Raw genomic sequence first — 115343 nt, forward strand, 5'->3', positions numbered from 1 at the left:
CACGGCCCGCTCCACCGCCGGATCGGCTGCGGCACCCACGCCGCCCCCGGCGTCCGCCACCGAGCCGACCGGCTCGGGTTCCCGCGACGCCGGTCGCCCCATCGCCCGCTACGCGACCCGGTCCGCCGCCCGCTCGAACCGATCGGCCGCCGGACCGACCGTCAGCTTCGCCTGAATGATCTCCCGCGCCCGCCGGTTGCCGTGCCGGCGCTGCAACCCCAGCAGCGGGTGCTGCGGATGGACAGCTCCGCCAACAGGCGTGTGATCCGCCCCGGCGACCGGCGACCGGCGACCGGCGACCGGCGACCGGCGACCTGCGCCCGGCCACCCGGGCGCAACCCGGCACCTCGCCCATCTCACCCCGAACCGAGCGCATCGCGGGCCTCCTTCTGACCAGTCAGGACACCGGGCGGCCTAGCGTGGCGATCACCAGCCACGAGCGCGCCACTGTGGTACGGACGGGCGTTCGGCCCCGAGGGTGGAGTCCTTTCCGTGACCGGGGTAGAACCAGGTCTCGTCAGGCAACCGGTCGAACAGCTTGTGCTCGACGTCGTCGATGAGCGAGGCGAAGTCGTCCTTGTCGCCGCGGGTGTTGCCGACCCCGCCGGGAAACAGCGAGTCGCCGGTGAACAGGTGGGCGATCCCGGCGGGGTCCCGGTAGAGCAGGGCCACCGAGCCGGGCGTGTGGCCGACCAGGTGGATCACCTCCAGCCGGCAGTCGCCGACCGGGACCAGGTCGCCCTCGTCGACGGTGCCGGTGACCACCGGCAGTTCGGCGGCGTCCGCCGGGTGCGCCAGCGACGCCGCGCCGGTGGTCGCCACCACCTCCTCCAGTGCCACCCAGTGGTCCATGTGCCGGTGCGTGGTGACCACCGCAGCCAGCCCGGCCGGGCCGATCAACTCCAGCAGGCGGGGTGCCTCGTTGGCCGCGTCGATCAGCACCTGGGTGCCGGTGGCCCGGCAGCGCAGCAGATAGGCGTTGTTGTCCATCGGACCGACCGCGATCTTCGTGATGACCAGTGCGGCCAGCTCGCGCACCTCCGGCGCGCCGCCGACCGTGACGTCTCCCTGGTAGGGCACTGGTTCCTCCTGCTGGTCGTGGTGGGACGGAATTGGGTTTCCCGCAGTGCCGGATGAAGGTTACCGTTGCCCGGACGCGTCAGGCAGCGCTCGAACGGAAGGAGGTGGTGGCGACCGTGACTGTCTCCTGCGGTCTGCCCGCCGACCCTTCCACCCGGCGTCATCCGGCCCGCCCGGCCGGTGCGCGCCCCTGGACCTGACGAGGTTTCTTCGATGACGTTCGACCTCGCGTCCCTCGGTTGGGACGCCTCCTTCGACCGTGCCCTGCCTGCCGCCGGCGGTGACCGGCGACCCGGTCGGGTCACCCGGGTGGACCGGGGCGTGTGCACCGTGCTTGTCGCCGACGGCCCGGTGCGGGCGAGTATCGCCGGGGCGGCCCTGGCCGCCGCCGCCAACGACCCGGTCGCTCTGCCGTGTGCCGGTGACTGGGTGACGGTGCGGACCTGGCCCGACGACCGGATCACCGTCGAGCAGGTGTTGCCCCGGCGCACGGTGCTGGTGCGCCGTACCGCCGACAAGGACGCCTCCGGCCAGGTGCTGGCCGCCAACGTCGACGCCGCTGCGGTCGTCGAGCCGATGCATCCGGCCCCCGACCTGGGGCGGATCGAGCGGTTCCTGGCACTGGCCTGGGAATCCGGTGCCGAGCCGATCGTGGTGCTGACCAAGTGCGACGCGGTCGCCGATCCGGCCGCCGTGCTCGCCCAGGTCGCCACGGTCGCTCCGGGCGTCCAGGTGCTCGCGGTCAGCGCGCAGCGGGGCGACGGACTGGACCACCTGCGGCCGTACGTCGTCGCGGGGCGCACACTCGGGCTGCTCGGGCCGTCCGGGGCCGGCAAGTCGACGCTGGTCAACGCACTGGCGCAGGCCGAGGTGATGACCACCCAGCAGATCCGGCGGGTGGACGGCAAGGGCCGGCACACCACGACGTACCGGGCGCTGATCCCCATCCCGGGCGGCGGCGCGGTGCTGGACACCCCCGGGGTGCGGGCGGTGGGCCTGTTGGACGCCTCGTCCGGACTGGACGAGGCGTTCGCCGACGTGGCCGAGCTTGTCGCGGCCTGCCGGTTCGCCGACTGCGGTCACGGCAACGAGCCGGGCTGCGCCGTGCGGGCCGCCCTGGAGTCCGGTGACCTGACCGGGCGCCGGTGGGAGAACTGGCAGCGGCTGCAGCGCGAGGTGGCGTACGAGATGCGCCGCCGTGACGTGCGGCTGGCCGCGGCCGAGCGGGCCAAGTGGAAGCGGATCACCAAGGAGAACCGGGCGCGCTACCGACAGCAGCGCTGACCGTCGCGCGGGCCCCGCCGTCAGCCGGCGGCGGCGGGGTTCTCGCGTAACCACTCGTCGAGGGTGTCCGCGCGGACCGCCTCGTACAGGCCGGCGGCGGTCTGCTCGTCGGGAAAGACCACACTCTGTCCCTGCTGCTGCCCGGTGCCGGACGACGGCGAGGTGAGCATCGTCATGTCACCGCTGCGCAGCTGCCGTAGCGCCCACACGGTGTCGAAGACCGAGGTGCTCTCGTCCACGGTGACCGCGTCGGCGGTCGCCCGCAGGAAGCCGTTGAGCCGGCCGGGATCGGTGAGCAGGCCGCTGCTGCCCGCCTGGTCGATGACGGCGGCGATGATCTCCTGCTGGTGGCGCATGCGGGTGAAGTCCCCGTCGGCGAACTGCTTGCGTTGCCGGGCGTAGTCCAGCGCGGTCTGTCCGTCCATGTGCTGGATGCCGGCGGTGAACTGCCGAAACGGCGGGTGGACCGAGGTGAAGGTCTCGTTGACGGCCAGGTCGATCCCGCCGACCGCGTCGACGATCTCGGCGAACCCGCCGAAGTCGATGAGCACGACATGATCGATACGCACCCCGGTGAAGGCCTCGACGGTCTGCACCAGCAACGGCGTGCCGCCGCGGGCGTACGCGGAATTGATCTTGTCTTTCGGCCCCTCGCCGCCGTCGCCGTCCGGGACGGTCACCCAGGTGTCGCGCGGAATGGAGATCATCTGCACGCTCTGCCGGTCCGCCGGCAGGTGCGCGAGGATGATGGTGTCGGTGCGGGAGCCGGACGACGTGTCCGGATCCCGGGAGTCGCTGCCGACGAGCAGGAAGTTGGTCGCCTGCTCGACCGCCTTGACCGGGCGCTGGGCCTCCGGGACGGCCGGGAAGACCGCCACCTTGTCGACCTGTGACTCGACCGATCGGGCGTACAGCCAGCCGGCGGTGGCCACTCCGCCGACCACCAGCAGCAGTGACAGGCCGAAGATCAGCAGCGTGAGCCGTAACCAACGCCAGCCGCGGCGTCGGCCCGGCGCCGTCTTGGTGCCGGCGTCGGCACCGTGGGCGTCGGCACCGTGGGCGATGGCGCCGTCGGCCGGGCGCGGGTCGGTGTCGGGGGCGGCTACCGGTTCGGGCATGGAATCACACAGTACGGCCTGATGGGCGGGGCTGACACCACCGGCTCGGATGATCCCCGGCGGACGACTCGGCGAGGCCGCCAGCCAGCAGGTCTACGCCACAGCGGGGGCCGACCCGTCCCACCCCCCGATCGGACGGGCCGGCCCGCTGACGCGTGGAGGAACCCCGAAGCTCCACGCGAGACCAGTGGGTGACTTGACCAATATGAGGAGTATGGCGTAGTTGGTGGGTCCGCGAGGATGGTTTCCGGGCACCGGCCGTCCGATGCCCCGATCGGGGGACGCGGTGCGTCCGCCGAACTTGTCGGAGCCCGGGGCTAGAGTTGCCGGGGCATCCGACGTGCCCGCCCTGATCCCGATCCGTTGGCCGGTCCGCACCTGCCAGCCGGGCCGGAGAAGCGTCGCCGGGCGGGACGCGGATCGCCGCGCTGAAAATTCACATCTCGTACACCCCAGCCTTTACGGGAGCAGGCGGACCGTGGCCGACCGATTGACCATCCGTGGCGCGCGTGAGCACAATCTCCGCGACGTCAGCCTCGACCTGCCGCGCGACGCGCTGATCGTGTTCACCGGCCTGTCCGGTTCCGGCAAGTCGAGCCTCGCCTTCGACACGATCTTCGCGGAGGGCCAGCGTCGGTACGTGGAGTCGCTCTCGTCGTACGCCCGGCAGTTTCTCGGTCAAATGGACAAGCCGGACGTCGACTTCATCGAAGGTCTGTCGCCAGCGGTCTCCATCGACCAGAAATCGACCTCGCGCAACCCTCGCTCCACCGTCGGTACCATCACCGAGGTCTACGACTATCTGCGGTTGCTGTTCGCCCGGGTCGGTGAGCCGCACTGCCCGGTCTGCGGCGAGCGGATCTCCCGACAGACGCCGCAGCAGATCGTCGACCGGGTGCTGGCCATGCCGGAGGGCACCCGGTTCATGGTGCTCGCCCCGGTGGTGCGCGGGCGCAAGGGCGAGTATGTCGACCTGTTCACCGACCTGCAGGCCAAGGGGTACGCCCGGGCCCGCGTCGACGGGGTGGTGCACCCGCTCACCGAGCCGCCGAAGCTGAAGAAGCAGGAGAAACACACCATCGAGGTGGTGGTCGACCGGCTCGCCGTCAAACCCGGCGCGCGGCGGCGGCTGACCGACTCGGTCGAATCCGCGCTCGGCCTGGCCGGCGGGATCGTGCTGCTCGACTTCGTCGACCTCGCCGAGGACGACCCGGCCCGGGAACGGCGCTACTCCGAGCACCTGGCCTGCCCCAACGACCACCCGCTGGCCATCGAGGACCTGGAACCGCGGGTGTTCTCCTTCAACGCCCCGTACGGCGCCTGCCCGGAGTGCGTCGGCCTGGGCACCAAGAAGGAGGTCGACGCCGAGCTGGTGGTGCCGGACGTCGAGCGCAGTCTGCGCGACGGCGCGATCCAGCCGTGGGCGGGCGGGCAGACCCAGGAGTACTTCCTGCGGCTGCTGGCCGCGCTCGGCGACGCCGAGCACTTCGACCTGGACACGCCGTGGCGCAAGCTGCCCAGCCGGGCGCAGAAGACCATCCTGTACGGCGCCGACGACCAGGTGCACGTGCGCTACCGCAACAAGTACGGCCGGGAGCGGTCCTACTACACCGGCTTCGAGGGCGTGGTGCAGTGGATCGAGCGGCGGCACACCGACACCGAGTCCGACTGGTCCCGGGACAAGTACGAGGGCTACATGCGCGACGTGCCGTGCGGTTCGTGCGGCGGAGCGCGGCTCAAGCCCGAGGTCCTGGCCGTCACCGTCGCCGGGCGCAACATCGCCGAGGTGACCGCGCTGTCCGTGGGCGAGTGCGCCGACCTGCTCGCCGGGCTGGTGCTCACCGACCGGCAGAAGTTGATCGCCGAGCGGGTGCTCAAGGAGATCAACGCCCGGCTGCGTTTCCTGGTCGACGTCGGGCTGGACTACCTGTCGCTGGACCGGCCGGCCGGCACCCTCTCCGGCGGCGAGGCGCAGCGGATCCGGCTGGCCACGCAGATCGGCTCCGGCCTGGTCGGGGTGCTCTACGTGCTCGACGAGCCGTCCATCGGGCTGCACCAGCGGGACAACCACCGGCTGATCGAGACCCTGGTCCGGTTGCGCGGGCTGGGTAACACGCTGATCGTGGTCGAGCACGACGAGGACACCATTCGCACCGCCGACTGGATCGTCGACATCGGCCCCGGCGCGGGCGAGCACGGCGGTGGGATCGTGTACAGCGGCCCGGTGGCCGGCCTGCTGGTCAGCGACGAGTCGCTGACCGGTGCGTACCTGTCCGGGCGGCGGGCCATCGCGGTGCCGGCCAACCGCCGGCCGGTGAGCGCCGGCCGGGAGCTGGTGGTGCACGGCGCGCGGGAGCACAATCTGCGCAACCTGACCGTGGCTTTCCCCCTCGGCCAGCTCATCGCCGTCACCGGGGTGAGCGGGTCCGGCAAGTCGACCCTGGTCAACGACATCCTCTACACGGTGCTGGCCAACCAGATCAACAACGCCCGGCTGGTGCCCGGTCGACACACCCGGATCAGCGGCCTGGAACACGTGGACAAGGTCGTCGGGGTCGACCAGTCGCCGATCGGGCGCACCCCCCGGTCGAACCCGGCGACGTACACCGGCGTGTTCGACCACGTCCGCCGGCTGTTCGCCGAGACCACCGAGGCGAAGGTCCGCGGCTACGGCCCGGGCCGGTTCTCGTTCAACGTCAAGGGCGGCCGGTGCGAGGCGTGCTCCGGCGACGGCACGATCAGGATCGAGATGAATTTCCTGCCGGACGTGTATGTGCCGTGCGAGGTCTGCAAGGGGGCCCGGTACAACCGGGAGACCCTCGAGGTCCACTACAAGGGCCGCACCATCGCCGAGGTGCTGCAGATGCCGATCGAGGAGGCCGCCGAGTTCTTCGGCGCGATCCCGGCGATCCACCGGCACCTGCGGACCCTGGTCGACGTCGGTCTGGGCTACGTGCGGCTGGGGCAGCCCGCGCCGACGCTGTCCGGCGGCGAGGCGCAGCGGGTCAAGCTCGCCGCCGAGCTGCAGAAGCGCTCGACCGGGCGGACCGTGTACGTGCTCGACGAGCCGACCACCGGGCTGCACTTCGAAGACATCCGCAAACTGCTGACCGTGCTGGCCGGGCTGGTCGACAAGGGCAACACCGTCATCGTCATCGAGCACAACCTCGACGTGATCAAGACCGCGGACTGGCTGATCGACATGGGTCCGGAGGGCGGCCACCGGGGTGGCACCGTGGTGGCCACCGGCACGCCGGAGGAGATCGCCGAGGTGCCGCAGAGCCACACCGGGGCGTTCCTGCGTCCGGTCCTCGGATTGACCGGCGACGCCGGCGGAGCAGCCGCCGCGTCCGCCCGGGCGGCCAAGGCCAACGGCGGGTCCGGCCGGCCAGCCGGCGCGTCGACCAGAGCGAAGCGTGGTTCCGGCCCGCGGCGGGCGGCCGAGCCGGTCGCACAGCATTGACACAGCGACCGCACAGCGGCGTCCACGACTTCGGATCAATCATGGTCATGCCGTCATAACGGGATGAACCGTTTGCGACGCGCAGCCGTAGCTACGGGCGTGGTCACGGACGACCAGCCGTGGCAACCGAATGAGGAAGGGCTACCACATATGAGTGAGCACCGTACAACGGCCGACGCCAACGCCACCAACCGCCGGATCGTGCTGCTCGGGGCGGGCGGGATCGGGGCGAGTGTGGCGCTGGCCGCGTGTGGCACGGGGAACGACGACGAACTGGGCAGCGGTGCCGCGACCGAGCCGATCGACTCCGGTGCGACCGGTGACGGTGACACTGGTGGCGACGACGCCGCCGGAGACGGCCTCACCACCAGCCAGGTGCCGGTCGGCGGTGGGATCATCCTCGCCGCGCAGGGCATCGTGGTGACCCAGCCCACCGAGGGCGAGTTCAAGGCGTTCAGCAACGTCTGTACCCACCAAAGGTGCCCGGTCGCCAACCTCGACGGCGGGACGATCAACTGCACCTGCCACTTCAGCAGCTTTTCCATCGTGGACGGTTCGGTACTGTCCGGCCCGGCACCCGATGCGCTGGAGGAGAAGACGGTGACCGTCGACGGCGAGAACATCGCCGTCGCCTGACATCCGGCACTGTCACCGCGCTGCACTAGGCTGGCCGCGATGGCAGATCCGTCCAGCTACCGCCCCGCGTCCGGGACGATCCCGGACGCGCCCGGGGTGTACCGGTTCCGTGACCCGACCGGCCGGGTGATCTACGTCGGCAAGGCCAAGAGCCTGCGCAGCCGGCTCAACTCCTACTTCGGTGACCTGTGGCAGTTGCACCAACGCACCCAGCAGATGGTCACCACCGCGGCCTCGGTGGACTGGGTCACGGTGAGCAGCGAGGTCGAGGCGCTGCAACTGGAGTACCTGTGGATCAAGGAATACGACCCACGGTTCAACGTCCGCTACCGCGACGACAAGTCCTACCCCTACCTGGCGGTCACCCTCGACGAGGAGTTTCCCCGACTGCAGGTGATGCGGGGCGCCAAACGCAAAGGGGTGCGCTACTTCGGGCCGTACTCGCACGCCTGGGCGATCCGCGAGACCCTCGACCTGCTGCTGCGGGTCTTCCCGGCCCGCACCTGCTCCGCCGGGGTGTTCAAGCAGTCGGCGCACGTCGGCCGACCGTGCCTGCTCGGTGACATCGGCAAGTGCTCCGCGCCCTGTGTGGGCCGCATCGACGAGAGCGGGCACCGGGCGATCGTCGAGGAGTTCTGCGACTTCATGGCCGGACGCACCGACACCATGGTCCGCCGGCTGGATCGCGAGATGCACGCCGCCGCCGAGGCTCTGGAGTTCGAACGGGCCGCCCGGCTGCGCGACGACGTCGCGGCGCTGCGCCGGGCGATGGAGAAACAGACGGTGGTGCTCGGCGACGGCACGGACGCCGACGTGGTGGCGTTCGCCGAGGATCCGCTCGAAGCGGCCGTCCAGGTGTTCCACGTCCGGGGCGGGCGGGTCCGTGGCCAGCGGGGCTGGGTGGTGGAGAAGGTCGAGGAGCTGACCACCGGCGACCTGGTGCACCACTTCTGCACCCAGGTGTACGGCCCCGAACAGGGCGAGACCGACGTACCCCGGGAGCTGCTCGTGCCCGAGCTGCCGCCGGACGCCGCCGCGCTGGCCGACTGGCTCAGCACCCGACGCGGCAGCCGGGTGACACTGCGGGTGCCGCAGCGCGGCGACAAGCGGGCGCTGCTGGAGACGGTCGCCCGCAACGCCGGCGAGGCGTTGACCCGGCACAAGCTGCGCCGCGCCAGTGACCTCACCACCCGCAGCCAGGCGCTGGAGGAGATCGCCGAAGCACTCGGGCTGTCCACCGCGCCGCTGCGCGTCGAGTGCGTCGACGTGTCACAGATCCAGGGCACCGACGTGGTGGCCAGCCTCGTGGTGTTCGAGGACGGCCTGCCGCGCAAGAGCGAGTACCGCCGGTTCGCGGTGCGGGGAGCCACCGACGACCTGTCGGCCGTCGCGGAGGTGTTCCGCCGCCGTTTCGCCCGTGGCCGGTCGGCGACAACCGACCCGGTCCCGGGCGCTGATCCGGTCCCGGGCGCTGATCCGGTCTCGGGCGCCGGCCCGGCGCCGGTCGACGCGATCGATCCGCAGACCGGGCGTCCGCGCAGGTTCGCGTACCCGCCGCAGTTGATCGTGGTTGACGGCGGCGCGCCGCAGGTGCGGGCCGCCGCCGGGGTGCTCGCGGAGCTCGGCATCGACGATGTCGCGCTCTGCGGCCTGGCGAAACGACTGGAAGAGGTGTGGCTGCCCGGTGACGACTATCCGGTCGTCCTGCCCCGTACCTCGGAAGGGCTGTACCTGCTGCAGCGCATCCGGGACGAGGCGCACCGGTTCGCGATCACCTATCACCGGCAGCGCCGGTCGAAACGGATGGTCGTTTCCGGGCTGGACCAGGTGCCCGGCCTCGGTGAAGTCCGGCGCAAGGCGCTGCTGCGGCACTTCGGTTCGGTCCGTCGACTGGCCACGGCCTCCGTCGAGGAGATCGTCGCGGTGCCGGGCATCGGCCGGCGTACCGCGGAGACGATCGTCGCTGCGCTGGCCGGGTCGCCGCAAAGCACCGCAGATCGCACCTAGAATCCATCTGTGGTGCCGGCCGGCGCGCATCGGGCGCGCGTGGCCCACCCTTGGGCGGGAGGACCGTGAGGCAGAACAGCCTGAGCCCGGGAGACGACGTCACCCGGGACGTCACGTACGACGACGTCACGTACGAACAGGTTCCGGCGGGGCCCGAGGGTCAGCCGGCACCGGCCGGTGACGACCTGGCCGGCAGCGCGGTACACGACGGCAAGCCGGCCGGGATCTCGACCGAACCGACCGAGGCCCAGCTGGTGGTGGTGACCGGGGTGTCCGGCGGCGGCCGTAGCACGGTGGCCCGTGCCCTGGAGAACGTCGGCTACTACGTGGTGGACAACCTGCCGCAGGCACTGCTGCTGGACATGGCCGAGTTGGCGATGCGCGCTGGCGGCGCGGCCCGCCGTACCGCCATGGTTCTCGACGTGCGCAGCCGGGCCTTCTCCACCGACCTGGCCGGGGCGATCCGGGCGCTGAAGGACCGCGGCTACCAGCCCCGGGTGGTCTTCGTCGACGCGGCGGCCGACGTGCTGATCCGGCGGTTCGAAAGCGTCCGGCGTTCGCACCCGCTGCAGGGCGACGGTCGGCTGGCCGATGGGATCGCCGCCGAGCGGGAGCTGCTGGCCGAGGCGCGTGAGCAGGCCGACGTGATCATCGACACCAGCCACCTGAACGAAAACCAGCTCCGCCGCCGGGTGGAGGAGCTGTTCGGCGGTGAGGACGCCCGCCGGCTGCGGGTCACCGTGCTGTCGTTCGGTTTCAAGTACGGGCTGCCGCCCGACGCGGACTTCGTGATCGACGCCCGGTTCCTGCCCAACCCGTACTGGGTGCCGGAACTGCGCGAATACTCCGGCCGGGAAGCCTCGGTCAGCGGGTACGTGCTCAGTCAGGCCGGTGCCGACGAGTTCGTCCGCAGCTACGCCGAATTGATCAACGCCACCACCGCCGGATTCGAGCGGGAAGGCAAGCGCTACCTGACCGTGGCGGTCGGCTGCACCGGTGGCAAGCACCGCAGCGTCGCCATCGCCGAGGAACTCGCCGTACGGCTGCGGCAGGCCCGGCTGTCGGTCAACGCCCAGCACCGTGACCTGGGGCGCGAGTGAGTGCTCTGCGGGTGGTGGCCTTCGGCGGTGGGCACGGGTTGGCGGCCTCGCTGCGCGGTCTGCGCCACGCGGCGGCCCGGCTCGACCTGGACGTCACCGCCGTGGTCACCGTCGGCGACGACGGCGGGTCCAGCGGACGGCTGCGCGCCGACCGGGGCGCACTGCCCCCCGGCGACCTGCGCCAGGCGCTCGCCGCACTGGCCGGGCCGGAACCGGCCGCCCAGCTGACCGCCCGGCTGCTCCAGCACCGGTTCGGGCCGGTGCCGGGCGAGGCGCCGCCCGGCGACCAGCCCGATCCGCTCACCGGACACGCCGTCGGCAACCTGGTGCTCTGCGGGCTGATGGAGCTGCTCGGCGATCCGGTCGCCGCGCTCGACCACCTCGGTGGGCTGCTCGGCGCGACCGGCCGGGTGCTGCCGATGTCCTGCGAACCGGTGTCGATCGACGCGGACGTGCTGGGCGGGGATCCGCGCCGCCCCACCGAGGTGGTGACCATCAGCGGCCAGCACGCGGTCGCCGTCACCCGGGGCCGGGTCGAGTCGGTGCGGCTGCTGCCCAAGGCGCCGGCCGCCTGCCGACCGGCGGTCGCGGCGGTCCAGGCCGCCGACTGGCTGATCTTCGGTCCGGGCAGCTGGTACACCAGCGTCATCCCGCACCTGCTGGTGCCCGAGCTGGCGGCGGCGATCGTGGCCAGTCCGGCCCGCCGGCTGGTCAACCTCAACCTGGCGGCCGAGAAGGAGACCCTCGGGCTGTCGGTCGCCGACCACCTCGCCGCGCTGGCCTGGTACCTGCCGCAGCTGCAGGTCGACACGGTGCTCGCCGACGGGACGGCGGTCGGCGATCCCGAACCGGCCACCCGTGCGGCAGAATCGCTGGGTGCACGCTTGACGCTCGCCCCCCTGGCGGTCGCCGACGGCAGCCCCCGGCACGATCCCGTCGCGCTGGGTGCCGCTCTGGTGCCTGTCCTGGGTTCCGCTCGTTAAGCACGTACGTACGTGTACCGGCGCCCGCCCGTACGCACCGGCACCCGCCGCCAACGGCCCGCGTGAGGTGAATGACTATGGCGATGACCGCTGCCGTCAAGGACGAGCTGAGCCGGGTCGACGTACCCAAGCCCTGTTGCCGCCGCGCCGAGATGGCCGCGCTGCTGCGGTTCTCCGGCGGGCTGCACATCGTCGCCGGGCGGGTCGTCGTCGAGGCGGAGCTCGACACCAACGCGGTGGCCCGCCGGCTGCGCCGCGAGGTGGCCGACGTGTACGGCTACGCGAGCGAGATCCACGTCCTGAGCCCCAGCGGGCTGCGCAAGGGCAACCACTACATCATCCGGGTGGTCACCGACGGTGAGGCGCTGGCCCGCCAGACCGGGCTGCTGGACGTGCGCGGGCGCCCGGTGCGGGGCCTGCCGCCACATCTGGTGTCGGCCAACGTCTGCTGCGCGGTCGCGGCGTGGCGCGGGGCGTTCATGTCGCACGGCTCGCTGACCGAGCCGGGCCGCTCCAGCGCCCTGGAGATCACCTGCCCGGGGCCGGAATCGGCCCTCGCGCTGGTCGGCGCGGCCCGCCGGATCGGCATCACCGCCAAGGCCCGCGAGGTGCGCGGCGTCGACCGGGTGGTGGTCAAGGACGGTGACGCGATCGCCGCGCTGCTCACCCGCGTCGGCGCCCACTCCAGCGTGCTGACCTGGGAGGAGCGCCGGGTACGCCGCGAGGTGCGGGCGACCGCGAACCGGCTGGCCAACTTCGACGACGCCAACCTGCGCCGCTCGGCCCGCGCCGCGGTGGCCGCCGCGGCCCGGGTGACCCGGGCGCTGGAGATCCTCGCCGACGACGCGCCGAACCATCTGACCTCGGCCGGGCGGCTGCGTCTGGAGCACCGTCAGGCGTCGTTGGAGGAGCTCGGGGCGCTGGCCGATCCGCCGCTGACCAAGGACGCGATCGCCGGGCGGATCCGGCGGCTGCTGGCGCTGGCCGACAAGCGGGCCCGGGATCTCGGCATTCCGGACACCGAGGACGCGGTGACCACGGAGATGCTCGTCGGGTGACACCGCTCACGGCCCGGGGATCGGCCGCCCCGGCGCAACGCGGCACGGGCTTCTCGGATAGGGTCGCAGGTGTACGGCGACGGGGCCGGCACCCGGCTCTCCCCGCCGCGACCACCGCCTCGGGTGTTCCGCCCGAGCCGCAGGCTGCGACGTGGGCGGCCGAGTTCAACTCATCGGCGCCCGGCCCGCCAAGCGGTCGGCGCACACCACATCCGCCCGGCAACCCCAGCGTCCGGGCGGGCGAGAAGCGAGGAGATGGGACCTGTGACCATCCGGGTTGGCATCAACGGCTTCGGCCGGATCGGCCGTAACTTCACGCGGGCGGTGCTCGCCTCCGGCGCGGACATCCAGATTGTCGCCTTCAACGACCTGGGCGACACCGCGACCACCGCGCACCTGCTGAAGTACGACAGCATCCTGGGCCGGCTGCCGCAGGAGGTGAAGGCCAGCGGCGACGAGATCACCGTCGGCGGCCACACCATCAAGGCGCTCGCCGAGCGGGACCCGGCCAAGCTGCCCTGGGGCGACCTCGGCGCCGACGTGGTGATCGAGTCGACCGGCTTCTTCACCGACGCGACCAAGGCCAAGGCGCACGTCGACGGCGGCGCCAAGAAGGTGATCATCTCGGCGCCGGCCAAGAACGAGGACTTCACCGTCGTGCTCGGCGTCAACGACGACAAGTACGACCCGGCCACGCACACCATCATCTCGAACGCCTCCTGCACCACCAACTGCCTGGCCCCGATGGCCAAGGTGCTGCAGGACACGTTCGGCATCGAGCGCGGTCTGATGACCACCATCCACGCGTACACCCAGGACCAGAACCTGCAGGACGGCCCGCACAAGGACCTGCGCCGGGCCCGCGCCGCCGCGCTGAACATCGTGCCGACCTCGACCGGTGCCGCCAAGGCCATCGGGCTGGTGCTGCCGGAGCTCAAGGGCAAGCTGGACGGCTACGCGCTGCGGGTGCCGATCCCGACCGGCTCGGCCACCGACCTGACCGTCACGGTCGGCCGGGAGACCTCGGTGGAGGAGGTCAACGCCGCGGTGAAGGCCGCCGCGCAGGGCCCGCTCGCCGGCGTCCTCACCTACACCGAGGACCCGATCGTGTCGGCCGACATCGTCACCGACCCGGCGTCCTGCATCTTCGACGCCGGGCTGACCAAGGTCATCGGTGACCAGGTCAAGGTGGTCGGCTGGTACGACAACGAGTGGGGCTACTCCAACCGCCTGGTCGACCTGGTCAAGTTGGTGGGCGCGTCGCTGTGAGCCCGGTAGCCACTCTCGACGACCTGCTCGCCGAGGGTGTGTCAGGTCGGCGCGTGCTGCTGCGCGCCGACCTGAACGTGCCCTTCGCGAAGGACCGGCCGGGAGTCATCAGCGACGACGGCCGGATCCGGGCCGTGCTGCCCACCCTGACCGCGCTGCGCGACGCCGGCGCGGCGGTGGTGGTCTGCTCGCACCTGGGCCGGCCCAAGGGCGCCCCGGACCCGAAGTACACCCTGGCGCCGGTCGCGGCCCGCCTCGGCGAGCTGCTCGGCGCCCCGGTCGCCTTCGCCACCGACACCGTCGGTGAGTCCGCCGGCGCGGTCGTGGCCGGGCTCGGCGCCGGCGAGGTCGCACTGCTGGAGAACCTGCGGTTCAACCCGGGGGAGACCAGCAAGGACGCCGACGAGCGGGGAGCCTTCGCCGACCAGCTGGCGGCGTTCGCCGACGCGTACGTCGACGACGCGTTCGGCGCCGTGCACCGCAAGCACGCCAGCGTGTACGACGTACCGGCCCGGCTGCCGCACGTCGCCGGCAAGCTGGTGCACCGCGAGGTCGAGGTGCTGGCCAGGCTGACCGGCGAGCCGGAGCGGCCGTACGTGGTGGTGCTCGGCGGGTCGAAGGTCTCCGACAAGCTCGCCGTGATCGAGGCGCTGCTGCCCACCGTCGACAAGCTGCTGGTCGGCGGCGGCATGTGCTTCACCTTCCTCAAGGCCCAGGGCCACGAGGTCGGCACCTCGTTGCTGGAGACCGACATGGTCGACACCTGCGCCGAGCTGCTCCAGCGCGGCGCCGGAAAGATCGTGCTGCCGGTTGACGTGGTGGCCGCCACCGCGTTCGCCCCGGACGCCGCCCACGACGTGGTCGACGCCACGGCGATTCCGGCCGACCGGCTCGGCCTGGACATCGGGCCACGCACCGTGGCCGTGTTCAGCGAGGCCCTGTCCGGGGCGCGGACCGTGTTCTGGAACGGGCCGATGGGCGTGTTCGAGATGGCCGCGTTCGCCGCCGGCACCCGTGGCGTCGCCGAGGCGATCACCAAGGTCGACGGGTTCACCGTGGTCGGCGGGGGCGACTCGGCCGCCGCGGTGCGGGCGCTCGGCCTCGACGAGTCCGCGTTCGGGCACATCTCGACCGGCGGGGGCGCCTCGCTGGAGTACCTGGAGGGCAAGACCCTCCCCGGCATCGCCGCCCTGGAGAAGTGAGACCAGTGCCAGACATCGCTGTCCGCCGGCCCTTGATGGCCGGCAACTGGAAGATGAACCTCAACCACCTGGAGGCCATCGCGCTGGTCCAGAAGCTGGCGTTCAGCCTGAACGAGCAGCAGCTGACCGATGTCGAGGTGGTGGTGCTGCCGCCGTTCACCGCGCTGCGCAGCGTGCAGACCCTCATCGACGGGGACAAGCTGGCCATCGGGTACGGTGCCCAGGACCTGTCGCCGCACGCCTCCGGGGCCTACACCGGCGACATCGCCGGGGCCATGCTGGCCAAGCTCGGCTGCCAGTACGTGACGGTCGGCCACTCGGAGCGGCGCGCGTACCACAACGAGGACGACGCGGTGGTCAAGGCCAAGGTGGCCGCCGCGCTGGCCAACGGGATCACCCCGATCCTGTGCGTCGGCGAGGGCCTGGACGTGCGGGAGACCGGCGGTCACGTCGCGCACTGCCGCGACCAGGTCGACGCCGCCCTGGCCGGGCTGACCGCCGAGCAGGTGGTCAAGGTCGTCATCGCGTACGAGCCGGTGTGGGCGATCGGCACCGGCAAGACCGCCACCCCGGCCGACGCGCAGGAGGTGTGCGGGGCGATCCGGACCCGGTTGGCCGAGTCGTACGACCAGGCCACCGCCGACCAGACCCGGATCCTGTACGGCGGCTCGGTCAAGGCGGCGAACATCGCCGCGATCATGGCCGAGGTCGACGTCGACGGTGCCCTGATCGGCGGGGCCAGCCTGGACGCCGACGAGTTCGCGCAGATCGCCCGCTTCCCGGAGCACGTCAAGCGCTGACCTGTCGGCACCGGCCACCATATCGTCGCAAGCTCTGATGCCGCAGAGGCATGATCATGCCTCTGCGGCATCGTGCCGCTACCGGCGGCCAACTCTCGGTCTACGGTTTCATGTTTGAGTCCTATGTGGCGTAATTCACGATCAAACCAGGCGTCCTGTGAGCAGGGCCTTTGCAGCTGAACTCAGCTGAGGTTGTCGTGGCCAAAGCTGTCAGGGCATCAAGGCGCGCGCAGTGTTCCAGGAGCTCGTGGTCGGCTTCGGCGAGGTGTCCGTATTCGTCGAGGAAGCTGGCGCTGAGGTCTGGGCGCTGGGGCCAGATGCGGGTGGCGAGGCGTACGAGGTCGCGGGCGTGCAGGTCGTAGCGGCTGTGTTCGAAGTCGATCAGGCGGACGATGTCGTCGTGACCGTAGATCATGTTGCGGGGCATGAAGTCGAGATGGCAGGGGACGGTCGGTAGCGGGGCGAGGTCTTGGAGTGCCCGCATGTGGGCGCGTACATCGGCGCGGTAGCTGAGGGTGGTCCGGTCTCCGGCTTGGTGGATCCAGTATTCGGCGCGGTCGGCGAGCCAGGCTGTCCAATCGGGCTCCAGCCGTGGTGGTCCGGCGGCGTGGAGCGTCTTGAGTAGCTGTCCTGCCTGCCGGTATGCGTGCTGCTCGGCCTTGAGGGCGAGTGTTCGTTGGCTGAGCGGGATCCCTGGCACGGCGGTGATGACGATCGTGGGCGGTTCGTCGGCTGTCGCGAGTAGGCGGGGTGCCCGGTCGGGGAGGGCCGCTGTGACCCAGGTTCGGTAGGCGTGAACCTCCTGCGTGTGCCGTTCCTGGCTGCGGTGTGGCTTGACCATGACTTCCCCGTGGTTGGCGGTCGAGGCGCGGAGCACCTGGGTTCCGGCGTGGCCCGAGTGCCAGGCCAGGGGGACGGCGTCGGTGTCGAGCAGGCGCCGGCAGAGTTGAAGGAGGTCGGTGCTGTTCATCGCGTGGGTTTCAGGTGGCGGGTGTCGTTGTGCGCGACGAGCTGCCAGATGGTGCGGCCGAACCGGTTGGTCGGCCGCTGCCATCGGGTGACGGAGGCGTGGTCGGTGACGAAGCCGAGCCGTAGGCAGGCGTTCCGAGGGAGCGCGAGGAGCAGGTTGTTGGCGGCCTCGATGGTTTCTCCATGGGCGGCGATGAGGATGCGCTCGCCGTTGTGCCGGGCGAGGATTTTCTGGAGGGCTTTGGTGGCGCGGTCGAGGTACTCGTTCCATGTCTCGGAGCCGTGGGCGTACGGGAGGTCGGGGGCGTGTTGGGGCGGACCCTGAAAGGTGGTCTTGATGTCTGCCCACGGGCGGCCGTCGGCCTCGCCGTGGTCGGGTCCGCGAAGCTGCGGCTCGGCGGTGGGCAGTAGGCGGAGGGCCTGGGTGATGATCTCGGCGGTTTGGACCACCCGGAGTCGGGGCGTGGAGTAGAAGACCGCGTACGGGCGGGCTGCGTGTTCGGCGGCAAGCCGGGCGGCGAGCTGGGCGACTTGGCGGCGGCCTTGGTCGGTCAGGCCGGTGCAGCCGTGTTCGCCGCCCACGATCCCGGCGACGTTGCAGGCGGCCTCGCCGTGACGGGCGATGACGAGTTCGGTGGCCTGGTCCATTGGCGGGACTCCTCCGGGGGATGGTCAGGTTGACGCGAACGGGTCGGGCCATGGCCGCACGGTGGGCCACGGGTGTCGGTAGCCGTTGACGCCGAGGTAGCGCAGCGTCAGGAGGTGGTGAAGTTCGGCATACTGCCGCAGCTCGTCCATGTCGCAACGGATCGGCGAGATCGCGTCCCGGTAGGCGTCGACGCAGTCCGTGAGGATCCACTGGTCGAGGCTGCTGTACGTCATGGAAGCGGTGACGAGAAGGCCGGCCAGGTCGTAGCCGAAGGGGGCGAGGGTGAGGTCGTCGAAGTCGACGACCGCGACGTCCTCGCCCTCGACGAGATAGTTGCGGACGTTCGGGTCCTTGTAGAAGGCCGCCGGCCGGTCAACCCGGCCGAGGACCGCGTCGAGCGCGGCCAGGTCGATGCCCGTGATGCGGGCGGCGCGGTGCAGCGCTTTGCGGCGCGGGCTGGCGAAGTCGGGGAGCGCCAGTCCGATCGACGTGCTGTGAAATTGGTCGAGGCGTGCGGAGCACAGTTCTCTCCGTGCGCCGCGTCGTGCAGTTGGCCGAGTGTTGCCGCGACTCGGGGCAGGTCCGCTACCTGGGGTGTCCGGCCTGGCAGGCGTTCGAAGACCAGGTGGCGAGGTGCCCGGGTGACCAGGCGTGGAAGGCGGACTCCCGACTTCAGCCCGGCGAGCCAGTCGTGGTGGGCCGCCGCTGCCGAGCAGCGCTGCGGGTCGTCGTACGGCTTGATGAAGAGGTTGTTGGTCATGACCGGGCCGCCAGGGCGTAGCTGACGGTGGATCGGGTCAGATACGGCGGCGCTGGTAGCCGCTCCTGGAGGACTGCGGCGAGGCCGGCCGGTCCACGGTCTGGGCGGATCTGGTACTTCGGGGTTGTGGCCAGGTATCGGGCGAGGTGAGTGGCATCGGTGAACTCGAAGACATGTTCCTCGTGCAGGACGTCGAGCACGGTGAGGTGCACGGCGGCGATGTCGAGCAGGTTGCCGCTGTGAAAGCTCTCGTAGAGGCTCGGCCGGCGGATGGCGTCGGGGTCCAGGTGGGCGGCGTGGACGAGTTGATCGAGTTCGGTGTAGCTGTCCAGCGACTTGGTCACCAGGACGGCGACACCTCCGGGACGGAGGCAGCGGGCGATTTCCGCGATGGCGGCGGCCGGGGTGGCCGAGTGGTAGAGGCAGAAGGCGGCTACGGCTGCGTCGGCCATTGCATCGGGCAGCGGCAGGTGGTGGAAGTTGGCGCAGACCGTCGAGCCGACCTCGTCGGCCTCGCGCAGCCGTGTCCGGACGGTGTCCAGCAGTGCGATCGAGGCGTCAACCGCGATGAGGCGTCGAGGGCGGAGACGGGCGGCGATGCGAAGCGTGCTGGTGCCCCGTCCGCAGCCGAGGTCGAGCACCACGGCACCTGGTGTGGTCCGCCTGGCGAGCAGGCCGGCGATGACTTCGGCGGCGTCCCGCCCGGCGATTTTAGCTTCGCGAAGCGCACGGGTGCGGTCCGCGAGCCGATCGTTGGCCCGGTAGAGGTCGCCGTGGACCAGAGCGGGATCGAGGAACGGGTTAGCCGACATCGGTCCCCGCCCGTCCGGTCCGGGTCAGGTCATCGGTTGGGCTTGTCGTCGGAGCCGCTCGACCAGTTGGTTGGCTTGCCGGCGGCTGGTGAGTGAGATCAGCCGGACGTGTGGCCCGTGTTGGCGGATGAGGTTCTGGATCCGGGGCCGCATGGCGCGTCGGTAGCCGAGGATGTAGCGGATGAAGTTCCAGGTGATCCGGTCGTACACGCCGTCGGTCTGATGCTGCCCGCCCCGGTAGCGGCGGCGTCGCTGGGCGATGCCCCAGAGACAGGTGGCGGCGGGAAGGTCGAGGAAGATCACGGTGTCGGCGGCGGCCAGCCGGATCGGCAGGGTGCCGGCGTAGTTGCCTTCGATGATCCAGCGTTCGCCGGTGACGAATTTTTCCTGCTGGGCGGCGAACTCGTGTTGCGGGAGCGGGTTCCACTGTTCGTCGTAGTAGATCGCGTCGAGGTGGGTCAGCGGCGCGTCGAGGACTTGGGCGAGTTGCCGGGCGATCGTCGACTTGCCGCTGCCGCCGCAGCCGATGATGGCGATCCTGCCCATGGTCCTCCAGGGTAGGGGCGGTGCGCGGTGAGGCCGGGCGGACACGGCCGGTCATGACGGCACCGGATCCGGATGGGGTAGGAGACGATCGAGCACGCCGAGCTGGGCGGAGAGCCGAAACGGGGCGAGGCGGCGCAGACAGTCGGCGATCAGGTTGGCGTGGTCGTTGGTGCCGGCGATCTCGGCGAGCCAGCCGGCCCGGTGCCGTACGTCGGTGGCGTGCCTGACGTGCAGGCTTGGCGGTACGAGTGCGGCGGTGCCGCGGACAGTGCCGGGCAGGAGCGGGACGCAGCCGAGGTACTCCGCCGGTTCCGGGTGACTGGGCCGGTCTCGGAGGCGCCCTTCCAGATCAACATCTCGTGGATCCATCCGCGCGTCGCCGACGTCGTCGCCGATGTCGACGCGAACCCTATCGCTGGCGAGTGGCTGTGCCGCATTGAGAAGGCTGGCCACTGGCCGATCAACTGGATGGAGATCCATCGAGCTCGGATGCCAAGCAAGCAGGAAGCTGCCCTGCTGGAAATTCCGACCAACCTGCCGGTGCTCGAGATCGTGCGGGTAGGCACGTCCGGGGCGGACAACCAACCAATCGAAGTTACCGAGTACGTGGTGGCGAGCGACCGGGTGGAGACCGTCCATGTTCTGCACCGGGACGAGAAGGCCCAGGAGCCGTGGCCGAACGACACCGCGACGGCGGGTGACTCGTGACAGTGCCGATCCGGCTCGACGCGGCAAGCCGAACACATGTCGGCTTCGTCCGCAGACGCAACGAGGACAGCCTCTATCAAGGCAAGTGGCTGTACGCCGTCGCCGACGGACTAGGCGGCCACGTGGCCGGCGACATCGCCAGCGCCACAGCGATCAACGCGCTGAGAGCGTACGACCAGCTTGTGGAACCGGAGGATCTCGCCCATGCCATGGGTGAAGCGATCAACGCCGCCAGCGGTGCGTTACGCCGGAAGATCCGCGCGGAGCATGAGCTGAGCGGGATGGGAACCACCGTCGTCGCAATGCTCCGGGCAGAGACGACGGCGGTCGTCGGCAACGTCGGGGACTCCCGTGCGTACCTGATGCGCGACGTAGCCTCGCCCCGGAGCACCTTGCTCCGGTTGACCGAGGATCACATCTATCAGCACCTGGTGGCCGGGGCCCGCACGGTGCCGGACCTGCCGGAGAAGCTGACTCGGTTTCTTGACGGCCGCCCAGATGGCAGATCCCCCGACCTGACTCCGGTGCATCTCGCGCCGGGCGACCGAGTCCTGCTCTGCTCGGACGGGCTTAGCTCGTACGTGCCGCAGCAGTCGGTGCAGGCGGCCTTGAACTCCGGCGGTAGCGCCGACAGCGTCGCCGATCAACTCGTCTCGCTAGCCCTTGAACAGGGCGGGCAAGACAACATCACCGTGATTGTTGTCGATGTACATCTCGTCAACGGTGCTGGTCGGTGAGGAGTTTGTGCATTTGTCCGATTTCTGTCCTGCTGTTGCGCTGCCGCAGCACCGTGTGCTGGTCATAGAGCCGGTCGGCGGGCCACGGTCCGGCCCGCTATCCTTGGTGAGCCCGCGTGCCGGCCCGCGCGGACTCGTCCGGTGATCGATCCGCAGACGCCGCGACGACTGCCATGAGAGGACTGAGCACTGCCATGCCGATCGAGTTCGCCTATGTGTTGATCGTGTTGCTGGTGATCACGAGCGTGATGCTCACCATGCTGATCCTGCTGCACAAGGGTAAGGGTGGCGGCATGTCCAGCATGTTCGGCGGCGGGGTGAGCACGAGCCTGGCCGGTTCGTCGGTGGCCGAGAAGAACCTCGACCGCTACACCGTGCTGACCGGCATCGTCTGGTTCGCCTGCATCGTCGGCCTGGGTCTCTGGCTCAAGTTGGCAATGAACTCGGGTGTGTGATTCGTCGCTGTCCGTCGTAAGATTTCGCGCGGCCCGTTCGAACGGGCCGCGCTTTCTTTTGCGCTTCAGCGGCGTCGCGCCACCCCTCGGGCGGTGGTGACACCCCCCTCGACGACAGGAGCGACCATCATGGCGAGTACCAGCACCATCCGGGGCACCAGGGTCGGCGCCACCCAGGCCCGGCCGACCGAACGCGCGGAGCCGGCCCCCCGCCGCGAGGCGACCTACTGGTGCGCCAACGAGCACAGCGTGCAGATCAGTTTGGCGGCTGAGGCCCCTACTCCGGCGACCTGGGAGTGCCCGCGCTGCGGGCTGCCCGCCGGACAGGACCAGCACAATCCGCCGGACCGTCCGCGTACCGAGCCGTACAAGTCGCATCTGGCGTACGTGAAGGAGCGGCGCAGTGAGGCCGAGGCCGAGGCGATCCTCGCCGAGGCACTCGCGGCCGTGCGCGCCCGGCGCGGCGAGCGCTGACCGGCCGCCTACCCCCACTCTCGACGCACCGGAGGCGGACCCGGCTCATCGTGCCTGGGATCGGCATCGACCGTGCCGAACATGTCCTCCGGTGCCACCCGGGCCGGTAACTCGCCGAACCTGGCACGCCGCAGCCGATCGAATTCGTCGTCCGCCGACGGCGCCGTCCGTTCCCGATCCTCACCCATGGCCGGTCCCTTCGTCGGACTCCATTCTCCCGCTGCCACTGCTCACGCGGAAGGTGGCGTCGTCCCCTGCGGCGTGGGATCACCCTGGGCGGGCACCAGCACGGTGGTGCCGGACCAGCTGATGTGCTCGTTGCGGATGTGGTGCCACGGTTCGCCGTTTTCGTCGAGGCCGGTCAGTTCGGCGAGGTAGTGGCCGAAGCCGTACCCGCCGGCCCGTAGGGTGGCGACTGCCCACGGGTGGAGCTGGTCGGCGACGCGCTCCGGGTGGCGCTGGTCGTACGGGACCTCGATGACGCCGAGCAGGTCGTAGCGTTCGTCGGTGCCACCGGGGTCGACCACCCGGCACAGCGAGAATCCGTACCGTTCGCGCTGCTCACCGTCCACCCACGCCAGTTGTCCGGCCACTGTGTCCTCCATGATCATTGTCTGGATGCTGCGGTGAACGAAGCATCGCGCTAAAACGCGCTTATATCAACCCCTTGTGTTGTTCATGATCACCTGGTGTGATGTCGTGGTCACCATCCAATCGTGAGAGAGGCCACTGATGGCACGTGCACCGAGGACCCGCAAGGCACCCGCCAACCCCGCCATGTCGCCGACCGTGCAGGCCATGGAGCTCGGCATCCGGCTACGCGAGCGCCGCGAGGAGCTCGGCATGACCGCCGTCGGCGTCGGCCGCAGCAGCGGCATCACCCAGGCGTACGTCTCCGGAGTGGAGATCGGCAAGGTCAAACTCCCCGCCGACCGGCTCGCCCAACTCGTCAAGATCTACGAGATCGACGACCAGGAGGCCGCCGAGCTGGAAGCGTTGCGGATCGGCGCGATGGCCCGCGCCTGGTGGCACACGTACAAGCAGCTCTTCCCGGCCGAGTTCCTGCGCTTCCTCGGCTACGAGGCCGGAGCCGACCATGTCCGCACCTACCAAAACGAGATCGTCCACGGACTGTTGCAGACCGAGGCGTACGCCCGCGCCGTCCTACGTGGCGGCAACACCTACGTCCGGCTCACCGAGACCGAGCAGCGCATTGAGGTACGGATGGCCCGGCAGCGCCGGCTCGCCGAGGACCCGCCGCTGCGGGTCACCGCGATCTTCGGCGAGAGCACCATTCGCCAGCAGGTCGGCGGCCCCGAAGTGATGCGCGCCCAACTCGATCACCTGGCCGACCTGATGACCCGCCATCCGGAGCAGATCCGGGTGCACATCATCCCGTTCTCGGCCGGTGCGTACCCGGCGCTCGGTGGGCCGTTCCAGATCCTGACATTTCCGTCGCCACGGGTGCCGGATCTGGTCTGGCAGGAGGTGCTGACCTCCAGCGACATCATCGACCAGTCGAGCCGGGTCGCCGACTACATGATCACCTTCGGGGAGACCCTGGAGCGGGCGTTAAGCTTCGAGGAGTCCCTCGCCCTGATCCGCCAGGTCGCACAGGAGATGACATGACGGAACACACCCCTGCACGCGGCTGGTTCACGTCCTCCCGCAGCTCGGAGAACGCCGCCTGCGTCGAGGTCCGCCTCAGTGCCGACACCGTCGGCGTACGCGACTCCAAGGACCGCAGCGGCCCGGCGCTCGCCTTCGACCCGGCCGCCTGGACCGACTTCCTCACCACCCTCAAGGCCACCGGGCCGGGCTCGTAGCCTTCGGGGCTATCGCCAGAACGTCAACCGCCGCCTGCGCCACGGAGTCGCGGCGTAGGCGGCCAGCCCGACAGCCAACAGCGCGGCGCTGAGCACGAGGCTGGGCACATCGTCGTACGGCCGTGCGCTGAACTCCCACCACCGGTACTGTTGGTTTCCGCCATACCCCCAGTACCACAGGACGACGGCTACCACCGAGGGCAGCGTCCAGGCCAGCCGCCAGCCGAGGACCGCTCCGGCGAGCAGAGCCAGACCGAACCAGTCCACCCACCCCCGTGCCATGATCGCAATCACGGACGGCGGCATCACGAACGCGGAGATGCCCAGAAAGATCACTGCGGAGCCGATACCCAAACCGGCGAGGTAGCGCCGTTGCATGGACCGGAGCCGTCGGGTCGCCATCAGCTCCAGGCCGGCAAGCGGGCTGGTCAGCCCGATGACCGGTAGGACGGCGGCGCCCATGGCGAGCAGACGCCACAACGGAATGATCGCGCTGTCCTGCCCGGCTGCCTGTGGTAGCGGTGTCCTGACCATGCCGAACCAGGCGGCCAGTGCACCCAGGAGCACGACTCCGGCGAGGATGGCACCCGCTGGCCGGACCGAGAGAAACAGCCTGACCGAAACAGCGCCGGTGGGCATCTCAACGTCTTGGCTCACAGTAGCGCCCATGAAGATCGTTCACCTCCTCGTCGGCCCATTGGAACTGATCGGAAAGGGGGTCCCCGCCGGCGATTTCGCGTCCCCGCGACCATGCTTGTTGCATCTCCGCAGGTGCGTTGGTGTGGTAGTCAGGGCTGCCCTGGCCGACCAGGTACGCCTCCAGCCAGGAGCCGATTACCCAGAACCGTTCCCGATCGGACGAGCTGAGATCGGTCCAGTCGCAGGCATCGAAATCGAAGGTTGATGAGGTGATCGCGGTGCCGATGGCACCCGCGTAGGACCACGGACTTCCCTCAAGGATGGTGAAAATCGGCGGACCGGTCTCGTAGCCGAGGCGCCACTGCCCGTCAGGCCAGAGAAACCAGGTCTTTTTGATTCCGACTTCGTTGATGAGTGGCGGGCGGACGAAGCTCTCTGGCAGTAGGTCGACCCGTGCGCTGACATCCCGCAGTGGGGGCAGATACTTCTCGTGCTCCGGCCAGATGCACAGGGCGGTCGATCCTTCGACGCAGATCACGTTGTCTCCGGGTTGTTCTCGGTCGGTTACCGCGCTCGTGACGGTCAGGACCACGGCGAGCGGTATGGCCGCAGGAACCAGCAACAGCGTCCTCCGCCGCCGCAGCGCATGGGAGGCGGGCAGCCAGAGCATGACCAGCAGCAGGACCAGGACCGACGCCAGGAGCAGCGCCAGCGGCCCCGGATCGACTGTCCGCTCCGGCGGGCCTGATACCACGACGAATCCGGACATGTCGAGCAGTGTGATCAGGAACAGGAACCCCATTGCCGCCGTCAGTGCCGCGAAGACAGATCCGAGCAGCTTGCCACACGCCCAACCTAGGGTGATCGAGAGCAGCACCACGAAGATTCCGCGTAGCGCGTAACCCAGCCAGAGGTGCACACCCGGAGGGAACGTGCGAGCCGTGGCGGCGAAGGCCACCGCCTGACCGATGAGATACGGGATCAGCAGGACGACGACGGTGGCGCCGAGCCGGTTCGCTTCCAGCCGGGCCGGGTGGACGCGCGCGGCTGTCAATTGCTCTGTGACTCTGTGCCGTTTCGGCGCGCTCGCCACCCAGGCGGCGGCGCCGGCACCGACCACGCCGAGCAGGTAGGCGGGTACCTGTGCGGCGGCGCCGGTCTCCGGCCAGACACCGATCCAGTGGCGGTTGCGTAGGAACAGCACCGCGACGTCGATGGCGATGAACACCGGCAGCGCCCACCGGATCGGAGAGTTGCGGATGTGTAGCCACAGTCCGTTCACAGTCGCTGCTCGCCCTCCGGCAATAGGTGCATGTACGCCCGCTCCAACGCGGAGTGGCCGGGGAGGCCGTCCTGGTCCAGAGCCGCCAGCTCGGTCACTGAGCCGTCGAACCTGGCTGCTCCACCGTGCATCACGATCACCCGGTCACAAACGGCCCCGACGTCGTCGATGAGGTGGGTGCTGAGCACCACGACCGTGCCGTCGAGTCCTGCGACGATCTTGCGGAACTGGAGCCGCTGGCGTGGGTCCAGGCCGACGGTGGGCTCGTCGAGCAGCACCACGCGAGGTCGTCCCACGACTGCCCAGGCGATGCCGGCGCGCTGGCGCATGCCGCCGGAGAGACTGCGCATCCTCGACCGCCGCCGGTCGGTCAGGTCGACCATCTCCAGCGTTTCGTCGATCGATCGCCGCCACTGGCTTGCCGGCACCCCGCGCATCCAGGCCGCATAGGTCACGAAGTCGACGAGCTTCATCTGCGGGTCGAACCCGAAATCCTGCGGAAGATAACCGATCTGGTCTCTGATCCTGCGGGCAGACCGCTCGCCGTCGATGTCGACGTCATCGATGCGGATCCGACCGTTACGCGGCGGCATGATGGTCGCCAGGGTTCGTAGCAAGGTTGTTTTGCCGGCACCGTTGGGGCCCAACAGCGCAGTGATTCCCGGATGCAGCGTGACGCTGAGGTTTTCGATGATGGTTGTGGTCCCGTAACCCTGGGCCAGCGCATCCAGCACGACACTCATATGGCGACTCTCATTCACGAACACGCGGCAACGGCGGTCCTACCAAGGAGGGCCGATCGTACTGATTGCTCCCTACCCGTGCAAGCAGGGCACATTCGATCTTGACCGCGTCGAGGTATTTCTGAATGGGAGCCAAGGTGGCGTCTACGCAGGTGAGATTAGGTGCCTGTAGACGCGATGCGATCGAATTCTTGGCGGGTGCAAAGAGGTGCGCACTAGCAGACGTCGCACATGTGCAGTCGCAGCGGTCCTGCTGGGTCGGGGCCATCAGCTTTGGGCGTTCCCGGTGACAGGCGGCCTGATCAGGACGATCTGAGCACCGGCCGGCCGCGCGGGGCCTCGCCGTAAAGGAACGTCTGCCGGAGGGAGGCGGCGTCCGACGCAATCGTCCAGGCGCGCGCGGTGCAGGGAGTCATCACCTGGCTACGCGAGGACGAACGTCACGGTCGATCGTATCTCCCTCAGGTTTCCTCAGATCTTCCCCAAGTGTCGGCGTCCAGCGATGTCGGAGTATGTGGGGCGGCCCGGGCCAGCGCATCACTTCATCCATGGAAGGCCGCCACAGATGAGATTGAGCCGTTCTCCCCACCTCCGGCGTCGAACAGGTGATCCGCGAGGGTCGGCATGGCGGCGTCGGGGTGCGCTTGTCATCGCGGTGGCGGTCCTGCTGTCGCTGGGGATCCCGCCGGGCGCGGTCCCGGCCGACGGCGGATTCCCGCTGGGCTGGCTGACCTCGCGGTTGGCGCAGTCGCCCGGGTGGGCCTGGGGTGCAAAGCCGTTGCCGTTGCCGTCGTCGCCGACGGGCGACGGCGCGGGGCGCGGCGGGTACGCCGATGCGGCGCGGACGAGGGCCTCGGGTGGCGCGGGGGAGACGCAGCGGCTCGTCGACGGACTGCCGGGGCTGACCGGGCGAGCGGTGGTGCAGCGGACGACGACCCCGGTCACGGTCGGCCGGTTCGACCCGGAGACCAGCGAGCGGGACCCGGCCGCGTCGCGGTCGCGCACGACCGTGTACGTGAACGAGGACGGCTCGCGTACGAGCGAGCTGACCACGGTGCCGACCAACTACCGGGCGGATGACGGGTCGTGGCGGCCGATCGACCCGACGTTGGTGCGCCGCGACGGCCGGTGGGTGGCGAAGGAGAGCCCACTGGGGGTGTCGCTGGCGACGGATTCGTCAGCGGCGCGGGCGTCGGTGGCAGCCGACCCGTTGGTGGCACTGTCGTTGCCCGACGGTAACTCGGTGCGGTGGGGTCTGGCCGGCGCGGCGGCGGTCGACGCGGTGGTGGACGGTACGACGGCGACCTATCCGGCAGTGTTGCCGGGGACCGACCTGGAGGTGGTGGCGCGCCCGGACGGCGTGAAGGAGACGCTGGTGTTGGCGTCGCCCGCGGCCGGGTCGGAATGGGTGTTTCCGCTGGCGCTGCACAAATTGTCGGCGCGGTCCGGCGCAGACGGTGCGATCGAGCTGGTCGATCGGGCAGGGGCGGTGGCGGCCGCGATTCCACCGGCGTTCATGCGGGACTCGTCTGTGGACGCGGCCACCGGGCGGGCGGCGCAATCGTCGGCGGTGACGATGGAGCTGGTCCAGCTCGACGATGGGCCGGCGATCAAAATGGTCGCCGATCGGGCATGGCTGACGGATCCGGCGCGGGTGTTCCCGGTGCGGGTGGACCCGACCGTGACGGCCGGCCCGGACGACGACGTGTTCGTCGACAGCGACCCCGACACCGACGCGACCGTGCAGAACGGCGACCACCTGCAGGTGGGCGTCGACGAGGACGGGGTCACGTCCCGTACCTTCCTCAACTTCGACATCTCGTCGGCACTGACCGACCCGACGCCGACGATCGACGCGGCTCGCGTGAAGCTGTTCCTGCTGCACCAGCCGTCGTGCGACACCGGGGCGACCCTGAGCGTCAGTGCGGTCGAGCAGCGGTGGACGGCCAGCGAGCTGGCGACCGTCTCCTACCCGGGCCCGGACATCGACGCGGGTACGTACACCCAGTCCTACGACGTGCCCGCCAGCGTGTGCGCGAACACCGGTGCCGATCCGGCCAACGGCCACTGGGTGACGTTCACGGCGTACTCCCTGGTCGAGGGGTGGGCGCTCGGCGGACAGAACTTCGGTCTGGCGTTGACGACCGACGAGGACGACCCGGCCCAGCGGGCGGTGTTCGCCTCGGCCGACTACGGTTCGGGCCAGTACGCGCCGCAGCTGGTGCTCGATCTGACCGCCGACGTGCCACCGCAGGTGGACGTGCGCTATCCCGGGCCGGGGGCGGTGGTGTCCACGTTGACCCCGGAACTGCTGGTGGTCGGGCACGATCCGGACGTGGTCGGGCTGCTCGGCTTCGCGATCTGGGTGTACGACGCCGACGGGAAGGTCGTCTACGACAGGGCGAGCAGCGAGTCGTTCACGTCCAGGTCGACCGCGTCCTTCCCGATCCCGTCCGGGATGCTGGAGTGGAACAGGACGTACTCGTGGTCGGTGGTCCCCTTCGGCGGGAACATCTTCGGCGCGCGATATCCGAAGTACCCGTTCCACACCCGGGTGCCGCAGCCGGCGCTGGGCTCCCGGTTGGTGCAGAACCCGGGGGTCGGCTACAACCCGGAGATCGGCAACTACACGACCAGCGTGACGGACGCGCAGGTGGCCGGGGTGGGTCCGGCGTTGGAGATCACGCGTTCGTACAACAGCCTGGACACCCGGCGCTCCGGCGCGTTCGGCGCCGGCTGGTCGAGCCTGCTGGACGCGCGGGTGACCTCGCTGGTCGACGCCTCCGATGAGTGGATGGGTGCCTCCGTGCGGTACCCGGACGGATCGGTGGCGGCGTTCGGTCTCGACGCCGACGAGTCGTTCACCGCGCCGCCGGGCCGGGACGAGGTCCTCGCCGGGATCGTCGGGGACGGCCTGTTCTTCGGCTACGAGCTGCGGAACAAGCAGGGTACGACGTACACCTTCGACCGGCGCGAGAGCGGTGGTGTGTTCCGGCTGACGTCGGTCACCGACGCCAACGGGCAGCGGTTGACGTTGACCTACGACGCCGACGGTCGGGTGGCGAAGCTGACCAACGCCTCCGGACGGTCGATGACGGTGACCTGGCAGGCCACGGCGAGCCCGTCGGCCGGCGCGCACGTGACCAGTGTGACCACCGACGCGCCGACGGCCGGCGGCAGCGGTCACACGTGGACGTACACCTACGCCAGCGACGACCGGTTGACCGGGATGTGTCCACCGACCCCGTCGTGCCGGTACTACCAGTGGGACAACTCGGCCAACCAGGGCGCGAACGCGGTGCTCAACCAGGCGCCGTCGTCGTACTGGCGGTTGAACGAACCGTCCGGTTCGACGTGGGCGGCCAGCAGCGTGCTGGACAACGGGGGCACCGACGTCGCCTTCTACGAGGACACCACGACCGGCGGGTCGCTGTCGTCGGCCTGGCCCGGGTCGGCGTCGACGGCCACGTCGTTCAACGGCACCTCGTCGCGGGTGCGGCTGCCCAGCGAGGTGGCCGCCGACGGGGCGTACCAGTCGATCAGCCTGTGGTTCTCGACGACGGCCACCGACGGGGTGCTGTTCTCGTACCAGAGCGATCCGATCACCGCCGGCTCCACGACCGGCAAGTACACCCCGGTGATGTACGTCGACACCGACGGCAGGCTGCGTGCGAAGTTCCGCGCCGAGCCGGGTGCCGCGACCATGGTGACGTCGGAGGCGGTCGACGACGGCGACTGGCATCACGTGGTGCTGGCCGGTGCCGGTGACAGCCAGGCGCTCTATCTCGACGGTGCGCGGGTGGCCGGCAGCGACGGCGTGATCAACATGTACGCCTACGGCGGGGCGGCGTACCGGTACGTCGGCGCCGGCTTCATCGGCGGTGACTGGCCGGGGCAACCGGACGGCACCGGCGGCGGCGACCCCGCTCAGGCGAGCTTCTTCGACGGCCAGGTCGCCGACGTGGCCGTCTTCGACCGCCCGTTGACCGCGTCCGACGTCGGCGACATGTACCGCACGGCGGTGGGCACCAGCCGTCAGCTGTCCCGGGTGACCAGCGCGTACGGGCGTCAGCTGACGGAACTGTCGATGAACGCGGTCACCGGCCGGCTGTCGTCGATGGTCGACGGCAACGGCGGGACGTGGACGATGGGCACCCCACGGGTGTCCGGTTCCAGCGCGCTGTACGCCGCCTCGGTGCTGGGTTCGGTGCCGAGCGACTACTGGCGGCTGCGCGACGCCGCCGGAGTCGACGCGGTCAACGAGGCGTGGGGTGGCACTGCCACCTACAGCGCGGTGACGTTGGGGGTGGCCGGCCCGTTCGCCGACGGCAGCGCGGCGTCGTTCGACGGCTCGTCGTCGGTGGTGTCGGTGCCCGGCGCGCGGGTCGCTCCGACCGGCGCCAGCACGCAGGAACTGTGGTTCAGGACCACCGGAACCGGCCAGGTGCTGATGGGCACGCAGAACGCGGCACTGGACGCGGCGCCGTCGACCGGGCTGCCGGTGCTCTGGATCGACGACCGGGGGCGGTTGCGCGCGGCGTCGCCGTCGACGACGCCGACCGCCCCGCTGACCTCCGGGATCGCCGGCAAGTGCGCGGAGATCAAGGACGGTGCCTCGGCCGACGACACGCCGGTGGTGATCGGCACCTGCGACGGCACGCCGAAGCAGAGCTGGCGGTACTTCCCCGACCAGCAACAGCTGCGGCAGTTCGGCAAGTGCCTGGACGTGTACGACACGGGCACGACCAACGGCACGGTAGTGCAGCTGTACTCCTGCCACTCCGGACCCGCCCAGAAGTGGGTGCCGCACCACGGTGGCTGGCGCAACCCGCACTCGGGCAAGTGTCTCGACGACCCGAACTCGTCCACCTCGGACGGCACCCAGCTGGTCATCTGGACCTGCCGTACCCACCAGCTCAACCAGCAGTGGACGTTGTCGCTGGGGTCGGCGCAGGCGGTGAACGACGGCAGGTGGCACCACGCGGTGCTGACCACCAACGGCCTGTCCGGCGACAACATCACCACCCAGACGTTGTACCTGGACGGGGAGCAGGTCCAGTCCAGCACCGGCCAGCCGTTGACGCCGGGCCCGCAGCCGCACGGGTATCTGGGCGCCGGGCACACGGGCACCGGATGGTCGACGCTGCCCGCCGGCTCGATGGCGTACTACACCGGATCGTTGGCCGAGGTGGCGGTCTACGGCCGGCAGCTGAGCGCCGCCGAGGTGGCGCTGCACCACGACTCGGTGGGTGGCACGGCTCCGCTGGTGGTGACGGCGTCCGGCGGGGGGTCGGCGTCCGGCGGGGCGTCGGCGTTGCCGCTGGCGCAGACGGCGGCGGGTTCGCTGCCGGCGCAGGCCCTGGCGCCGGGTACGGCCGCGGTCGACGCGGCGGGCCTGGCCGAGGGGACGACGACGGTCTCCAACCCGGTCAAGATCGTGTCGGTGACCGATCCGGGTGGCAACCAGGTGTCCTACTCCTACGATCTGATGACCGGGCGCAAGTCCGCGCAGACCGACGCGGTGGGCCACACGACGCTGTACGGCTACGACACCGGCGGGTTCACCAGCCTGGTGTACGACCCGAACGGGATCGTCACCCGCACGGTGCAGGACGAGCGGGGCAACACGATCCAGCAGGTGACCTGTCAGGACCAGGCCGCCGAGAAGTGTTCCAGCAGCTACTACAGCTACTACTGGAACGACGGGGACGTGACCGATCCGCGCAACGGCCGGATGCTCGCCTCCCGGGGGCCCGGGTCGGACAGCGCCACGGACGACACCTACCTGACGTCCTACACGTACGACGCGGCCGGCAACCTGTTGTCGACCACCGACCCGGTGGGCCGTACGACGACGATCAGCTACACCGATGGGACGAGCGTGGCCGCGGTCGACGACGGGCTCGCGCCGGCGGGCCTGCCCTGGAAGGTGCTGGACCCGTCCGGCGGGTTGCGCACGATCCGGTACACCGCCGCCGGTGACGTGGCCGAGTCGGTGGACGCGGCCGGCGCGGTGACCACCTTCGGCTACGACCGGCTGGGCCGGGAGACCAGCCGGACCGTGGTGACCGCGTCGTTCCCCGAGGGGCGGACCACGTCGACCACGTACGACCCGGTCGACCGGGTGGTGACGGTCACCGAGCCGCCGGTGACGAACCGGGTCACCGGCGCGGTGCACACCCGGCAGACCTGGAACGGCTACGGGATGGACGGGTTCCTGGTCCGGCAGGAGGTGCGGGACCTGACCGGCGGTGACGCCACCCGCGCCACGGCCGCGACGTTCGGGCCGTACGGCAAGCGGGTCGAGCAGGTGGATCCGCAGGGCAACGCCACCGCCTACGGGTACGACAGCTACGGGCACCTGGTGAGCCAGACCGACCCGGACGGGGTGGTGTCGGTCTACGACGTCGACCCGAACGGCAACCTGCTGTCCCGGACGGTGGTCGACTACCGGGGCGACCCGAACGATCCGCAGGACCCGGTCGACCTGGTCGTGGAGTCGAACACCTACGACCCGGGCGGCCGGCTGGCCTCCACCACCGACGCGATGGGCTACATCACGTCGTACACCTACACCGACGACGGTCGGACCGCGTCGGTGACCCGCTCGGACGGCACCGCCTCGTTCGTGTTGGAGTCCAACAGCTACGACGCGGCCGGCAACCTGATCGAGCAGCGCCGCGACAACGGGCTGACGACCACGGCCTACCGGTACGACGCGGCCGGCCGGCAGGACCGCAGCACGCTGGACCCGGGCGGTCTGAACCGGATCACCGACCTGACCCTGTCGCCGGGCGACCAGGTGCTGTCCAGCCAGTCCCGCCGGGGCTCCGGCGGTGCACTGGAGATCACCGACTACGCCTACGACGTGCAGGGCCGGCAGGTGTCCCAGACCCGGTTCCGCTCGGACCGGGTGACGACGCCGGTGGCCCGGTGGCCGCTGGACGAGACCGACGGCACCGTGGCCGCCGACGCGGCCGGCAACAGCCCCGGCACGACCACCGGGGTGACCTGGGAGCCCGACGCCGAGCGTGGTCAGGTGGCCGTCTTCGACGGCGAGTCCGCGCGGATCACGACGGCCGCGTCGGTGGTGGACACCACCCGGCCGTACACGGTGGCCGCGTGGCTGCGGGTGGACGACACCGGCGGCGACGGCACGGTGCTGGAGGTGCCCGGCTCGGCGGGCGACCAGCCCGCGTTCCGCCTGTACTACGACGCCGCCGTCGGTGGCTGGCGGGCGAGGGTGGCCGAGCGTACCGCCGACGGCTCCGTCGCCACCTATTCCCGGGCCTTCGGCGTCGGTGGGGTGCAGGCCGGCGCGTGGCAGCACGTGGCGGTCGGGGTGAACCCGGCGGCCGGGCTGTGGACGATCTTCCTCGACGGCGTCAAGATCAGCAGCTACGGCGGCGCCGGGCACCACAGTGTCGCCTCCGGTGGACTGTCGATCGGTGGCTCCGCGCAGGGGATGTTCCACGGCGCGATCTCCGACCTGCGGGTCTACCAGCAGGTGTCCTACGACGAGGACTGGGCGGCCGGGGTCGCCGACGGCACCGTCCCGGCCGACGGCGCCGGCGTGTCGCGCACGTCGTACGTGCTCGACGACGGCGGTCTGGCCGTCGAGGTGGTGGATCCGCGCGGGAACAGCACCTATGTGGACCACGACGCGGCGGACCGGCCGGTGCTCACGGCCGGTCCGCCGGTGCGGGCCGAGGTCGGTGACGGCTCGGCGGCGGTGACCGCCCGGCCGGTGGCGAAGATCGGCTACAACACGTTCGGCGAGGTCGTGGAGGAGTCCGACGAGAACGGCGCGGTGACCACGTACCGGGTGGACGCCAACGGCCGACCGGAAGAGGTCGTCCTGCCCACATACACGCCGCCGGGGGGTGCCGACCCGGTCGCGCCGGCGGAGTCGGTGGTCTACGACAGCCTGGGCCAGGTGCTCTCGCGCACCGACGCGCTGGGCCGCGTCACGACCGTCACCTACGACCAGCTGGGCCGGCCGGTCCGGCAGGTCATGCCGGACGGCGCGACGACGACGGCCGGCTACGACCTGGCCGGCAACCTGTTGTCGGTGATCGATCCGACCGGTGCGCAGACCGGCAGCACCTACGACATGCTGGGCCGGGTCACCAGTGTCAGTGCGACGGTGCGCCAGACCGGGCAGGTGCACACCAGCACCCTCGCCTACGACCCGGCGGGCCGGGTGGCCAGCGAGACCTCGGCGGACGGGGTGAGCACCCACTACGGCTACAACGCCGCCGGCCAGGTGAACAGCGTCGTCGACGGGGCCGGGCAGACCACGCGCACCGAGTACGACGGGCTGGGCCGGCCGGTCAAGCAGATCAACCCGGACGGCACCTACAGCGTCACCTCGTACGACATGCTGTCCCAGCCGGTGACCACGGCGGAGTATTCCGCCGCAGGCGGCCCCGCGCTGGCGACGTCGACCTGGACGTACGACGCGGCGGGCGCCACGGTGTCGGCCACCGACGCGCGCGGGTCGACGGTCCGGTTCAGCTACGACGCCACCGGCCTGCTGCGCTCCCAGTCGCAGCCGGTGGACGCGGACGTCAGCATCGACACGTCGTTCGGGTACGACCTGGCCGGCAACCAGACCCGGTTCACCGACGGTCGCGGCAACGCGTTCGGCACCACCTACAACCCGTGGGGTCTGCCGCAGTCGCAGATCGAACCGGCCACCGCCGCCTACCCGGACGCGGCGGACCGCACCTACACGATGGTGTACGACGCGGCCGGTCAGCTGGTCGGGCAGCACCTGCCGGGCGGGGTGACCCGGTCGTTCGCCTACGACCAGGCGGGCCGGTTGACCGGGCAGTCGGGGTCGGGCGCGCAGGCCGACACCGCCGAGCGCAGCTTCGGCTACGACGCGGCCGGGCGGATGACCTCGTTCACGGGTGTCGGCGGGACGAACACCATCGGGTACGACGACCGGGGCCTGCCGCTGGAGGTGGCCGGCCCGTCCGGCGACTCCGAGTTCACCTACACCGGTGACGGGCTGCTCGCCTCGCGCAGCGACCCGGCCGGTCTCACCGCGTACGGCTACGACGGTGCGGGCCGGTTGGCGTCGCTGTCGAACGCCGACGCGGGAATCGCGGTCGGCTACACCTACGACGCGATGTCGGCGGTGTCGTCGATGGCCTACGGCGGCAGCGGCAACCGGCGGGTGTTCGCCTACGACGAGCGGCACCGGTTGATCAGCGACACCCTGGTGTCGGCCGGTGGCGCCGAGGTGGCGTCGGTCGGGTACGGCTGGGACGCCAACGGCAACGAGACCAGCAAGACCGTCACCCGTGCCGGCAGCACGGTGACCAACACGTACACCTATGACCGGGCCGACCGGTTGACCTCGTGGGACGACGGCACCACCGCGGTCGGGTACCGCTACGACGCCGCCGGCAACCGGATCGGCGTCGGGGACGTGGACTACGTCTACGACCAGCGCAACAGGCTGGTTTCCGACAGCGCCGGTGCCACGTACCAGTACACGGCCCGGGGCGGCCGTTCCAGTGTCACCACCGGCGGCAGCACGGTCACCACGGTGACCGACGCGTTCGACCAGGTCGTCAGCCGACAGCCGGCCGGCGGCGGGGTGCAGACCTACGCCTACGACGGCCTCGGCCGGCTGGCCCGGGACGGGTTCGCCTACGCCGGGCTGGACAACGACCTGGCCGTCGACGACACCGCGGCCTACGTACGGGACCCGGACGGCGTGCTGGCCGGGGTCCGGGCGGGCACCGGCGCGGGCCGGTTGGTCTGGACCGACCTGCACGACGACGTCATCGCCCAGCTCGACGACACCGGCGCCACCGTCACCGGGACCAGCACCTACACCCCGCTCGGCGAGGTCGTCACCACGACCGGCGTGGTGGGCAACCTGGGGTACCAGTCGGAGTGGACGGACCCGGCCACCGGGCACGTGAACATGCACGCCCGCTGGTACGACCCGGCCACCGGCCAGTTCGACACCCGCGACAGCGTCACCGTCAGCCCGGTGCCGGACCCGGTGCGGGCCAACCGCTACCAGTACGGTGACGCCAACCCGCTGACCGTCACCGACCCCACCGGCCACTTCGGCAAGCGGTTCCGCAAGGCCTTCAACAAGGTCACCAAGACGGTGACGAAGACCTGGAACAAGGCCACCTCCGCAGTGAAGAACACCTGGAACACGGTGACGGAGGGGATCAACAACCTGGTCGACCAGGCCGTGAACGGGATCCACGATCTGGCGAACCGGGCGGCCGAGGCGGTGCAGCAGGCGCGAGATCAGCTGGCCGAGAAGGTGAACGATCTCAAGCAGTCGATGTCCCAGGCGTTCAAACAACTCGAGCAGGCCGGACAGATGATCAAGTCCGCCGCGCAACGCGCCGCGGACCGGGTGGGCCAGTGGGCGATGGCGGCCCGCGACTGGGTGGTCGAGCACCAGGCCGACATCGTCGGCGCGCTGGTCGGCATGGTGGTCGAGGCGGCCTGCATGGTCGCGGTCGGCTGGACCGGGGTCGGCGCCGTCGCCTGCGGTGTCGCCGCCGGTGCCATCGGCGGCGTGGTCACCGGCGCGATGCAGGGGCACCGTGGTCTCGATCTGCTGCAGGACGCCGCGATCGGCGGCCTCGCCGGCGGTATCGGTGCCGCGATGCCGATGATGGGCTCGGCGGCGTCCAGGGCCCTCGGGAAGGCGGCCGGCGGGATCGGCAAGACCGCCGCCGGCAAGGCCGCCGGTCGGGCCGGCGCCGCGGTGCGGTCGCTGGGCAAGCCGGCCGGCAAGGCCACCAGCCGCGGCACCAGCCGGGGCAGCCGGGAGGTCGCCGAGCACGTCGACGACGCTGCCCGCGCCGGGGGCGGCCGGGCCGACGACGTGGCCGACGCGGCACGCGGCTGCACCCGGCACAGCTTCGCTCCCGACACCCGGGTGCGGATGGCCGACGGCACCAGCACATCGATCTCCGAGGTGGAACTGGACGACGAGGTCCTGGCCACCGACCCGGTGACCGGGACGACCACGGCCCGGCCGGTGCGGGTGCTGTACCGCAACGACGACCGTGACCTGGTCGACGTCACGGTGACCGACACCGTCACCGGGGACAGCACGGTGGTGCACACCACCGCGCACCACCCCTTCTGGAACGCCGACAGCGACCGGTGGACCGACGCCGCCGACCTCCGCCCCGGTGACCGTCTGTACGACGTCGACGGCGCCGGCACCCAGCAGGTGTCCGACGTCGAGGTCTACGTCGGACAGGCACTGATGAACGACCTGACCGTCGCCGGTGTGCACACCTACTACGTCCTCGCCGAGGACACCCCGGTGCTGGTGCACAACTGCGGCGGTCAGAACCCGGCCCACCCCGCCGCCTGCAGCTGCGGCCGCGACGCAGCCAACAACATCGTCTGGCCGCCGAACAAGGGCTTCCAGGGTGGCAGCCGGTCCACCATCCTGAAGAAGGGGACCCGGATCAACCGGTACGGCAGCGAGGACGGCAGGTACGTGTCGCCGGTGGATGTGCTGTTCGAGCAGCGAGCGTTGCCCATCGAGAAGAGGTTTGGCGTGTTCCACGAGTACGTGGTGCTCCGGGACACCATCGTCGAAGCGGGAACCGCCGCCCCGTGGTTCGGCCAGGCCGGTGGTGGCACCCAGTACTTCCTGAGCCGGAAAGCCCACGACCTGGTTCGTCTGGGAGTGCTGGAGGAAGTGACGGCGGACGCTGTGGCGATGAACAGGCGCAAAGCTGCCAGCGAGCTCTATGCGCTGATTTCATAGCTGCCGGTCGGCCCAGTTCCGCCCGGGAAACGGCCCGGCGGGTGTGCCCGGAGGACTCATCTCCGGGCACACCCGCCGGGTTCGCGCGATCTGCCGGTCAGAACGGGCTGAGCACGACTCCGGCGGAGCGGGGGTCGCCGTCGTGCACGAGCGACTCGAACGCGCCGACGTCGTCGAAGGCGAACGCGTACGCCTTTCCGTCGCGCATGTTGGCGTGGATGATCCGGGCGTACTGGTTGGTCGGGGTGTTGCGGTAGAACTCGGCGGCGTTGGTGCTGGGCTGGGTGTGGATGGTGCCCAGGGTGCCCCGGTTCAGCGCGGCGCACAACGTCCGGGAGATCGGGCCGACCACCTGGTCGTTGGGGGCGGGCAGGTCACCGTCGCAGCCCCATACGCTCGCCGACGAGGGCCGGTTGAACGAGGCGACGACCTGGCCGGCACCGTTGGTGAAGGTCATCACCCGGCCGGAGGTCCGGCCGTAGTAGCGGATGTCGGGGCGGTCGCCGAACGGTACGACGGTCAGCGTCCGGCTGGTGTACGTGTTCCACGCCGAGGTGATGTAGGAGTCCAGGTAGGTGGGGCTGAACAGGCCGGCGCCGGTCGCCTTGCCGGGTGCGAGCACCCGCAGCACGGTGCCGTCGCCCCGGGTCTGGACCGTGTTGGCCCAGCCGGACTGGGACCGGATCCCGTTGATGATCGCGTTGCGGCCGCCCGCGACGACGTCACCGGTGCGCTTGGTGACGCCGCCCGCGCCGGTCACGGTGACCGCGTGCGGCACCGCGAACATGTCCACCTGGGAGCTGTTGAGCCACAGTCCGGCGTCGTTGTAGGTGAACTCGCTCCAGTCGAACAGGATGTCGCGGTTGGGGTCGCCGCCGGCCCAGGGGGCGGGCTGGACCAGGCCGGTCGGGGTGAGGAAGAACTTCAGCTTCTCGCCGAGGGAGAAGTAGACCCGGCCGGAGAAGCCGCGCGGGAAGCGGACCGTCGTGCTGCCACCGTTGGTCGGCCCGGGGATCGACGCGTCGGGTGCGGGCGACGGCGGGATCTGCCCGCCGGACCAGGGGATGAACGTGCCGCCCTGGTTGACGTAGCCGAGGCGGCCGGAGGAGAGCTGTACGCCGATGACGTACAGGTGGACGGGGCCGGCCCGGCCGGTGCTGTTGGTGACGGTGACCGGAAGCAGTGCCGGTCCGACGGCCTGGGCGGGTGCGGCGGCAACAAGGGCGGTGGTCGGGACGGCGGTGATCAGAGCGGCTGCTGCGGCCAGCAGCCTTCTTCGGACAACCATGAGGAGCCCTTCCGGTCGATAATCGGACGGTGAGAGAGCGCTCTCACAGGTTCTGACTGTTAACAAGGTTTGTCAATAGATATGTGGCGATGTCACCCGGAGTGGGTGCGGTCACGGGCGCGGTTAACCGGTTGTCGGCCACGTCGGCGTCACCGACGATGACGGTCATGGCCACCAGCGCAGGGCCGCCGGACGCCGCCCGTCGGCGGGAACTCGCCCGGCTGGCGCTCGACGGCTACCTCAGCGGTCCCGGAGCTCCGGTCCGGGCGACGGCCCGTGCCCTGGCCAAGATCGATCACGCCGTGGCGGTGGTGCTGGTCGAGGGCATCAGCGACCAGATCGCGGTGGAGACCGCAGCAGCGGGTCGTGGCCGCGATCTCGACGCGGAACGGGTGGTGGTCGTGCCGATCGGCGGCGCACACGCGATCGGCCGGTTCCTGACCAGACTCGGCCCGCTACATCGGCGGGTGCGGCTGGCCGGTCTGTGCGACCTGCCCGAGCTGGAGATCGTTCGGCGGGGACTGGCCGACGCCGGGGTCGGCGCCGTGCGTACCCGGGCCGACCTGGCGGATCTCGGCTTCTTCGGCTGCGTCGACGACCTGGAGGACGAACTGATCCGGGCCGTCGGCGTCGGCGGGGTCGAGGCCGTCCTCGCGGCGCAGGGCGATCTCGGATCGTTGCGCACCCTGCAGGGTCAGCCGGCCTGGCGTCACCGGCGGCCCGAAGCACAGCTGCGGCGGTTCATGGGCAGCGGTTCGCGGCGCAAGTCGCGCTACGCCCGACTGCTCGTCGAGGCGGCCGTCGCTCGGGGCACCCTGCCGCCGCCGCTCGACGCCCTGCTCACCGCCGTCGACGAGCGCTGACCCGCCGGTCAGCTGGCCGACACGGCTGCCAGCTCGGCGGCGGCGGCCCTGTCGAGCAGCCAGCGGGTGTGCCGCACACCCCGTACGCCCGACGCCGGCACCGCGACCGGGTCGGTGCCACCGTACGCACGCCCGACCGCCGCGGCCTTGTCCGCTCCGGCGGCGACCAGCCACACCTCGTCGGCCGTGTCGATGGTGGGCAGCGTCAGGGTGATCCGGGTCGGCGGTGGTTTCGGGCTGTCCCGGACCGCGGCGACCGGCCGGGTCTCGCCGGTCACCGGATGTCGCGGGAAGACCGACGCGACATGCCCGTCCTCGCCGACGCCGAGCATCAGCACGTCGAAGTGCGGCAGCGGCGCGGTGCCCGACCCGGCGACCCGGTCCAGGGTGGCCGCGTACCGGGCGGCGGCGGCTTCCGGGTCGTCGCCGTCCGGCCCGTCGCTGGCCGGCATCGGGTGCACCCGGTCCGGATCGAGCGGCAGGACGTCGAGCAACGCCGCGCGCGCCTGGGTCTCGTTGCGCTCCGGATCACCGGACGGCAGGAACCGTTCGTCGCCCCACCACACGTCGACCCGGGACCAGTCGACCGCGTCGCGGGCCGGCGAGCCGGCGACCGACCGCAGCACCGCCGCCGCCACCCGGCCACCGGTCAGCACCATCGACGCGGCGCCCCGCTCGGCCTGCGCGTCGATCAGCCGCACGACGAGCCGGGCGGCGACCGAGTGGGCCAGCACGGTGGCGTCCGGGTGCACGATCAGGCTGGTGCCACTCATGTGCCGCTCCGGACCGGTTCGGCCGCAGCAGCGTCCGCGTCCGCGGCCGGGATGGCCGGGTCCTTCCAGATGTGCACCCGCTTGCCGGGCCGGGCGGGCAGCTCCGGCAGCCCGGCCAGGGTGCCCAGCGCCTCCGAGTAGACCTGGTCGGCGTCGAGCCGGCGCAACTCCTCGGCGAGTTCCTCGCCGAGCGGCCGGCGGACCAGCGGCATCTGGCGGTCCGGCTGGCCGGTACGGGTGAACATCGCCGACCCGTCCTCCCGGACGATCCGCAGCCCGTCACCGTTGGCGCAGCTCAGCTCGACCGCCCGCAGCTGGGAGAACTCGGTGGTCTCCGCCCAGCGCGGGGTGATGCCGAGCCGGGCGGCCAGCCAGCTGATCATCAGCGCGGCGGTGGGCTCGGCCCGTGGGGCGGTCACCGTCGCCCCGGTGATCTGGGCCTCGGTGGTGTCGAACGCCCCGGCCACCAGGGTGCGCCACGGCGTGATCCGGGTCCAGGCGAGGTCGGTGTCGCCGGGTGCGTAGTCCACCGCCCGTTGCAGCAGCGCCTGCACCGGGTTCGGCGCCTGCGCCGAGTCGGTGATCCGCCGGTCGGCGACCACCCCGAGGTAGTCGTTCGCGATCTGCTCCGGCGGCTCGCCGTGCCACCAGGTGACCACCGGCACGTCCGGCACCAGCAGCGGCATCACCACCGACTCGGCGTGCAGCGACAGCCGGCCGGCGGTGCGCATCACCACCGCCTCGCAGGGACCGAGCCGGCCCCCGACGACCACCTCGGCGTCGAGCCGGCTGACCTTGCGGTCGACGTCGGAGCGGACCACCACGAGCAGCCGGCACGGGTGGGCGGCGGCGGCGATGGTGGCCGCCGCCTCCGCCTCGCGTACCCGTTTCTCGTCGACCACCACGATCAGGCTCAGCGCCATGCCGCTGGCCACGCCGCCGGCGCTGCGTCGCTCCGCGGCGAGGGCCTTGACCACTTCGTTGCCAGTGGTGTCCCACAGGCTGATCATGCTCTCCTCCAGGATCGGCCCTCGCGGGCCAGCATCTCGTCGGCGGCCCGCGGGCCCCACTCGCCGGCCCGGTACGACTCCGGCCGCACGCCCTGCCAGGCTTCTTCGAGGGGGTCGATGACCCGCCAGCTCTGCTCCACCTCGGCCGCGTCGGGAAACAGCGTGCGGTCGCCGATCAGCACGTCGAGCACGAGCCGCTCGTACGCCTCCGGGCTGGCCTCGGTGAACGCCTCGCCGTACTGGAAGTCCATGGCGATGTCGCGTACCTCCATGGTGGTGCCGGGCACCTTGGCGCCGAACTTGAGCACCACGCCCTCGTCCGGCTGCACCCGGATGACCAGCTGGTTGCTGCTGAGCATCTCCACGTCGGTGCGGTTGAACGGCAGGTGCGGCGCGGTCTTGAACATCACCGCGACCTCGGTCACCCGCCGGGGCAGGCGCTTGCCGGCGCGCAGGTAGAAGGGAACCCCCGCCCAGCGGCGGTTCTGGATGCCGAGCCGGATCGCCACGTACGTCTCGGTGGTGGAGTCCTCCGGAACGTTCGGTTCCTCCAGGTAGCCGACCGCCCGCTGCCCGGCCACCCAGCCCCGCAGGTACTGCCCCCGCACGGTGCCGGCGGCCACGTCGGTGGGCAGGCTGATCGCCCGCAGCACCTTCAGCTTCTCCGCCCGGATCTCGGCGGCGTCGAAGCTGGTCGGCTCCTCCATGGTGACCAGGGCCAGCAGTTGCAGCAGGTGGTTCTGCACCACGTCACGGGCCGCCCCGGTCGCGTCGTAGAAGCCGGCCCGGGTGCCGATCCCGACGTCCTCGGCCATGGTGATCTGCGCCGAGTCGACGTACTTGGAGTTCCACAGCGGCTCGAACAGGTTGTTGGCGAACCGCAGCGCCATGATGTTCTGGACCGTCTCCTTGCCCAGGTAGTGGTCGATGCGGAACACGTCGTCGCGGGTGAAGACGTCGTCGACCAGGTCGTTGAGCGCCTTCGCCGACGGCAGGTCGTAGCCGAACGGCTTCTCCACCACGACCCGGCGCCAGCCGCCGCACCGCTCGTTGTCCGCCATCCCGGTGCGCGCCAGCTGCTTGAGCACCTGCGGGAACGCCGACGGCGGGATGGAGAAGTAGAACGCCGCGTTGCCGTGGATGCCGTGTGAGTGGCGCAGGTCGTCCAGGCAGGTGGAAAGTCGGTCGAAGGCCGCGTCGTCGTCGAACGACCCGCCGACGAACTTGATGTTGCCGGCCAGCCGGGCCCACACCTCCTCCCGCCACGGGGTGCGCGCGTAGTCCTTGGCGGAATCGTGGGCCAGTGCCTCGAAGTCGCCGTCGGTCCAGTCGCGCCGGGCGAAGCCGAGCACCACGAAACCGGGCGGCAGCAGCCCTCGGTTGGCCAGGTCGTAGATGCCCGGGAGCAGTTTCTTGCGGGCCAGATCGCCGGTGACGCCGAAAATCACCAGAGCGCAGGGCTCCGGGATGCGCGGCAGCCGCCGGTCCTGCGGGTCGCGCAGGGGGTTCACGTCGCCTCCTCGGTCCGTCGATCCGGACCTATTGTCAGCCGGGCAGGTTTCGAATCGTGTCCAGGAGTTGGGCGACGCCGGCGGTCCGATCGGTCAGGTGCAGCCGCAGCAGTGGCCGGCCCCGCCCGGCGAGTGCTTCGCGGTCCCCGGCGGCCTGTGCCGCCTGGAGCTCACCGAAGGTGTACGGCCGGCCGGGCACCGGCAGGTCGTCGGTGACCGCGCCGGTGATCTGCAGGAACGCGCCGACCTGCGGCCCGCCCTTGTGGTACTGCCCGGTGGAGTGCAGGAAACGGGGACCCCAGCCGAAGGTCACCGGCCGGCCGGCGGCCGTGGCCAGCAGCGGGCGTACCGCCGCCGCGTCGGCGTCGCCGAACCGGTCCAGGTATGCCATCACGGCCAGGTAACCGTCGGCGTCGACCCGGTCGATCAGCCAGCGCAGCGCACCGGCCAGCCCACCGGGGACACCGTCGGGTCCGTACACCTCGATGGCTGCCTCGGCGAACGCCGGTGACTCCGACGGCGGCCCGGCCGCCAGAATCCGCTTGGTGTTCTCCTTCGACTCGGTCACGTTGGGCTGGTTGAACGGGTCGATGTCCAGCACCCGGCCGGCGATCGCGGTGGCGTACTCCCAGACCAGGAACTGGGCTCCGAGCGGGCCGTTGACCGCCAGGTCGGGACGGACCCCGCCGCCCGGCACCGTGCCCGGTTCGCTGGCTCCGCCGACGGTGACGGTGAGCACGTCCGGACCGTCGACCCCGGGAGAGTCCGGCGCCTCGACCACCACCGGCAGGATGCCGACGCCGTCCTTGCCGGTCGACTCGGCGATCAACTGCTCGATCCAGTCGCCGAGGCCCTCGATGCCGGTGCCGTCGGAGACCAGCGCCACCTTGTCCCGCCCGGTGGTGGCGGCGGCGCCGAGCGCGGCGCCGAGCGCCAGCCCGGGATTGTCCTTGTCCCCACCCAGCGCCGGGGACAGCGCCTCGGCCTGGTCGAGCAGCTCCGCCACGTCGACCCCGGCCAGCGCCGACGGGACCAGCCCGAAGGCGGTCAGCGCCGAATAGCGCCCGCCGACCTGCGGGTCGGCGAGCACGACGAAGGCACCCATCTCCTCGGCCGTGGTGGCCAGCGGCGAACCCGGATCGGTGACGACGACGAACCGCCGGCCGGCCTCCGCCTCGCTCAGCCCGGCGTCGAGGAACGCCTGCCAGTACGCCCGGCGGTGGCTGTCGGTCTCCACCGTCCCGCCGGACTTGCTGGCCACCACCACGACGGTGCGGTCCAGCCGGTCGCCCAGCGCCGCGCTGACCTGGCCCGGGTCGGTGGTGTCCAGCACCGTCACCGGTTTGCCCATGGTCCGCGAGATCACCTCGGGAGCCAGCGACGAGCCGCCCATGCCGGCCAGCACCACGTGGTCCAGGTCACCCAGCTCGGCGCGCAACTCGGCCAGCTGCGGCAGCAGCTCCCGGCTGCGCCGGAAGGTGTCCAGCCAGCCCAGCCGGATCTTGGCCTCGGCCTCGGCGTCCGGACCCCACAGGGTCGGATCCTTCTGGGCCAGCAGGCCCGGTACGCCGGCACCGACCAGGGCCGCCCGGGTGGAGGCGGCGGCACTGGCGTCGACCGTCTGGGCGCCGTAGACGGCCAGTCCGGCGGCGGCTTCGACACCGCCGTCGAAGAAGTCGCTCATGCGTTTCCCCCGGCCTGTGCGGCCGCCGCGGCGTGCCCACCGGCGGCCGTGTTCGGTTCGGCGGCACCGGCGGCGGCCGCCTCCAGCGAGGAACGCACCCCGTCGAGCAATTCCAACCAGCTCGCCTCGAACTTCTGCACGCCCTCGGTCTCCAGGGTGGCCACCACGTCGTCGAGGTCGATGCCGACGCCGACCAGGTCGTCGAGCACCTTGCGGGCGCTCGGGTAGGCGCCGGTGACGGTGTCGCCCCGGGTCTCGCCGTGGTCGGCGTAGGCGTGTACCACCGACTCCGGCATGGTGTTCACGGTCCCGGGCGCGATCAGTTCCTCGACGTAGATGACGTCCCGGTAGGCCGGGTTCTTGGTCGAGGTGGAGGCCCACAGCGGACGCTGCGGGTGGGCGCCGGCGTCGGCCAGGGCCTGCCAGCGGGCCGAGGAGAAGATCTCCGCGTAGCGCTCGTACGCCAGCTGCGCGTTGGCCACCGCGGCCTTGCCCTTGAGGGCCTTGGCCGCGTCGCTGCCGATCTTGTCCAGCCGCTTGTCGATCTCGGTGTCCACCCGGGAGACGAAGAACGAGGCGACCGACCCGATGGTGGTCAGGTCGTGCCCGTTCGCCTTGGCCTGCTCCAGGCCGTCCAGGAACGCCTCCATCACCTCGACGTAGCGTTCCAGCGAGAAGATCAACGTGACGTTGACGCTGATCCCTTCGGCCAGGGTGGCGGTGATCGCCGGCAGGCCGGCCTCGGTCGCCGGGATCTTGATGAACAGGTTCGGCCGGTCGACCAGCCACCACAGCGCCTTGGCCTCGGCGACGGTCTCCGCGGTGCGGTACGCCAGCCGGGGATCCACCTCGATCGACACCCGGCCGTCGACGCCGCCGCTGGCCTCGTACGCCGGGCGCATCACGTCGCAGCCCCAGCGCACGTCGTACGTGGTGAGCATGCGGACCGCCTCGTCCACGCCCACCCCCCGGCTGGCCAGCTCACGCAGCTGCCAGTTGTACTCGTCGGCGTTGGCCAGCGCCCCGGCGAAGATGGTCGGGTTGGTGGTGACGCCGACGACGTGCTTCTCCCGGCGCAGCTGGTCCAGGTTGCCGGTGCTGAGCCGCTGGCGGGACAGGTCGTCGAGCCAGACCGCCACGCCGGCGGCGCTGAGCTCGCCCAATCGGTCGGTCATCTGGAAGCCTCCTCAGTTTCCGGTGGTGGAGCCGGTGATGGAGCCGACGCGGGTCAGCGACGCGTGCGCCGCCGCGACCACCGCGTCGGCGGTGAACCCGAACTGCTCGAACAGCACCTGGTACGGCGCGCTGGCCCCGTAGTGTTCAATGCTGACCGATTCGCCACAGTCGCCGACCAGGTCCCGCCACGACATGGCGATACCGGCCTCGACGCTGACCCGCGCCTTGACTCCCCGGGGCAGCACCGACTCGCGGTACGCCTCCTCCTGCGCCCGGAACCACTCCTGGCAGGGCATCGAGACCACCCGGGTGGCCACCCCTTCGGTTTCGAGGCGCTCGCGGGCGGTGAGCAGCAGCTGCACCTCCGAGCCGCTGCCCATCAGGATCACCTGTGGTTGGGCGTTGCCCGCTTCGGCGAGCACGTAACCACCGCGGCGCACGCCGTCGGCTGGCGCGTACGTCTCGCGGTCGATCACCGGCACCGCCTGGCGGGTCAGCGCCAGCGCGGTGGGCCGGTCGGTGTGCTCCAGCGCCACCCGCCAGGCCCAGGCGGTCTCGTTGGCGTCGGCCGGGCGGACCACGTCCAGTCCGGGGATGGCGCGCAGCGCGGACAACTGCTCGATCGGCTGGTGGGTGGGGCCGTCCTCGCCGAGACCGATCGAGTCGTGCGTCCACACGTAGACGACCGGCAGCTTCATCAGTGCGGCCAACCGGACCGCCGGGCGCATGTAGTCGCTGAAGACCAGGAACGTGCCGCCGTACGGGCGGGTACCGCCGTGCAGTGCGATGCCGTTGAGGATCGCGCCCATCGCGTGCTCACGGATGCCGAAGTGCAGGGTGCGGCCGTACTCGTGGCCGGGGAACTCCTTGGTGGCGTACGCGGCCGGGACGAACGACGGCTCGCCCTTCATCGTGGTGTTGTTGCTCTCCGCCAGGTCGGCCGAGCCGCCCCACAGCTCGGGCAGCACCGGGGCGAGGGCGCTGAGCACCTTGCCGGAGGCGGCCCGGGTGGCGACCCCCTTGGCGTCCGCCGGCCAGTCCGGCAGCGCCTCGGTCCAGCCGGCCGGCAGGGTACGGGTGACCAACCGGTCGTACAGCGCCTTGCGCTGCGGGTCGGCCTGCGCCCACGCCTCGAACCGCTCCGACCAGGCGGCGTGTGCCCGCCGACCCCGGTCGAGCACCTCGCGGGCATGGGCGAGGATCTTGTCGTCGACGGTGAACTGTCCGGCCGGGTCGAAGCCGAGGATCTCCTTGGTGGCGGCCACCTCGTCGGCGCCCAGCGCCGAACCGTGGATCTTGCCGGTGTTCTGCTTGTTCGGCGCCGGCCAGCCGATGATCGTGCGCAGCGCGATGAACGACGGGCGGTCGGTCTCGGCGCGGGCCGCGGCCAGCGCCGCGTACAGCGCCTCGGCGTCCTCGTGGTACTCGCCGTCACCGGCCGAGCCGGCCCGCCAGTCGACGGTCTGCACGTGCCAACCGTACGCGGCGTAGCGGGCGGCGACGTCTTCGCTGAGCGCGATGCGGGTGTCGTCCTCGATGGAGATCTGGTTGTCGTCGTAGACGACGCAGAGGTTGCCCAGCTGCTGGTGTCCGGCGAGCGCGCTGGCCTCGTGGGTGATGCCCTCCTCGATGTCGCCGTCGGAGGCGATGACCCACACGTTGTGGTCGAAGACCGACTCACCGGGGGCGGCGTCCGGGTCGAGCAGGCCGCGTTCGCGGCGGGCGGCCATCGCCATGCCGACCGCGTTGCCCAGGCCCTGGCCGAGTGGACCGGTGGTGGTCTCGACACCCCGGGTGTGGCCGTGTTCCGGGTGGCCCGGGGTCAGCGAGCCCCACTGCCGCAACGCTTTGAGATCGTCCAGGCTCAGTCCGTAGCCGGACAGATAGAGCTGGATGTACAGGGTCAGGCTGGAGTGGCCGGCCGACAGCACGAAGCGGTCCCGGCCGGCCCAGTCCGGATCGCTCGGATCGTGCCGCATCACCCGGTTGAACAGCAGGTACGCCGCGGGGGCGAGGCTCATCGCGGTGCCGGGGTGGCCGTTGCCGGATTTTTCCACGGCGTCCATCGCCAGCACGCGTACGGTGTCGACCGCGCGGCGGTCGAGGTCGGACCAGTTCAGGGGGGCGTCGGTTGGTGTCGCAGCCACGGTGGATGTGCTCCTCGTCCAGCAGGTTTGGCGGAACCCTCGGCTCGACCCTATCGAGCAGGGTTGAACGCGCGCCCGCCGATCTCGACAACCGGATGGCCGGTGCCCGGCTGGCCGCCGCGATCGGACCCCCGCGCGCGGTGCCGACCGACCCGCTGGGCAGCGCCTCGGCGGTGGCCCGGATGTGATCGCCGGCACCTGGCAAGGGTCGGCCGGGCAGGGGAAATACCTGCGCGTAGGCTGTCGAGCGAGCGCCGGCCGGCAGGTCGCCGCCTGCCGAGAGGTCACCCGCGCCGACGCCGGAAGGTGCAGTCCGTGAGCATGGTCACCGAGCGTCCCGCCTCTGATCGGGCGAGGATGACGTCCACCGCCGCCGAGTTGAGCCGGGCCGGCGATCCGGACGCGGTGGCGGACGCGGTGACCGACCTGGACGCGGCGGGTGGCCTGGACGTGGTGACCGGGCAGCGGTATCCGGCCTCCGGCGGAGCGGACCTGCTGGCCGTGGTGCGGGCGTACGTGTCGTTGACCAAGCCACGCATCGTCGAACTGCTGCTGATCACCACGGTGCCGACGATGATGCTGGCCGCCGGCGGTCTGCCGCCGCTGGGCCTGGCCGCGGTGGTGCTCGTCGGCGGTGCGTTGGCGGCCGGTGCGGCCAACGCCCTGAACTGCTTCATCGACCGCGACATCGATCAGTTGATGCGCCGGACCAAGCGGCGGCCGCTGCCCACGCACGTGGTGGCACCCCGGCACGCGCTGATCTTCGGTCTGGTGCTGGCCGTGGTGTCGGTCACGTTGATGGCCGCCTTCACCAACTGGCTGGCCGCCGGGCTGACGTTGGCGGCGATCGGTTACTACGACCTGGTCTACACCCTGTGGCTCAAGCGCAGCACGTCGCAGAACACCTTCTGGGGCGGGATCTGCGGGGCGGCCCCGGTGCTCATCGGGTGGGCCGCGGTGACCGGCAGCCTGTCCGGGCTGGCCTGGTCCCTGTTCGCGGTCGTCTTCTGCTGGCAGATGCCGCACTTCTACGCGCTGGCCATCAAGTACAAGGCCGACTACGCCCGAGCCGGCATCCCGATGCTGCCGGTGGTCGCCTCGGCCCGCCGGGTCGACACGGAGATCGTGCTGTTCGCCTGGCTCACCGTCGCGGCGTCGGTGTCGGCGTGGCCACTGGGCCTGTCGATGGTCTACGGCGTGCCGGCGGTCGTGCTGGGCGTGGTCTTCCTGGCCGAGGCACACCGGCTGCCGGCCCGCTCCCGCCGTGGTCTGCCGCCGCAGCCGATGCGGCTGTTCCACTGGTCGACCACCTACCTGACGGTGCTGTTCGTCGCTGTCGCGGTGGATGCGCTGCTCTGATTCGACGGTCTGCCGGATATCGCCTGATGTGTACGTGATGCCACTGTTACCCGACCCGGCCTTGGGCAACGGTTGTGCAACGTCCGTTATGTCGTCCTTTGCGATAGACATTCGTCCTGTTTAGGGGCGCAAATCACCATCAATCATCTGTGGGCTTTCTTAATCCCGCGGGTAATTGGAGTCACAAAAAGCCGACATCTGATCGGCGAAACGTGGTCGGTCTGCTTACGCTTCGGCCATGGCAGATGGTTCCGATACGACGCTGACGACCGAATCCGTGACCGCGGATGCGCCCTCCGGGCTGGTCGCCGGCATCCGGTCCTTCGCCGCTGGCCACGGCGGCGCGAAGGCGGTCATCGAATACGTCGGCAAGCGTGGCGCGCGAATCGTCCTGGTGGGGCAGGACGGCGCCTGGGGTGACCAGTTCGCCGACGGTACCGACGTGGCCCGCGCGGCCTGCCTCAAGGCAGGTGTCGAGGTCGAGAACGAGTGGGAGCGGGAGCTGATGGACCAGATGCGCCCCAGCAACGACCTCTGGCGGTCGATGTCGCGGCGCAGCCTCGCCCGCTGACGGCCGGCCCGACCGTCGTACGATCTCCACCGTGTACAACGACCGACGACCAGTCCTGTGACTGGAGGAAACGAGCCGAGCGCGACCCGGGCAGCAGCTGCCCGGGTCGCGCTCGTCACCTGTGCTGACCTGCCCGACCTCGACCCGGACGATCGACTGCTGATCGCGCCACTGGCCGAGCACGGCATCCGGGCCGAGGCGACGAGCTGGGACGCCCGGCTCGACTGGGACGCCTATCTCCTCGCCGTCCTGCGTTCACCCTGGGACTACGTGCCCCGGCACGGTGAGTTCCTCGCCTGGACCCGCCAGGTGCCCCGGCTGGCCAACCCGGCCGACGTCGTCGCCTGGAACACCGACAAGCGGTACCTGGCCGAGCTGACCGCGACCGGCGTGCCCACCGTGCCCACCCACTGGCTGGCTCCCGGTCAACGGTGGGCACCCGCCTCGCCGGGAGAGTACGTGATCAAACCGGCGGTCGGCGCCGGCAGCGTCGACGCCGGACGGTACCGCTGTGCCGGCGCCCAGCAGCCCGGGGGCCAGGACGACCTGGCCCGGGCGCACGTCGACCGGCTGCATGCCGCCGGTCGTACGGTGCTGGTCCAGCCGTACCTGCCGGCGGTGGCGAGCCACGGCGAGACCGCGCTGATCTTCTTCGGCGGACCGGAAGGGCTCGCCTACAGCCACGCCATCCGCAAGGGCCCGCTGCTCGCCGGACCGGACGAGGGCACCGCCGGCCTGTTCCGGGCCGAGCAGATCGAGCCGCGGCAGCCGTCCGCCGCCGAGCTGCGGGTGGCCGGCCAGGTGCTCGCCGCGGTGCCGTCCGCCGGCGACCTGCTCTACGCCCGGGTGGACCTCATTCCCGGGCCGGACGGCGAACCGCTGCTGGTGGAGCTGGAACTCACCGAGCCGTCGTTGTTCCTCGCCCACGCGCCGGGTGCCGCCGCGCGGTTCGCCGACGCCATCGCCCACCACACCGGGCGTCGCGGCCTGGCCGGCACGCTCGGCAGCTGAGCACGTCTGCGGTGTCGGGTATGCCGGCGGCGCCGGGGAGCCACTACACCCGGGTCGACAGCCGTACCGGTGGCGATGGCGCGGCCTGCGGCGCGGTCGCGCTGTCCGCACCCCAGCCGATCGCGCCGAACGTGGCCGGCCGGCTGGCGCGCAGCCACAGCGCCCAACCCACCCCGGCCAGCGCGGCCAGCGCGTAGCCCGTCGGGAACCACCAGCGCAGCGGGGACGCGTCCGGCAATCCCAACAGGTCGCCGAAGCTGGTCACGGTGCCGATCAGGATTCCGCCGAGGGCGGTCGTGGCCATCCCCGGCGCGATCCAGCGACGCCAGGCTGACTCGACACGCCGGTGCCGGGCGAAGTAGCCGATCACGGCCAGCGAGGTGGCGGTCATCAGGATCAGTACCCCGAGGCCACCGGTGACGGTCAGCCAGAAGAACAGATGCGTGATGGGATCCAGCCCGGCGGCGGGGTAGGCGACGATCACCGCGACGGCCAGCGTGCTCTGGGTGAGGGAACCGAGTTTCGGTGCGCCGGTGCGCCGGTTGGTCCGGCCGAGCGCGGCGGGCAGCACTCCTTCGCGGCCGAGCGCGAACAGGTACCGCGCCACCGTGTTGTGAAACGCCAGCAGCGCCGCGAACAGGCTGGTGAGGAACAACAGTCGCCCGGCGTCCACGACAGACTGCCCTAGATGCGGGCTGACCAGTGCGAACATGAGTTCGGTGCCGTGCTGGCGGGCCTGTTCCACCACCTTGTCGGTGCCGGCGGCGACTGACATCGCCCACGCCGATCCGGCATAGCAGGTGCCGGTGATCGCGACGGCCAGGTAGGTGGCCCGGGCCACGGTCCGGCGCGGATCGCGGGTCTCCTCGGCGAAGACCGTGGTGGCCTCGACCCCGACGAATCCGGCGATTCCGCCGACCAACATCGCCGCGACTCCCGGGGTGAGCAGCTGGCCCGGATCCAGTGCCCGGCCGTCGACCGTACCCCCGGCCGGGTGGGCGAGCATGACCACGGCATATCCGACGATCACCGCGAGTTCCGCCAGCAGCAGTCCGGCCAGTACCCGACCGTTGAGGTCGACCCGGGCCAGCCCCAGGGCGGCGACCAGCGCCCAGCCGACCAGCGCGCAGACCCACCACGGCGCGGTGTACCCGCCGGCGGCGAGGACCTCGGCGGCGACCACGCCGAAGGCGCCGTACAGTCCGATCTGCATCGCGTTGTAGGCGACCAACGCGACGAACGCGGCGGCGATCCCCGGCACCCGGCCGAGCCCGTGCGCGACGTAGCTGTACATCGCACCGGCGTTGACGACATGCCGGCTCATCGCCACGTAGCCGACCGCGAAGATCGCCATCACCACGGCGATGAGCAGGTACGCCATCGGCACCGCTGTGGTCCCGGTGACCGCGAATCCGGTGCTGGCGCCGCCCGCGACCACGGTCAGGGGCGCTGCGGCGGCGAGGACGAAGAACAGGACGTGTGGCACCCCGAGGCGGGACCGGGCCAGCGTCGCGGCGACGGTTCCGCTGCGGGAGGAACGAAAAGTGGACACGGGAGACTCCGCAGGTGTTCGTTCAGCGTGATCAGTCGGACCCGGGCAGGTGGATCGGCCCTGCGGCGGGCAAGCTACGTCGGCCGCGCATCGGGATCAAAACCGCCGTTCGGATCCCTGGTCCAGGACAGGAAGCGGTCGAACAGGTCAGCGGCGGAGATGTCAGGCAGGTCATGGGCCGCCTGCGCCATCAGTTCCGCGGCGTACACGCCGAGGGCGACCTGGTCCAGATCGGCGGTGAGCCGGTGCCGGGCCGGCGGGCAGGGCCACGGTGCGCCGCAGATGGTGCATGCCCAGGACGGGCGGACCGGCAGGTGTGGGTCCTCCTGCGGCACGCCGCCCCCTCGCGGACCAGGGGTGCGGCAGCCGTGGCACGGGGAACCGCGACTGCCGCACCCGGATCATCTGTGCCGTGGGGGTCTGCCCCGGCACAGGCGTAGCCTCACCAATACGCTGCGCGATCGGGAGAGGTCGGCGGTCTTCAGCCGTCTTCAAAGGTCCGCCGCCGACGACCTGCAAAGGTCCAGCTGACGACCGCAAAGGTCCAGCTGGCGACCTGCGCGGTCGGCCTGCCGACGACCGGGGTCAGTTGGCGGGCACCAACAGCCGTTCGTCGGCCGTACCGGCGCTGTCGGTCACGGCGGCCGATTCCACGGGTGGCCCGTCCACGCCGACCGTCGCCGGCCGCCGGATCGACCAGAGCACGGCCAGTGTCGCCAGCCACACCAGGCAGGCGCCGAGCATGTGCGCGCTGACCAGCGCCACCGGCAGATCGGTGAGGTACTGGACCACACCGATCAGCCCCTGGGCCAGTTCGACACCGACCAACACGGCGGCCGCCCGGGTCACGGGCCGGGCCGCGCCGACCGCGCGTAGCGCGAACCACCAGGCCAGAGAGAGCCCGATCAGCAGTGCCACCGAGTCGGCGTGCAACTGGGACATCACCTGCGGATCGAGTCCGGTCCGGCCGGCGTCCGGGTCGCCGGCGTGCGGTCCGCTGCCGGTGACCACGGTGCCGAGCACCAGCACCACGAAGCTGACCGCGGTGATCACGAAGGCGAGGTGCCGCAGTGGCCGGGCCACGGTGTCGGTGGTGGCCGGCCCGTCCGCGCCGGTGCGTCGCCACAGCGCGTACGCGACCGCGAGCGCCACCATCGACAGCATGAAGTGCAGTGCCACCACCCAGGGGTTGAGCTGCACCCGGACGCTGATCCCGCCGATGACACCCTGCAGGACGATCAGGCCCAGTACGCCGACGGCCAGTCCGCGCAGGTCCCCGCGACGCGCGCGCAGCACGGCCACGACGGTCGCCAGGGCGATCAGCCCGACCAGGATGCCCAGCACCCGGTTGCCGAACTCGATCACCCCGAGGATGCCCATCTCGGGGGTGGTGACGTAGGAGTCCTCGGTGCAGCGGGGCCAGGTGGGGCAGCCGAGACCGGAACCGGTGAGCCGCACGCCGCCGCCGGTCACCACGATCGCGACGTTCGCCACGAGCGAGGCGAGGCTGAGTCGTCGCAGCGTGGCGGGGGACACGGAGAACCGGCCGGAACTGGTCACGGCCGCCATCGTACGCATGCCGGATCCCACATCGTGGCCTGGTGCCGGGCCGGTGCGACGGATCACCGCCGGAAGCGTTTGCGAGCGCCCACGGAAATACGTAACGTTGGCGTAGTGAAAAACAGGGCGGGCCTCCCGGGCGGCGGGCCGGCGACCCGGGAGGTCGTCGGCGGCCAGGACTTGCGTACCCGGGACCGGCTGGTCGTCCTGCTGTTGGAGCGGGGCGCGGCCACCGCCGCGCAGCTCGGCGCCGAGCTCGGTCTGAGCCCGGCGGCGATCCGCCGGCACCTCGACGCGATGCTCGCCGACGGCGACGTCGTCGCCCGGGACGCGGCCGTGCGGGGGCACCGCCGGCGGGGCCGCCCGGCCAAGGTCTTCCGGCTCACCGACGAGGCCCGGTCCCGGCACGGCCGGTACCGCTACGACAGCATCGCCGCCGCCGCGCTGCGCTGGATCGCCAACTACGGCGGTGACACGGCACTCGAGGAGTTCGCCGCGACCCAGGTGGAAGGACTCGAAACCCGATGCCGGGCCGCGCTGGCCGGTGCCGGCGACGACCCACTCGCGCGGGCGGAAGCCCTCGCCGCGGCACTGAGCGCCGAAGGTTACGCTGCCAACGCGTCCGCGATCGCGTCCGGGGGGCAGTTGTGCCAGCACCACTGCCCCGTGGCGCATGTGGCCGCCGAGTTTCCGCAGCTGTGCGAGGCTGAGACCGCGGTGATCTCACGCCTGGTCGGCACCCACGTGCAGCGCCTGGCCACCATCGCCCATGGCGACGGGGTGTGCACCACACACATTCCCGATCCGCGCCGGGCGGAGGCCGCTCCGACCGGTGCCGCCGCGTCCAGCGGGGCACCCGAACGTTCAACCGACCACGTCACCAGCACTGTGAGGACAGATAGATGACCGAGCAGACCGTCGCGCCCATCTCCCAGGAGGAGCACCTCGCGGCCCTTGGCCGGTACGAGTACGGCTGGGCTGACCGCGACGTGGCCGGGGCCGCCGCCCAGCGCGGCCTCAACGAGGCAGTCGTGCGCGACATCTCCGCGAAGAAGGGCGAGCCCGACTGGATGCTCGACCTGCGGCTCAAGGGCCTGCGACTGTTCGGCCGCAAGCCGATGCCCGCCTGGGGCGCCGACCTGACCGGGATCGACTTCGACAACATCAAGTACTTCGTGCGTTCCACCGAGAAGCAGGCCGCCAGCTGGGACGAGCTGCCTGAGGAGATCAAGAACACCTACGACAAGCTGGGCATCCCGGAGGCGGAGAAGCAGCGCCTGATCGCCGGGGTCGCCGCCCAGTACGAGTCGGAGGTCGTCTACCACAAGATCCGTGAGGACCTGGAGGAGCAGGGTGTGGTGTTCCTGGACACCGACACCGCGCTCAAGGAGCACGAGGACCTGTTCAAGGAGTACTTCGGCACGGTGATCCCGGTCGGCGACAACAAGTTCGCCGCGTTGAACACGGCCGTCTGGTCCGGCGGGTCGTTCATCTACGTGCCGAAGGGCGTGCACGTGGAGATCCCGCTGCAGGCCTACTTCCGGATCAACACGGAGAACATGGGCCAGTTCGAGCGGACGCTGATCATCGTCGACGAGGGCGCGTACGTGCACTACGTCGAGGGCTGCACCGCGCCGATCTACTCGTCCGATTCGTTGCACTCGGCGGTGGTCGAGATCGTGGTGAAGCCGAACGCCCGCTGCCGCTACACGACCATCCAGAACTGGTCGAACAACGTCTACAACCTGGTCACCAAGCGGGCCGTGTGCCACCAGGGCGCCACCATGGAGTGGATCGACGGCAACATCGGTTCCAAGGTCACCATGAAGTACCCGGCCGTGTTCATGACCGGCGAGCACGCCAAGGGCGAGGTGCTCTCGGTGGCGATGGCCGGTGAGGGACAGCACCAGGACGCCGGTGCCAAGATGGTGCACGCGGCGCCGAACACCTCCTCGACGATCGTGTCCAAGTCGATCGCCCGGGGTGGCGGCCGTACCTCGTACCGGGGCCTGGTGCAGGTGCTGGAGGGTTCGCACCACAGCCGGTCCACGGTCAAGTGCGACGCTCTGCTGGTCGACACGATCTCGCGGTCGGACACCTACCCGTACGTGGACATCCGCGAGGACGACGTGGCCATGGGACACGAGGCCACCGTCTCCAAGGTCAGTGAGGACCAGCTGTTCTACCTGATGAGCCGCGGTCTGAGCGAGGACGAGGCGATGGCGATGATCGTGCGCGGGTTCATCGAGCCGATCGCCAAGGAACTGCCCATGGAGTACGCACTGGAGCTGAACCGCCTCATCGAACTGCAGATGGAGGGCGCGGTCGGCTGACCGCCGGTACCGCACCACCTACCGCCGCGACCACGTCGCCCGCCCAGCGTTCGCCCATCCAGAGTTCGCCCGCCCAGAACAGGAAGAGATGACTATTCAGGCCTCCGCGCCGCCGAAGACCAAGTCGCAGGCGCTGCGTTCGTACGACGTCGCCGACTTCCCGGCCCTGACCGGCCTGGAGGAGGAGTGGCGCTTCACCCCGCTCAAGCGGTTGCGCGGGCTGGCCGCCGGGACGCCGGCGGCCACCGGCGCGGTCCGGTACGAGTACGCCGAGCTGCCGGCCGGGGTCACGGCCGAGGCGGTCGACCGGAGCGATGCCCGGTTCGGCACTGTGCTGACCCCGTTCGACCGGATCAGCGCACTGGCGTACGGCCAGGCCACCGACGCGTTACTGGTGCAGGTGGCGCCGGAGGCCGTGCCGGCGCGGCCGGCCACCGTCCGGGTGGTGGGCACCGGGGCGGACGGCGTCACGTACGGCCACACCCTGATCGATGTCGGTCGGTTCGCCGAGGCCACCCTGGTGCTGGAATACACCGGGTCGGCCACCCTCGCCGACAACGTCGAGGTGATCGTGCGTGACGGGGCCGCGTTGACCCTGGTCACCGTCACCGACTGGGCGTCCGACGCGGTGCAGGCCGAGCACCTGAAGTTCCGGCTCGGCCGGGACGCCCGGGTCACCCACGTACAGGTGACCCTCGGCGGGGACCTGGTCCGCCAGTTCACCACCGTCGAGTACACCGGTCGCGGCGGCGACGCCGACCTGTTCGGCCTCTACTTCGCCGACGCCGGCCAGCACCTGGAGCACCGGCAGCTGGTGGACCACACGGTGCCGGACTGTCGCAGCAACGTCGCCTACCGGGGCGCGTTGCAGGGCGACGGCGCACACACCGTCTGGGTCGGCGACGTGCTGATCCGCGCCGAGGCGACCGGCACCGACACGTACGAGATCAACCGGAACCTGGTGCTCACCGACGGGGCCCGGGCCGACTCGGTGCCCAACCTGGAAATCGAGACCGGTGAGGTGGCCGGGGCGGGCCACGCCAGTGCCACCGGGCGGTTCGACGACGAGCAGCTGTTCTACCTGATGGCCCGGGGCATCCCGGAGGCCGAGGCGCGCAAGCTGGTGGTCCGCGGATTCTTCGCCGAGATGATCAACAAGATCCCGGTGGAGCAACTGCGGGACCGCCTCGGCGCGGCGATCGAACAGCGGCTGCGTAAGACCGAGGCAGCGCAGACCGAGGCGGCGCAGGCCGAGGCGGCGCACGCGGTGGGCGCCGGGTCAGGGCCGGTGGTGCCCGGGCAGCCGGGCGCGGTCGTACAGGGACAGCGCTGAGCATGTCCGACCTGATCAGGGTCTGCGCCACCGCCGACGTCCCGAAGGGCACCGCGGTCAGCGCCGACATCGACGGTACGCAGGTCGCCGTCGTGCACACCGACGAGGACTCCTTCCACGCGGTGTACGACGAGTGCTCGCACGCCGCGGTGGCGCTGTCCGAGGGCGAGGTGGACGGCTGCACGCTGGAATGCTGGCTGCACGGGTCCCGCTTCGACCTGCGCACCGGTGAGCCGACCGGGCTGCCCGCCACCGAACCCGTACCCATCTTCCCCGTCGAGATCCGCGACGGCGACATCTACGTCAGTCTCACGCCGAGCAATGGAGTAACCGCACCATGAGCGTTCTGGACATCCGTGACCTGCAGGTGTCGGTCAAGCTGCCGGAAGGCGAGCTGAAGCCGATCCTCGCCGGGGTGACGCTGACCGTCCGGTCCGGTGAGACCCACGCCATCATGGGTCCGAACGGCTCCGGCAAGTCCACCCTGGCGTACTCGATCGCCGGTCACCCGAAATACGAGATCACCGGCGGCGAGGTGCTGCTCGACGGCGAGGACGTGCTCGCCATGGCGGTCGACGAGCGGGCCCGCGCCGGGCTGTTCCTGGCCATGCAGTACCCGGTCGAGGTGCCCGGAGTGTCGGTGGCCAACTTCCTGCGTACCGCCAAGACCGCGGTCGACGGTAGCGCGCCGAAGCTGCGTACCTGGGCCGGCGAGCTGCGCGGCGCGATGGAGCGGCTGCACATGGACCCGTCGTTCGCCCAGCGCAACGTCAACGAGGGCTTCTCCGGCGGTGAGAAGAAGCGGCACGAGATCGTGCAGCTCGAACTGCTCAGGCCGAAGATGGCGATCCTCGACGAAACCGACTCCGGGCTCGACATCGACGCGCTGCGGGTGGTCAGCGAGGGGGTCAACCGGGTTCGCGAGACCGGCGCGACCGGCCTGCTGCTGATCACCCACTACACCCGGATCCTGCGCTACATCAAGCCGGACTTCGTGCACGTCTTCGTCGGTGGTCGCATCGTCGAGGAGGGCGGCCCGGAGCTGGCCGACAAGCTGGAAGCCGAAGGCTACGAGCGGTACGTCGCGGGTGCCGGCACGGCGGCGGTCTGATGGGCACTGTCGCCATCCCCCGGGACACTCCGGTTCAGGAGAGCCCGACCGCCCTGGACGTCGACGCGGTCCGCGCCGACTTCCCGATCCTCGGTCGGGAGGTCAACGGGCATCCGCTGGTCTATCTGGACAGCGCCAACACCTCGCAGAAGCCACGGCAGGTGCTGGACGCGCTGACCGACTACTACCAGCGGCACAACGCCAACGTCGCCCGGTCGGTGCACACCCTGGGCACCGAGTCCACCGAGGCGTACGAGGGCGCCCGGGCGAAGGTAGCCACGTTCGTCAACGCGGCCAGCCCCGACGAGGTGGTGTTCACCAAGAACTCGACCGAGGCGATCAACCTGGTCGCGTACGCCTTCTCCAACGCTTCCGGTGCTGCGGTCGGGGCTGACCCGCGGCTGCGTCTGGGCCCCGGCGACGAGGTGGTGATCTCCGAGATGGAGCACCACTCCAACATCGTGCCGTGGCAGTTGCTCTGTCAGCGCACCGGTGCCACGCTGCGCTGGTTCGGGCTGACCGAGGACGGTCGGCTGGACGAGTCGGACCTGGCGCAGGTGATCACCGAGCGGACCAGGCTGGTCTCGCTGGTGCACATGTCGAACATCCTCGGCACGGTCAACGATCTCGCCGCGATCACCCGCCGGGTCCGCGAGGTCGGCGCGCTGCTGCTACTGGACTGCTCCCAGTCGGTGCCGCACCGGCCGGTGGACGTGGCCGCCCTGGACGCCGACTTCATCGCGTTCACCGGGCACAAGATGTGCGGGCCGACCGGCATCGGCGTGCTGTGGGGCCGGGCGGCGCTGCTGGCCGCGATGCCACCGGTGCTCGGCGGCGGATCGATGATCGAGACGGTGGCGATGAGCGGATCCACGTTCGCCCCGCCGCCGGCCCGGTTCGAAGCAGGCACCCCGCCGATCGCCCAGGCGGTCGGGCTCGGTGCCGCGGTCGACTACCTCACCACGCTGGGCATGCCGGCGGTCGCCGCCCACGAACAGCGGATCACCGGGTACGCGCTGGAGGCCCTCGCCACCGTGCCCGGCCTGCGGATCGTCGGCCCGCCGCAGCCGCAGGGCCGCGGTGGCACGATCTCGTTCGCGCTGGACGGCATCCACCCGCACGACGTCGGGCAGGTCCTCGACGCCCGGGGCGTGCAGGTGCGGGTCGGCCACCACTGCGCCCGGCCGGTCTGCGTCCGCTACGGTGTGCCGGCCACCACCCGCGCGTCGTTCTACCTCTACACCACCACGGGTGAGGTGGACGCGCTGGTGCGTGGGCTGGAACAGGTGCGGAAGGTCTTCGACTGATGGAGCTCGACCAGCTGTACCAGGAGATCATCCTGGACCATTACAAGCACCCGCAGGGGCGCGGGCTGCGGGAGCCGTACGCGGGGGAGGCTCACCACGTCAACCCCACCTGTGGGGACGAGGTGACGGTCCGGGTCAGTGTGGACGGCGGCGACCGGCTCGGGGTCTCGCACGAAGGTCAGGGCTGCTCGATCAGTCAGGCCTCGGCGAGTGTGCTGTACGAACTGGTCGACGGCCGACCGGTGGACGAGGCGTTGACGGTGCACGGCGCCTTCGTCGAGCTGGTGTCCGGGCGCGGCCAGATCGAACCGGACGAGGACGTGCTGGGCGACGGGGTGGCGTTCGCGGGTGTCGCGCGCTATCCGGCCCGGGTGAAGTGTGCGCTGCTGCCGTGGATGGCCTTCAAGGACGCCGCGGTGCGCGCCGGTGTGGGTGTGAGCCCGGAGGTGAAGTGATGAGTTCCGACGAGACCGCGACCGTACCGGCCACCTCGCCGGCCGACAAGGCCGCCCTGGCCGATGTCGAAGAGGCGATGAAGGACGTCGTCGACCCGGAGCTGGGCATCAACGTGGTCGACCTCGGCCTGGTGTACGGCGTGCATGTCGACGACGACAACGTCGCCACCCTGGACATGACGCTGACCAGCGCGGCCTGCCCGTTGACGGACGTGATCGAGGATCAGACCCGGCAGGCGTTGACCACCGGGCCCGGCGGCGGCCTGGTCGCCGATTTCCGGATCAACTGGGTCTGGTTGCCGCCGTGGGGCCCGGACAAGATCACCGACGAAGGTCGCGACCAGCTCCGGGCCCTCGGCTTCAACGTCTGACCGCTGCCGGCGTACCCGGGCCGGGCCGGCGGCTGGGCGCCGCCGACCGCGTCCCGGTCACTGGCCGTACACCTCGAACTCGTGCAGGGAGTAGCCGTACTCGGTCGCCCGGGTCACGCCCACCATCCGTACGTAGCGGGCGGTGGTGGCGGGGAACACGGCGACGTCGGTCCCGCCGTCACTGGCCTCGGTCGACCAGACGGTTCGCCAGCTGACGCCGTTGTCGGACACCTCGATCCGGTACGCCCGGGCGTGTGCCGACTCCCAGTACAGCACGGCCCGTCCGACCGGGCGTACCGTGCCCAGGTCGACCCGTAGCCACTGGGCGTCCGACCAGTTGCTGGCCCACCGGGTGGCGTGGTCGCCATCCACCGCACGGGCCGCCGTGCGACCGATCTGGTTGCTGCTCGCGCTCACCGGACGACCGGCGGCCAGGTTGGCCACGTCGTCGCCGCGGCTCGCCGGGAAGGACACCGCCTGCTGGTACGTGGGACGGTTCTGCCAGGCGATGATCTCCTGGGTGATGCCGCCAAGCGGGGAGTGCACGATCGAGTCGGCACACCACTGGTCGCCGGCCGCGCAGTAGCTGTCACCCGGGTAGGTGGTGGTCGCCGGCTCGGCGACCGCCGCCCGTAGGGTGTCCAGCAGCACCTGACGGCACGCCGACAGCACCCCGCCGCCACAGTAGGTCAGCCCAGGCCCGCCGGCCACCGGCTCGCCGAGCACCCCGCGCAGGTCCTTGTCGACGTAGCCCCACCAGCCGTGCTGGAACGCCGAGCCCTCGTGGCTCTGCGTCGAGTTCACCGACCCCGGCAGCCCTGACTCATCGCCCGACTGCCCGCCGGAGGGCGACTCGTTGATCGACAACGTGTCGACCAGCGCGCCGTAGAGGTCGTCGCCGAGACCGGGCCGGAACTGTGCCCGGACCAGCAGCGGCCACCAGGCGTCGAGCACCTTGATCGCGTCGGCGTGCCGGTAGACGCGGCTACCCGCCGAGGTCTCCACCCGCAGCGCCGCGTCGGCCCGCCAGGCCCGTAACGCGTCGACGGTGGCGGCGAGCGCCGGATCGGTGACCGGGGCGCTGTCGATCACCCGGAGCATGCTGTCCAGCACCTGCGCGCCGCGCAGGTCGGTCAGCCCGGCGGCCTGTACCAGCTGGATCACCTCGGTGCGGTCCAGCTTGCGTCCGGCGTCGACGGCCGCACGAAACGGCACGTCGAGCAGGTCGCCGCGGTGCACCGAGCCGAAGCTGAAGTTGCCGTCCGCGGCGCTGAAGTCCGCCGCCTGCTTGTTGTTCCAGCTGATGTAGTAGTCCTGGTCGATCGAATGCGGGTGCTCGGCGGCCGGAGCGTACCGGGCGGTGTTCGCGACCGGGTCGTAGTCGCGCCACTCGTACGCCGGATCGGCCCGCATCGGCAGGTTGGGGTCGGCGCCGTCGGCCCGTACCGGGTTGAGCCCCGAGGTGAACGTGGCGGCCTCGCTGGAATTGACGTAGAACCAGTTGAACGCGAAGTCCACATTGTTGGCGGAGTCGAGGAAGTCGGTGGCGGTGCCCATGACGGTGGGGTCGTTGAACATCTGGAACCCGATCGCCGAGTCGGCCTCGTGCCGGTAGGTGGACCGCAGTTGGGTGAAGGCGTGCGGTCGCCCGTCGACCATCGCCCGCCAGCGGACCAGACCGAGATCGGTGCGCCAGACGACCAGCCGGTACGACCCGACGGGCGTCGGGTCGGCCACCGTCGGCGACCAGCTGTTGACATGCGACAGTTCCGTCATCGCCCGGCACTGCCCACGGAAGAGGTAGTGGTTGCTGTCCAGGGTCGGGGCGCTACCGTCGGTGGTGCACAGCGGCACCGCGTACGCGTCGGTGATGTCGTGGGCGGACGAGGTCGCGCTCCACGCGTAGTCGGCGCCCCGGCCGAGCAGCACGTAGAGGTTGAGCCCGGCGAACGCGACCCCGCGGGCGCTGATGCCCGGACCCTGCAACTCCTGCGCCATGAGAAGTTGCGGGGCGAAGTAGCCCGTCTGTGGACCGAACACGGCGATCGGGTGCCCGGTGGTCGAATGCGCGCCGGAGACCACCACCGCGTTCGACATGCCCCGGTGCGCCGGTCCGATGGTCAGCCCGGCGAGGGCGGCGGCGATGTCACTGCGGTCGCCGACGCCGATCGTCGGGCCGGCCGTCGTCGCCGTGCTGGCGCCGGCGGATCCGGTCTTGTCGGTGACGATCGGCTCCGACCGGGCGGTGCCGGCGTCCGGCAGCACCACGCTGGGCGCGTCCGCCGCTGCCTGTCCGTACGGGAAGCTCTGACCGTCGTGCAGGGTCAACACCGCCTCAGGGTCGTTCTGCGACCGGAATCCGGCCCACACCCGGTCACCCTCGACCGGACCGTAGCGGGCCCGGGCGGCGATGCGGACCAGCGCGGAGCGCATCTCGGCACCGCCCCCGTCGCCGAACAGCCCGCCGATCACCCCGGCGATGGAGATCAGGTCCGTCATCAGGAACGGCTCCGGTCCGCCCTCGTTGGTGATCGCGTCGAGATGTCCGGCGAGGACGTACTCACCCGGACAGTTGCGCCCGGCCATGCAATCGCCGATGTAGGCGTTCACCCCGGCGATGTAGGCACTGACGTCGTCGTAGAGCAACTCACCCCGGGGTCCCTGCTGGCGCAGCGCCTCGACCTGGGCGGCCAGCTCGGCCTCGGTGTACGGCGCGGTACGCCACAGGCTCTGCTCCAGGCCGCGGTTGCCCGACGCACCGCCGGCGAACGGGGTCAGCCTGCCCCGCCCGACATGACGCAGCAGATCCATGGTGAACAGTCGGTCCTCGGCGCCGGCGTAACCGGCGCCGAACATGGTGCCTTCGCGGGTGGTGCCGGTGATGTGCGGGACTCCGGTGGCCCGGTCCCGGACGATGGTCACATCGGAGCGCGGCTGGTAGGTCCGCTCGGCCCGGCCGGGCGGTACGCCGAACGACGCGTCGTTGAAGAAGGAGTCGATCTGCTCCTCGGCCAGTCCGGCGTAGCCGTAGACCAGGTTGGCATAGCGGTCGATCTGGTCGCGGGAGTGGGCGGGGGAGGTGCCGAGCAGTTGGTGACTGAGGATCTCGACCAGCGTGGCGTTGCCGTTCTGCCCGGGCGGCAGGATGTCGGCGCACTCGCCGAGGCAGTAGTCGACCACGGTCGACTGAGTTTCGACGTCGGCGCTGGGATCCGGCGCGGCCGCGGCGGAAGCCGCAGGAGCGGTGCTGGCGATCGCGGTGCCGGCAACCAGGGTCACCGCCGCGACGGCGGCGGCGCGAAAGCGGGGCGGGGTGGGTCGCGGATGCATGACGCCTCCATCGGCGAGCGGGGGTGGACCGATGGTCGGATGCGAAAGAAGCTCTGGTTACTGGATAGTAGTCATCCGTCGGCGCGCTGGGAAAGATTCAGTTCGTTCGATTTTCGTCGCCGTCTCTACTGAACCAGACCGACCAGTGCTCGTTTGAGGTAGCCGTCGTGCCGGTTGTCGGTCCAACTGACCGCGCTGATCGGCCGCCCCTGGCGACGCGCCTCGTCGCAGTAGTCCAGCACGTCCGTCGCCGGTTGGTAGTCGGTGACGGCCAGCGCCGCGTTGGCCCGCAGCCGGTACGCCGCGTCCTCCGCGTCGCGTACCGCGATCCGTCCGTCATCGTCACGGCGGGCGGCGACGGTGATCCGCCAGCCGAAGATCTGCACCAGCACGATGCCGGCCGGGGCGTCCGCCGGGATGCTCACCTCGGCGTTGGCCCGGGTGAGCGCCTCGGCCACCTCGCGTTGGTAGGTCCCGGCCCAGGCCGCCTGCGCCTGCTGGGGCCGCATCACCGAGAGGAGCTCGGCCTGCCGGTCGGTGGGGAGCGCGCCGAGCAGAGCCGCGGCGGTCGGCTGCGGGAGCCGGTTCGCGACCGCCTGGACCTGACCGGTCGGCAGCCTGGCGAGGATCTCGACCGCGTCGGCGACCGGCATGGCGCGGGCCAGGTCGGCGAGCTGATCGGCGGTGAGCAGGGCCAGCATCCGGGTACGCAGGTCGTTGCCGGCGGCCGGCAGCAACCGGATCAGATCCGCCGGCTGCAACTCGGCGACGACGACCGGAAGCCGATCGGCGGGCATCGCCGCCAGTAGCCCGACAGCCTGTCGCGGTGGGGTGCTGCGCACCATCGCGATCAGCTGGGTAACGGGCATCATCCCACCGGGCAGCATGAGTTTCTTCTCCAGGAGTCAAGTGATCGTTACGCGCCTGATGTGCCTAACACCCCAGGTAGTCGCGATACATCAACCCGTTGGTGGACTTGTGCCCCGTTCGGCCAGCGTCACCAGTATCTCTGGCTGGTCAGGCGGGTGCGGGCCGGGCCGGCGTCGCCGTGGTGACGAGCCTGGCTCGGTTACCCTCCGGCCTATGGAACCCCTTGTGCGACGCCCGTCCGGTCGGTCCGGGGCGCGCCCGGCGAGCTTCCTCGGTCGGTCCGGGGCGCGTCCGGCGCGCTCCCTCGGTCGGTTCGCCGCGCGGCTGACCGGCCCGGTCGGGCGGCAGGTCGGGGTGGTCGTCGCAGTGTTCGTGCTGCTCGCCGCGGTGACAGCGCTGATCGGTGGAACCTTCCTGGGAATCCGGCAGCCGGCCGAGGAGGCGGCCCGTACCGCCGCCGCGACCTTCCTGCGCCGACTGGCGGCCGGCCCGCCGGACGCCGCGTACGAGTTGCTGTGCCGGCCGGTGCGCGAGGGCGTGGACAGGTCGGCGTTCGTCCTGTGGGCAGGGCGGCACCCTGTGGCCGACTACTGGGTCGGTGCCGCGTACCCCGCCCCCCGGCCGACCGACGATGCCGTGGCCGGGCCGGTGGTGGCCGTGGCCGGTCCGGTGGTGGCGGTCGCCGCCCGGCTGACCGGTCCGGACGGGGGTGCCCGGGTGGTGGAGTTCCACGTGGTCGACGAGCGGGGCAGTTGGCGGGTGTGCACCGGTCCGTGGCTCGACTGAGCCGTTGGCCCTGATCTTGACGAATCAATCCGCTGGGAGCCGCTACCCGCCCGGCGGTACGATGGAACGCGTGCTGCTCTGCGAAGGCTGAACCGCCCCACGCCGACGGAAGGTTCTCCCGTCGGCGCCTTGTCACGTCCGCGAGTCAGCCCTCGACGTCAGGAGCGAGTCACCGATGATCAGCGCCACCGGCCTCGAACTGCGTGCCGGATCCCGGATTCTTCTTTCCGACACCACCTTGCGCGTGCAGCCAGGGGACCGCATCGGACTGGTCGGCCGTAACGGTGCCGGCAAGACCACCACGCTCAAGGTGCTCGCGGGTGAAGGACTGCCGTACGCGGGGCAGATCGAACGGCGAAACGAGGTCGGCTATCTGCCCCAGGATCCCCGTACCGGCGATCTGGAGGTCTGCGCCCGGGACCGGGTCCTCTCCGCCCGTGGCCTGGACACCCTGCTGACCCAGATGGCCGACCTGGAAGCGAAGCTCGCTTCGGGCGACACCGACGAGCGGCTGGTCCGGCGGTACGGTGCGTTGGAGGACCAGTTCGCCTCGCTCGGCGGGTACGCCGCCGAGGCCGAGGCAGCCCGCATCTGCGCCAACCTCGGCCTGCCCGACCGGGTCCTCGGCCAGCCGATCGGTACCCTTTCCGGCGGGCAGCGGCGGCGGATCGAGTTGGCCCGGATCCTGTTCCGCGACGCGGCGGACAACGGCGGCGGCATCCTGCTGCTCGACGAGCCCACCAACCACCTCGACGCCGATTCGATCACCTGGCTGCGGGGCTTCCTCGCCGGGCACAAGGGTGGGTTGGTGGTGATCAGCCACGATGTCGCGTTGCTGGACGCGGTCGTGAACAAGGTGTGGTTTCTCGACGCGACTCGCTCGGTCGTCGACGTCTACAACGTCGGCTGGTCGGTGTACCAGCAGCAGCGGGAGACCGACGAGCGGCGGCGCCGTCGGGAACGGGCCAACGCGGAGAAGAAAGCCGGTGCGTTGTTGGCCCAGGCGGACAAGATGCGGGCAAAGGCGACCAAGACGGTGGCCGCGCAGAACATGGCTCGCCGCGCGGAGAAGCTGCTCGCCGGTCTGGACGACGAACGGGTCGCCGACAAGGTGGCCAAGGTCCGCTTCCCGAGCCCGGCGCCATGCGGCAAGACCCCGTTGACAGCGTCCGGGCTGTCGAAGTCGTACGGCTCGTTGGAGATTTTTTCCGGCGTCGATGTCGCCGTCGACCGGGGCTCGCGGGTGGCAATTCTCGGCCTGAACGGCGCCGGCAAGACGACCCTGCTGCGTATCCTCGGTGGTCTGCTGGCACCGGATTCCGGCGGCGTGCAGTCCGGGCATGGACTGCGGATCGGGTACTACGCCCAGGAGCATGAGACGCTCGACGTCGAGCGGTCGGTGCTGGACCACATGCGCAGTGCCGCCCTTGAGCAGTCCGATACCGACCTGCGAAAGATTCTCGGCGCGTTCCTGTTCAGCGGGGAGGACGTCAACAAGCCGGCCGGAGTGCTGTCCGGCGGAGAGAAGACCCGGCTCGCCTTGGCCACGCTGGTCTGTTCCGGGGCGAACGTTTTGCTGCTCGACGAGCCGACGAACAACTTGGATCCGGTCAGCCGTGAACAGGTTCTCGATGCCATCGCTCGGTATCCGGGTGCCATCGTGCTGGTGACCCATGATCCCGGCGCGGTACTCGCACTCAAACCCGACCGGGCGATTCTGCTTCCCGACGGCGATGAGGACGCTTGGAGCGACGACCTGCTCGAACTCGTGGAACTTGCATGAACCTGCAGCCGCGCCAGGCTGGCCGCCGGCTGTTTGCGGTATCGGTGAACGTCATTTTCGGATAGCGTGAATTGCATGAACATCGCTCGGCGGCCAGGATGGGACGGTGCGCTGGGATGCGGGACGGATTCGGTAGCGGACCCGTATCGGGGAACTGACGCGGGTGTGCGTGTCGGTTGGCGCACGTTTGATATCTAGCGCATGATCGTTGGAGGCGGTCTAATAGGTGGGACCGCATCGAACCGCACAGTCTGGGACGTGAGGAATCAACATGGCAGCCACCGGCACAGCCGCCAGCACCGAGAAGGGTCGCCGGATCGTCGGAGCCGAGCGTCAGACCCTGGCCAAGGACCTAGTCAAGCGGTACTCCTCCGGCGAGAGCATCCGTGCCCTCGCGGCCTCGACCGGCCGCTCCTACGGGTTCGTCCACCGGGTGCTGACCGAATCCGGCGTGCAACTGCGCCAGCGCGGCGGCGCCCGGCGCCGCAAGAAGGGATGAACGCCCAGGCCCTTGTCGTGTCTCGCCATCGCGACCGGAACCCCCGCTGACCGTGTCCGGCGACGTACGACTCGACTACGCCGGGCCGGTCGCGACGGTGACGTTGGACCGGCCCGACGTGCTCAACGCACAAACCCCGGACATGTGGCGGGCACTGCGCGCGATCGACCGCGAGTTGCGTGGCGACGTGCGCGTCGTGGTCGTGCGAGGCGCTGGCCGGGCGTTCTCCTCTGGCCTCGACCGCCAGGTCGCCGCGGCACTGCTCGACCCGGCTGCCGGTCCCGAGCAGCAACCGTTGGCGGCCCTGCCACCGGACGAGTGCGCCGCCCGGATCGCTCAGTTCCAGGAGGCCTTCACCTGGCTGGCGCGCCCCGATCTGATCACTGTCGCCGCGGTACACGGCGTCGCCGTGGGCGCCGGATTTCAGCTTGCCTTGGCCTGCGATCTGCGTATTCTCACCGACGACGCGCGGCTGTGCATGGCCGAGGTGACTCTCGGCCTGGTGCCAGATCTCGGCGGCACCGGGCGCCTGGTCGATCTTGTCGGGTACAGTCGGGCGCTGGAGATCTGCGTCACCGGCCGCTGGCTCGACGCGGCCGAAGCCGAGCGGCTCGGTCTGACGAACCTGGTGGTCCCGGCCGGCCAGCTCGATCCGGCCATCGATGATCTCACCGCGGCGGTGCTGGCCGGTCATCGCGACGCCGTGATCGAGATCAAGGCCCTGCTCGTCGACGCGGCCCGGCGTACCCGTACCGAGCAGTTGCGTGCCGAGCGTGAGGCCCAGACCCGCCGGATCCGCGACCTGGCCGGCCTCGGCGAGTGACCCACCGGTCCTGCCACCGCCGCCACCGCGACCATCACCCGCTGGTGTCGGTACCTGGACTGTAATGGGCGATCGGGAAGAGACCAGTTACCGGTGCTGTTGTCGCTGACGTTGGGCCGGTCCGGTCCGGACCGGCCCGGGCTGGTCCGGGAGACTGGTAGCCGGTGCGTACATCGGCGGGCGGTGGAGCTGGGAGGCGGGGGGTGGCGAGTCCGATGGCCGGAGGCGGCGGGAGCATGGGCGGCATGGCCGGGCTGGGGGGCGGCATGGGTGGCATGGGCGGTGGCTGGGGGATGCTGCGCTCGATGCGTGACCGGGACCAGGTGACCACGCACCGGGTCAATCGCGGAACCGCCCGGCGGATCGTGGCGTTCGCCGGTCCGTACCGGCGGGACATCGTGGTCTTTCTGGTGACCGTGGTCCTGGCGGCCGGCATCGGCGTCGCGACGCCGGTACTGGCCGGTGACGTGGTCAACGCGATCACGGCCGGCGGGGCCGACGCCGGCGGCACCGTGGTACGGCTGGCGCTGTTGATCGCCGCGCTCGCCGTCGTCGACGCCCTGCTGTCCCTGGCTCAGCGCTGGTACTCGGCTCGCATCGGCGAGGGCATCATCCTCGACCTGCGTACCCGCGTCTACGACCATGTCCAGCGGATGCCGCTGCAGTTCTTCACCCGTACCCAGACCGGAGCGTTGGTCAGCCGGCTCAACAACGACGTCCTCGGCGCGCAGCGTGCCTTCACCTCGACCCTTTCCGGCGTCGTGAGCAACGTCATCCAACTGGTGCTCACCGCCGTGGTGATGTTCACCCTCTCCTGGCAGATCACCGCGCTGTCACTGGTCCTGCTGCCGATCTTCATCGTGCCGGCCCGGCGGGTCGGACGGCGGCTCGCCGAGATCACCCGCGAGTCGTACGACCTCGACGCCAAGATGAACGCCACCATGACCGAACGGTTCGGTGTGGCCGGTGCGTTGCTGGTCAAGCTCTTCGGCCAGCCCGAGGCCGAGGCCCGCCGGTTCGGCGAGCGGGCCGACCGGGTCCGCGAGATCGGCATCCAGTCGGCGATGTACTCCCGCACCTTTTTCGTGGCGATGCTGTTGGTCGCTTCCCTCGCCCAGGCACTGACCTACGGGCTCGGCGGGTGGCTGGCGGTGACCGGCGCCGTCAGCGCCGGGACCGTGGTCACCCTGGCGTTGCTGCTGACCCGCCTATACGGGCCACTGACCGCGCTGAGCAACGTCCGGGTCGACGTGATGAGCGCGCTGGTCTCCTTCGACCGTGTGTTCGAGGTGCTCGACCTGGTCCCGGCGATCGCGCAACGGCCGGACGCGGTCCCGGTGCCGGCCGGCACCGGGCGGCTGGAGTTCCGGGACGTCCGGTTCCGCTATCCCACCGCCGCCGAAGTCTCCCTGGCCTCGCTGGAGGACGTGGCGACCCTGGACCGACGGGCTACCGAACCGGTCCTGCGGGGGGTGTCGTTCACCGTCGAGCCGGGCCAACTGGTCGCGCTGGTGGGTCCGTCCGGCGCGGGCAAGAGCACCACCGCGATGCTGATCTCGCGGGTGTACGACGTCACCGACGGCTCGATCCGCCTCGGCGGGGTGGACGTGCGCGATGCCACCTTCGATTCGTTGCGCGACACCGTCGGAGTCGTCACCCAGGACTCCCACCTGTTCCACGAGACGATCGCCGAGAACCTGCGGTACGCGAAGCCGGATGCCACCGACGAGCAATTGTGGACCGCGCTGCGCGGGGCACAGGTCGCCGAGCTCGTCCAGGCCCTCCCCGATGGCCTGGACACCGTCGTCGGGGAGCGTGGCTACCGTTTCTCCGGCGGCGAGAAACAGCGCATCGCGATCGCCCGGCTGCTACTGAAGGCACCGTCGATCGTCATCCTCGACGAAGCCACCGCCCATCTCGATTCGGAGTCCGAGGCGGCGGTCCAGCGGGCCCTGTCGGTCGCGTTGGCCGGGCGGACCGCGCTGGTCATCGCGCACCGGCTGTCCACCGTCCGCGACGCCGACCAGATCCTCGTCCTCGACGAGGGCCGGATCGTCGAACGCGGTCGTCACGACGAGCTCATCGGGACCGGTGGCCTGTACGCCGAGCTGTATCGCACCCAGTTCGCGGTGGCCGACTCACCCGCTCCCTACCGTGACGACTCCGGGCCCGATCCGGTGGCGGCCGGATCGGGTCGTACCTTCCCCATCGACGGCAACCTGCACCCGCCGGCCGGCAGCCCGACCGTCTAGGCTCAGGCGGTGCGCCTGGAAGACTCCCTCGCATCCGTGCTGCGCGACTTCGCGCGGCGGCTGGCGGTCCTCGATCCGCCGACGGCCGGTCCGGGTGCCGTGACGGTGCGCGTCGGGGACGCCGAGCCCGTCGTACTCACCGCCTCGGCGGCAGCCGCGTTCAGCTCGATAAGTCCAAGATCGTCGGGGAGGCGGGGCGGAGAGGCGGGGGCGGAGGTGTCGGATGGTCAGGGGTAGGGGAGGGCGCCGCCGTCGACGGGCAGTGTGATGCCGGTCAGATAGCTCGCGGCCGGAGACAGGACGAAGGCCGCCACCCTGCCGAACTCCTCCGGCTGGCCCAACCGACCGAGCGGAATCGCAGCCTCCGCCTCGGCGCGGGCCCGCGCCGGATCGTCCGCGGCGGCGAAGAGCTCCACGTTGCGGTCGGTCATGATCCGGCCGGGCAGCAGGCTCACCACGCGGACGCCCCGTCCGGCGTACCCGTCGGCGAGCTCCTTCGCGACCGCGGCGAGTCCGGGCCGCAGGCCGTTCGAGATGCCCAGTCCGGGCAGCGGCATCCGCACCGATGTGGACAGCACCACGGCCACCGCCCCGCCGGCGGGCAGCGCGTCGGCGAACGTTCGCAGCGCCCGTACGGTGCCGAGGAACACCGTGTCGAACGCTTCCCGCCACTGGGCATCGCCAGCGGCCTGCGCCGGGCCGGGTTTCGGCCCGCCGACCGAGATCAACGCCCCGTCCAGGCGGCCGAACCGCTCGTGTGCGGCGGCCACCAGTCGCGGTGCGGCATCCGGTGCGCCGAGATCGGCGCTGACCGCGGTTGCATGGCGCGGGCCGCCGAGCCGCTGCACGGCGGCTGCCAGCCCGGTGGCATCGCGGGCGGCGAGCACCACCCGCGCCCCGTCGGCGACCAGACAGGCCGCGGTGGCGAAGCCGAGCCCACGGGACGCGCCGGTGAGTACGTAGACCCGTTCGTCGAGGCCGAGATCCATCCGTCGATCCTGCTACAGGCCGGTACGGCACCGCACCGCAGCCCTACCGGGTCATGCCGAATCACGCCGGGTCACCCCGGGTGGCGGCGAAGCAGGCGAATCCGGCCGGCGAACTGGATCGCCCACCCGTCCGGCAACCGGCGAGCCGCCGGGCGGCGGCGCCGGCGGGGAGCGGACGCCCCGTCGTAGCGCCAGCCGACCTCCCGACCAGCCAACTCGGCCGCCGCCAGGCGTGGCAGAGCGTCGGTGACGGCCAGCGTCCGGGCGAAGTCCCAGCCGTCGCGCAGCCCGCCCGCCGGCGGACGACCAGCCACCCACGAAACGAAGGCGGCCGGCCAGCCGTCGCCCAGTGCGGCGGCCAGCAGCGGCCAATGCCGGGCCACTTCACCGGCACGCTTGCGGAGCAGCGCGGCCCGCGCGACCGACAGCCGCTGTGGATCGAAGCCCGGTGGCGGGGCAGCGCCCTCGACCAGGGCCGCGACCAGTGCCCGCTGCGTGGCCGCGAGCCCGCCGGGTGCCGCGCGGCTGCTTGCGCTCTCGCCACCCGGTTGCCGCTCGCTCACGTGATCCGCTCCAGACCGGCGGCCACGGCGATCGCGTCGAGTTCGGCCCGCAGCGTGGCGGCCGGCGGGTAGTGGCCGTCGCGCTCCAGCAGCAGCGCGGGTGGGCGGTGCCGGGCGCACAGGTAGGTGACCAGTTCCAGCACCGGCGTCGGTACGGCGTCGGTGTGCGTGTCGTGGTAGATCCCGTCCTGGTCGGCGCAGCCGCCGGCGACGTGCACGTACGCGATCCGCTCAAGCGGCAGCCGGTCGAGTAGCGCGACCGGGTCGTCGCCCCGGTTGCGGGCATTGGCGTAGACGTTCGCGACGTCCAGCAGCAACAGGGCACCGGAACGCTCGATGATCTCACTGATGAAATCGGCCTCGCCGAGTTCGTCGTCGGGCCAGTCGAACAGCGCGGCGATCGGTTCGAGCGCGATCGGCACGGGCAGCTCGGCGGCGACCCGCTTGACGTTGGCGACCATCGCGTCGACCGCCGCCCAGGTGCGCGGTATCGGCAGCAGGTGACCGGCCTCGACGCCGCCGGCGCGGACGAACGCGATGTGCTCACTGGCCAACGGAGCGCCGAGTAGTTCCGCAGCGCCGATGAACCGGGCGACCCGGTCCGAATCGACCGGTTCGGCACCGCCCAGGGAGAGCCGTACCCCGTGCGGGATGACGGTCACCCCACGCTCGCGCAGACGGCGCAACCCGTCGTCGAGCGGGCGGTCTGGATCGACCGACTCGGCGATCACCTCGGAAAACCGCAGGCCGGGCAGCTCGTCGAGGAACCCGGCGATCTCCGGCCGCCAGCCGATGCCCACGCCGAGTCCGGCACCGGAACCGGGATCGGCACCGGCACCGGAATTGGCGAGCGTGGCCCAGGCGATCGAGGGTGCCGTGCTCACCCGCCGCACCCCCCACATCCGCCGCCACCACATCCGCCGCTGCCGCCGCTGCCGCCGTGGCTACCGCTGTCACCTCCGCTGGTCCCGCCGTACCCCGTACTCGTGGCGCTCACCCGGTGGATGTCCGCGGTTCCCGCGAAACCAGGGTCCATCGCCCACAGCGACGCCACCCCGAACAGTCCGACGCCCATGGCGGCACCGGTGGCGCCGTACATGCCGAGTGCCGGTCGGCTGGCCGGGGAGAGGTATCCGTACCGGCGACGCAGGTCGGCGAGGGCCCGCCGCGCCGCACGGGTCCGGCGGGGCACCGAGAAGACCAGCACCAGACCGACCGGGACGGTGATCGCCAGCAGCAGTAACAGGTAGCCGATCGGCCGGCTGTTGGCGGCACCGGCGAACACGCGCAGCACGCCCACGGCCGCGAGCGCCGGGACCGTCGCGGCGAGCAACCGCGCCGCCTGGCGCTGGGCCGGTGCGGGGGCCAGGCCGGCGGAGGTCAACCCCTCCTGCACCTGACGCAGTGCGTCACCGACCCATTGATCGGTGACCAGGTCACGGACCCGTACCTGGCGCTGCGCCGCGTGGTAGACCGCTTGGTCGAGCTGACCGGCGCCGGCCGGCAGGGGACCGTCGGCGCGTAACGAACCGAGGACGTCGACATCGATGCTCCGGGCCGAGCGCAACCCGGCCAGGCTGGCGTAGACAGCCAGGCGGGCACCGCCGTTGAGGTACGCGACCTCGGCGCCGTCCGGTGCGCCGGGGCGGCCGTCATGTCCGGCGAAGGCAATCAGCCGGTAGGCGACGTTGGCCAAAACCAGGACCACTGCCGCCACGCCGAAGACGGCGAGGAAGGTGGGGCCGGAAATGCCCCACGTTTCACCAGGCGTCATCACGCCTCCTGCTGCTCGTCGAGCGCCGGCTGCTGCTGCCTCGCGCTCCGGTGCGGACTGTGGGCTCATTGTGGGACGGCCGTGCCACCCCCAGCGGTTCGCGTACCGGCCCGGAAGGTGCGCGGGGTCAGCCGGGTCGGCCCGGTGTGGTCCGTCGTACGGCTTCCTCGACCAGATCGAGGACGGCGCCGAGATCGCTTCCTGGTCGCCCCATCGCCAGGTGCAGCACCAGTCCGTCGTAGGCCAGCTCCAGAAACCGGGCCAGGACGTCGATCGGTACGTCGTCGCGGAGCACCCCGGCGTCGCGCTGACGACCCAGCCGCTCCCGGGTGGCGTCGGCGATGGCGTCGGAGCGGGCGGTCCAGCGCCGGGCGAAGTCCGGATCGGTGCGCAGCCGTCGGGACACCTCGAGCTGGCTGCCCAGCCAACCGGCGGTGTCCGGGGAATGCGCCCGGGTCAGCAGATCACGCATCACCTGGACCAACCCGTTGCGGGCCACGGTCTCGACCATGGCGGCGGCGTCGTCCTCGGCGACCGCCAGGAAAAGCGAGTCCTTGTCCCGGAAGTGGTGGAAGATCGCGCCACGGGACAGTCCCGTCGCCTCCTCGAGCCGGCGCACCGTGGCACCTTCGTAGCCATGCCGGGCGAAGCAGACCCGGGCGGCGGCGAGGATTTCCTGGCGGCGTGCGTCGAGCTGGACCTGGCTCACCCGGGGCATGATGTGATCGTGTCAGGTGGGCAGACCGCATGCAATCCGTACGTACGGCTTGTTACCTGGATCAGTTAACATCGCGGGGCTGTTCCCGGGCACCTACCGTCGCGTAAGGTGCGGCCGTGCCACTCCTGCTCCTGGATCTGGACAACACCCTGCTCGACCGGGCCGGTGCGTTTCGCGTGTGGGGGCAGGAGTTTCTCGCGTCGATCGAAGCGCCTCCCGACGACATCGACTGGTTGGTCTCCGTCGACGCCGACGGGCTGACCGACCGGTGGGATCTGGCTGATGCGATTCGTGGCCGGTACCAGCTGCGGGTGTCGTCGATCGACCTGGTGGAGGCGCTGCACGACGGGGTGGTGGAACACACCCGGCTCGATCCACTGGTTGCCTGCACCCTGCGGATCGCCCGCGACGCCGGCTGGGTGCCGGTCGTGGTCAGCAACGGCACCGTACGTCAGCAGGAGGCGAAGATCCGCCGTACCGGCCTGGACCGCTACGTCGCCGACTGGGTCATCTCCGAAGCCGCCGGGGTCAGCAAACCCAATCCGCGGATCTTCGCGCTCGCCGCGCAGAGCGTACGGATGCGGCTGCGTGGCGCGTGGATGATCGGGGACAGCCCGGAAGCGGACATCGGCGGCGCCGCGGCGGTCGGCCTGCCCAGCGTCTGGCTCCACCGTGGGCGCAGCTGGCTGGACAACCGCTACGCCCCGACCCGGGAGGCCGCCGGAGTGATCCCGGCGGTGGCCGCGGTCCTGGCGGGTTGACGCCTGGTCACGCGCCGAGCGCGATCACTGCAGGTAACTTTCCACCTCGCCGGTCGGACGGGGCTGTACGGATTCCGGGTCGCCACCGCCGTCCCGCGCCGCCCGACGGCGCCGTAACAGGTCCCAGCACTGGTCGAGTGCCTCCTCGACCGCGCCCAACCGAGCGTGTTCGGCGTCGGCGGACAGCTCGCCCGCGGTGAACCGGGCCCGCAGTTCGTGCTCCTCGTCGACCAACTCGTGGATCCGGGCCAGTACCGTCCTGTCGTCCATCCCACGAGCTTGGCACACGAGCGCGGCGGGTGGTGACCGGACCGGTCACCACCCGCCGCCATCTCGGTCGTCGTCCTCAGCTGTCGAGCATCTTGCGCAGCACGAACTGCAGGATGCCACCGTGCCGGTAGTAGTCCGCCTCACCCGGGGTGTCGATGCGGACCACGGCCTCGAATTCGACTCCGGTGTCGGTGCGCACCGTGACGGTGCGCGGCGTGGTGCCCTCGTTCAGGCCGGTCACCCCGACGACGTCGATCGTCTCGGTGCCGGTCAGCCCCAGCGACGCGGCGTCCTGACCGGGCGGGTACTGCAGCGGCAGCACCCCCATGCCGATCAGGTTGGACCGGTGGATCCGTTCGTACGACTCGGCGATCACCACCCGCACGCCGAGCAGCATGGTTCCCTTGGCCGCCCAGTCCCGCGACGAGCCGGAACCGTACTCCTTGCCGGCCAGCACCACCAACGGCACGCCGGCCTGCGTGTACGCCACCGAGGCGTCGTAGATCGTGGTCTGCTCGCCGGTGAGGTGGTTGACCGTGAAGCCACCCTCCACGCCGGGCACCAGCTGGTTGCGCAGCCGGATGTTGGCGAAGGTGCCCCGGATCATCACCTCGTGGTTGCCGCGCCGCGAGCCGTACGAGTTGAACTCGTGCCGGGGTACGCCGTGCTCGGTGAGGTAACGCCCGGCCGGGGAGTCGGGCTTGATCGCCCCGGCCGGGGAGATGTGGTCGGTGGTCACCGAGTCACCCAGCTTGGCCAGCACCCGCGCCCCACTGATGTCGCCGACCGGCGGCGGGGTGGGGGCCATCCCCTCGAAGTACGGCGGCTTGCGCACGTACGTCGACTCGTCCGCCCAGGTGAAGGTGTCCCCGGTCGGGGTGGGCAGCGACTGCCAGCGCTCGTCGCCGGCGAACACGTCGGCGTACGCCGAGCCGAAGCCGGCCGCGCCGATCGCGCTGGCCCGTACCTGCTCGATCTCGGCCGCACTGGGCCAGATGTCGCGCAGGAACACCGGCTCGCCGTCCGACCCGGTGCCGAGCGGTTCGTTGGCCAGGTCGATGTCCATCGTGCCGGTGAGCGCGTAGGCCACCACCAGCGGCGGGGAGGCCAGGTAGTTCATCTTGACGTCGGGGTTGATCCGGCCCTCGAAGTTGCGGTTGCCGGAGAGCACCGACACCACGGTGAGGTCGTGCTCGTTGACCGCGGCGGAAATCTCCTCCGGTAGCGGGCCGGAGTTGCCGATGCACGTGGTGCAGCCGTAGCCCACCAGGTGGAAGCCCAGCTTCTCCAGGTACGGGGTGAGCCCGGCCCGTTCGTAGTAGTCCATGACCACCTTGGAACCAGGGGCGAGGGTCGTCTTCACCCACGGCTTGCGGGCCAGGCCCCGGTCGACCGCGTTGCGGGCCAGCAGCGCCGCACCGAGCATCACCTGCGGGTTGGAGGTGTTGGTACAGGAGGTGATCGCCGCGATCACCACGGCTCCGTGGTCGAGTTCGAACTCGGTGCCGTCGGCCCCGGTGACCCGCACCGGCTTGCTGGCCCGCCCACCGGAGCCGAGCGAGGCGCTGATCAGCTCGCGGGGCTTGTCCGCCGGGTCGTCGGCCCCGTCGGCGGCCGGTGGGTCGCTGGCCGGGAAGGATTCCGAGCTGGCTTCGTCGGCGCGACCGATGAGACCACCGGTGTCCTGCCGCGCGCCGTCGCGCGGTGCGTCGGCGTCGTCGGGAGCGACGTAGTCGGTCAGCGCGCCGCGGAACAGCGTCTTGGCGCTGCCCAACGGGACCCGGTCCTGTGGCCGCTTCGGGCCGGCCAGCGACGGCTCGATGCTGGACAGGTCGAGCTCCAGCCGCTCCGAGTAGTGCGGTTCGGTGTCCGGATCGTGCCACAGGCCCTGCGTCTTGGCGTACGCCTCGACCAGCGCGACCTGGCGCGCGTCGCGGCCGGTCAGCCGCAGGTAGTTGATGGTCTCGGCATCGATCGGGAAGATCGCCACGGTCGAGCCGTACTCGGGGGACATGTTGCCGATGGTGGCCCGGTTGGCCAGCGGCACCGCGCTCACGCCGGGGCCGTAGAACTCGACGAACTTGCCGACCACGCCGTGCTTGCGCAGCATCTCGGTGATGGTCAGCACCAGGTCGGTGGCGGTGGTGCCGGCCGGTGCCTCGCCGGAGAGTTTGAACCCGACGACCCGGGGGATGAGCATGCTGACCGGCTGGCCGAGCATGGCGGCCTCGGCCTCGATGCCGCCGACGCCCCAACCGAGCACCCCGAGACCGTTGACCATGGTGGTGTGCGAGTCGGTGCCGACCACGGTGTCCGGGTAGGCCTGGCCGCCGCGCTCCATCACCGTGCGGGCGAGGTACTCGATGTTGACCTGGTGCACGATGCCGGTGCCCGGCGGGACCACCTTGAATTCGTTGAACGCCGTCTGGCCCCAGCGCAGGAACTGGTAGCGCTCCTTGTTGCGGCCGTACTCCAGCTCGACGTTGCGGGCGAAGGCGTCCTCCCGACCGAACAGATCGGCGATGACCGAGTGGTCGATCACGAGTTCGGCGGGGGCGAGTGGGTTGACCTTGGTCGGGTCGCCGCCGAGATCGCGGACCGCCTCGCGCATGGTGGCCAGGTCGACCACGCAGGGCACGCCGGTGAAGTCCTGCATCAGTACGCGGGCCGGGGTGAACTGGATCTCGACGCTGGGTTCGGCGTCGGGATCCCAGGAACCGAGTGCGCGGATCTGCTCGGCGGTGACGTTGGCCCCGTCCTCGGTGCGGAGCAGATTCTCCAGCAGGATCTTCAGGCTGTACGGCAGACGTTCCTGCCCGGCCACTGTGTTGATGGTGAAAATCTCGTAGCTCGCGTCGGCGACGCGCAACTGGCTCTTGGCACCGAAGGTGTCGAGGCTCGCCACGTCGGACTCCTTGTCGCTTCGTCCCTGGTCGTCCTGGCAGTCTTTCGTACGGATTACCGCGTGGTCGGGGTTAGGTGACACTTACCCCGACGATGGCACTCCACTCAATAAAACCGTACGTCCGTCTTGCTATCTCGGCAACCCCGGGCCGGTCGGGGCGGGTTTGCCCGTCGGACGAATCGGGCACCAGATGCCACGTGGACACCTCGACCGACCTGGACGCGCTGATCGACTTCTTCGACCGGTACGGCGCCGCGGTGACCGCCGGTGATCTGCCCGGGGTGGCGGCCTGCTTCGCCCTGCCGGCGATGGTGGTCGCCGACGGCTACAGCTTCTCGTTCGCTACGCCGGCGGCCGTGGCGTTGTCGTTCGTCGGCGCCGCGCCGGACTACCGCGAACGGCGGATCGTCGCCTCCCATGCCCGGTTCCACGAGGTGCGACCGGTGAGCGCGGCGTTGGTGGCGGTCGAGGTCGAATGGGAGTACCTGGACAGCGACGGGCACTGCGTTTCCGGCCACCATTTCTACTATCTGTTACGACTCGGTCGCGATGGGGTACGTATTTGTACTGTCACCCCACTCGACTGACTCTAGGCAGTAACCGGCCCTTTTGTGCTCCGGCTGCGGATCGCTACTCTCCTGCGGGACGCTGTCGCGCAAAAGGGGGCCATCGTGGACGGCAGGCACGCCGCTCGTAACGTGTGGACCCCGACTCACGTGATCGCCATGGCACCCTGGGTGGTCGTTCTCAGTGGACTTGGCGTGATGATCGTCATCTTCCTGGTGGCCACCGGTTGCGTGTCCGTGCAGTCACGGGCCATCGGGGAACTGCCCCGGCAGCCCGCGACGGCCACCCCGGCACCCGGGCCCCGACCGGCGGCGTCTGCGCCGCCGGTCAACACGGGCGGGCAACTCGTCGCCGCGGCACCGCCGCCGTCCGGTGAGGCGATCCTCGCCCCCGCGCCGCCGTCGCCGTCGCCGTCCACAATGCCGCCGGCCCCGCCGACCACCGTCCCGCCGGCCACCAGCACCGCCCCACCGCCGGCAGAGCCCGAGCCGGACTGGAAGGTGCTCGGCCAGTACCGGGTGATGGACCAGTATCACGACGCGTTCATTGCCGAAGTGCTGGTGATGAACACGTCCCGGCGCGATCGGGACTGGACTGTCACGCTGCGTTTTCCCAGCAACGTCGGACGGTTGTACGCCGCCTGGGTCGACGGTGCCCCGCAGGCCAACCTGCGGCGTTCGGGTGCGGACTACGTGTTCACCAGCGGGGTCCCGGTCGACGGACACTCCGCGGTGCCGCTGCGGTTCCACTTCGAGCGCCACGGCCGGGGTGCCGAACCGCTGCACTGCGTGGTCAACGGCGCTCCCTGCGTCATCCGCTGAGTCGGTCGCGCACGGCGGACGCCACCGTGTGCAGGTCGACGGGCGACGTCTCGGGGTGTCCTGCAAGATATTGCAGAACCTTGCAGCAAGGGCTAGCGTGCGGGCATCCTCCACAGGAAGGCCGTCGATGGAAGCCGCACCCTCCCGTCCGCGTACCTGGCACCTGTTCCTGTTCGCACTCGCCGCCGTCCTGGCGACCACCCTGATCGGCGTTCCAGCGGCCGTGAGCCGGCCTTCGTCCCACCCCGCCGGCCACAACGCACACCGTAACGAGCAGTTCTACTTCCTGCTGCCCGACCGGTTCGCCAACGGCGATCCGACCAACGACCGGGGCGGACTGCCCGGCGGCCGGCTGGAAACCGGCTACGACCCCACCGACAAGGGCTTCTACCAGGGCGGCGACCTCGCCGGCGTGATCGACAACCTGGACTACATCCACGGGCTCGGCACCACCGCCATCTGGCTCGCCCCGGTCTTCGCCAACCGTCCGGTGCAGGGCAGCGGCGACGACATCTCGGCGGGCTACCACGGCTACTGGATCACCGACTTCACCCGCATCGACCCGCACTTCGGCACGATGGCCGAGCTCAAACGGCTGGTCACACTCGCCCACCAGCGGGACATCAAGATCTACCTGGACGTCATCGTCAACCACACCGCCGACGTCATCTCCTACGCCGAAGGCGAGTACGGCTACGTCGACAAGGCCACCACGCCGTACCGCGACGCCGCCGGCCGCCCGTTCGAGGACCGTAACTACGCCGACGGCAGCCGGGACTTCCCCGACGTCGGTGCCGGCTCGTTCCCGCGAACCCCGGTCGTGATCGACCCCGACGACGCCGACGTCAAGGTCCCGGCCTGGCTCAACGACCCGACCATGTACCACAACCGGGGCGACAGCACCTTCACCGGCGAGAACAGCGAGTACGGCGACTTCTTCGGTCTCGACGACCTGTGGACCGAGCGGCCCGAGGTCGTCCAGGGCATGACGGAGATCTTCGCCGACTGGGTCCGGGACACCGGTGTCGACGGCTACCGCCTCGACACCGTCAAGCACGTCAACCTCGACTTCTGGCCGCAGTTCAGCCGGGGCATCGACGACGCCGCCCGCCGCGCCGACAAGCGCGACTTCTTCATGTTCGGCGAGGTGTACTCCGCCGACGCGGAGATCGCCTCGACCTATGTCCGCCGGGGTGGGCTACCCGCCACCCTCGACTTCGGCTTCCAGGAGGCGGCCCGCGACTACGTCGCCGCCGGCGGCACCGCCACCACCCTCGCCGACCTGTACGCTGACGACCCGCTCTACACCGCTCGCGACACCGACGCCGGCCGGCTGCCCACCTTCCTCGGCAACCACGACATGGGCCGCATCGGCACCTTCGTCGCTGGCGGTGGCACCGACCCGGCCAGCCACCTGCGTCGCGACCTGCTCGCCCACGAGCTGATGTTCCTCACCCGGGGCCAGCCGGTCGTCTACTCCGGCGACGAGCAGGGCTTCACCGGCGCCGGCGGCGACAAGGACGCCCGGCAGACCGTCTTCGCCTCCCGGGTGCCCGACTATCTCGACGACGACCTGCTCGGCACCGACCGCACCCACGCCCAGGACAACTTCGACCCGGCGCACCCGATCTACCGGGGCATCGCCGAACTGGGTGCGCTGCGCGCCGCCCACCCCGCACTGCGCGACGGCATCCAGGTCACCCGGTACGCCGCCGACGGGCCCGGCGTGTTCGCCTTCTCCCGCGTCGACTCCGGCGCCGATCCGGCCGAGCGGGTCGAGTACGTCGCCGCGGTCAACAACGCCACCACCGCCCAGCAGGTCACCGTCGACACCTGGTCGCCGCAGACCACCTTCCGGGGCGTCTACGGCCAGACCGGCCCGGCCCGCACCGGCGCCGACGGTCAGCTGACCGTGACCGTGCCGGCGCTGTCCGCCGTGCTCTACCGCGCCGACGCGCCGGTCCCGGCACCCACCGCCCGGCCGAGCATCACCATCACCGCGCCGGGTGCCGGTGCCGCCGTGGCCACCCGGGCCACCGTCACCGCCGAGGTGACCGGCGACCCGCTCGCCGAGGTCACCGTCTCCGCCCGCGTCGGCGACGGCCGGTGGACCAAGCTCGGCCGGGCCGCCCACGCCCCGTACCAGGTGCACCACGACCTCGTCGGGCTGGCGGCCGGCACCCGCATCGAGTACAAGGCGCAGGTGCGCGACAGCAGACGCCGAACCGCCACCGCGACGTCCACCGTCGTCGTCGCCACCCCGCCGGCGGCTGACGCCCGCGACTGGCTGGTCGTGCACTACCAGCGCCCGGACGGTGACTACGCCGACTGGGGCCTCTACAGCTGGGGTGACATCGACCCCGACTGGCAGAGCACCTGGCCGGACGGGCAACCGTTCGCTGGCGAGGACAGCTACGGCCGGTTCGCCTGGGTCAAGCTCGCCCCCGGCGCCACATCGGTCGGATTCCTGGTCGTCGACGCCGACGGCACCAAGGACGTCGAGAACGATCGGACGGTCGACGTGAGCACCACCGGCGAGGTCTGGGTCAAGCAGGGCGATCCGGCGCTGTATCCGACCCGCCGCGACGCCACCGGCGAACCCGACCCACCGGTCGACGACGGGGTGGCGCTGCTGCACTACCGCCGCGCCGACGGCGACTACACCGGCTGGGGGCTGCACGTCTGGGACGGTGCCGCCGACCCGACCGACTGGGCGCAGCCGCTGCCGCCGGCCGAGCAGGACAGTTACGGCGTCACCTTCCGGGTGCCGCTGGCCGCCGGCGCCACCGGGCTCAGCTACATCATCCACCGGGGCGACGACAAGGACCTGCCGGCCGACCAGCGGCTCGACTTCACCACCGCCGGCCGGGAGGTCTGGCTGCTCGCCGGCGATTCGCGACGGCTGCTGCCGCCGGCCGCCACCGCCGGTCGTGACCTCGACCTGACCACGCAACGGGCGCACTTCATCGACCGGTCCACGATCGCCTGGGCCACCGGGCCGACCGACGGCAGACGCTACGACCTCGTCTGGGCCCCGGACGGCGGGCTGGCGGTCGACGGCGACGAACTGACCGGGACGTACTCCTCGATCCGGCTGGCCGCGCAGCGCAACGGGCTCACCGAGGCGCAGCGGGTCGCGTTCCCGCACCTGTGGGCGTACCGGGCCTTCACCGTCGACAGGCGGGACCGGGCGAGGATCCCGGGCGCGCTGCGCGGCCAGCTCGCCGTCACCGAACGCGACCACACCGGCAAGCTGCTCGCGGTCACCGGGGTGCAGCTGCCCGGCGTGCTCGACGACCTGTACGCGGCCGCCACCACCGCCCCGCTCGGCGTCACCTTCGCCGGCCGCCGGCCCACCCTGTCGGTGTGGGCACCCACCGCCCGTACCGTGGCGGTGCAGCTGTTCGACACCCCGGACGCCGAGCCCCGCACCATTGCCATGCGCCGCGACGACCGGACCGGTGTCTGGTCGGTGCGCGGTGAACCCGGCTGGTCCGGTCGCTACTACCGCTACCAGGTCGACGCCTGGCAGCCGGCCGCGCAGCGGATGGTCACCGCCTCGGTCACCGACCCGTACGCGGTGGCTCTGGCCGCCGACTCCACCCACAGCCTGATCGTCGACCTCGCCGATCCGGCGCTCGCGCCGGCCGGCTGGACGCGGCTGCGCAAGCCGGACGCGGTCCCGGCCGGCCGCACCCACATCCAGGAGGTCTCGATCCGGGACTTCTCGATGGCCGACACCAGCGTGCCGGCCGAGCGGCGCGGCACCTACCTGGCCTTCACCGATCCGGACAGCACCGGAATGCGGCACCTGACGTCACTGGCCGACGCCGGGGTCACCCACCTGCACCTGCTGCCCGCGTTCGACTTCGCCACCATCCCCGAACGCCGCGCCGCGCAGGCGGTGCCCGACTGCGACCTGGCCGCCCTGCCACCGGACTCGCCCGGCCAGCAGGAATGCGTCGCCGCCGTGGCCGACTCCGACGGCTACAACTGGGGCTACGACCCGCTGCACTACACGGTGCCGGAGGGCGGCTACGCCACCGACCCGGACGGTGCCGCCCGGACCGCCGAGTTCCGCGAGATGGTCGCCGGGGTCAACGAGGCCGGGCTGCGGGTGGTGCTCGACGTGGTCTACAACCACACCTCGGCGGCCGGGGTGGACCGGCACTCGATGCTCGACCAGATCGTGCCCGGCTACTACCACCGGCTGCTCGACGACGGATCGGTGGCCACCTCGACCTGCTGCGCCAACACCGCACCCGAGCACGCCATGATGGGCCGGCTCGTCGTCGACTCGGTGGTCACCTGGGCCAAGGCGTACAAGGTGGACGGCTTCCGGTTCGACCTGATGGGCCACCACCCGAAGGCGAACATCCTGGCGGTGCGGGCCGCGCTCGACGAGCTGACGCTACGGCGGGACGGCGTCGACGGCCGGGCGATCCTGCTGTACGGCGAGGGCTGGGACTTCGGCGAGGTGGCCGGTGACGCCCGGTTCGTCCAGGCCACCCAGCGCAACCTGGCCGGCACCGGCATCGGTACGTTCACCGACCGGCTGCGCGACGCGGTCCGCGGCGGCGGCCCGTTCGACGCCAACCCGCGCGTGCAGGGCTTCGCCTCCGGGCTGTTCACCGACCCCAACGGTGACCCGGTCAACGGCAGCCACGCCGAGCAGGAGACCCGGCTGCGCCACCAGCAGGACATCATCAAGGTCGGGTTGACCGGCAACCTGGCCGGCTACCGGTTCACCAGCGCCAGCGGCGACCCGGCCACCGGCGCCGACATCGACTACAACGGCTCACCGGCCGGCTACACCGCCGCGCCCGGTGAGGCGGTCACCTACGTCGACGCGCACGACAACGAGATCCTGTACGACGCGCTGGCGTACAAGCTGCCGGCCGGCACCCCACCCGCCGACCGGGCCCGCGCCCAACTGCTGGCCCTGTCCACGGTGGTCTTCGCCCAGGGCACCGGGTTCGTGACCGCCGGCAGTGAGCGGCTGCGGTCCAAGTCGCTGGACCGCAACTCGTACAACTCGGGGGACTGGTTCAACCAGATCCGCTGGGACTGCGGTGCCGGCAACGGCTTCGGCGCCGGGCTGCCGCCGGCGGCGGACAACGAGGACAAGTGGCCGTACGCGCGGCCGCTGCTCGCCGATCCGGCGCTGGTGCCCGACTGCGCGACGATCGGAGCGAGCGCCGCCCGCTACGCCGAACTGCTGCGCATCCGGGCCTCGTCACCGGTGTTCGCCCTGGACACCGCCCACGAGGTGCAGCAGCGGGTGAGTTTCCCGCTGGCCGGGCCGGCGGAGACGCCGGGCGTGATCACCATGCGGCTGCGCTCGGCCGGGCTGGACCGGCGCTGGCGGTCGGTCACCGTGATCTTCAACGCGACGCCGGCGCCGGTGACCCAGCGGTTGCCGGAACTGCGTGGCGCCGGCATCGAGCTGCACCCGGAGCTGCGTGGCTCGGTCGACCCGGTGGTCCGGACAGCGGCGTTCGACCGGGCCACCGGCACCTTCACGGTGCCGGCCCGCACGACCGCGGTCTTCGTCCAACCCAGCTGACCCCACCCCGCCGCCCCGGTCAGGGGAGGCGGGGGCCGGCGTCGCGCTGGACGGCGAGCCACCACTCCACCTCGTCGGCCTGCCGGGGCAGGCCGGCCGACAGGTTGACCGCGCCGGCGGCGGTGACCAGCACGTCGTCCTCGATCCGGATGCCGATGCCACGCAACTCCTGCGGCACCAGGTCGTCCTCGGGCTGGAAGTACAGCCCCGGTTCGACGGTCAGCACGTACCCTTCGGCCAGCTCGCCGTCGCGGTAGCGCTCCTTGCGGGCCCGCGAGCAGTCGTGCACGTCGATGCCGAGCATGTGCCCGAAGCCGTGCAGCGTCCACCGACGGTAGACGGTGGACTCCTTGTCGAGCGCCTCGTCCACGCTCACCGGCAGCACGCCCAGCTCGGCCAGGCCCTCGGCGAGCACCCGCATGCAGGTCTCGTGTACGTCGGTGAACTTCACCCCCGGCTTGATAAAGTCCATCCCGGCCTGCTGCGCGGCGTACACGATGTCGTAGACCTGCCGCTGCAACGGGGTGAACCGACCGGACACCGGCAGGGTCCGCGTCACGTCGGCGGTGTAGAGGTGGTGGCCCTCCACACCCATGTCCATCAGCAGCAGCTCGCCCGGACGAGTGCTGCCGTCGTTGCGTACCCAGTGCAGGATGGTGGCGTGCGCGCCGGCGCCGACGATGGAGCCGTAACCGACGTCGTTGCCGTCGTGGCGCGCCCGCAGCGCGAACACCCCCTCCAGCAACCGCTCGGAGACCGGCCGGTCCGCCGGCAGCACCCGCGCCACGTCCTCGAACCCGCGTACGGTGGCGTCGACCGCGGCCCGCAGTTGGGCGATCTCCCACTCGTCCTTGACCAGCTTCAGCTCCGAGATGGCGGTGGCCAGCTCCCGGTCGCGGGCACCGGCGTCGTCCCCGCTGTCGTACGGCAGCACGGCGGCGTCCACCCGGTCGTCGAAGCCGCGTAGCATCCGGGTGCGGGCCGGCGCGCATCCGGCCAGCGTCTCCGGCAACGCGCTCAGCGGCGCCGTCGGCAGGCCCAGCTCGGTCGACTTCTCCGCCAGGGTGCGCCGCCGGCCCACCCACAACTCGCCGTCGCGGCTGCGGAAGAACTCGTCGTTGTCCCGCGACGAGCGCTGCCGGGTGTACAGCACGGCGTCGTGACCGCCACCGGTCGGGCGCAGCACCAGCACGCTGTCCGGGTCGTAGTCACCGGTGAGGTACGCGAAGTCGCTGCCCGGCCGGAACGGGTAGTCGGTGTCGTTGGCCCGCACCTTCTCGGTGCCGGTCGGGATGACGATCGTCTCGCCGGGGAACGCGGCGGACAGCGCCGCCCGACGCCGGGCGTGGTCGGCGGCCTGTGGGCGGGGATCGAGCCGCAGCGTGTCGTCGCGCCAACCGGTACGCATGAACTGCAGCAGCTTCTCCGGGAAGTCCGGATCGTGCGACTCGGTGCGCGGCTGTTCGGCCACCACCTCGGCGGCCATCTCGGTCGCCGGACCCTCGGTCTGATCGTCGGTCATGTCGGTCCCCTTCCACCGTTGCGCGTACTCGACGGTACCGCGCGGACGGCGCGTGGAAAGATGTCTGCCATGTGCGGACTCCTGGCCTTTTTCAGCGCCCGCGGCGACGCTGGCGCGCACCGCGACGCTATTGCCTACGCCCTGGAAAGCCTGCATCACCGTGGCCCGGACGAGACCGGGGTCGAAGTGGTCGGGGACCCGTCGGGGCGGTGGGCGGACGCGGTGTTCGCGCACAAGCGTCTGGCCATCATCGATGTGGCGTCCAGCCAGGAGCCGTTGGCCTACGCCGACGGCCGCTACCTGCTCACCTTCAACGGCGAGATCTACAACTACATCGAGCTGCGGGAGCAGCTGATCCGCGAGTTCGGGGCGCAGTTCGCCACCGCCGGTGACGGCGAGGTGATCGTCGCCGGCTACCACTACTGGGGCGAGAAGGTGCTGCACAAGCTGCGCGGCATGTTCGCCTTCGTGATCTGGGACCGCCAGCAGCGCCGGGCGTTCGGTGCCCGCGACTACTTCGGCATCAAACCGCTGCACTATCTGCACACTCCGGACGGCATCTACCTGGCCTCGGAGAAGAAGGCGCTGCTGCCGTTCTCCGCGGCCGCCGCGGCCGGTGACGCCGGCGTCGACACCGCGAACCTGTCGCACTACCTGACCCTGCAGTACGTGCCCGAGCCGCGCACCCTGCACACCGGCATCAGCCGGATCGGCTCGGGGGAGTGCCTGACCTGGTCGGCGCCGCCGTTTGACCCGGCCGGCGCGCCGCCCGGTCCGGCCGGCGGGGTGCAGGTGCGCCGCTGGTACCAGCCGATCTTCCGGCCGGCTCCGGTGCCGGATCCGCAGCGGCTCTACGACGAGATCCGCGAGACGCTGCGGGAAAGCGTCCGGATGCACATGCGCGCCGACGTGCCGGTCGGCGCCTTCCTGTCCAGCGGTATCGACTCCACCGCGGTGGTCGCCCTGTCCCGTGAGTTCAACCCCAACATCCTCACCTTCACCGTCGGGTACGACGTGCCGGGCTACTCGGAGATCGAGGTGGCCCAGGAGTCGGCCCGGCACCTGAACGTGACCACCATCCCGACGAAGATCGGGCCGCAGGACATGATGGAGGCGCTGCCGCGCATCGTCTGGCACCTCGACGATCCGGTGGCCGACCCGGCACTCGTGCCGCTGTACTTCGTGGCGAAGAAGGCGGCCGAACACGTCACCGTGGTGCTGTCCGGCGAGGGGGCCGACGAGTTCTTCGGCGGCTACACCATCTATCGGGAGCCGCTGTCGCTCGGCGCGGTGCACGGACTGCCGGACCCGATGCAGAAAGGTCTGCGCGCCGTTTCCAAGGTCATCCCGCAGGGAGTGAAGGGCAAGAGCTTCCTGGAGCGAGGCACCACCCCGATCGAGTCGCGCTACTACGGCAACGCGCGGATGTTCACCGAGGAGGAGAAGCAGCACCTGCTGCGCCGCTACGACCCGTCGGTGCGCTACACCGACGTCACCGCGCCGATCTACGCCGAGTGCACCGAGCTCGACGACGTCACCAAGATGCAGTACGTCGACCTCTACACCTGGCTGCGCGGCGACATCCTGGTCAAGGCCGACCGGATCTCGATGGCGCACTCGCTCGAGGTCCGGGTGCCGTTTCTCGACAAGGAGGTCTTCGACGTGGCCGCGAAGATTCCGGTCGAGCTGCGGTTGCCGCCGCGTTCGGACGCCACCAAGTACGCGATGCGCCAGGCGCTGCAGGGAGTCGTCCCGCCGGCCATCGTCAACCGGCGCAAGCTGGGCTTCCCGACGCCGACGCGGGTGTGGCTGCGCGGCGAGATGTACGAGTGGGCGCGGCACGTCCTGGCCACCTCCGGCGCGGGCGACCTGCTCGACCTGCCGTACGCGATGCGTCTGCTCGACGAGCACAAGCGGGAGGAGGCTGACCACTCCCGCAAGGTGTGGACGGTGCTGGTCTTCTGCATCTGGCACGCGATCTTCGTCGAGCGTTCGCTCGACCCGGGCATCCAGCGCAACCAGTCGGCGCTACTGACCAAGCCGGTGGTCGGCTCGATGGTCGCCTGACCGGCGACGGTACGCCGCGCCGCGGCCCAGGCCGCCCGATGGTCGGACCGCCCGATGGTTGGGGCCCGGCAGCGTCGGTGCTGCCGGGCCCCGTCAGGTGATGATCCGTCGCGCGTCGGTCCGGCGCCGGGTGGGTGGATCAGGTGGGGTGGTTCAGCTTGCGGTGGTTCAGCTTGCGGAGCAGGCCGTCGACGGTGTGCCGGGGCTGCCGTTGGCGACGAAACCGAACGTCGTCGATCCGCTCGGGGCGAGTGAGCCGTTCCACGCGGCGTTGCGGACCGTGACACTGGATCCGCTCACCGTGTGGGTGCCGCTCCACAGGCTGTTGATGGTGACGCCACTGCCGAAGTTCAGGGTCGTGGTCCAGCCACCGATGCTGGCCGAGCTGTTGTTGGTGACCGTCACCTCACCCTGGAATCCACCGGACCAGGAACTCGTGGTGCGGTACGCGGCCGAGCAGCCGCCGGTCGGCGGGTTGGTGGTCGGCGGCGCGGTCGTCGGGGGAGCGGTCGTCGGGGGCGCCGTGGTGGGCGGCGGTGCGGTGGTGGGCGGTGGCGCCGTGGTCGGCGGCGGAGTCGGGTTGGTGCCGCCACCGATGCCGGTGACCTCACCGTTACCGCCGTCGAACGTCACATCCGAGCAGCCGAAGAAGTTCTCCTGGCTGTCGGAGCGCACCCAGTGGGAGTAGATGAGGTGCCGGCCGCTCTTGTTGCTCGGCAGGTTGCCGTTGAAGTAGTAGTGACCGTCGTTGGTGCCGACCGCACCGCGCTGCGGCGGGTTGGTCACCGTCAGGAACGGTGTGGCTTCCAGGTCGCTCCAGGCCAGTGCCCGGGTCGGGCTCCAGCTGTCCTTGGTCACGTAGAAGTAGAACGTGCCCGGGTGGTGGGCCCAGTTGCTGTACTTGAACTCCATCTGGGCACCGGCGGTCAGATGCGTCAGCGGCCAGTCGTTGCGAGCCAGGTTGTATCCGGAGAATCCGGAGTTGCCGCCGCCGCACAGCTGGCCGTCGGGGATGAACCCGGTGGTGCGACCGCCCGCGTCGGAGCGCAGCACGCTGAACCAGTTGTACAACGAGTTGGCACCGCTCTGCGCGACGGCGGCGGAACAGGCCGGGTTCTGCGGGATGATCTGGCCCGTTTGCGACAGGCCGTCCACCCAGCACAGGTAGGTGCGGCTACCTGGCATCATGGCGGCACCGTGCGCGGATGCCGCGTTGGGGGTCACCACCGTGAGTAGGCCGGCGGTGAGCGCGGAGGCGGCGGCGACTACCGCCACTCTGCGTAGAGCTTTCACCGAGAACTCCTTTGAAAACCAGTTCACAGGACGACGTGAGTGCCGTGCGACCTGCGGACGGGGTGATGGGGTCCGACAATGTGTGGACGCCCGAACAGGTGAGGAGGATCGGCGGTCGGCTGCCCGCCCGCGCATGGCGCGGCGGGGCGACCTGCCGTCCGATGGGACGTGTGCGCGCTCGCGTAGCTCCCGGCTAGACCGATGTACGGCGCGTCAGCCCCCACGCCGTGTCGGTAATCGATATCCCATCACACATCGACCAGAAACACAATAGTCGCGTCTCGATGTATGTATCAGTGGGTCAGCGGAGCCGACCGCGACTGGGGGCCGGCCGCGACTGGCACACTGCGTACGGCGACCGGGTCGGCGGGAGGAGAACCATGCGGTACGCGGTGGTGCTCGGTGAGGCACTGATCGACCTGCTCGACGGTGAGTGCGACGGCGTCCCCGTCTACCGCCAGGTGATCGGCGGCGCACCGCTGAACGTGGCGGTGGGGGCGGCCCGGCTCGGCGCGACGGTCGAGTTCGCCGGCTCGCTCGGCGATGACGCGCTCGCCGAGCGCATCCGGGCCTTCCTCCGTGCCGCCGGGGTCGGCGACCTGGCGCTGGCCACCGTGCCCGCACCGACCACGCTGGCCGTGGCCACCTTCACCGGGGCCGAGCCGGACTTCCGGTTCTACGGCACGCCGCCGTCGTACGGGCTGCTCGACGCGGCCGCCCTCGATGACGAGCTGATCGCCGACGCGGCCGTCCTGTACTGCGGCTCCATCGCGCTGCTGTGTGAACCGACCCTGGCCGCGGCGCGGCTGGCCTGGACGGGCACCGCCGGGTTGCGGGTGTTCGACCCCAACGTACGGCCGCGGCTGCTGCCCGACCAGGCTGCCCTGGCGGCGTACCGGCAGGTCGTGGCCGGCTTCGCGGCGACCGCCGATCTGGTCAAGCTCAGCGCCGCCGACGCCGAGGTGCTCTACGACGGGGCCGGTCCGGTGGCCACCGCCGCGCTGCTGCACGACCTGGGCGCCGGCGCCGTGGTGGTCACCCGGGGCGCTGCCGGGGCGTTGGTCAGCGCCGGCGGTGAGGTGCTGACCGTGGCGGCGGCGCAGGTGGCAGCGATCGACGCCACCGGCGCCGGTGACTCGGTGATGGCGGCGCTGATCGCCGAGCTGCTCGACTCGGGGTTGCCGGCCGACGCCGCGGGCTGGGCGCAGCGGGTCGGATTCGCCCTGCGGGTGGCCGGCCTGGTCTGCGAGTCACCGGGCGGCGCGGTCGCCATGCCCACCCGGGCCGCCGTGGCCGCCCGCTTCGGCTGACCGGATCGGGCCGGCACCCGGATCGGGCCGGCCACTGGCTTCGGCCCGGGTCAGGCCCCGGGTCAGGCGCGGTTGCCGAGTTCGGCGTACCCTCGGGCGATCGCCACGGCCGCGACCTGCGGCCCGAACGGCGCCTCCGCCGCCACCCGGTCGACCGGGGCGCCATCGGCATGACCTTGGCGGATCAGCCAGTCCAGGGCGACCAGGTCGGTGTGCTGCGCCTGGACGAACGCGGCGTCGACGCACGCCCCGTGCCCGGGCACGACCACGCTCGCCGGACCGAGCCGGCGCAGCATCTCGGCCACGGTGTCCGGCCACTCCAGCGGGTACGCGTCGTCGAACGTCGGCGGCGCGCCCTGCTCGACCAGGTCACCGGCGATCAGCACGTCGGCGTCGGGCACGTGCACCACCAGGTCGCCGATGGTGTGTCCGCGCCCGGGATGCCACAGCTGCGCCGTCCGTCCGCCCAGGTCGACGGTTGCGGTGCGGGTCACCGTACGGTCCGGCGGGTGCACCGCCGCCTGGTTGAGCCGTTCGGCCAGTCGCGGGTGGCTCGCCGCCATCTCCTGGTACGCCTCGGCCCGGATCACCTCGACCGGCCGGCGGAGCAGCCGGGCGGCCTCCTGGTGCGCCCAGACCTCGGCGGGTGGGTCGCCGGCGACGGTCCGGTTGCCGAAGCAGTGGTCGAAGTGGTGATGCGTGTTCACCACCGACCACGGCCGGCCGGTCAGCCGGCGGGCCGCCGCGACCAGCTCGGTGGCGTCGGCCGCCGTAGCGCCGGTGTCGACGACCAGGGCGGCCGTGTCGCCGACGATCAGCGTCGAGTTGACGTCGAGCAGGTGCCGGCGTAGCACGTACACCCGGTCGGCGACTTCGACGAACGTGGCGCTCATCCCGACGAGGCACGATCGGGTGCTGCCCCGGCACCGTCCGCTGCCCCGGCGCCCTCGGCGGCGTCCCGGGGTGCCGGCGGCCCGGCGAAGGCCCGCTCGACGAAGCGGTGCCGGTCGACCAGCACCCGTTCGACCCGGCCACCGGCGATCGTGGCGCCGCCGTCGGTCACCACGATGTCGAACACCAGCCGTCGCCCGTCGACCTCGGCGAGCCTGGCCATCGCGGCCACCGTACGCCCCACCGGGGTGGCGGCCCGGTGATCCAGCTCGATCCGGCTGCCGACGGTGGTCATGCCCGCCGGCAGCCGTGTGGCGGTGGCGGCGACCGTCGCCGCCTCGGCCAGCGCGAGCACCCGTGGGGTGCCGAGGACCGGTACGTCGCCGGAGCCGACCGCCTGGGCCGTGTCGGAATCGGTGACGGTCAGCTCCACCCGAGCCGTCAGCCCGGGCTCGAAACTGTTCTCCGGCGTCTGTCCCATGAGCCATCAGCCTAGGTCCTCGGCTGGTGTCCGACCACGAAGGCCGGTGCGCGCGTCGGCCGGCCGGGGACTGCGGACCGCCAGCGGCGGCGAATGATCCACTCCGCCACGGCCGCGTTGATCAGCCAGGCGACCGCCATGGTGCCGGTCCGGCTCGACACGGTGACCGGGCCGACCGCGACGAGCCAGGCCACCTGGGTGAAGAACTGGGTGCCCGCGCCCATGCCGATCGCGTAACCACGGATCATCCACGCCCGGTGCCGGGCGAAGTCACGCTGCCGGATCGCCACGAAACCGAGGACCAGCGAGATGGTCATGAACCCGACCACCGCGACGCGGACAGCCGCCAGGACGGTGCTGTCCACGGCCGCAGGCGGTAGGAACAGGGTCAGCCACAGCCCGCTCAGCGCGGCGACCAGGCCGGATGGGACGAGGATCCGGCCCGCGACCCGGTGCCATCCGCGGTGCCGGCGGCGGAAAGCCGGCGCGAACTGGAAGGCGCCGAGCACGCTGAACACGGTGACGCTGACGATGTGCAGCGCCAGCGGCACGGGTGCCGACATGACCCGTTCGCTGTCCGGCAGCACCGCCGCGCCGCCGGCGAACTCGGTCAGGCGCAGGCCGCCGGCCAATGCCGGGACGGCGCTGAGGATGAGCAGACCGGCGGGGATGAGCCAGTTCGATCTGGGGGAGGGCGTCACGGCCGTCTTCCTTCCGTACCTCGGTCCTTGCCTGTCGCCTTGATGGTGGCGAGGGGCCGGGCAGGACTCATCGGAGCGGGAGCCGGAACCGTCCCGGTCGATGGTGGGAGACGCCGGCCGTACTTTGGGCCAATCCGGCCGGCGGGCCGGCTGCGTACGATCGGTGACGTGCGCGAACTGTTCCGCTCCGGGTGGGCCGAGCCGCGGGCCGCCGACCCGCCGGCGCGCCTGCGCCGGGACTGGGCGCTCGTGGCCGTGGTCGCACCGCTGGTGCTGATCGAAGGGCTGCTACGGCCCGAGCTGCCGGCGCGCGTCTTCTCGGTGGTCATCTTGCTGGCGCTGGTGCCCACGCTGCTGTGGCGGCGGACCAGGCCGTTGCTGATGGTCGCGATCGCGTTCACCGTCACCGGCCTGGCCCCGCTGGTGATCGGTCACGAGCCGGAGCTGGTCGCGTCGGGATACCTGCTGATCCTGCCGTACGCGCTGTTCCGCTGGGGTTCCGGTCGGGAGATGGTGGCCGGTGCGGCGCTCATCCTCACCAAGGTGGGCCTGTCCGGGATGCTCGGCTATCTCAGCTTCGCGGACGCGCTCGCCGGGTTCGTGGTGATGTTCGCGGCGTTCGCGCTGGCCACCGCGTCGCGCTACCGGGCCAGCCTGTGGGCTCGCAACCTCGACCAGGCCAAGCTGCTCGAACGGGAGCGGCTCGCCCGCGACCTGCACGACACCGTCGCCCACCACGTCTCGGCGATGGCGATCCGCGCCCAGGCCGGCATCGCGGTGGCGCCGCACCGGCCGGACGCCGCCGTCGACGCGCTGCGGGTGATCGAGGCCGAGGCGACGAGCGCCCTCGGCGAGATGCGTACGATGGTCCGCGACCTGCGCCACAGCAGCCAGGCGGCGGCCGATCTGGCACCGAATCCGGGCATCCCGGAGATCGCCGGGCTGACCGACCGGTCACCACCCGGTCCGGAGGTCGACGTGCAGCTACTCGGCGATTTCGACGGCGTCCCGGCGACCGTGGGGACGGCGATCTACCGGCTCGCGCAGGAAGCGGTGACGAACGCGCGGCGGCACGCCCGGCACGCCACCCGTATAGAGGTACGCGTCGAGGCCGACGCCGACTCCGTGTGTCTGCGGGTCAGTGACGACGGCGACACCAGCCAGATCCGTCCCGCTACCGCCGGCGGGTCGACCGGAGCCACCGGATCGGTCGGGCCGGATCGGCCGGGCCGGCCGGTCGGGTTCGGTCTTGTCGGGTTCGGTCTGGTCGGCATGGCTGAGCGGGCGGGCCTGCTCGGCGGCACCTGCCTGGCAGGTCCCAGTCCCGACCGGCGGGGCTGGACCGTCGCCGTGACGCTGCCCCGGTCGGTGAGTGCCGGATAATCGCGGGCATGGCCATTCGCGTGGTCGTCGCCGACGACCAGGAGATCGTCCGCACCGGGCTGACCATGATCCTCGACGTCCAGCCGGACATCGAGGTCGTCGGCGAAGCCGCTGACGGGCGCCGAGCGGTCGAGCTCGCCCGGCGACTGCGCCCGGACGTGTGCCTGTTCGACATCCGGATGCCCGGCATGGACGGCATCGAAGCCACCCGCCGTCTTGCCGGTCCCGAGGTCGTCGATCCCCTCGCCGTGGTCGTCATCACCACCTTCGACCTCGACGAGTACGTTTACGCCGCGCTGCGGGCGGGGGCGCGCGGCTTCCTGCTCAAGGACGCCGGTACGGCGCTGCTGACGCAGGCGGTGCACGCCGCCGCCAGCGGCGATGCGCTCATCGCGCCGAGCGTCACCACCCGGCTGCTCGCGGCGTTCGCCGACGCCGGACCCGCCGCGCCTGCCCGGCAGCCGGTCGACCCGCTCACCGACCGGGAGGAGGAAGTGCTGGTCGCCGTGGCGCGTGGGCGCACCAACACTGAGATCGCCGACGAGCTCTACATCAGTCTCAGCACCGTGAAGACCCACATCGCAAGCCTGATGGCCAAGATCGGCGTGCGTAACCGGGTGGAGATCGCCATCTGGGCGTACGAGACGGACCGCGTCCGTAATGGCCTCGGCCGCCCGCGACGATAGCTGGTCCACATCGCGGGACGTCGCACAGCCGGTGCGACGGGTGCTGTCGTGGCTTGGACGGGCTGTTTGATTGAGGCAGACTGTGGGGATGAAAATCCCTCATGAGTGCGTATGGTGATGGATTCGATGCTTCAAAATAGCTTGACATTGAGAAAGTCACATTCTTTAAAGTTCTTCTGGCGTCTATGCGTAACCTATCCGTCTCGCTGTCGTTGTCGTATCGTCGGCGATCGAACGATCGGAGAGGTTTTGGCATCGACGTACGCGTTTCCGAATCATCCCGAGGCTGAGATCCGGAAGGTGCTGGAGGAGCTGCACTGTCGTGGGTTTACGGGTCGCGTAGATCGCCCGGAGGGTCGGATCTTCTGCGGTTGCGGCAATCACTCGAAGAGTTTGAAGTGGAGCCCGAAAGATGTCATGAGGTATGCGGATCGCCTCATGAACTGGGCAAACTCGCTCAATTGCAGAAGGCGTCCAATTGGCGGGCGGCAAAAGCGGGATCGGAGGCTGGAACCGTTTAAGGAGCTGAGAAAAGAATGGAGGCCAGAATCGTCTTACGAGTCGTGCCCCGAGGGTGGGGATCCGGCTTGCGACCAATGGCGGCCGAGCTGCACGCTGATGCGGACCGCTTCTTGGCGGAAATCCTCGCGGTTGAGGACTCGGCCACGGTCACAGATGTTTCGACCTCCAGTGACGCTGTCGAGGGTGTCATCGAAGTCGAGGCCTTCATCGAGGCCGAGAAGGAGGGCGCTGCAGTCGATTGGCTCGTGACTGCCTTCGCTGCTGCGGCGGATGCCATCGAGCGTCGTCGGCCGGACGGTCAGCGTCCGATCGGGTACCGCATACACCTGCTCTATATCGAATACTTCGATGATGAGTTGCCACGCGGTGACGTTGGTGACCGTGAGCTGCCGCGTGGTGCCGTTGACGGTCCTGACGCGCCACGCGGAAACGTCGTCGGTGGACAGGATGGCGGTGGTTGGGACGTTACCTGGCCGGACGCTGAGTCCGTCGCACGAAGGCTGCCATCGCATGATCGCAAACGGTTCCTGGGAGCTGTAGAAAATCGTATGGTAGCCGCACTGTACCGAGTGATTCCCCGTTGGGGGTGGCATCCCTGGCCGGTGCGGCCACCGGGTATGTGACGCTGTTCCGGTGACGAGTCCAGGCAACACCTGACGAGCTCCCGGTCACCGGCAAGGTGACCGGGAGCTCGTGTGAGTTGCCCTTACTGACCCGAGTTGGGTCACGTTGAAGATCATTTTCTGATCTCGGCGCTGTGACCTGCCGTGTTGCTCGCGACCGTGTCGAAATCTGCGCACCAACCGACACCCTGACCTCGGCACAATGTTCCATCTTGGCGACTTCCCTACGCCCAGGAAGAGACGCGGGCATCCGATGTGGATGACCAAGCCTACCGGAAGAGCCGCAAGGCCGCCGACCACGACGTGCCCACCAGGACCCACGCCGACGGATGCCAGGTATCCGCCACGCCGACACGCCGCCATCCAGTGCGAAGGTGCTCCTCCAGTCGGGGCGCTCAACGGGCGGCACCGCTGCCACCAGCGGAAACGCCGCACCGATCGTCGTACGCACCACATGACCCCAGTCGGGTCACTCACGGTGACCAGGGAGTTGGAGCCGGCCCGGGTAACACGGGATCTCCATCGCGACTGGACTCTGGCACACCTCAAAAGCCAAGGATTACGTCAGTCTGGCTCCACTCGCCGCGGACATGACGATGGCTGGACGGAGGCAGCACGACGCAGTGCCCGAAATGGGCAGGAGGTGACATCACATTCGTGACCGTGCGTGATTACGCCGGCTCATCCACCGACGGTCAGCCGCCGTCCAGCCGGACACAACGGGCTCAGCGGCGGCAGGCAACGGGTAAGCCGGCAGCTGAGCACGGCGGCGGCATGGTGAATCCCGACCCGGGCCACGTTGACGATCACCTTCCGAACGGATCACGAGTGGTACGCAATCTCGTGGCGGCCCCGGCCGGCGTCCCCGGTGTCCGCGCGAGCCGTCGAATTGATCAACAAACACATGCCGGCACGGATCACGCTGGACTGCCGCACGTGCGGCACGGCCGCCTTCTGCCAGAAGTTCCGGCGGGCGTTCGCCGTACTCCATCGGGTCGACGCCGCCAGGGCGCGGCGCGTGCGCGCCGTCCTGGAGTACGCCGGGCTGTGGCCGGTCGGGGCAGCCGAACCTCCTACGACGGAGTACGCGCCCGTGCGGGTGCGCCCCGGCGACGTGGTCGACGTCCGGGCCGCCGACCACCTGGACGGCGTACGGCCGGTGAAGCTGCAGGTCGGTGACGTCGGTCCGGACGTGCCGTGGCAGTCCTGGATCATCCTGATGGGCAAGGAGATCACCGACGACCCGGAGCGCTCGGGCGAACTGGTTCTGGTGCGGCCATACAAGGGCGCGCTGGCCCGGCCGGGCGTCGTCGTCCGGCGGCCCCGTCGTTGAGACATCTGGCGGGCCGGCCGGCACCCACGAGGCACGGCCCGACGGTGGGCCGAGGCGGTGGCGCGGGCTACCGTCGGCGAATGAGCGGTGTACGCGACGAGATCGACATCCGACAGGTCACCGGTTGGGTCGCCGACGCCAGCGGGATAGTGGCGTTGACCGGAGCTGGGATTTCCACCGACTCCGGCATACCCGACTTCCGGGGACCCAACGGAGTCTGGACCCGCGACCCGGAAGCGGCGAAGCTCTTCACCCTCGACGCGTACGTCGCCGATCCGGCCATCCGCCGACGGGCCTGGCAGGGACGCCGTGACCATGCCGCCTGGACGGCCGAGCCCAACGCCGGCCACGCCGCGCTGGTCGAATTGGCGCACGCCGGCAAGCTGACCGCCATCATTACTCAGAACATCGACGGCCTGCACCAGCGAGCCGGCAACTCGCCGGACACCGTGATCGAGATCCACGGCACGTTGTACGAGGTCGAGTGCCTTGGCTGCGCCGACCGTACCGGCATCCACGAGGTCCTCGACCGGGTGGCCGCCGGCGAAGACGATCCGGCCTGCCGGCACTGCGCCGGCATCCTCAAGACGGCGACCATCTCGTTCGGCCAGTCGCTGCACGGACCCACGCTGCGTCGGGCGGTGCGGGCCGCCACCGAATGCGACCTGATGCTCGTCATCGGCACCTCGTTGACGGTGCAGCCGGCCGCTGGGCTGGTGGAGATCGCCGCCGAGTCCGGCGCCCGCGTGGTGATCATCAATGCCGCACCGACGCCGTACGACGCGATCGCCGACGCGGTGGTGCGCCAACCGATCGGTACGGTCCTGCCCGCTCTCGTCCACCGGCCGATCTAGAAAGATCCCGCCGGTATCTCGACCACAATCTTCCAGGTCTATACCGGCCGATCCGGGCCAGCCGGCACAGCGCGGGCGGCGCGGGACCGGGCGGTCAGCTCGGCCGCCAGCCACCAGGCCTCGGCCAGGTCACGGTCCTGTGCGCTGGCGCTCGGCCCGCCGGCGATGTCGGCGTGCACCGTGGCGAGCCCGAGTAGCCGCTGCAACGGCCCCCGGACGACCCGCACGCTCTGCATCCGGGCGTACGGCACGGCCATCAACTGTCGGGTGAGTAGTCCACCACGGACGGCGAACACCTGATCGGTCAACCCGGCGCCGAGTTTCGGCTGGACCAGTGGATTGAGCCAGCGGGCCCGCCGGGGCGGCGGCGTCGTCGCCACCGCGTCCAACGCCAATCCCGGCATCACGTCGGCGAGGATCCGGTCGGCGGCGTCCTGGCCACCGACCGGCAGCAGCTGATCGGCCTGCGACGTACTCTGTGGATCGACGCTGTAGCCGGCCACGTGCAGTCGCATCCGCAGCCACCTCTTCGCCCGCCACAGCAGCGGCCAGGTCACCGCGACCGCCTGCACCCGGTGCAGCGGCACGGTCTGCGAGCGGGTCTCGGTGAGCCCGTGCCGGATCCGCAGCCCCACCTCGTCGCGGGCGAGCCGGAAGTTCCAGTCGCTGAGGACCCGCCGGATCGGCTGCATGAGCACTCCGACGATCGCGGTCAGGGTGCTGGCCACAGCAACGAACGACCAGGTTGCCTCCATCGCGAACTGGGCCGCGACGAACGCGACCCCGAACGGCAGGAACATCGCCTGCGGGGTGAGCAGTTGGCTGATCAGCAGATCCCGGTTGACCACCGTGTGCAGCATCCGGCCCGGTGGGGGCGCGGCCGGATCCGGCAACCCTGCTGGCATGGTGCCGACCGCACCGCTGCCGTCACCGCCGCCTGGTGCACCGGCCACGCCCGGTAGCCGCGGCGCGCCGGCGACGGCCGGGCCGGCCAGTGCGAGCAGCCGGGCCCGCAGGGCCGCCGCGTCCGCGACCGTGAGGTAGGCCAGCGGCGCCTCGGTCTTGCTTCCCCCGACCACTTCCAACCGCAGCTCGGCGAGCCCGGTCAGCTGGGCGAGCAGCGGTCGCACCACCTCGACGGCCTGCAACCGTTCCAGCGGGATCGCCCGGGTGCGCCGGGAGACGAGGCCTTCATGGATGCGTAGCTCACGGCCGACCACGTGGTATCCGGTGTAGTACCAGCTGACCACGGCGATCGCGAGATAGCCGAGCAGGCACAGCAGCACCAGCAGGGCGAACCGCCCGAAGCCCACCCGTCCGAGGGTCTGCCAGGACAACCCGGCGATGATCACCACGAGCGCCTTGCTGCCCTTGAGCACCGGACTCAACGGGTGCAACCGCTGCCGGGGATCTTCCGGCGGCACCGGCGGTGGATAGAGCTGGCCGGGCAGCGGATAGGGCGGCGAACCGGAGGGCTGCGGCGGCGGCCCGTACGACCGCGACGGCTGCCGGTCGTACGGCTGCGGCTGGGGCTGGGGCGGCTGGGCCGGTGGCTGGCTCACAGCCCCTCCGCGCGGTCCTCGCCGAGGGCGGTCAGCCGGTCGCGCAACCGGGACGCCTCCGCCGGACGCAGCCCCGGGACCCGTGCGTCGCTGGCCGCCGCCGCGGTGTGCAACTGCACGGTGGCCAGATCGAAGGCGCGTTCCAGCGGACCGGCCGAGACGTCGACGAACTGCATCCGGGCGTACGGCACGATCGACAGCCGGCGGACCAGCAGCCCGTGCCGCACCAGCAGGTCGTTGTCGCGTTCGGCGTACCCCCAGGCGAAGACGGCCCGGATCGTCGCGACCGTGCGCAGGACGGTCAGCAGCACCGCTGCGGCGAAGCCGACGCCGACCAGCCAGAAGCCGGTGATCGCCCAGCCGACGCCTAACGCGAGCAGCAGCAACCCCATCCCGATGGCCAGCCGGATCAACTCCACCCAGACCAGGTCACGGGAGACGGGCTGCCACTGGACCGTGCCCGGCCAGGGTTCCAACGGGCTGATCGGTTCTGCCGGCGCGGCGGAGGCTTCGCTCACCCTTACGAGCGTAGGCGATCAGCCGAGCGGTGCCACCTCGCGGAGGAATCCACGTACCCGCAGGAAGTCGCCGAGATACTCGCGGTGCTGGGTGCACGCCAGCCAGGTCTTGCGCCGTCGTGGGTCGTGGATCCGGGGATTGTTCCAGCGTAGCGCCCAGACAGCGGCTGCCCGGCAGCCGCGGGCCGAACAGTCCAATGGCGGATCGGGGGCGGTGCTGCCGGCAGGCACGACGACGTCGGACACGAAGCGAGTCTATAGAGCAGTCGGATGAAGCACGCCTATGCGCAGATCGGATCCGGACGGATCACGCATCACAGGGCGGCACCCGGAGGGTTAAGCGCCGGGCGACCACGGGGGAAGCCGCCCGGCGACGGCTGAATCGTACACACCCCGATCCCCCCTGTGTCTACCCACCTGACGGTGCTTTCTCGGCCCCTGCCCACGTGTTCGGCCCGACGTGCGAGGCTTAGTGCGGCACGACCCATTGCGTACGACCCCGATGCGACCGACATCGCCTGACCGATGCTGTGGAGGACCGGTGGCCCAGCCGACCACGCCCGAATCTTCGACACCGACCGACGCCGCGCCGCCGCCCGCTGCGACACCGGCCGAGGACGCCACCCTGCTTGAGCGGGCGATGTTCGAGGTCAAGCGGGTGATCGTCGGTCAGGACAGAATGGTCGAGCGGATGTTCGTGGCCTTGCTGGCGCGCGGGCACTGTCTGCTCGAAGGGGTCCCCGGAGTGGCGAAGACCCTCGCGGTGGAGACGCTCGCCACGGTGGTCGGTGGCTCGTTCGCCCGGGTGCAGTTCACTCCGGACCTGGTGCCCGCCGATCTGGTCGGCACCCGCATCTACCGGCAGTCGAGTGAGAAGTTCGATGTCGAACTCGGTCCGGTCTTCGTCAACTTCCTGCTCGCCGACGAAATCAACCGGGCACCGGCCAAGGTGCAGTCGGCGTTGCTGGAGGTGATGAGCGAACGGCAGGTCTCCCTCGGCGGCCAGACCCACCAGGTGCCGGACCCGTTCCTCGTGATGGCCACGCAGAATCCGATCGAGCAGGAGGGCGTCTACCCGCTGCCCGAGGCACAGCGGGACCGTTTCCTGATGAAGATCGTCGTTGGTTATCCAACCGATGCCGAGGAGCGCGAGATCGTCTACCGGATGGGCGTCGAGGCACCGCGACCCACCGTCGTCTTCCGCCCCTCCGACCTGGTCGACCTGCAACGCAAAGCCGATCAGGTGTTCGTGCACAACGCGCTGGTCGACTACACCGTCCGGCTGGTACTGGCCACTCGGACCCCCGCCGAGCACGGCATGCCGGACGTGGCGCAACTCATCCAGTACGGGGCCAGCCCACGTGCCTCGCTCGGCATCGTTCGGGCGACCCGTGCCCTGGCGCTGCTGCGTGGGCGCGACTACGCACTGCCGCAGGATGTGCAGGACATCGCGCCGGACATCCTGCGGCATCGCCTGGTGCTCAGCTACGACGCGCTCGCCGACGACGTACCGGCGGATCACATCGTCGCGCGGATCATGGCGATCGTGCCGTTGCCGTCGGTCGCGCCCCGGCAGAACGCTGCGCCGGTGGGCGGCCCGATGGCCGGCCCGATGGCCGGCCCGATGGGTGGGCCCGCCGCCGGCCCGCCGCCGGGCACGCCGTACCCGAGCGCCGTTGCCGGCGGCCCGCACGTTGCGCCGGGCGCCGGAGTCGGTACCTGGCCCGGGCAGCGGCCGTGACGGGTCCGGGTTCGGGCCGCGCGGAGGCCGTGCTGTCCCGGCTCTACCTGACCGTCACCCGCAAGCTCGACGGCCTGCTGCAGGGCGACTACGTCGGGCTGCTGCCCGGTCCCGGCAGCGAAGCGGGTGAGTCCACCGAGTATCGCCCCGGCGACGACGTCCGCCGGATGGACTGGCCGGTCACCGCCCGCACCACCGTGCCGCACGTCCGCCGCTCGGTCGCCGACCGGGAACTGGAAACCTGGATCGCGGTCGACCTGTCGGCCAGCCTGGACTTCGGCACCGCCCGGTGCCTCAAGCGCGACCTGGCGATCTCCGCCGCGGCGGCGATGATCCATCTCACCGCGCGGGGCGGCAACCGGGTCGGCGCCGTGATCGGCACCGGCGATCCGGTCTCCGGCGGTGCGATCACGCGGCTACCGGCCCGCACCGGTCGCAAGGAGGCCCACGGTCTGCTGCGGGCGATCGCGCTCACCGAGTCGCGACCCGGCCGCAGCGACCTCGGCGCCCTGATCGACCGGCTCAACCGGCCGCCCCGTCGGCGTGGGGTGGCGGTGGTCATCTCCGACTTCATGGCGCCGCCCGCGCAGTGGGGACGACCGCTGCGCAAGCTCGCCGTGCGTCACGACGTGCTTGCCGTGGAGGTGGTCGATCCGCGTGAACTGGAACTGCCCGACGTCGGCGTGTTGACCGTGGCCGATCCGGAGACCGGCGCACTGCACGAGGTGCAGACCTCCGACCTGCGGCTGCGCCGCCGCTACGCCGAGGCGGCCGCCGCCGGGCGTGCCGCGATCGCGCACACCGTACGCGGTGCCGGCGCTGCCCAGCTGCGGCTACGTACCGACTCGGACTGGCTGTTGGACATGGTCCGGTTCGTCGCCGGGCAGCGCCACGCCCGTACCCGCGGCGTCGCCCGCCCCGCCCCCGCCCCGCGCCCGGAAAGCGAAGCCCGATGATCCGTTTCCTGCAGCCCTGGTGGCTGCTCGCCGCGCTGCCGGTGCTCGTCATCGCCGGCGTCTACGTATGGCGGCAGTTCCGCCGCAAGGCGTACGCGGTGCGGTTCACCAACGTGGACCTGCTCAAGACGCTCGCGCCGCGTGGCCTGGGTTGGCGTCGTCACCTGGCCGCTGCCGCGTTCCTGCTCAGCCTGCTGGTGCTCGCCTCGGCGATGGCCCGCCCGTCGATCGACACCGAGGAATCGCTGGAACGGGCCACCATCATGCTGGCCATCGACGTGTCGCTGTCGATGGAAGCCGACGACGTGGCACCCAGCCGGATCGAGGCGGCGCAGCAGGCGGCCAAGGAATTCGTCGCCGAACTGCCCGAAGGCTACAACGTCGGGCTGGTCGCGTTCGCCAAGGCGGCCAACGTGCTGGTCGCGCCGACCAAGGACCGCCCGGCCGTGACCCAGGCCATCGACGGCCTGGTGCTGGCCGAGGCGACCGCCACCGGTGAGGCGGTGTTCACCTCCCTGGAGGCGATCCGGATGGTGCCGACCGACGGTGCGCAGGGCCCGCCGCCGGCCCGGATCGTGCTGCTGTCCGACGGTTACCGCACCTCTGGCCGCTCGGTCGAGGAAGCGGCCGCCGCCGCCGCGGCGGCCAACGTGCCGGTGTCGACGATCGCGTTCGGCACCGACGACGGCGAGGTCGAGATCGGCGGCCAGGTGCAGCGGGTCCCGGTGGACCGGTTCGCCCTCGCCGAGCTCGCCGAGTCCACCGACGGCTACTTCTACGAAGCGGCCTCGGTGACCGAGCTCAACCAGGTGTACGAGGACATGGGCAGCTCGATCGGGCGTCGGACGGTGCCGAAGGAGATCACCCAGTGGTACGCCGGGATCGCCCTGCTGCTGGCGCTGGGCGCGGCGGTGCTGAGTCTGCTCTGGACGTCACGGTTGCCGTGACCGGCGAACGGCCGGCCGGCGGCAGCCGTGACCGCCGGCCGGCGGCACCTGGTCAGTGAGTGCCGCTGGCCAGCACGAAGATGACGGCGATCCAGACTGCGGCCAGGGTGAATCCCAGTGGGGCGACGTAGCGGTTCATTGGACTGGCTCCGGCGACGAGCAGACCGTCCCGGCACGACGGCGGGCGGCCTGGCAAGCGGATTGACGGGCGACACGGGCGAATCGCGCGGGCGCACCGGAGTCACGCCAGGATCAGCGTGGCCGGTCGGTGGCCCGGCGACGACTGGGAGGATCGCTATCTCGCACAGCGATCACCTCCGTAGGCCGTCCGGACTCAGAACCGGGCAAGAGCGTACACCCGGGCCGCCGCGCCGGCACAATCCGCACCAACGCCGGCCGCCTGGACCGACACCAACGCCGGCCGCCTACCCGACCGGCCGGCACGCCACCGTGGTCGTAGTACCCCCGGGTTATGGCTTACCCAGCGGTAGCGCCTAGTCTCCATGCCGGATCATCGAGCGTTGAGGGGGGAACGTGGCCCGCACCGTACTGGTCACCGGCGGTAACCGGGGTATCGGCCTGGCCGTCGCGCAGGCGTTCGCCAAGCAGGGCGACCGGGTGGCGATCACCTACCGCTCCAGCTTCGACGAGCAGGCCGGGCTGTTCGGCGTACGGTGCGACGTGACCGACAGCGAGTCGGTCGACCAGGCGTTCAGCGCGGTCGAGGCCGAGTTCGGCCCGGTCGAGGTGTTGGTGGCCAACGCCGGGATCACCGACGACACCCTGCTGCTGCGGATGTCCGAGGACCAGTTCACCTCGGTGCTCGACACCAATCTCACCGGTGCGTACCGGTGTGCCAAGCGCGCCTCGGCCAAGATGCTCCGGGCCCGCTGGGGACGGCTGATCTTCATCTCCTCGGTGGTCGCCCTCTACGGCTCGCCCGGTCAGGTGAACTACGCGGCGAGCAAGGCCGGCCTGGTCGGCATGGCCCGGTCCATCACCCGAGAGCTGGCCGGGCGCAACATCACCGCGAACGTCGTCGCGCCCGGCTACGTCGAGACGGACATGACCGCCGCGCTGCCCGAGGAGCGCAAGGCCGAGTATCGCAAGATCATTCCGGCGGGGCGGTTCGCCAGCGTGGACGAGGTGTCGGCGGCGGTCACCTGGCTGGCTGCGGACGCCGCCAGCTACATCTCGGGCGCGGTGATCCCCGTCGACGGCGGCCTCGGCATGGGTCACTGAGCCTCGGCACGGGTCACTGAACACAACGAGTCACCGAACGGAGAAATTTGTGTCCGCACTGCTGGCCGGTAAGCGGCTGCTCGTCACCGGGGTCATCACCGACCAGTCGATCGCCTTCTCGGTGGCCAGGCTCGCCCAGGAACACGGTGCCACCGTCGTGCTCACCGGTTTCGGCCGCATGTCGCTGGTGGAGCGGGTCGCCAAGCGGCTGCCCACCGAGGCACCGGTGCTCGAACTCGACGTCACCAACCCCGAGCACCTGGCCACCCTCGCCGACCGGGTACGCGAGCACGTCGACGGACTGGACGGGGTGATGCACTCGATCGCCTTCGCACCGCAGAGCTGCCTCGGCGGCGGCTACCTCGACGCGCCGTGGGAGGACGTGGCCACCGCGCTGCACGTGTCCACGTACTCGTACAAGTCGCTGGCGATGGCGGCGTTGCCGCTGATGAGCCCGGGCGGGGCGGTGGTCGGCCTCACCTTCGACGCGACCCTGGCCTGGCCGGTCTACGACTGGATGGGGGTGGCCAAGGCCGGCCTGGAGGCCGCCTCGCGCTACCTCGCCCTGCACCTGGGCCCCAAGGGCATCCGCAGCAACCTGGTCAGCGCCGGGCCGTTGCGGACCATGGCCGCCAAGTCGATTCCCGGCTTCGAGGCGTTCGAGCACGCCTGGACCGAGCGGGCCCCGTTGGGCTGGGAGCTGACCGACCAGGAGCCGGCCGCCCGCGCCTGCCTGGCGCTGCTGTCCGACTGGTTCCCGGCCACCACCGGCGAGATCGTGCACGTCGACGGCGGTTTCCACGCCATCGGGGCCTGATCCGACCGGCGCCCGATCCGACGGCGGTGCCCGGCCGTTCAGCGGGACCAGGAACAATGGCGACCATGGCGTACGATGCACTGCTGCTGCTCTCGTTCGGCGGCCCGGAAGGCCCCGAGGACGTGCTGCCCTTCCTGGAAAACGTCACCCGCGGGCGTAATGTCCCGCCCGAGCGCCTTGCCGAGGTCGCCGAGCACTACCGGCACTTCGGCGGGGTGTCCCCGATCAACCAGCAGTGTCGGGAACTGCTCGCCGCGATCCGGGCCGACTTCGCCGCCAACGGCATCGACCTGCCGGTCTACTGGGGCAACCGGAACTGGCATCCGATGCTCGCCGACACGGTGGCGACCATGCGCGACGACGGGGTCCGGCACGCCCTCGCCTTCGCCACCAGCGCGTTCGGCGGGTACTCGTCCTGCCGGCAGTACCAGGAGGACATCGCCGCGGCACGGGCCGCCGTCGGCCCGGACGCGCCGGTGATCGACAAGCTGCGTCAGTTCCACGACCATCCCGGGTTCGTCGGCCCGCACACCGAGGCGGTCCGCGCCGCGCTGGACACCCTCGACCCGGCGCTGCGCGAGCGGACCCGGCTGGTTTTCACCGCCCACTCGATTCCGACCCGGATGGCTGCGGCGGCCGGCCCCGAGGGCGGGCGCTACCAGGCACAACTGGCCGAGACCGCTCGGCTGGTGGCCGAGCGGGCGGCCCCTGGGCTGCCGTACGACCTGGTCTGGCAGAGCCGTTCCGGCCCGCCCCAGGTGCCCTGGCTGGAGCCGGACGTCAACGACCACCTGACGGCCCTCGCCGAGCAGGAAGGGGCCGCCGCCGTGGTGGTCAGCCCGATCGGCTTCGTCTCCGACCATCTCGAAGTCGTCTGGGACCTGGACACCGAGGCGGCGGCGACCGCGAAGGAGCTCGGGCTGGCGTACGTGCGGGCCGCCACCCCCGGGACGCATCCCCGGTTCGTGGCCATGGTGCGCGAACTGGTCGTCGAGCGGATCGAGCGGCCGGGGACCGCGCCGCGACAGCGGCTCGGTACGCTCCCGATCTGGGACACCTGCCCGCGCGACTGCTGCTCCACCACCCCTGCCGCCACCCCCGGAGTTGCCCGTGACCGATCGTAAGCCCGTGGAGAGCTGGCTCACCGACATGGACGGCGTGCTGGTGCACGAAGGCCAGCCGGTGCCCGGTGCGCCGGAGTTCGTCAACCGGCTGCGTGCCTCCGGCAAGCCGTTCCTGGTGTTGACCAACAACTCGATCTACACACCCCGCGACCTGCAGGCCCGGCTCACCCGGATGGGCTTCGACGTGCCGGAGCAGGCGATCTGGACGGCGGCGCTGGCCACCGCCCAGTTCCTGGCCGACCAGCGGCCGGGTGGCACCGCGTACGTGATCGGGGAGGCCGGGCTGACCACGGCGATGCACGCGGTCGGCTACATCCTCACCGACTACGCGCCCGACTACGTGGTGCTCGGGGAGACCCGGACGTACAGTTTCGAGGCGATCACCAAGGCGGTCCGGCTGATCAACGACGGGGCCCGGTTCATCTGCACCAACCCCGATCCGACCGGCCCATCCATCGAGGGCGCGCTGCCGGCGGCCGGCTCGGTGGCGGCGATGATCTCGAAAGCCACCGGGGTGGAGCCGTACTTCGTCGGCAAACCCAACCCGATGATGATGCGCTCGGCGCTGAACACCATCCAGGCGCATTCGGAGAGCACCGCGATGATCGGCGACCGGATGGACACCGACATCCTGTGCGGCCTGGAAGCAGGGCTGGAGACGGTGCTGGTACTGACCGGGATCAGCAGTCGGACCGACATCGACCGCTACCCCTACCGGCCGTCACGGATCGTCGCCTCGGTGGCCGACCTGATCGACGAAATCTGACCGGTCCTGACCGGCGGGCCCGGTCCTGACCGGCGGGGCGGCCTCGCCCGCGCGACGGGAGGGCCGGGTATCTCAGAAGCGCAGCGGGGCGTTGCAGGACGCCACCAGGGCACGGCGGCAGGCCACGGTGAGCGGGCGCAGCGCCGCGTCCCGTTGCTGTGCCTCATGACCGTTGACCGCTCCACCCGGTGCCACGTGCTCGGCCAGCGCCAGCACCTGGTCCAGCACGCTCGCCCGGGCGAACAGCCGCCGGGCCCGCGGGTCGAAGCCGGGCGGCAGGTCCATCCCCGCGTCCGGCCGGCGTAGCGCCGCGAGCGCCCCGGCCAGCTCCGGCCGCCAGTGCGCCACGTCCAGCCGGGTCAGCGCCGCGGTTGCTTCCGCCAGCGCGGTGGACAGCTCGGCCTCGGCTTCGGCCGCACCCGGCTCACCGTGCCCGGTGGGCAGTTCCTGCGGCAGCGGGTAGATCCGCCACAGCACCGTCTCGAACGTCATCCCCGATCCGGACGTGTGCGTACGGACTTCGGGAATGGCTCCCAGCCCACGGGCCACCACCGCCTCGCCGGCCAGCAGCGCGGCACCGGTGAACTCGCCGGGACCGGGCAGCCCGCGTGGATCGCCGGGGGCCGGCAGCACCAGCCGGATCTCGTCCGCAGCGAGCTTGGCGAAGCAGGACAGGGCGGCCCGCAGTGGCAGGTCGGTCCAGGCGCCCGGGGCGTCGGCGACCATGTGTTCCTCGTCGCCGGCGATCTCGTCGGCGATCTCGTCGTACGGCACCAGGCCGGCACGCCATGCGCGTACCCAGGCCACGAACCGGCTGGAGCGGCGCGTAGCGAGGGTCGCCGCGCCTGCTGCGGGGGACATGCACGCTAGGGTACGTGCCGATCACCCGGTTGTCTCGGCACCCCGGGTTGTCTCGGCACCTAAGGCGGTCGGGGTCCGGCCAACGTCGCGGTGCGGCCAACGTCGCGGTCCCGGCCGTCGCGGCCGTCGCGGCAGCTGTCGCCGTCGGCGCGTCGGCGTCGACCACCGGCCGGTCCCGGCTAGCCTGCCGGCTGTGGGTGGTGGCGATCGCCGGTACGGCGAGGACGTGTTGGCGGGCAACTGGCGCCGGCGCCGCACGGTGCCCGAGGTGGACGCCGTACCGGACCTGGTGGTCGAGGACGTCGATTCCGGTTTCTGCGGCGCGGTCGTCGGGTTCGAATCCGGCGCGGTGACCCTTGAGGACCGACACGGACGGCGCCGCCACTTCCCGCTCGCCCCGGCGGCGTTCCTGCTCGACGGCCAGCCGGTAACGCTGCGGCGGCCGGCCACCTCCCCGGCCGCCCCGCGCCAGCGCCGACGCACCGCGTCGGGGTCGGTCGCGGTGGCCCACCAACCGGCCCGCGTCGCCCGGGCGAGTCGGATCTGGGTGGAGGGGGTGCATGACGCCGCCCTGGTGGAGCGGATCTGGGGCGACGACCTGCGGATCGAAGGGGTGGTGGTCGAGCCGCTCGACGGCATCGACGACCTCGCCGCACGGGCCGCGACGTTCGACCCCGGGCCGCGCCGACGGCTGGGCGTCCTGGTCGACCACCTGGTCCCCGGCTCCAAGGAGAGCCGGATCGTGGCCGCGCTCACCTCGCCGTACGTGCTCGTCACCGGCCACCCGTACGTGGACGTGTGGCAGGCGGTGAAACCGGAACGGATCGGGCTGCGGCAGTGGCCTCGGGTGCCGCCCGGCCAGCCCTGGAAGGAGGGCGTCTGCGCGGCGGTCGGTGCGGCCGGGCCCGCCGAGCTGTGGCGACGCATCCTGTCCCAAGTGGACAGTTACCAGCACGTGGAGACCCCGCTGATCAACGCGATGGAGCGGTTGATCGACTTCGTCACCGTACCGCCGTCGTCGCCGTGAGCATGGGGTCAGCCGAGCTGGTCCGGATCGCGGGTGAACACGAAGGTCGCGATGTCGAGCGCGACCGGCGTGCCGGTCGAATCCCGCAGGACGGTGAGGATCTCCCCATCCTGCGGGCCGGATCGTCCCCGCCAACGGTCCGGGCCGTCGGCAGCGAACCGGGACCGCGCCCGAACGGCCGCGCCGAGCTGAGTGAGCACCAGCTCGCCCTCGCGGCGGTCGCCGTCGTGGTCCCGACCGGGCCTGGCCGCCACCCAGTCGACCTGGTGCTCTCGGCCCATCCACCACCACCGGCCGCACAGCGGCGCGATCTCGGCAGGTGGGGGCGTCGCGGGCCGCCAGGGCGGTACGGGTGCCGCCGGCTCCCGGTCGAGCACGTCGTTGAGCACGCCCAGCCCGAGTTCCCGGATGCTGCCGTGGCGCAAGCCGTACGAGTTGGCGAAGGCGACCACGCCGGTGCCGGTCGACCGGTGTACGGCGAGCAACGCCAGGTAGCCTGGCATGGAACCGCCGTGACCGACGAAGACGCGGTCACCGACCCGGTAGAGCTCCGGACCCAGACCGTGCCCGCCGGCCCAGGTCTGCGGGTCGTTGATGGCTACCGGCCGGCACATCTGGGCGAGCGTGGTGGCCGACAGCACGGCCGGATCGGGCGCGGCGAGAAACGCCGCCCACCGGCTCAGGTCGGCGACCGTCGACCAGAGCTGCCCGGCCGGCGCCATGGCCCCGGCGTCGGTGCGCGGCTCCTCGTGCAGCGTGTCGCGAATCGGGTGGACGACGTAGCCGGGGGCGAACGGCGCCGTCGGGTGGTAGGTGGTGCGGGACATGCCGAGCGGTTCGAGGATGCGGCCGGTCACCAGCTCCGCCCAGCAGGTCCCGGTGATCCGCTGCAGCACCGCACCGAGCAGGCCGTAGGCCAGGTTCGAGTAGTGGTAGGTCTGGTACGGCTCGAAAGCGATCTTTCCTGGATGGACGGTGGCGAGCAGCCCGGCCAGGTCGCTGCCGGTGATCCGTTCCCACCAGCCGTCGCTGTCCGGCTCGCGTTGCAGCCCGGCGGCGTGCCCGAGCAACTGTCGCAGGGTGATCCGGTCGAGCGGGACGTCCGGCAGGTGGGCGCGCAGCGGGTCGTCGAGGTGCAGCGCCCCGGCGTCGCGTAGCTGCATCACGAGGGTGGCGGTGAACGTCTTGGAAATCGAACCGATCCGGTACTGCAGGTCCGGATGCGGCACCGGCTGGTCGCCGGCCGCGGCGACGTGGGCGAGCCGCCCGCGGCGCAGCACGCCGAGGATGAGCGAGGGGACGTGCCCGCTGGCCTGGGTCTGTGCGACCGCGGTGTCGATCATCCGGGTGGTGCTGGTTGGGGGTGCGGACACTATCGAAACTCCTGTAAGTATGACCGTTTTGTCAAGATCGCGGTAGCTGTGACGTGCGAGCGCGTGTCACGATTGCTACGTGGAACCCGTCCTGTGGATCGTATTGGGCGTCGTCCTGGCGGTCGCGGAATTGTTCACCGCGACGCTGTTCCTCATCATGTTCGCCGCCGGGGCGTTCGCCGCGGCGGTCGTCGCCGCGCTCGGCGCGCCGGTCGCCGTCCAGGCTCTGGTCTTCGCCGTGGTGTCCGCACTGACCGTGGTCGCCGTCCGGCCGGTCATCCAGCGACACCGGCGGCCGGCGCTGGAAACCGGTGAGGAACCGTTCGGCGTGGAGGCGATCGAGGGCACCGAGGCGCTGGTGCTGGAACAGGTCGACGCCGACGGCGGCCGGGTGAAGATCGACGGGGAGTCGTGGAGCGCGCGGTCGTACGACGGCCTGCAGGTCTTCGCGCCCGGTGAGCGGGTACGAGTGATCCAGGTCAAAGGCGTCACCGCCCTGGTGTGGCGGGACGAGATCACCGGCGGCGACGTGCCGTAGCCCATCGGATGCCCGATACATGAGCCATCCCATATCCCGAAAAGGTGAGCGGTAATGGACCTAGTGATCGCAGTCCTGGTCGGGGCGGTCGCCCTGATCACGGTGATAACCCTGATCCGGGCGGTGCGGATCGTGCCGCAGCAGCGGATGGACGTGGTGGAGCGGCTCGGCCGCTACCAGCGCACCCTGACCCCCGGCCTCAACCTGCTCGTTCCCTTCGTCGACACGGTGCGGGCAAAGGTCGACATGCGCGAGCAGGTCGTCAGCTTCCCGCCGCAGCCGGTCATCACCTCCGACAACCTGGTCGTCTCGATCGACACGGTGCTCTACTTCAAGGTGGTCGAACCGCGTGCGGCCACCTACGAGATCGCCAACTTCCTCCAGGCGATCGAGCAGCTCACCGTCACCACCCTGCGTAACGTGATCGGCTCGCTGGACCTGGAGCGGGCGCTCACCAGCCGGGAGGAGATCAACCGCCACCTGTCCGGGGTGCTCGACGAGACCACCGGCCGATGGGGTATCAAGGTCACCCGGGTGGAGATCAAGGCGATCGAGCCGCCGCCGAGCATCCGCGACTCGATGGAGAAGCAGATGCGCGCCGAGCGGGACCGCCGGGCTGCCATCCTCACCGCCGAAGGCCACAAGCAGTCGCAGATCCTCAGCGCCGAGGGTGAGAAGCAGGCCGCGGTGCTGCGCGCCGACGGTGACCGGCAGGCGCGAATCCTGCAGGCCGAGGGGCAGGCCAAGGCGATCCGTACCGTGTTCGACGCGATCCACCAGGCCAACCCGAGCCAGAAGGTGCTCGCCTACCAGTACCTGCAGGCGTTGCCGCAGATCGCCAACGGCCAGTCCAACAAGATGTGGATCGTTCCGGCCGAGCTGACCAAGGCTCTCGAGGGCCTCGGCGGCGCGCTCGGCGGGCTCGGCCAGATGGTCGGTGACACTCCGTCGCAGCACGTCGACTCGGGCGCCGTCGAGCGGGAGGCGGCCGAGGCGGCCGAGGCGGCGGCTGCCGAGGCACAGCGGGTCAACGACGAGGTACGTGCGGCCGAGCAGATCACCCGGGGCGGCAACGCCCGTCCGGCCGGACTGCCCGCACCCGAACCGGTGCCCGCCACGGAGTTGTTGAACGAGTTG

Annotated in this window: 95 protein-coding genes and 4 pseudogenes (2 of these 99 only partly in view); 54 read left to right on the plus strand and 45 right to left on the minus strand. The window is 70.9% G+C overall.

The genetic code is table 11. From position 1 onward, the window contains the following. Both ACN27F_RS31270 and ACN27F_RS31275 read right to left on the minus strand, forming a co-directional pair. A protein-coding gene (locus tag ACN27F_RS31270; RefSeq protein WP_421439056.1) for an eCIS core domain-containing protein crosses the window boundary here: on the minus strand, nt 1-102 show its 5' end (the start). Its footprint begins 336 nt before the window's first position; the window shows 102 of its 438 coding nt (coding positions 1-102); it begins with the start codon at nt 100-102; the stop codon falls past the left edge of the window. Nucleotides 103-426: 324 nt separating this feature from the next. Further along, nucleotides 427-1080 carry an MBL fold metallo-hydrolase gene (locus ACN27F_RS31275; protein WP_421439057.1) on the minus strand — a complete coding sequence of 218 codons (654 nt, stop codon included), beginning with the start codon at nt 1078-1080 and terminating at the stop codon, nt 427-429. A gap of 213 nt (nt 1081-1293) precedes the next feature. Between ACN27F_RS31275 and rsgA the strand changes: the two are divergent. Further along, nucleotides 1294-2374 (plus strand): annotated as a pseudogene (gene rsgA / locus ACN27F_RS31280) (ribosome small subunit-dependent GTPase A); the annotation flags it as partial. Between the two features lie 10 nt (nt 2375-2384). Here rsgA and ACN27F_RS31285 read toward each other — a convergent pair. Next, a complete protein-coding gene (locus ACN27F_RS31285; protein ID WP_421439058.1) occupies nt 2385-3482 on the minus strand; it encodes an LCP family protein in 1098 nt (365 codons plus the stop codon). Nucleotides 3483-3960: 478 nt separating this feature from the next. On the opposite strand from ACN27F_RS31285, the gene uvrA reads away from it, so the two are divergent. From uvrA to tpiA, 9 genes are all read left to right on the plus strand, one after another. After that, the gene (gene uvrA / locus ACN27F_RS31290; protein ID WP_421439059.1) at nt 3961-6945 is read left to right on the plus strand and encodes an excinuclease ABC subunit UvrA; all 2985 of its coding nucleotides are present in this window, start codon (nt 3961-3963) and stop codon (nt 6943-6945) included. 150 nt (nt 6946-7095) lie between these two features. Beyond that, on the plus strand, nt 7096-7581 hold the full coding sequence (locus ACN27F_RS31295) for a Rieske (2Fe-2S) protein (RefSeq protein WP_421439060.1): 486 nt from the start codon (nt 7096-7098) through the stop codon (nt 7579-7581). A gap of 39 nt (nt 7582-7620) precedes the next feature. Next, nucleotides 7621-9588, plus strand: coding sequence for an excinuclease ABC subunit UvrC (gene uvrC / locus ACN27F_RS31300; protein ID WP_421439061.1), 1968 nt, complete (start codon nt 7621-7623; stop codon nt 9586-9588). Nucleotides 9589-9812: 224 nt separating this feature from the next. Further along, on the plus strand, nt 9813-10688 hold the full coding sequence (rapZ, locus tag ACN27F_RS31305) for an RNase adapter RapZ (protein ID WP_421440573.1): 876 nt from the start codon (nt 9813-9815) through the stop codon (nt 10686-10688). Then, the gene (locus tag ACN27F_RS31310; RefSeq protein ID WP_421439062.1) at nt 10685-11671 is read left to right on the plus strand and encodes a gluconeogenesis factor YvcK family protein; all 987 of its coding nucleotides are present in this window, start codon (nt 10685-10687) and stop codon (nt 11669-11671) included. The genes rapZ and ACN27F_RS31310 overlap by 4 nt, the downstream gene beginning before the upstream one ends. 77 nt (nt 11672-11748) lie before the next feature. Next, nucleotides 11749-12729: a DNA-binding protein WhiA gene (gene whiA, locus ACN27F_RS31315; protein ID WP_421439063.1), complete on the plus strand. Its 981-nt coding sequence runs from the start codon at nt 11749-11751 to the stop codon at nt 12727-12729. Between the two features lie 264 nt (nt 12730-12993). Continuing rightward, the gene (gene gap / locus ACN27F_RS31320; RefSeq protein WP_421439064.1) at nt 12994-13998 is read left to right on the plus strand and encodes a type I glyceraldehyde-3-phosphate dehydrogenase; all 1005 of its coding nucleotides are present in this window, start codon (nt 12994-12996) and stop codon (nt 13996-13998) included. Further along, on the plus strand, nt 13995-15200 hold the full coding sequence (locus ACN27F_RS31325; RefSeq protein ID WP_421439065.1) for a phosphoglycerate kinase: 1206 nt from the start codon (nt 13995-13997) through the stop codon (nt 15198-15200). Before gap ends, ACN27F_RS31325 begins: the two co-directional genes overlap by 4 nt. 35 nt (nt 15201-15235) lie before the next feature. Continuing rightward, on the plus strand, nt 15236-16000 hold the full coding sequence (tpiA, locus tag ACN27F_RS31330; protein WP_421440574.1) for a triose-phosphate isomerase: 765 nt from the start codon (nt 15236-15238) through the stop codon (nt 15998-16000). 121 nt (nt 16001-16121) lie between these two features. Here the strand turns inward: tpiA and ACN27F_RS31335 are convergent, their stop codons facing one another. From ACN27F_RS31335 to ACN27F_RS31360, 6 genes and pseudogenes are all read right to left on the minus strand, one after another. Next, nucleotides 16122-16970, minus strand: a complete 849-nt coding sequence (locus ACN27F_RS31335; RefSeq protein ID WP_421439066.1) for a phosphotransferase enzyme family protein — start codon at nt 16968-16970, stop codon at nt 16122-16124. Then, nucleotides 16967-17617 carry a histidine phosphatase family protein gene (locus ACN27F_RS31340; protein WP_421439067.1) on the minus strand — a complete coding sequence of 217 codons (651 nt, stop codon included), beginning with the start codon at nt 17615-17617 and terminating at the stop codon, nt 16967-16969. The genes ACN27F_RS31335 and ACN27F_RS31340 overlap by 4 nt, the downstream gene beginning before the upstream one ends. Before the next feature lie 24 nt (nt 17618-17641). Further along, complete coding sequence (locus tag ACN27F_RS31345) at nt 17642-17851, minus strand: hypothetical protein (RefSeq protein ID WP_421439068.1); 210 nt, start codon at nt 17849-17851, stop codon at nt 17642-17644. Next, a pseudogene (locus ACN27F_RS31350) lies at nt 17852-18334 on the minus strand (phosphotransferase); the annotation flags it as partial. 40 nt (nt 18335-18374) lie between these two features. After that, the gene (locus ACN27F_RS31355) at nt 18375-19190 is read right to left on the minus strand and encodes a class I SAM-dependent methyltransferase (protein ID WP_421439069.1); all 816 of its coding nucleotides are present in this window, start codon (nt 19188-19190) and stop codon (nt 18375-18377) included. 24 nt (nt 19191-19214) lie between these two features. After that, nucleotides 19215-19736: a topology modulation protein gene (locus tag ACN27F_RS31360; protein WP_421439070.1), complete on the minus strand. Its 522-nt coding sequence runs from the start codon at nt 19734-19736 to the stop codon at nt 19215-19217. A 297-nt stretch (nt 19737-20033) separates the two neighbouring features. Between ACN27F_RS31360 and ACN27F_RS31365 the strand changes: the two are divergent. From ACN27F_RS31365 to ACN27F_RS31380, 4 genes and pseudogenes are all read left to right on the plus strand, one after another. After that, nucleotides 20034-20444, plus strand: a pseudogene (locus ACN27F_RS31365) (UTRA domain-containing protein); the annotation flags it as partial. Between the two features lie 2 nt (nt 20445-20446). Beyond that, nucleotides 20447-21181: a PP2C family protein-serine/threonine phosphatase gene (locus ACN27F_RS31370; protein WP_421440575.1), complete on the plus strand. Its 735-nt coding sequence runs from the start codon at nt 20447-20449 to the stop codon at nt 21179-21181. 194 nt (nt 21182-21375) lie between these two features. Beyond that, the gene (gene secG / locus ACN27F_RS31375) at nt 21376-21636 is read left to right on the plus strand and encodes a preprotein translocase subunit SecG (RefSeq protein ID WP_421439071.1); all 261 of its coding nucleotides are present in this window, start codon (nt 21376-21378) and stop codon (nt 21634-21636) included. Between the two features lie 129 nt (nt 21637-21765). Then, nucleotides 21766-22110: an RNA polymerase-binding protein RbpA gene (locus ACN27F_RS31380; RefSeq protein WP_421439072.1), complete on the plus strand. Its 345-nt coding sequence runs from the start codon at nt 21766-21768 to the stop codon at nt 22108-22110. Nucleotides 22111-22340: 230 nt separating this feature from the next. Here ACN27F_RS31380 and ACN27F_RS31385 read toward each other — a convergent pair whose 3' ends face one another. Then, nucleotides 22341-22721 carry a hypothetical protein gene (locus ACN27F_RS31385; RefSeq protein ID WP_421439073.1) on the minus strand — a complete coding sequence of 127 codons (381 nt, stop codon included), beginning with the start codon at nt 22719-22721 and terminating at the stop codon, nt 22341-22343. A gap of 121 nt (nt 22722-22842) precedes the next feature. On the opposite strand from ACN27F_RS31385, the gene ACN27F_RS31390 reads away from it, so the two are divergent. Both ACN27F_RS31390 and ACN27F_RS31395 read left to right on the plus strand, forming a co-directional pair. Further along, nucleotides 22843-23739 (plus strand): helix-turn-helix domain-containing protein, encoded by an 897-nt coding sequence (locus ACN27F_RS31390; protein WP_421439074.1) that lies wholly within the window; start codon nt 22843-22845, stop codon nt 23737-23739. After that, nucleotides 23736-23936: a DUF397 domain-containing protein gene (locus tag ACN27F_RS31395; RefSeq protein WP_421439075.1), complete on the plus strand. Its 201-nt coding sequence runs from the start codon at nt 23736-23738 to the stop codon at nt 23934-23936. The genes ACN27F_RS31390 and ACN27F_RS31395 overlap by 4 nt, the downstream gene beginning before the upstream one ends. Before the next feature lie 9 nt (nt 23937-23945). Here ACN27F_RS31395 and ACN27F_RS31400 read toward each other — a convergent pair whose 3' ends face one another. From ACN27F_RS31400 to ACN27F_RS31410, 3 genes are all read right to left on the minus strand, one after another. Then, on the minus strand, nt 23946-24575 hold the full coding sequence (locus tag ACN27F_RS31400; protein WP_421439076.1) for a hypothetical protein: 630 nt from the start codon (nt 24573-24575) through the stop codon (nt 23946-23948). 1 nt (nt 24576) lies between these two features. Beyond that, a complete protein-coding gene (locus ACN27F_RS31405; RefSeq protein WP_421439077.1) occupies nt 24577-25695 on the minus strand; it encodes a hypothetical protein in 1119 nt (372 codons plus the stop codon). Nucleotides 25696-25853: 158 nt separating this feature from the next. Next, entirely contained in the window at nt 25854-26600 is a 747-nt protein-coding gene (locus ACN27F_RS31410; RefSeq protein WP_421439078.1) for an ATP-binding cassette domain-containing protein, read from the minus strand. Nucleotides 26601-27255: 655 nt separating this feature from the next. Between ACN27F_RS31410 and ACN27F_RS31415 the strand changes: the two genes are divergently transcribed. After that, complete coding sequence (locus ACN27F_RS31415; protein ID WP_421439079.1) at nt 27256-38376, plus strand: LamG-like jellyroll fold domain-containing protein; 11121 nt, start codon at nt 27256-27258, stop codon at nt 38374-38376. 97 nt (nt 38377-38473) lie between these two features. Here ACN27F_RS31415 and ACN27F_RS31420 read toward each other — a convergent pair whose 3' ends face one another. Both ACN27F_RS31420 and ACN27F_RS31425 read right to left on the minus strand, forming a co-directional pair. Then, nucleotides 38474-39664: a beta-1,3-glucanase family protein gene (locus ACN27F_RS31420; RefSeq protein ID WP_421439080.1), complete on the minus strand. Its 1191-nt coding sequence runs from the start codon at nt 39662-39664 to the stop codon at nt 38474-38476. Nucleotides 39665-39707: 43 nt separating this feature from the next. Beyond that, on the minus strand, nt 39708-39833 hold the full coding sequence (locus ACN27F_RS31425; protein WP_421439081.1) for a hypothetical protein: 126 nt from the start codon (nt 39831-39833) through the stop codon (nt 39708-39710). Between ACN27F_RS31425 and ACN27F_RS31430 the strand changes: the two genes are divergently transcribed. Further along, nucleotides 39832-40527, plus strand: coding sequence for a TOPRIM nucleotidyl transferase/hydrolase domain-containing protein (locus ACN27F_RS31430; protein ID WP_421439082.1), 696 nt, complete (start codon nt 39832-39834; stop codon nt 40525-40527). The two genes, ACN27F_RS31425 and ACN27F_RS31430, sit on opposite strands and share 2 nt — an antisense overlap. A gap of 8 nt (nt 40528-40535) precedes the next feature. On the opposite strand, the gene pgl is transcribed toward ACN27F_RS31430, so the two are convergent. Genes pgl through tkt form a run of 6 tightly spaced genes read right to left on the minus strand, consistent with a single transcriptional unit; the run spans nt 40536 to nt 48828 of the window. Beyond that, complete coding sequence (gene pgl, locus ACN27F_RS31435; RefSeq protein WP_421439083.1) at nt 40536-41300, minus strand: 6-phosphogluconolactonase; 765 nt, start codon at nt 41298-41300, stop codon at nt 40536-40538. Then, nucleotides 41297-42310, minus strand: a complete 1014-nt coding sequence (locus tag ACN27F_RS31440) for a glucose-6-phosphate dehydrogenase assembly protein OpcA (RefSeq protein WP_421439084.1) — start codon at nt 42308-42310, stop codon at nt 41297-41299. Before ACN27F_RS31440 ends, pgl begins: the two co-directional genes overlap by 4 nt. After that, nucleotides 42307-43821, minus strand: coding sequence for a glucose-6-phosphate dehydrogenase (zwf, locus tag ACN27F_RS31445; RefSeq protein ID WP_421439085.1), 1515 nt, complete (start codon nt 43819-43821; stop codon nt 42307-42309). The genes ACN27F_RS31440 and zwf overlap by 4 nt, the downstream gene beginning before the upstream one ends. Before the next feature lie 34 nt (nt 43822-43855). After that, nucleotides 43856-45505 carry a glucose-6-phosphate isomerase gene (locus ACN27F_RS31450; protein WP_421439086.1) on the minus strand — a complete coding sequence of 550 codons (1650 nt, stop codon included), beginning with the start codon at nt 45503-45505 and terminating at the stop codon, nt 43856-43858. Continuing rightward, entirely contained in the window at nt 45502-46680 is a 1179-nt protein-coding gene (gene tal, locus ACN27F_RS31455; protein WP_421439087.1) for a transaldolase, read from the minus strand. Before tal ends, ACN27F_RS31450 begins: the two co-directional genes overlap by 4 nt. Before the next feature lie 12 nt (nt 46681-46692). Further along, entirely contained in the window at nt 46693-48828 is a 2136-nt protein-coding gene (tkt, locus tag ACN27F_RS31460; RefSeq protein WP_421439088.1) for a transketolase, read from the minus strand. A 315-nt stretch (nt 48829-49143) separates the two neighbouring features. On the opposite strand from tkt, the gene ACN27F_RS31465 reads away from it, so the two are divergent. The 3 genes from ACN27F_RS31465 to ACN27F_RS31475 all read left to right on the plus strand — a co-directional run bounded on the left by ACN27F_RS31465 (nt 49144) and on the right by ACN27F_RS31475 (nt 51769). Further along, nucleotides 49144-50187 carry a heme o synthase gene (locus ACN27F_RS31465; RefSeq protein ID WP_421439089.1) on the plus strand — a complete coding sequence of 348 codons (1044 nt, stop codon included), beginning with the start codon at nt 49144-49146 and terminating at the stop codon, nt 50185-50187. Nucleotides 50188-50425: 238 nt separating this feature from the next. Continuing rightward, nucleotides 50426-50758 (plus strand): hypothetical protein, encoded by a 333-nt coding sequence (locus ACN27F_RS31470; protein ID WP_421439090.1) that lies wholly within the window; start codon nt 50426-50428, stop codon nt 50756-50758. Between the two features lie 57 nt (nt 50759-50815). After that, nucleotides 50816-51769, plus strand: coding sequence for an ATP-grasp domain-containing protein (locus ACN27F_RS31475; protein WP_421439091.1), 954 nt, complete (start codon nt 50816-50818; stop codon nt 51767-51769). A 43-nt stretch (nt 51770-51812) separates the two neighbouring features. Here the strand turns inward: ACN27F_RS31475 and ACN27F_RS31480 are convergent, their stop codons facing one another. From ACN27F_RS31480 to ACN27F_RS31490, 3 genes are all read right to left on the minus strand, one after another. Further along, nucleotides 51813-53321 (minus strand): APC family permease, encoded by a 1509-nt coding sequence (locus ACN27F_RS31480; RefSeq protein WP_421439092.1) that lies wholly within the window; start codon nt 53319-53321, stop codon nt 51813-51815. 74 nt (nt 53322-53395) lie between these two features. Beyond that, a complete protein-coding gene (locus ACN27F_RS31485) occupies nt 53396-53656 on the minus strand; it encodes a hypothetical protein (protein WP_421439093.1) in 261 nt (86 codons plus the stop codon). 250 nt (nt 53657-53906) lie between these two features. Beyond that, the gene (locus tag ACN27F_RS31490; protein ID WP_421439094.1) at nt 53907-54899 is read right to left on the minus strand and encodes a COX15/CtaA family protein; all 993 of its coding nucleotides are present in this window, start codon (nt 54897-54899) and stop codon (nt 53907-53909) included. A 96-nt stretch (nt 54900-54995) separates the two neighbouring features. Between ACN27F_RS31490 and ACN27F_RS31495 the strand changes: the two genes are divergently transcribed. The 8 genes from ACN27F_RS31495 to ACN27F_RS31530 all read left to right on the plus strand — a co-directional run bounded on the left by ACN27F_RS31495 (nt 54996) and on the right by ACN27F_RS31530 (nt 61791). Then, complete coding sequence (locus ACN27F_RS31495) at nt 54996-55787, plus strand: helix-turn-helix transcriptional regulator (protein WP_421439095.1); 792 nt, start codon at nt 54996-54998, stop codon at nt 55785-55787. Next, on the plus strand, nt 55784-57214 hold the full coding sequence (gene sufB, locus ACN27F_RS31500) for a Fe-S cluster assembly protein SufB (RefSeq protein WP_421439096.1): 1431 nt from the start codon (nt 55784-55786) through the stop codon (nt 57212-57214). Before ACN27F_RS31495 ends, sufB begins: the two co-directional genes overlap by 4 nt. Before the next feature lie 88 nt (nt 57215-57302). Beyond that, nucleotides 57303-58547 (plus strand): Fe-S cluster assembly protein SufD, encoded by a 1245-nt coding sequence (gene sufD, locus ACN27F_RS31505; protein WP_421439097.1) that lies wholly within the window; start codon nt 57303-57305, stop codon nt 58545-58547. 11 nt (nt 58548-58558) lie between these two features. Continuing rightward, entirely contained in the window at nt 58559-58888 is a 330-nt protein-coding gene (locus ACN27F_RS31510) for a non-heme iron oxygenase ferredoxin subunit (RefSeq protein ID WP_421440577.1), read from the plus strand. Next, nucleotides 58885-59658 carry a Fe-S cluster assembly ATPase SufC gene (gene sufC, locus ACN27F_RS31515; protein WP_421439098.1) on the plus strand — a complete coding sequence of 258 codons (774 nt, stop codon included), beginning with the start codon at nt 58885-58887 and terminating at the stop codon, nt 59656-59658. The genes ACN27F_RS31510 and sufC overlap by 4 nt, the downstream gene beginning before the upstream one ends. Further along, the gene (locus tag ACN27F_RS31520; protein WP_421439099.1) at nt 59658-60965 is read left to right on the plus strand and encodes a cysteine desulfurase; all 1308 of its coding nucleotides are present in this window, start codon (nt 59658-59660) and stop codon (nt 60963-60965) included. The genes sufC and ACN27F_RS31520 overlap by 1 nt, the downstream gene beginning before the upstream one ends. Further along, nucleotides 60965-61420 (plus strand): Fe-S cluster assembly sulfur transfer protein SufU, encoded by a 456-nt coding sequence (sufU, locus tag ACN27F_RS31525; RefSeq protein WP_421439100.1) that lies wholly within the window; start codon nt 60965-60967, stop codon nt 61418-61420. Before ACN27F_RS31520 ends, sufU begins: the two co-directional genes overlap by 1 nt. Further along, nucleotides 61420-61791 (plus strand): metal-sulfur cluster assembly factor, encoded by a 372-nt coding sequence (locus ACN27F_RS31530; protein WP_421439101.1) that lies wholly within the window; start codon nt 61420-61422, stop codon nt 61789-61791. The genes sufU and ACN27F_RS31530 overlap by 1 nt, the downstream gene beginning before the upstream one ends. Nucleotides 61792-61848: 57 nt before the next feature. On the opposite strand, the gene ACN27F_RS31535 is transcribed toward ACN27F_RS31530, so the two are convergent. Beyond that, nucleotides 61849-65121 (minus strand): penicillin acylase family protein, encoded by a 3273-nt coding sequence (locus tag ACN27F_RS31535; RefSeq protein ID WP_421439102.1) that lies wholly within the window; start codon nt 65119-65121, stop codon nt 61849-61851. A gap of 125 nt (nt 65122-65246) precedes the next feature. After that, on the minus strand, nt 65247-65990 hold the full coding sequence (locus ACN27F_RS31540) for a magnesium transporter MgtE N-terminal domain-containing protein (protein ID WP_421439103.1): 744 nt from the start codon (nt 65988-65990) through the stop codon (nt 65247-65249). Between the two features lie 214 nt (nt 65991-66204). Here ACN27F_RS31540 and ACN27F_RS31545 point away from each other — a divergent pair, with 214 nt between their 5' ends. The 5 genes from ACN27F_RS31545 to ACN27F_RS31565 all read left to right on the plus strand — a co-directional run bounded on the left by ACN27F_RS31545 (nt 66205) and on the right by ACN27F_RS31565 (nt 72134). Continuing rightward, nucleotides 66205-66777, plus strand: a complete 573-nt coding sequence (locus ACN27F_RS31545) for a hypothetical protein (protein WP_421439104.1) — start codon at nt 66205-66207, stop codon at nt 66775-66777. Nucleotides 66778-66952: 175 nt separating this feature from the next. Then, nucleotides 66953-68560, plus strand: coding sequence for an ABC-F family ATP-binding cassette domain-containing protein (locus ACN27F_RS31550; RefSeq protein ID WP_421439105.1), 1608 nt, complete (start codon nt 66953-66955; stop codon nt 68558-68560). Nucleotides 68561-68831: 271 nt separating this feature from the next. After that, nucleotides 68832-69059: a helix-turn-helix domain-containing protein gene (locus ACN27F_RS31555; RefSeq protein WP_421439106.1), complete on the plus strand. Its 228-nt coding sequence runs from the start codon at nt 68832-68834 to the stop codon at nt 69057-69059. Between the two features lie 46 nt (nt 69060-69105). Continuing rightward, complete coding sequence (locus tag ACN27F_RS31560) at nt 69106-69882, plus strand: enoyl-CoA hydratase/isomerase family protein (protein ID WP_421440578.1); 777 nt, start codon at nt 69106-69108, stop codon at nt 69880-69882. 245 nt (nt 69883-70127) lie between these two features. Beyond that, the gene (locus tag ACN27F_RS31565) at nt 70128-72134 is read left to right on the plus strand and encodes an ABC transporter ATP-binding protein (RefSeq protein WP_421439107.1); all 2007 of its coding nucleotides are present in this window, start codon (nt 70128-70130) and stop codon (nt 72132-72134) included. Nucleotides 72135-72361: 227 nt separating this feature from the next. Here ACN27F_RS31565 and ACN27F_RS31570 read toward each other — a convergent pair whose 3' ends face one another. The 5 genes from ACN27F_RS31570 to ACN27F_RS31590 form a co-directional block, all read right to left on the minus strand. Beyond that, nucleotides 72362-73123, minus strand: coding sequence for an SDR family oxidoreductase (locus ACN27F_RS31570; RefSeq protein WP_421439108.1), 762 nt, complete (start codon nt 73121-73123; stop codon nt 72362-72364). A gap of 71 nt (nt 73124-73194) precedes the next feature. Beyond that, nucleotides 73195-73686, minus strand: coding sequence for a hypothetical protein (locus tag ACN27F_RS31575; RefSeq protein ID WP_421439109.1), 492 nt, complete (start codon nt 73684-73686; stop codon nt 73195-73197). Beyond that, nucleotides 73683-74570, minus strand: coding sequence for a DUF692 domain-containing protein (locus tag ACN27F_RS31580; RefSeq protein ID WP_421439110.1), 888 nt, complete (start codon nt 74568-74570; stop codon nt 73683-73685). Before ACN27F_RS31580 ends, ACN27F_RS31575 begins: the two co-directional genes overlap by 4 nt. Beyond that, on the minus strand, nt 74567-75460 hold the full coding sequence (locus ACN27F_RS31585; protein ID WP_421439111.1) for a TIGR04222 domain-containing membrane protein: 894 nt from the start codon (nt 75458-75460) through the stop codon (nt 74567-74569). Before ACN27F_RS31585 ends, ACN27F_RS31580 begins: the two co-directional genes overlap by 4 nt. A 127-nt stretch (nt 75461-75587) precedes the next feature. After that, nucleotides 75588-76178 carry a TetR/AcrR family transcriptional regulator gene (locus ACN27F_RS31590; protein ID WP_421439112.1) on the minus strand — a complete coding sequence of 197 codons (591 nt, stop codon included), beginning with the start codon at nt 76176-76178 and terminating at the stop codon, nt 75588-75590. Between the two features lie 116 nt (nt 76179-76294). On the opposite strand from ACN27F_RS31590, the gene ACN27F_RS31595 reads away from it, so the two are divergent. Beyond that, nucleotides 76295-76939, plus strand: a complete 645-nt coding sequence (locus ACN27F_RS31595; RefSeq protein WP_421439113.1) for an HAD family hydrolase — start codon at nt 76295-76297, stop codon at nt 76937-76939. Nucleotides 76940-76963: 24 nt separating this feature from the next. On the opposite strand, the gene ACN27F_RS31600 is transcribed toward ACN27F_RS31595, so the two are convergent. Both ACN27F_RS31600 and ACN27F_RS31605 read right to left on the minus strand, forming a co-directional pair. Next, nucleotides 76964-77209, minus strand: a complete 246-nt coding sequence (locus ACN27F_RS31600) for a DUF2630 family protein (protein WP_421439114.1) — start codon at nt 77207-77209, stop codon at nt 76964-76966. 76 nt (nt 77210-77285) lie between these two features. Beyond that, on the minus strand, nt 77286-80114 hold the full coding sequence (locus ACN27F_RS31605) for an aconitate hydratase (protein ID WP_421439115.1): 2829 nt from the start codon (nt 80112-80114) through the stop codon (nt 77286-77288). A gap of 197 nt (nt 80115-80311) precedes the next feature. Between ACN27F_RS31605 and ACN27F_RS31610 the strand changes: the two genes are divergently transcribed. The 3 genes from ACN27F_RS31610 (at nt 80312) to pulA (ending at nt 87068) form a co-directional block, all read left to right on the plus strand. Further along, the gene (locus tag ACN27F_RS31610; RefSeq protein ID WP_421439116.1) at nt 80312-80701 is read left to right on the plus strand and encodes a hypothetical protein; all 390 of its coding nucleotides are present in this window, start codon (nt 80312-80314) and stop codon (nt 80699-80701) included. Between the two features lie 84 nt (nt 80702-80785). Next, nucleotides 80786-81502 (plus strand): hypothetical protein, encoded by a 717-nt coding sequence (locus ACN27F_RS31615; protein ID WP_421439117.1) that lies wholly within the window; start codon nt 80786-80788, stop codon nt 81500-81502. A gap of 127 nt (nt 81503-81629) precedes the next feature. Further along, nucleotides 81630-87068 (plus strand): pullulanase-type alpha-1,6-glucosidase, encoded by a 5439-nt coding sequence (gene pulA, locus ACN27F_RS31620; RefSeq protein ID WP_421439118.1) that lies wholly within the window; start codon nt 81630-81632, stop codon nt 87066-87068. Nucleotides 87069-87087: 19 nt separating this feature from the next. Here pulA and ACN27F_RS31625 read toward each other — a convergent pair whose 3' ends face one another. After that, complete coding sequence (locus tag ACN27F_RS31625; protein ID WP_421440579.1) at nt 87088-88554, minus strand: aminopeptidase P family protein; 1467 nt, start codon at nt 88552-88554, stop codon at nt 87088-87090. 105 nt (nt 88555-88659) lie between these two features. Between ACN27F_RS31625 and asnB the strand changes: the two genes are divergently transcribed. Next, a complete protein-coding gene (asnB, locus tag ACN27F_RS31630; protein ID WP_421439119.1) occupies nt 88660-90657 on the plus strand; it encodes an asparagine synthase (glutamine-hydrolyzing) in 1998 nt (665 codons plus the stop codon). Nucleotides 90658-90825: 168 nt separating this feature from the next. Here the strand turns inward: asnB and ACN27F_RS31635 are convergent, their stop codons facing one another. Continuing rightward, nucleotides 90826-91950 carry a lytic polysaccharide monooxygenase auxiliary activity family 9 protein gene (locus ACN27F_RS31635; protein ID WP_421439120.1) on the minus strand — a complete coding sequence of 375 codons (1125 nt, stop codon included), beginning with the start codon at nt 91948-91950 and terminating at the stop codon, nt 90826-90828. A gap of 380 nt (nt 91951-92330) precedes the next feature. Here ACN27F_RS31635 and ACN27F_RS31640 point away from each other — a divergent pair, with 380 nt between their 5' ends. After that, on the plus strand, nt 92331-93260 hold the full coding sequence (locus ACN27F_RS31640; protein ID WP_421439121.1) for a PfkB family carbohydrate kinase: 930 nt from the start codon (nt 92331-92333) through the stop codon (nt 93258-93260). Nucleotides 93261-93322: 62 nt separating this feature from the next. Here the strand turns inward: ACN27F_RS31640 and ACN27F_RS31645 are convergent, their stop codons facing one another. The 3 genes and pseudogenes from ACN27F_RS31645 to ACN27F_RS31655 form a co-directional block, all read right to left on the minus strand. Further along, the gene (locus tag ACN27F_RS31645; protein ID WP_421439122.1) at nt 93323-94153 is read right to left on the minus strand and encodes an MBL fold metallo-hydrolase; all 831 of its coding nucleotides are present in this window, start codon (nt 94151-94153) and stop codon (nt 93323-93325) included. Nucleotides 94154-94242: 89 nt separating this feature from the next. Further along, nucleotides 94243-94632 (minus strand): annotated as a pseudogene (locus tag ACN27F_RS31650) (thioesterase family protein); the annotation flags it as partial. Between the two features lie 11 nt (nt 94633-94643). Next, the gene (locus tag ACN27F_RS31655; protein WP_421439123.1) at nt 94644-95333 is read right to left on the minus strand and encodes a DUF2306 domain-containing protein; all 690 of its coding nucleotides are present in this window, start codon (nt 95331-95333) and stop codon (nt 94644-94646) included. 168 nt (nt 95334-95501) lie between these two features. Here ACN27F_RS31655 and ACN27F_RS31660 point away from each other — a divergent pair, with 168 nt between their 5' ends. After that, nucleotides 95502-96716: a histidine kinase gene (locus tag ACN27F_RS31660; protein WP_421439124.1), complete on the plus strand. Its 1215-nt coding sequence runs from the start codon at nt 95502-95504 to the stop codon at nt 96714-96716. Nucleotides 96717-96724: 8 nt separating this feature from the next. Beyond that, nucleotides 96725-97402 carry a response regulator gene (locus ACN27F_RS31665; RefSeq protein WP_421439125.1) on the plus strand — a complete coding sequence of 226 codons (678 nt, stop codon included), beginning with the start codon at nt 96725-96727 and terminating at the stop codon, nt 97400-97402. Between the two features lie 554 nt (nt 97403-97956). Here ACN27F_RS31665 and ACN27F_RS31670 read toward each other — a convergent pair. Continuing rightward, nucleotides 97957-98436: a hypothetical protein gene (locus tag ACN27F_RS31670; protein ID WP_421439126.1), complete on the minus strand. Its 480-nt coding sequence runs from the start codon at nt 98434-98436 to the stop codon at nt 97957-97959. Between the two features lie 1015 nt (nt 98437-99451). Here ACN27F_RS31670 and ACN27F_RS31675 point away from each other — a divergent pair. Next, nucleotides 99452-99880: a hypothetical protein gene (locus ACN27F_RS31675; RefSeq protein ID WP_421439127.1), complete on the plus strand. Its 429-nt coding sequence runs from the start codon at nt 99452-99454 to the stop codon at nt 99878-99880. Between the two features lie 80 nt (nt 99881-99960). Beyond that, the gene (locus ACN27F_RS31680; protein WP_421439128.1) at nt 99961-100734 is read left to right on the plus strand and encodes an SIR2 family NAD-dependent protein deacylase; all 774 of its coding nucleotides are present in this window, start codon (nt 99961-99963) and stop codon (nt 100732-100734) included. A gap of 38 nt (nt 100735-100772) precedes the next feature. Here ACN27F_RS31680 and ACN27F_RS31685 read toward each other — a convergent pair whose 3' ends face one another. From ACN27F_RS31685 to ACN27F_RS31695, 3 genes are read right to left on the minus strand one after another with little or no spacing between them, the layout of a single operon-like run. Next, nucleotides 100773-102296, minus strand: a complete 1524-nt coding sequence (locus ACN27F_RS31685) for a PH domain-containing protein (RefSeq protein ID WP_421439129.1) — start codon at nt 102294-102296, stop codon at nt 100773-100775. Next, nucleotides 102293-102814: a PH domain-containing protein gene (locus ACN27F_RS31690; RefSeq protein ID WP_421439130.1), complete on the minus strand. Its 522-nt coding sequence runs from the start codon at nt 102812-102814 to the stop codon at nt 102293-102295. Before ACN27F_RS31690 ends, ACN27F_RS31685 begins: the two co-directional genes overlap by 4 nt. Nucleotides 102815-102832: 18 nt before the next feature. Further along, nucleotides 102833-103060, minus strand: a complete 228-nt coding sequence (locus ACN27F_RS31695) for a hypothetical protein (protein ID WP_421439131.1) — start codon at nt 103058-103060, stop codon at nt 102833-102835. 295 nt (nt 103061-103355) lie between these two features. Between ACN27F_RS31695 and ACN27F_RS31700 the strand changes: the two genes are divergently transcribed. From ACN27F_RS31700 to ACN27F_RS31710, 3 genes are read left to right on the plus strand one after another with little or no spacing between them, the layout of a single operon-like run. Then, nucleotides 103356-104555, plus strand: coding sequence for an AAA family ATPase (locus ACN27F_RS31700; RefSeq protein WP_421439132.1), 1200 nt, complete (start codon nt 103356-103358; stop codon nt 104553-104555). Beyond that, nucleotides 104534-105511, plus strand: a complete 978-nt coding sequence (locus tag ACN27F_RS31705; RefSeq protein ID WP_421440580.1) for a DUF58 domain-containing protein — start codon at nt 104534-104536, stop codon at nt 105509-105511. Before ACN27F_RS31700 ends, ACN27F_RS31705 begins: the two co-directional genes overlap by 22 nt. Further along, a complete protein-coding gene (locus ACN27F_RS31710; protein ID WP_421439133.1) occupies nt 105508-106458 on the plus strand; it encodes a VWA domain-containing protein in 951 nt (316 codons plus the stop codon). Before ACN27F_RS31705 ends, ACN27F_RS31710 begins: the two co-directional genes overlap by 4 nt. A gap of 52 nt (nt 106459-106510) precedes the next feature. Here ACN27F_RS31710 and ACN27F_RS31715 read toward each other — a convergent pair whose 3' ends face one another. Continuing rightward, nucleotides 106511-106654 (minus strand): hypothetical protein, encoded by a 144-nt coding sequence (locus ACN27F_RS31715; protein WP_421439134.1) that lies wholly within the window; start codon nt 106652-106654, stop codon nt 106511-106513. A gap of 338 nt (nt 106655-106992) precedes the next feature. Between ACN27F_RS31715 and ACN27F_RS31720 the strand changes: the two genes are divergently transcribed. From ACN27F_RS31720 to ACN27F_RS31735, 4 genes are all read left to right on the plus strand, one after another. Further along, entirely contained in the window at nt 106993-107700 is a 708-nt protein-coding gene (locus ACN27F_RS31720) for a beta-ketoacyl-ACP reductase (RefSeq protein WP_421439135.1), read from the plus strand. Nucleotides 107701-107749: 49 nt separating this feature from the next. Continuing rightward, entirely contained in the window at nt 107750-108517 is a 768-nt protein-coding gene (fabI, locus tag ACN27F_RS31725; protein WP_421439136.1) for an enoyl-ACP reductase FabI, read from the plus strand. 65 nt (nt 108518-108582) lie between these two features. Then, a complete protein-coding gene (locus ACN27F_RS31730; RefSeq protein WP_421439137.1) occupies nt 108583-109641 on the plus strand; it encodes a ferrochelatase in 1059 nt (352 codons plus the stop codon). Further along, nucleotides 109628-110407, plus strand: a complete 780-nt coding sequence (locus ACN27F_RS31735; protein WP_421439138.1) for an HAD-IIA family hydrolase — start codon at nt 109628-109630, stop codon at nt 110405-110407. The genes ACN27F_RS31730 and ACN27F_RS31735 overlap by 14 nt, the downstream gene beginning before the upstream one ends. Before the next feature lie 72 nt (nt 110408-110479). On the opposite strand, the gene ACN27F_RS31740 is transcribed toward ACN27F_RS31735, so the two are convergent. Further along, nucleotides 110480-111268, minus strand: coding sequence for a hypothetical protein (locus ACN27F_RS31740; protein ID WP_421439139.1), 789 nt, complete (start codon nt 111266-111268; stop codon nt 110480-110482). A 193-nt stretch (nt 111269-111461) separates the two neighbouring features. Between ACN27F_RS31740 and ACN27F_RS31745 the strand changes: the two genes are divergently transcribed. Next, nucleotides 111462-112295, plus strand: coding sequence for a DUF3097 domain-containing protein (locus tag ACN27F_RS31745; protein WP_421439140.1), 834 nt, complete (start codon nt 111462-111464; stop codon nt 112293-112295). Between the two features lie 8 nt (nt 112296-112303). Here ACN27F_RS31745 and ACN27F_RS31750 read toward each other — a convergent pair whose 3' ends face one another. Further along, complete coding sequence (locus tag ACN27F_RS31750) at nt 112304-113638, minus strand: serine hydrolase domain-containing protein (RefSeq protein WP_421440582.1); 1335 nt, start codon at nt 113636-113638, stop codon at nt 112304-112306. 109 nt (nt 113639-113747) lie between these two features. On the opposite strand from ACN27F_RS31750, the gene ACN27F_RS31755 reads away from it, so the two are divergent. Both ACN27F_RS31755 and ACN27F_RS31760 read left to right on the plus strand, forming a co-directional pair. Further along, nucleotides 113748-114206: an NfeD family protein gene (locus ACN27F_RS31755; RefSeq protein WP_421439141.1), complete on the plus strand. Its 459-nt coding sequence runs from the start codon at nt 113748-113750 to the stop codon at nt 114204-114206. Nucleotides 114207-114260: 54 nt separating this feature from the next. After that, nucleotides 114261-115343: the 5' portion of an SPFH domain-containing protein gene (locus tag ACN27F_RS31760; protein WP_421439142.1), read on the plus strand. Its footprint extends 36 nt past the window's final position; 1083 of the gene's 1119 nt are visible here — the first part of the coding sequence; the start codon lies at nt 114261-114263; its stop codon lies off the right edge, out of view.

The organism is Solwaraspora sp. WMMB335, assembly GCF_049179075.1.
In the GTDB taxonomy this organism is placed as follows: Bacteria; Actinomycetota; Actinomycetes; order Mycobacteriales; family Micromonosporaceae; genus Micromonospora_E.

What these genes read in the sequence shown, in the direction of transcription:
- ACN27F_RS31450 (WP_421439086.1), bottom strand. Translation starts at nt 45,505, where the DNA reads ATGAGCGACTTCTTCGACGGCGGTGTCGAAGCCGCCGCCGGACTGGCC.
- ACN27F_RS31670 (WP_421439126.1), bottom strand. Translation starts at nt 98,436, where the DNA reads ATGCGATGGCAGCCTTCGTGCGACGGACTCAGCGTCCGGCCAGGTAAC.
- ACN27F_RS31420 (WP_421439080.1), bottom strand. Translation starts at nt 39,664, where the DNA reads ATGGTTGTCCGAAGAAGGCTGCTGGCCGCAGCAGCCGCTCTGATCACC.
- ACN27F_RS31675 (WP_421439127.1), top strand. Translation starts at nt 99,452, where the DNA reads ATGCCGGCACGGATCACGCTGGACTGCCGCACGTGCGGCACGGCCGCC.
- pgl (WP_421439083.1), bottom strand. Translation starts at nt 41,300, where the DNA reads ATGAGTGGCACCAGCCTGATCGTGCACCCGGACGCCACCGTGCTGGCC.
- sufD (WP_421439097.1), top strand. Translation starts at nt 57,303, where the DNA reads ATGACTATTCAGGCCTCCGCGCCGCCGAAGACCAAGTCGCAGGCGCTG.
- pulA (WP_421439118.1), top strand. Translation starts at nt 81,630, where the DNA reads ATGGAAGCCGCACCCTCCCGTCCGCGTACCTGGCACCTGTTCCTGTTC.
- ACN27F_RS31490 (WP_421439094.1), bottom strand. Translation starts at nt 54,899, where the DNA reads ATGCGTACGATGGCGGCCGTGACCAGTTCCGGCCGGTTCTCCGTGTCC.
- ACN27F_RS31730 (WP_421439137.1), top strand. Translation starts at nt 108,583, where the DNA reads ATGGCGTACGATGCACTGCTGCTGCTCTCGTTCGGCGGCCCGGAAGGC.
- ACN27F_RS31740 (WP_421439139.1), bottom strand. Translation starts at nt 111,268, where the DNA reads ATGTCCCCCGCAGCAGGCGCGGCGACCCTCGCTACGCGCCGCTCCAGC.
- sufC (WP_421439098.1), top strand. Translation starts at nt 58,885, where the DNA reads ATGAGCGTTCTGGACATCCGTGACCTGCAGGTGTCGGTCAAGCTGCCG.
- ACN27F_RS31750 (WP_421440582.1), bottom strand. Translation starts at nt 113,638, where the DNA reads ATGATCGACACCGCGGTCGCACAGACCCAGGCCAGCGGGCACGTCCCC.
- secG (WP_421439071.1), top strand. Translation starts at nt 21,376, where the DNA reads ATGCCGATCGAGTTCGCCTATGTGTTGATCGTGTTGCTGGTGATCACG.
- whiA (WP_421439063.1), top strand. Translation starts at nt 11,749, where the DNA reads ATGGCGATGACCGCTGCCGTCAAGGACGAGCTGAGCCGGGTCGACGTA.
- tpiA (WP_421440574.1), top strand. Translation starts at nt 15,236, where the DNA reads ATGGCCGGCAACTGGAAGATGAACCTCAACCACCTGGAGGCCATCGCG.
- ACN27F_RS31440 (WP_421439084.1), bottom strand. Translation starts at nt 42,310, where the DNA reads ATGATCAGCCTGTGGGACACCACTGGCAACGAAGTGGTCAAGGCCCTC.
- ACN27F_RS31645 (WP_421439122.1), bottom strand. Translation starts at nt 94,153, where the DNA reads ATGAGCGCCACGTTCGTCGAAGTCGCCGACCGGGTGTACGTGCTACGC.
- uvrC (WP_421439061.1), top strand. Translation starts at nt 7,621, where the DNA reads ATGGCAGATCCGTCCAGCTACCGCCCCGCGTCCGGGACGATCCCGGAC.
- ACN27F_RS31540 (WP_421439103.1), bottom strand. Translation starts at nt 65,990, where the DNA reads ATGCCCGTTACCCAGCTGATCGCGATGGTGCGCAGCACCCCACCGCGA.
- ACN27F_RS31680 (WP_421439128.1), top strand. Translation starts at nt 99,961, where the DNA reads ATGAGCGGTGTACGCGACGAGATCGACATCCGACAGGTCACCGGTTGG.
- ACN27F_RS31295 (WP_421439060.1), top strand. Translation starts at nt 7,096, where the DNA reads ATGAGTGAGCACCGTACAACGGCCGACGCCAACGCCACCAACCGCCGG.
- sufU (WP_421439100.1), top strand. Translation starts at nt 60,965, where the DNA reads ATGGAGCTCGACCAGCTGTACCAGGAGATCATCCTGGACCATTACAAG.
- ACN27F_RS31395 (WP_421439075.1), top strand. Translation starts at nt 23,736, where the DNA reads ATGACGGAACACACCCCTGCACGCGGCTGGTTCACGTCCTCCCGCAGC.
- ACN27F_RS31550 (WP_421439105.1), top strand. Translation starts at nt 66,953, where the DNA reads ATGATCAGCGCCACCGGCCTCGAACTGCGTGCCGGATCCCGGATTCTT.
- asnB (WP_421439119.1), top strand. Translation starts at nt 88,660, where the DNA reads ATGTGCGGACTCCTGGCCTTTTTCAGCGCCCGCGGCGACGCTGGCGCG.
- ACN27F_RS31640 (WP_421439121.1), top strand. Translation starts at nt 92,331, where the DNA reads ATGCGGTACGCGGTGGTGCTCGGTGAGGCACTGATCGACCTGCTCGAC.
- sufB (WP_421439096.1), top strand. Translation starts at nt 55,784, where the DNA reads ATGACCGAGCAGACCGTCGCGCCCATCTCCCAGGAGGAGCACCTCGCG.
- ACN27F_RS31345 (WP_421439068.1), bottom strand. Translation starts at nt 17,851, where the DNA reads ATGACGTACAGCAGCCTCGACCAGTGGATCCTCACGGACTGCGTCGAC.
- ACN27F_RS31430 (WP_421439082.1), top strand. Translation starts at nt 39,832, where the DNA reads ATGGCCACCAGCGCAGGGCCGCCGGACGCCGCCCGTCGGCGGGAACTC.
- ACN27F_RS31355 (WP_421439069.1), bottom strand. Translation starts at nt 19,190, where the DNA reads ATGTCGGCTAACCCGTTCCTCGATCCCGCTCTGGTCCACGGCGACCTC.
- ACN27F_RS31400 (WP_421439076.1), bottom strand. Translation starts at nt 24,575, where the DNA reads ATGCCCACCGGCGCTGTTTCGGTCAGGCTGTTTCTCTCGGTCCGGCCA.
- ACN27F_RS31710 (WP_421439133.1), top strand. Translation starts at nt 105,508, where the DNA reads ATGATCCGTTTCCTGCAGCCCTGGTGGCTGCTCGCCGCGCTGCCGGTG.
- ACN27F_RS31665 (WP_421439125.1), top strand. Translation starts at nt 96,725, where the DNA reads ATGGCCATTCGCGTGGTCGTCGCCGACGACCAGGAGATCGTCCGCACC.
- ACN27F_RS31600 (WP_421439114.1), bottom strand. Translation starts at nt 77,209, where the DNA reads ATGGACGACAGGACGGTACTGGCCCGGATCCACGAGTTGGTCGACGAG.
- ACN27F_RS31385 (WP_421439073.1), bottom strand. Translation starts at nt 22,721, where the DNA reads ATGATCATGGAGGACACAGTGGCCGGACAACTGGCGTGGGTGGACGGT.
- ACN27F_RS31520 (WP_421439099.1), top strand. Translation starts at nt 59,658, where the DNA reads ATGGGCACTGTCGCCATCCCCCGGGACACTCCGGTTCAGGAGAGCCCG.
- tal (WP_421439087.1), bottom strand. Translation starts at nt 46,680, where the DNA reads ATGACCGACCGATTGGGCGAGCTCAGCGCCGCCGGCGTGGCGGTCTGG.
- ACN27F_RS31360 (WP_421439070.1), bottom strand. Translation starts at nt 19,736, where the DNA reads ATGGGCAGGATCGCCATCATCGGCTGCGGCGGCAGCGGCAAGTCGACG.
- ACN27F_RS31590 (WP_421439112.1), bottom strand. Translation starts at nt 76,178, where the DNA reads ATGCCCCGGGTGAGCCAGGTCCAGCTCGACGCACGCCGCCAGGAAATC.
- ACN27F_RS31285 (WP_421439058.1), bottom strand. Translation starts at nt 3,482, where the DNA reads ATGCCCGAACCGGTAGCCGCCCCCGACACCGACCCGCGCCCGGCCGAC.
- ACN27F_RS31535 (WP_421439102.1), bottom strand. Translation starts at nt 65,121, where the DNA reads ATGCATCCGCGACCCACCCCGCCCCGCTTTCGCGCCGCCGCCGTCGCG.
- ACN27F_RS31410 (WP_421439078.1), bottom strand. Translation starts at nt 26,600, where the DNA reads ATGAGTGTCGTGCTGGATGCGCTGGCCCAGGGTTACGGGACCACAACC.
- ACN27F_RS31585 (WP_421439111.1), bottom strand. Translation starts at nt 75,460, where the DNA reads ATGACGCCTGGTGAAACGTGGGGCATTTCCGGCCCCACCTTCCTCGCC.
- ACN27F_RS31565 (WP_421439107.1), top strand. Translation starts at nt 70,128, where the DNA reads ATGGCCGGGCTGGGGGGCGGCATGGGTGGCATGGGCGGTGGCTGGGGG.
- ACN27F_RS31570 (WP_421439108.1), bottom strand. Translation starts at nt 73,123, where the DNA reads ATGGATCTCGGCCTCGACGAACGGGTCTACGTACTCACCGGCGCGTCC.
- ACN27F_RS31530 (WP_421439101.1), top strand. Translation starts at nt 61,420, where the DNA reads ATGAGTTCCGACGAGACCGCGACCGTACCGGCCACCTCGCCGGCCGAC.
- ACN27F_RS31470 (WP_421439090.1), top strand. Translation starts at nt 50,426, where the DNA reads ATGGCAGATGGTTCCGATACGACGCTGACGACCGAATCCGTGACCGCG.
- ACN27F_RS31545 (WP_421439104.1), top strand. Translation starts at nt 66,205, where the DNA reads ATGGAACCCCTTGTGCGACGCCCGTCCGGTCGGTCCGGGGCGCGCCCG.
- ACN27F_RS31390 (WP_421439074.1), top strand. Translation starts at nt 22,843, where the DNA reads ATGGCACGTGCACCGAGGACCCGCAAGGCACCCGCCAACCCCGCCATG.
- ACN27F_RS31380 (WP_421439072.1), top strand. Translation starts at nt 21,766, where the DNA reads ATGGCGAGTACCAGCACCATCCGGGGCACCAGGGTCGGCGCCACCCAG.
- ACN27F_RS31425 (WP_421439081.1), bottom strand. Translation starts at nt 39,833, where the DNA reads ATGACCGTCATCGTCGGTGACGCCGACGTGGCCGACAACCGGTTAACC.
- ACN27F_RS31335 (WP_421439066.1), bottom strand. Translation starts at nt 16,970, where the DNA reads ATGAACAGCACCGACCTCCTTCAACTCTGCCGGCGCCTGCTCGACACC.
- ACN27F_RS31555 (WP_421439106.1), top strand. Translation starts at nt 68,832, where the DNA reads ATGGCAGCCACCGGCACAGCCGCCAGCACCGAGAAGGGTCGCCGGATC.
- ACN27F_RS31340 (WP_421439067.1), bottom strand. Translation starts at nt 17,617, where the DNA reads ATGGACCAGGCCACCGAACTCGTCATCGCCCGTCACGGCGAGGCCGCC.
- ACN27F_RS31625 (WP_421440579.1), bottom strand. Translation starts at nt 88,554, where the DNA reads ATGGCCGCCGAGGTGGTGGCCGAACAGCCGCGCACCGAGTCGCACGAT.